This is a genomic window from Candidatus Nomurabacteria bacterium, assembly GCA_016699365.1.
GTDB lineage: Bacteria > Patescibacteriota > Minisyncoccia > Phycocordibacterales > UBA9973 > CAZLWF01.
Map to the genome: position 1 here is coordinate 57,672 of CP064973.1, position 115,343 is coordinate 173,014.

At 36.6% G+C, this 115,343-nt stretch carries 113 protein-coding genes, 1 tRNA gene, 2 rRNA genes, 2 pseudogenes and 1 other annotated feature (2 of these 119 cut by a window edge); of the genes and pseudogenes, 27 read left to right on the forward strand and 91 right to left on the reverse strand.

The features are described 5' to 3' along the window. A protein-coding gene (locus IPJ63_00335; GenBank protein QQR76707.1) for a glycosyltransferase family 2 protein crosses the window boundary here: on the reverse strand, positions 1-599 show its beginning. The gene continues 700 nt to the left of window position 1, outside the view; 599 of the gene's 1,299 nt are visible here — the first part of the coding sequence; it begins with the start codon at positions 597-599; the stop codon falls past the left edge of the window. 69 nt (positions 600-668) lie between these two features. Here IPJ63_00335 and IPJ63_00340 point away from each other — a divergent pair, with 69 nt between their 5' ends. Then, positions 669-1,397 carry a thioredoxin domain-containing protein gene (locus IPJ63_00340; protein ID QQR76708.1) on the forward strand — a complete coding sequence of 243 codons (729 nt, stop codon included), beginning with the start codon at positions 669-671 and terminating at the stop codon, positions 1,395-1,397. A 47-nt stretch (positions 1,398-1,444) separates the two neighbouring features. On the opposite strand, the gene IPJ63_00345 is transcribed toward IPJ63_00340, so the two are convergent. The 5 genes from IPJ63_00345 to trmD all read right to left on the reverse strand — a co-directional run bounded on the left by IPJ63_00345 (position 1,445) and on the right by trmD (position 12,266). After that, a complete protein-coding gene (locus IPJ63_00345; protein QQR76709.1) occupies positions 1,445-2,731 on the reverse strand; it encodes a sigma-70 family RNA polymerase sigma factor in 1,287 nt (428 codons plus the stop codon). Positions 2,732-2,746: 15 nt separating this feature from the next. After that, positions 2,747-4,477: a DNA primase gene (locus IPJ63_00350; protein QQR76710.1), complete on the reverse strand. Its 1,731-nt coding sequence runs from the start codon at positions 4,475-4,477 to the stop codon at positions 2,747-2,749. A 62-nt stretch (positions 4,478-4,539) separates the two neighbouring features. Further along, a complete protein-coding gene (rpoC, locus tag IPJ63_00355; GenBank protein ID QQR76711.1) occupies positions 4,540-8,154 on the reverse strand; it encodes a DNA-directed RNA polymerase subunit beta' in 3,615 nt (1,204 codons plus the stop codon). Between the two features lie 20 nt (positions 8,155-8,174). Next, positions 8,175-11,366, reverse strand: coding sequence for a DNA-directed RNA polymerase subunit beta (locus tag IPJ63_00360; GenBank protein ID QQR76712.1), 3,192 nt, complete (start codon positions 11,364-11,366; stop codon positions 8,175-8,177). Between the two features lie 225 nt (positions 11,367-11,591). Then, positions 11,592-12,266: a tRNA (guanosine(37)-N1)-methyltransferase TrmD gene (gene trmD / locus IPJ63_00365; protein QQR76713.1), complete on the reverse strand. Its 675-nt coding sequence runs from the start codon at positions 12,264-12,266 to the stop codon at positions 11,592-11,594. Between the two features lie 159 nt (positions 12,267-12,425). On the opposite strand from trmD, the gene IPJ63_00370 reads away from it, so the two are divergent. Continuing rightward, positions 12,426-12,713, forward strand: coding sequence for a hypothetical protein (locus IPJ63_00370; GenBank protein ID QQR76714.1), 288 nt, complete (start codon positions 12,426-12,428; stop codon positions 12,711-12,713). Between the two features lie 53 nt (positions 12,714-12,766). Here IPJ63_00370 and hppD read toward each other — a convergent pair whose 3' ends face one another. The 5 genes from hppD to IPJ63_00395 form a co-directional block, all read right to left on the reverse strand. After that, positions 12,767-13,876, reverse strand: coding sequence for a 4-hydroxyphenylpyruvate dioxygenase (hppD, locus tag IPJ63_00375; GenBank protein QQR76715.1), 1,110 nt, complete (start codon positions 13,874-13,876; stop codon positions 12,767-12,769). Between the two features lie 87 nt (positions 13,877-13,963). Next, positions 13,964-14,416 carry a hypothetical protein gene (locus IPJ63_00380; protein QQR76716.1) on the reverse strand — a complete coding sequence of 151 codons (453 nt, stop codon included), beginning with the start codon at positions 14,414-14,416 and terminating at the stop codon, positions 13,964-13,966. A gap of 113 nt (positions 14,417-14,529) precedes the next feature. Next, positions 14,530-14,844: a KH domain-containing protein gene (locus tag IPJ63_00385; GenBank protein QQR76717.1), complete on the reverse strand. Its 315-nt coding sequence runs from the start codon at positions 14,842-14,844 to the stop codon at positions 14,530-14,532. A gap of 112 nt (positions 14,845-14,956) precedes the next feature. Next, on the reverse strand, positions 14,957-15,265 hold the full coding sequence (gene rpsP, locus IPJ63_00390; protein ID QQR76718.1) for a 30S ribosomal protein S16: 309 nt from the start codon (positions 15,263-15,265) through the stop codon (positions 14,957-14,959). A 59-nt stretch (positions 15,266-15,324) separates the two neighbouring features. Further along, entirely contained in the window at positions 15,325-15,966 is a 642-nt protein-coding gene (locus IPJ63_00395) for an ATP-dependent Clp protease proteolytic subunit (protein QQR76719.1), read from the reverse strand. A gap of 106 nt (positions 15,967-16,072) precedes the next feature. Here IPJ63_00395 and IPJ63_00400 point away from each other — a divergent pair, with 106 nt between their 5' ends. Next, complete coding sequence (locus IPJ63_00400) at positions 16,073-16,219, forward strand: hypothetical protein (GenBank protein ID QQR76720.1); 147 nt, start codon at positions 16,073-16,075, stop codon at positions 16,217-16,219. Positions 16,220-16,434: 215 nt separating this feature from the next. Here the strand turns inward: IPJ63_00400 and IPJ63_00405 are convergent, their stop codons facing one another. Beyond that, complete coding sequence (locus IPJ63_00405; protein ID QQR76721.1) at positions 16,435-16,656, reverse strand: hypothetical protein; 222 nt, start codon at positions 16,654-16,656, stop codon at positions 16,435-16,437. Positions 16,657-16,884: 228 nt separating this feature from the next. On the opposite strand from IPJ63_00405, the gene rnr reads away from it, so the two are divergent. From rnr to IPJ63_00420, 3 genes are all read left to right on the forward strand, one after another. Next, positions 16,885-18,879: a ribonuclease R gene (rnr, locus tag IPJ63_00410; protein ID QQR76722.1), complete on the forward strand. Its 1,995-nt coding sequence runs from the start codon at positions 16,885-16,887 to the stop codon at positions 18,877-18,879. Between the two features lie 15 nt (positions 18,880-18,894). Next, complete coding sequence (locus IPJ63_00415; protein ID QQR76723.1) at positions 18,895-21,243, forward strand: CapA family protein; 2,349 nt, start codon at positions 18,895-18,897, stop codon at positions 21,241-21,243. Between the two features lie 65 nt (positions 21,244-21,308). Then, positions 21,309-23,516, forward strand: a complete 2,208-nt coding sequence (locus IPJ63_00420) for a hypothetical protein (protein ID QQR76724.1) — start codon at positions 21,309-21,311, stop codon at positions 23,514-23,516. Positions 23,517-23,552: 36 nt separating this feature from the next. Here IPJ63_00420 and IPJ63_00425 read toward each other — a convergent pair whose 3' ends face one another. From IPJ63_00425 to IPJ63_00455, 7 genes are all read right to left on the reverse strand, one after another. After that, on the reverse strand, positions 23,553-25,802 hold the full coding sequence (locus IPJ63_00425; GenBank protein QQR76725.1) for an AAA family ATPase: 2,250 nt from the start codon (positions 25,800-25,802) through the stop codon (positions 23,553-23,555). A gap of 27 nt (positions 25,803-25,829) precedes the next feature. Continuing rightward, entirely contained in the window at positions 25,830-26,525 is a 696-nt protein-coding gene (rnc, locus tag IPJ63_00430) for a ribonuclease III (GenBank protein ID QQR76726.1), read from the reverse strand. Between the two features lie 81 nt (positions 26,526-26,606). Next, positions 26,607-27,503, reverse strand: a complete 897-nt coding sequence (nusB, locus tag IPJ63_00435) for a transcription antitermination factor NusB (protein ID QQR76727.1) — start codon at positions 27,501-27,503, stop codon at positions 26,607-26,609. A gap of 61 nt (positions 27,504-27,564) precedes the next feature. Next, positions 27,565-27,786 carry a 50S ribosomal protein L32 gene (gene rpmF / locus IPJ63_00440; protein QQR76728.1) on the reverse strand — a complete coding sequence of 74 codons (222 nt, stop codon included), beginning with the start codon at positions 27,784-27,786 and terminating at the stop codon, positions 27,565-27,567. Between the two features lie 30 nt (positions 27,787-27,816). After that, positions 27,817-28,416: a ribonuclease HII gene (locus IPJ63_00445; GenBank protein QQR76729.1), complete on the reverse strand. Its 600-nt coding sequence runs from the start codon at positions 28,414-28,416 to the stop codon at positions 27,817-27,819. Between the two features lie 65 nt (positions 28,417-28,481). After that, a complete protein-coding gene (locus tag IPJ63_00450) occupies positions 28,482-29,150 on the reverse strand; it encodes a hypothetical protein (protein ID QQR76730.1) in 669 nt (222 codons plus the stop codon). 97 nt (positions 29,151-29,247) lie between these two features. Next, positions 29,248-29,568: a hypothetical protein gene (locus IPJ63_00455; GenBank protein ID QQR76731.1), complete on the reverse strand. Its 321-nt coding sequence runs from the start codon at positions 29,566-29,568 to the stop codon at positions 29,248-29,250. 74 nt (positions 29,569-29,642) lie between these two features. Here IPJ63_00455 and dnaE point away from each other — a divergent pair, with 74 nt between their 5' ends. The 3 genes from dnaE (at position 29,643) to IPJ63_00470 (ending at position 34,897) form a co-directional block, all read left to right on the forward strand. Continuing rightward, complete coding sequence (dnaE, locus tag IPJ63_00460) at positions 29,643-32,819, forward strand: DNA polymerase III subunit alpha (protein QQR76732.1); 3,177 nt, start codon at positions 29,643-29,645, stop codon at positions 32,817-32,819. 178 nt (positions 32,820-32,997) lie between these two features. Then, positions 32,998-34,749 (forward strand): threonine--tRNA ligase, encoded by a 1,752-nt coding sequence (locus IPJ63_00465; protein QQR76733.1) that lies wholly within the window; start codon positions 32,998-33,000, stop codon positions 34,747-34,749. Further along, entirely contained in the window at positions 34,721-34,897 is a 177-nt protein-coding gene (locus IPJ63_00470; GenBank protein ID QQR76734.1) for a hypothetical protein, read from the forward strand. The genes IPJ63_00465 and IPJ63_00470 overlap by 29 nt, the downstream gene beginning before the upstream one ends. Positions 34,898-34,940: 43 nt before the next feature. Here the strand turns inward: IPJ63_00470 and IPJ63_00475 are convergent, their stop codons facing one another. The 9 genes from IPJ63_00475 to IPJ63_00515 all read right to left on the reverse strand — a co-directional run bounded on the left by IPJ63_00475 (position 34,941) and on the right by IPJ63_00515 (position 43,519). Next, complete coding sequence (locus tag IPJ63_00475) at positions 34,941-35,294, reverse strand: sulfite exporter TauE/SafE family protein (GenBank protein ID QQR76735.1); 354 nt, start codon at positions 35,292-35,294, stop codon at positions 34,941-34,943. Between the two features lie 3 nt (positions 35,295-35,297). Next, positions 35,298-37,346, reverse strand: a complete 2,049-nt coding sequence (locus IPJ63_00480; GenBank protein ID QQR76736.1) for a type IIA DNA topoisomerase subunit B — start codon at positions 37,344-37,346, stop codon at positions 35,298-35,300. Positions 37,347-37,471: 125 nt separating this feature from the next. Then, on the reverse strand, positions 37,472-39,280 hold the full coding sequence (locus IPJ63_00485) for a phenylalanine--tRNA ligase subunit beta (GenBank protein ID QQR76737.1): 1,809 nt from the start codon (positions 39,278-39,280) through the stop codon (positions 37,472-37,474). Between the two features lie 7 nt (positions 39,281-39,287). Next, a complete protein-coding gene (locus tag IPJ63_00490) occupies positions 39,288-40,262 on the reverse strand; it encodes a hypothetical protein (protein ID QQR76738.1) in 975 nt (324 codons plus the stop codon). Between the two features lie 22 nt (positions 40,263-40,284). After that, on the reverse strand, positions 40,285-41,025 hold the full coding sequence (pheS, locus tag IPJ63_00495; GenBank protein ID QQR76739.1) for a phenylalanine--tRNA ligase subunit alpha: 741 nt from the start codon (positions 41,023-41,025) through the stop codon (positions 40,285-40,287). Beyond that, complete coding sequence (locus IPJ63_00500; protein QQR76740.1) at positions 41,012-41,431, reverse strand: hypothetical protein; 420 nt, start codon at positions 41,429-41,431, stop codon at positions 41,012-41,014. Before IPJ63_00500 ends, pheS begins: the two co-directional genes overlap by 14 nt. A gap of 3 nt (positions 41,432-41,434) precedes the next feature. Next, positions 41,435-41,665, reverse strand: coding sequence for a hypothetical protein (locus IPJ63_00505; GenBank protein ID QQR76741.1), 231 nt, complete (start codon positions 41,663-41,665; stop codon positions 41,435-41,437). A gap of 212 nt (positions 41,666-41,877) precedes the next feature. Further along, positions 41,878-43,137 carry a tail fiber domain-containing protein gene (locus tag IPJ63_00510; GenBank protein QQR76742.1) on the reverse strand — a complete coding sequence of 420 codons (1,260 nt, stop codon included), beginning with the start codon at positions 43,135-43,137 and terminating at the stop codon, positions 41,878-41,880. A 61-nt stretch (positions 43,138-43,198) separates the two neighbouring features. Beyond that, complete coding sequence (locus tag IPJ63_00515) at positions 43,199-43,519, reverse strand: MGMT family protein (protein QQR76743.1); 321 nt, start codon at positions 43,517-43,519, stop codon at positions 43,199-43,201. A 75-nt stretch (positions 43,520-43,594) separates the two neighbouring features. Between IPJ63_00515 and IPJ63_00520 the strand changes: the two genes are divergently transcribed. Continuing rightward, positions 43,595-43,819, forward strand: coding sequence for a hypothetical protein (locus IPJ63_00520; protein QQR76744.1), 225 nt, complete (start codon positions 43,595-43,597; stop codon positions 43,817-43,819). Between the two features lie 151 nt (positions 43,820-43,970). Here the strand turns inward: IPJ63_00520 and IPJ63_00525 are convergent, their stop codons facing one another. Next, positions 43,971-44,729, reverse strand: a complete 759-nt coding sequence (locus tag IPJ63_00525) for a PD-(D/E)XK nuclease family protein (protein ID QQR76745.1) — start codon at positions 44,727-44,729, stop codon at positions 43,971-43,973. Further along, the gene (locus IPJ63_00530) at positions 44,726-46,894 is read right to left on the reverse strand and encodes an ATP-dependent helicase (protein ID QQR76746.1); all 2,169 of its coding nucleotides are present in this window, start codon (positions 46,892-46,894) and stop codon (positions 44,726-44,728) included. The genes IPJ63_00525 and IPJ63_00530 overlap by 4 nt, the downstream gene beginning before the upstream one ends. 85 nt (positions 46,895-46,979) lie before the next feature. Between IPJ63_00530 and IPJ63_00535 the strand changes: the two genes are divergently transcribed. Beyond that, positions 46,980-47,360, forward strand: coding sequence for a hypothetical protein (locus tag IPJ63_00535; GenBank protein QQR76747.1), 381 nt, complete (start codon positions 46,980-46,982; stop codon positions 47,358-47,360). Positions 47,361-47,403: 43 nt separating this feature from the next. Here IPJ63_00535 and IPJ63_00540 read toward each other — a convergent pair whose 3' ends face one another. The 5 genes from IPJ63_00540 to IPJ63_00560 form a co-directional block, all read right to left on the reverse strand. Then, positions 47,404-48,204, reverse strand: coding sequence for a hypothetical protein (locus tag IPJ63_00540; protein QQR76748.1), 801 nt, complete (start codon positions 48,202-48,204; stop codon positions 47,404-47,406). A 69-nt stretch (positions 48,205-48,273) separates the two neighbouring features. Continuing rightward, positions 48,274-48,945, reverse strand: a complete 672-nt coding sequence (locus IPJ63_00545) for a hypothetical protein (protein ID QQR76749.1) — start codon at positions 48,943-48,945, stop codon at positions 48,274-48,276. A 14-nt stretch (positions 48,946-48,959) separates the two neighbouring features. After that, positions 48,960-50,138, reverse strand: coding sequence for a hypothetical protein (locus tag IPJ63_00550; GenBank protein ID QQR76750.1), 1,179 nt, complete (start codon positions 50,136-50,138; stop codon positions 48,960-48,962). Between the two features lie 76 nt (positions 50,139-50,214). After that, on the reverse strand, positions 50,215-50,784 hold the full coding sequence (locus tag IPJ63_00555) for a DNA-3-methyladenine glycosylase I (GenBank protein ID QQR76751.1): 570 nt from the start codon (positions 50,782-50,784) through the stop codon (positions 50,215-50,217). Between the two features lie 272 nt (positions 50,785-51,056). Next, complete coding sequence (locus IPJ63_00560; GenBank protein ID QQR76752.1) at positions 51,057-51,479, reverse strand: DUF1761 domain-containing protein; 423 nt, start codon at positions 51,477-51,479, stop codon at positions 51,057-51,059. Between the two features lie 101 nt (positions 51,480-51,580). On the opposite strand from IPJ63_00560, the gene IPJ63_00565 reads away from it, so the two are divergent. Then, complete coding sequence (locus tag IPJ63_00565) at positions 51,581-52,189, forward strand: hypothetical protein (GenBank protein ID QQR76753.1); 609 nt, start codon at positions 51,581-51,583, stop codon at positions 52,187-52,189. Between the two features lie 278 nt (positions 52,190-52,467). After that, entirely contained in the window at positions 52,468-52,887 is a 420-nt protein-coding gene (locus tag IPJ63_00570) for a hypothetical protein (GenBank protein QQR76754.1), read from the forward strand. Positions 52,888-52,925: 38 nt separating this feature from the next. On the opposite strand, the gene IPJ63_00575 is transcribed toward IPJ63_00570, so the two are convergent. The 3 genes from IPJ63_00575 to msrB all read right to left on the reverse strand — a co-directional run bounded on the left by IPJ63_00575 (position 52,926) and on the right by msrB (position 54,512). Next, on the reverse strand, positions 52,926-53,462 hold the full coding sequence (locus tag IPJ63_00575; GenBank protein ID QQR76755.1) for a DoxX family protein: 537 nt from the start codon (positions 53,460-53,462) through the stop codon (positions 52,926-52,928). Positions 53,463-53,521: 59 nt separating this feature from the next. Beyond that, the gene (locus tag IPJ63_00580) at positions 53,522-54,022 is read right to left on the reverse strand and encodes a hypothetical protein (GenBank protein QQR76756.1); all 501 of its coding nucleotides are present in this window, start codon (positions 54,020-54,022) and stop codon (positions 53,522-53,524) included. 100 nt (positions 54,023-54,122) lie between these two features. After that, positions 54,123-54,512 (reverse strand): peptide-methionine (R)-S-oxide reductase MsrB, encoded by a 390-nt coding sequence (msrB, locus tag IPJ63_00585; protein ID QQR76757.1) that lies wholly within the window; start codon positions 54,510-54,512, stop codon positions 54,123-54,125. Positions 54,513-54,597: 85 nt separating this feature from the next. Between msrB and IPJ63_00590 the strand changes: the two genes are divergently transcribed. Continuing rightward, positions 54,598-55,743, forward strand: coding sequence for a glutamine synthetase beta-grasp domain-containing protein (locus IPJ63_00590; GenBank protein ID QQR76758.1), 1,146 nt, complete (start codon positions 54,598-54,600; stop codon positions 55,741-55,743). Positions 55,744-55,838: 95 nt separating this feature from the next. Here the strand turns inward: IPJ63_00590 and IPJ63_00595 are convergent, their stop codons facing one another. The 7 genes from IPJ63_00595 to IPJ63_00625 form a co-directional block, all read right to left on the reverse strand. Beyond that, entirely contained in the window at positions 55,839-56,126 is a 288-nt protein-coding gene (locus IPJ63_00595; GenBank protein ID QQR76759.1) for a hypothetical protein, read from the reverse strand. Between the two features lie 428 nt (positions 56,127-56,554). Then, a tRNA-Ser gene (locus IPJ63_00600) sits at positions 56,555-56,641 on the reverse strand. Between the two features lie 151 nt (positions 56,642-56,792). Further along, a complete protein-coding gene (locus IPJ63_00605; protein ID QQR77006.1) occupies positions 56,793-57,611 on the reverse strand; it encodes a zinc metalloprotease HtpX in 819 nt (272 codons plus the stop codon). An 82-nt stretch (positions 57,612-57,693) separates the two neighbouring features. Further along, positions 57,694-58,197: a hypothetical protein gene (locus tag IPJ63_00610; protein QQR76760.1), complete on the reverse strand. Its 504-nt coding sequence runs from the start codon at positions 58,195-58,197 to the stop codon at positions 57,694-57,696. Positions 58,198-58,202: 5 nt separating this feature from the next. Continuing rightward, positions 58,203-58,388, reverse strand: coding sequence for a hypothetical protein (locus IPJ63_00615; protein ID QQR76761.1), 186 nt, complete (start codon positions 58,386-58,388; stop codon positions 58,203-58,205). 89 nt (positions 58,389-58,477) lie between these two features. After that, positions 58,478-58,645 (reverse strand): hypothetical protein, encoded by a 168-nt coding sequence (locus IPJ63_00620; protein ID QQR76762.1) that lies wholly within the window; start codon positions 58,643-58,645, stop codon positions 58,478-58,480. 63 nt (positions 58,646-58,708) lie between these two features. Beyond that, positions 58,709-59,266, reverse strand: a complete 558-nt coding sequence (locus IPJ63_00625; protein QQR76763.1) for a LemA family protein — start codon at positions 59,264-59,266, stop codon at positions 58,709-58,711. Between the two features lie 111 nt (positions 59,267-59,377). On the opposite strand from IPJ63_00625, the gene IPJ63_00630 reads away from it, so the two are divergent. Together IPJ63_00630 and IPJ63_00635 are read left to right on the forward strand one after the other, a co-directional pair. Next, positions 59,378-59,668, forward strand: coding sequence for a hypothetical protein (locus IPJ63_00630; protein ID QQR76764.1), 291 nt, complete (start codon positions 59,378-59,380; stop codon positions 59,666-59,668). A gap of 91 nt (positions 59,669-59,759) precedes the next feature. Further along, positions 59,760-60,011 carry a hypothetical protein gene (locus IPJ63_00635; GenBank protein QQR76765.1) on the forward strand — a complete coding sequence of 84 codons (252 nt, stop codon included), beginning with the start codon at positions 59,760-59,762 and terminating at the stop codon, positions 60,009-60,011. A 63-nt stretch (positions 60,012-60,074) separates the two neighbouring features. Here IPJ63_00635 and secF read toward each other — a convergent pair whose 3' ends face one another. The 19 genes and pseudogenes from secF to IPJ63_00730 form a co-directional block, all read right to left on the reverse strand. Continuing rightward, entirely contained in the window at positions 60,075-60,986 is a 912-nt protein-coding gene (gene secF / locus IPJ63_00640) for a protein translocase subunit SecF (protein ID QQR76766.1), read from the reverse strand. A 1-nt stretch (position 60,987) separates the two neighbouring features. Then, positions 60,988-62,370, reverse strand: coding sequence for a protein translocase subunit SecD (gene secD, locus IPJ63_00645; protein ID QQR76767.1), 1,383 nt, complete (start codon positions 62,368-62,370; stop codon positions 60,988-60,990). A gap of 55 nt (positions 62,371-62,425) precedes the next feature. Continuing rightward, on the reverse strand, positions 62,426-62,608 hold the full coding sequence (locus IPJ63_00650) for a phosphatase PAP2 family protein (GenBank protein ID QQR76768.1): 183 nt from the start codon (positions 62,606-62,608) through the stop codon (positions 62,426-62,428). Next, a complete protein-coding gene (locus IPJ63_00655) occupies positions 62,547-62,999 on the reverse strand; it encodes a phosphatase PAP2 family protein (GenBank protein QQR76769.1) in 453 nt (150 codons plus the stop codon). Before IPJ63_00655 ends, IPJ63_00650 begins: the two co-directional genes overlap by 62 nt. A gap of 2 nt (positions 63,000-63,001) precedes the next feature. Then, positions 63,002-63,817, reverse strand: coding sequence for a bifunctional 5,10-methylenetetrahydrofolate dehydrogenase/5,10-methenyltetrahydrofolate cyclohydrolase (locus IPJ63_00660; GenBank protein QQR76770.1), 816 nt, complete (start codon positions 63,815-63,817; stop codon positions 63,002-63,004). Positions 63,818-63,825: 8 nt separating this feature from the next. Beyond that, a pseudogene (gene rodA, locus IPJ63_00665) lies at positions 63,826-64,946 on the reverse strand (rod shape-determining protein RodA). A gap of 3 nt (positions 64,947-64,949) precedes the next feature. Further along, positions 64,950-65,729: a hypothetical protein gene (locus IPJ63_00670; protein QQR76771.1), complete on the reverse strand. Its 780-nt coding sequence runs from the start codon at positions 65,727-65,729 to the stop codon at positions 64,950-64,952. A 90-nt stretch (positions 65,730-65,819) separates the two neighbouring features. Continuing rightward, positions 65,820-65,925 (reverse strand): 5S ribosomal RNA (gene rrf / locus IPJ63_00675). Between the two features lie 150 nt (positions 65,926-66,075). Then, a 23S ribosomal RNA gene (locus tag IPJ63_00680) occupies positions 66,076-69,657 on the reverse strand. 432 nt (positions 69,658-70,089) lie between these two features. Next, complete coding sequence (locus IPJ63_00685) at positions 70,090-70,770, reverse strand: hypothetical protein (GenBank protein QQR76772.1); 681 nt, start codon at positions 70,768-70,770, stop codon at positions 70,090-70,092. A gap of 451 nt (positions 70,771-71,221) precedes the next feature. Further along, positions 71,222-71,638, reverse strand: a complete 417-nt coding sequence (locus IPJ63_00690) for a hypothetical protein (protein ID QQR76773.1) — start codon at positions 71,636-71,638, stop codon at positions 71,222-71,224. Positions 71,639-71,724: 86 nt separating this feature from the next. Further along, a complete protein-coding gene (locus tag IPJ63_00695) occupies positions 71,725-72,045 on the reverse strand; it encodes a hypothetical protein (GenBank protein ID QQR76774.1) in 321 nt (106 codons plus the stop codon). 24 nt (positions 72,046-72,069) lie between these two features. Continuing rightward, positions 72,070-72,918 carry a hypothetical protein gene (locus IPJ63_00700; GenBank protein QQR76775.1) on the reverse strand — a complete coding sequence of 283 codons (849 nt, stop codon included), beginning with the start codon at positions 72,916-72,918 and terminating at the stop codon, positions 72,070-72,072. A 171-nt stretch (positions 72,919-73,089) separates the two neighbouring features. Further along, positions 73,090-73,776, reverse strand: coding sequence for a hypothetical protein (locus IPJ63_00705; protein QQR76776.1), 687 nt, complete (start codon positions 73,774-73,776; stop codon positions 73,090-73,092). A 234-nt stretch (positions 73,777-74,010) separates the two neighbouring features. Beyond that, on the reverse strand, positions 74,011-74,637 hold the full coding sequence (locus IPJ63_00710) for a hypothetical protein (GenBank protein ID QQR76777.1): 627 nt from the start codon (positions 74,635-74,637) through the stop codon (positions 74,011-74,013). A gap of 77 nt (positions 74,638-74,714) precedes the next feature. After that, a complete protein-coding gene (locus IPJ63_00715; protein ID QQR76778.1) occupies positions 74,715-75,302 on the reverse strand; it encodes a hypothetical protein in 588 nt (195 codons plus the stop codon). Positions 75,303-75,523: 221 nt separating this feature from the next. Beyond that, positions 75,524-75,910, reverse strand: a complete 387-nt coding sequence (gene rplL / locus IPJ63_00720) for a 50S ribosomal protein L7/L12 (GenBank protein QQR76779.1) — start codon at positions 75,908-75,910, stop codon at positions 75,524-75,526. A 23-nt stretch (positions 75,911-75,933) separates the two neighbouring features. Then, on the reverse strand, positions 75,934-76,419 hold the full coding sequence (locus IPJ63_00725; protein QQR76780.1) for a 50S ribosomal protein L10: 486 nt from the start codon (positions 76,417-76,419) through the stop codon (positions 75,934-75,936). A gap of 12 nt (positions 76,420-76,431) precedes the next feature. Beyond that, positions 76,432-76,580, reverse strand: a sequence feature (ribosomal protein L10 leader region). A gap of 169 nt (positions 76,581-76,749) precedes the next feature. Further along, a complete protein-coding gene (locus tag IPJ63_00730) occupies positions 76,750-78,285 on the reverse strand; it encodes an efflux RND transporter periplasmic adaptor subunit (GenBank protein ID QQR76781.1) in 1,536 nt (511 codons plus the stop codon). Positions 78,286-78,377: 92 nt separating this feature from the next. Here IPJ63_00730 and IPJ63_00735 point away from each other — a divergent pair, with 92 nt between their 5' ends. From IPJ63_00735 to IPJ63_00745, 3 genes are all read left to right on the forward strand, one after another. Then, the gene (locus IPJ63_00735) at positions 78,378-79,652 is read left to right on the forward strand and encodes an exopolysaccharide biosynthesis polyprenyl glycosylphosphotransferase (protein ID QQR76782.1); all 1,275 of its coding nucleotides are present in this window, start codon (positions 78,378-78,380) and stop codon (positions 79,650-79,652) included. Positions 79,653-79,720: 68 nt separating this feature from the next. Beyond that, entirely contained in the window at positions 79,721-80,629 is a 909-nt protein-coding gene (locus tag IPJ63_00740) for an NAD-dependent epimerase/dehydratase family protein (protein ID QQR77007.1), read from the forward strand. Between the two features lie 76 nt (positions 80,630-80,705). Further along, a complete protein-coding gene (locus tag IPJ63_00745) occupies positions 80,706-82,010 on the forward strand; it encodes an oligosaccharide flippase family protein (protein ID QQR76783.1) in 1,305 nt (434 codons plus the stop codon). On the opposite strand, the gene IPJ63_00750 is transcribed toward IPJ63_00745, so the two are convergent. Together IPJ63_00750 and IPJ63_00755 are read right to left on the reverse strand one after the other, a co-directional pair. Further along, the gene (locus tag IPJ63_00750; protein QQR76784.1) at positions 81,962-83,635 is read right to left on the reverse strand and encodes a hypothetical protein; all 1,674 of its coding nucleotides are present in this window, start codon (positions 83,633-83,635) and stop codon (positions 81,962-81,964) included. The genes IPJ63_00745 and IPJ63_00750 overlap by 49 nt on opposite strands. Further along, positions 83,632-84,768: a glycosyltransferase family 4 protein gene (locus IPJ63_00755; GenBank protein ID QQR76785.1), complete on the reverse strand. Its 1,137-nt coding sequence runs from the start codon at positions 84,766-84,768 to the stop codon at positions 83,632-83,634. The genes IPJ63_00750 and IPJ63_00755 overlap by 4 nt, the downstream gene beginning before the upstream one ends. A gap of 42 nt (positions 84,769-84,810) precedes the next feature. Between IPJ63_00755 and IPJ63_00760 the strand changes: the two genes are divergently transcribed. Then, positions 84,811-85,521, forward strand: a complete 711-nt coding sequence (locus tag IPJ63_00760; GenBank protein QQR76786.1) for a class I SAM-dependent methyltransferase — start codon at positions 84,811-84,813, stop codon at positions 85,519-85,521. Here IPJ63_00760 and IPJ63_00765 read toward each other — a convergent pair. From IPJ63_00765 to IPJ63_00800, 8 genes are all read right to left on the reverse strand, one after another. Then, positions 85,495-86,127, reverse strand: coding sequence for a hypothetical protein (locus IPJ63_00765; GenBank protein ID QQR76787.1), 633 nt, complete (start codon positions 86,125-86,127; stop codon positions 85,495-85,497). The genes IPJ63_00760 and IPJ63_00765 overlap by 27 nt on opposite strands. 6 nt (positions 86,128-86,133) lie before the next feature. After that, a complete protein-coding gene (locus IPJ63_00770) occupies positions 86,134-86,781 on the reverse strand; it encodes a class I SAM-dependent methyltransferase (GenBank protein QQR76788.1) in 648 nt (215 codons plus the stop codon). Then, positions 86,778-87,437 carry a polysaccharide deacetylase family protein gene (locus IPJ63_00775; GenBank protein ID QQR76789.1) on the reverse strand — a complete coding sequence of 220 codons (660 nt, stop codon included), beginning with the start codon at positions 87,435-87,437 and terminating at the stop codon, positions 86,778-86,780. Before IPJ63_00775 ends, IPJ63_00770 begins: the two co-directional genes overlap by 4 nt. A gap of 80 nt (positions 87,438-87,517) precedes the next feature. Further along, positions 87,518-88,564: a glycosyltransferase gene (locus IPJ63_00780; protein ID QQR76790.1), complete on the reverse strand. Its 1,047-nt coding sequence runs from the start codon at positions 88,562-88,564 to the stop codon at positions 87,518-87,520. Between the two features lie 4 nt (positions 88,565-88,568). Then, the gene (locus tag IPJ63_00785; protein QQR76791.1) at positions 88,569-89,225 is read right to left on the reverse strand and encodes a methyltransferase domain-containing protein; all 657 of its coding nucleotides are present in this window, start codon (positions 89,223-89,225) and stop codon (positions 88,569-88,571) included. 13 nt (positions 89,226-89,238) lie between these two features. Next, positions 89,239-90,390: a glycosyltransferase gene (locus tag IPJ63_00790; protein ID QQR76792.1), complete on the reverse strand. Its 1,152-nt coding sequence runs from the start codon at positions 90,388-90,390 to the stop codon at positions 89,239-89,241. Continuing rightward, positions 90,387-91,388, reverse strand: a complete 1,002-nt coding sequence (locus tag IPJ63_00795; GenBank protein QQR76793.1) for a glycosyltransferase family 4 protein — start codon at positions 91,386-91,388, stop codon at positions 90,387-90,389. Before IPJ63_00795 ends, IPJ63_00790 begins: the two co-directional genes overlap by 4 nt. A gap of 54 nt (positions 91,389-91,442) precedes the next feature. Then, positions 91,443-92,606, reverse strand: coding sequence for a glycosyltransferase (locus IPJ63_00800; GenBank protein ID QQR76794.1), 1,164 nt, complete (start codon positions 92,604-92,606; stop codon positions 91,443-91,445). A gap of 128 nt (positions 92,607-92,734) precedes the next feature. On the opposite strand from IPJ63_00800, the gene IPJ63_00805 reads away from it, so the two are divergent. Beyond that, on the forward strand, positions 92,735-93,625 hold the full coding sequence (locus IPJ63_00805; protein ID QQR76795.1) for an alpha/beta hydrolase: 891 nt from the start codon (positions 92,735-92,737) through the stop codon (positions 93,623-93,625). Positions 93,626-93,697: 72 nt separating this feature from the next. Here the strand turns inward: IPJ63_00805 and IPJ63_00810 are convergent, their stop codons facing one another. The 4 genes from IPJ63_00810 to IPJ63_00825 form a co-directional block, all read right to left on the reverse strand. After that, the gene (locus IPJ63_00810; GenBank protein ID QQR76796.1) at positions 93,698-94,783 is read right to left on the reverse strand and encodes a glycosyltransferase family 4 protein; all 1,086 of its coding nucleotides are present in this window, start codon (positions 94,781-94,783) and stop codon (positions 93,698-93,700) included. Beyond that, positions 94,783-96,807 (reverse strand): O-antigen ligase family protein, encoded by a 2,025-nt coding sequence (locus IPJ63_00815; protein QQR76797.1) that lies wholly within the window; start codon positions 96,805-96,807, stop codon positions 94,783-94,785. The genes IPJ63_00810 and IPJ63_00815 overlap by 1 nt, the downstream gene beginning before the upstream one ends. A gap of 92 nt (positions 96,808-96,899) precedes the next feature. Next, the gene (locus IPJ63_00820) at positions 96,900-98,858 is read right to left on the reverse strand and encodes a peptidoglycan-binding protein (GenBank protein QQR76798.1); all 1,959 of its coding nucleotides are present in this window, start codon (positions 98,856-98,858) and stop codon (positions 96,900-96,902) included. Between the two features lie 603 nt (positions 98,859-99,461). After that, a complete protein-coding gene (locus tag IPJ63_00825) occupies positions 99,462-100,376 on the reverse strand; it encodes a hypothetical protein (GenBank protein ID QQR76799.1) in 915 nt (304 codons plus the stop codon). Between the two features lie 144 nt (positions 100,377-100,520). Between IPJ63_00825 and IPJ63_00830 the strand changes: the two genes are divergently transcribed. The 4 genes and pseudogenes from IPJ63_00830 to recA all read left to right on the forward strand — a co-directional run bounded on the left by IPJ63_00830 (position 100,521) and on the right by recA (position 104,137). After that, complete coding sequence (locus IPJ63_00830; GenBank protein ID QQR76800.1) at positions 100,521-102,383, forward strand: DNA translocase FtsK 4TM domain-containing protein; 1,863 nt, start codon at positions 100,521-100,523, stop codon at positions 102,381-102,383. Then, the gene (locus IPJ63_00835) at positions 102,344-102,718 is read left to right on the forward strand and encodes a hypothetical protein (GenBank protein ID QQR77008.1); all 375 of its coding nucleotides are present in this window, start codon (positions 102,344-102,346) and stop codon (positions 102,716-102,718) included. The genes IPJ63_00830 and IPJ63_00835 overlap by 40 nt, the downstream gene beginning before the upstream one ends. A gap of 3 nt (positions 102,719-102,721) precedes the next feature. Continuing rightward, the gene (locus IPJ63_00840; protein ID QQR76801.1) at positions 102,722-103,075 is read left to right on the forward strand and encodes a hypothetical protein; all 354 of its coding nucleotides are present in this window, start codon (positions 102,722-102,724) and stop codon (positions 103,073-103,075) included. A gap of 4 nt (positions 103,076-103,079) precedes the next feature. Next, positions 103,080-104,137 (forward strand): annotated as a pseudogene (gene recA, locus IPJ63_00845) (recombinase RecA). 167 nt (positions 104,138-104,304) lie between these two features. Here the strand turns inward: recA and IPJ63_00850 are convergent. Together IPJ63_00850 and IPJ63_00855 are read right to left on the reverse strand one after the other, a co-directional pair. Next, a complete protein-coding gene (locus tag IPJ63_00850; GenBank protein QQR76802.1) occupies positions 104,305-104,622 on the reverse strand; it encodes a hypothetical protein in 318 nt (105 codons plus the stop codon). A 90-nt stretch (positions 104,623-104,712) separates the two neighbouring features. Further along, on the reverse strand, positions 104,713-104,934 hold the full coding sequence (locus IPJ63_00855) for a hypothetical protein (GenBank protein QQR76803.1): 222 nt from the start codon (positions 104,932-104,934) through the stop codon (positions 104,713-104,715). 130 nt (positions 104,935-105,064) lie between these two features. Here IPJ63_00855 and IPJ63_00860 point away from each other — a divergent pair, with 130 nt between their 5' ends. Beyond that, positions 105,065-105,655 (forward strand): hypothetical protein, encoded by a 591-nt coding sequence (locus IPJ63_00860; GenBank protein ID QQR76804.1) that lies wholly within the window; start codon positions 105,065-105,067, stop codon positions 105,653-105,655. A gap of 44 nt (positions 105,656-105,699) precedes the next feature. On the opposite strand, the gene IPJ63_00865 is transcribed toward IPJ63_00860, so the two are convergent. The 11 genes from IPJ63_00865 to IPJ63_00915 form a co-directional block, all read right to left on the reverse strand. Then, complete coding sequence (locus IPJ63_00865; GenBank protein ID QQR76805.1) at positions 105,700-107,460, reverse strand: ABC transporter ATP-binding protein; 1,761 nt, start codon at positions 107,458-107,460, stop codon at positions 105,700-105,702. Between the two features lie 91 nt (positions 107,461-107,551). After that, a complete protein-coding gene (locus IPJ63_00870) occupies positions 107,552-107,689 on the reverse strand; it encodes a hypothetical protein (GenBank protein ID QQR76806.1) in 138 nt (45 codons plus the stop codon). A gap of 95 nt (positions 107,690-107,784) precedes the next feature. Further along, positions 107,785-107,985 carry a 30S ribosomal protein S18 gene (locus IPJ63_00875; protein ID QQR76807.1) on the reverse strand — a complete coding sequence of 67 codons (201 nt, stop codon included), beginning with the start codon at positions 107,983-107,985 and terminating at the stop codon, positions 107,785-107,787. Between the two features lie 18 nt (positions 107,986-108,003). Further along, positions 108,004-108,444, reverse strand: a complete 441-nt coding sequence (locus IPJ63_00880) for a single-stranded DNA-binding protein (GenBank protein QQR76808.1) — start codon at positions 108,442-108,444, stop codon at positions 108,004-108,006. 81 nt (positions 108,445-108,525) lie between these two features. Next, positions 108,526-108,993 (reverse strand): 30S ribosomal protein S6, encoded by a 468-nt coding sequence (locus IPJ63_00885; protein QQR76809.1) that lies wholly within the window; start codon positions 108,991-108,993, stop codon positions 108,526-108,528. A gap of 116 nt (positions 108,994-109,109) precedes the next feature. Further along, positions 109,110-109,883: a TatD family hydrolase gene (locus IPJ63_00890; protein QQR76810.1), complete on the reverse strand. Its 774-nt coding sequence runs from the start codon at positions 109,881-109,883 to the stop codon at positions 109,110-109,112. A gap of 66 nt (positions 109,884-109,949) precedes the next feature. Further along, the gene (locus IPJ63_00895) at positions 109,950-110,813 is read right to left on the reverse strand and encodes a hypothetical protein (protein ID QQR76811.1); all 864 of its coding nucleotides are present in this window, start codon (positions 110,811-110,813) and stop codon (positions 109,950-109,952) included. Between the two features lie 83 nt (positions 110,814-110,896). Continuing rightward, the gene (locus tag IPJ63_00900; protein ID QQR76812.1) at positions 110,897-111,385 is read right to left on the reverse strand and encodes a hypothetical protein; all 489 of its coding nucleotides are present in this window, start codon (positions 111,383-111,385) and stop codon (positions 110,897-110,899) included. Between the two features lie 48 nt (positions 111,386-111,433). Beyond that, a complete protein-coding gene (locus IPJ63_00905) occupies positions 111,434-112,873 on the reverse strand; it encodes a methionine--tRNA ligase (GenBank protein ID QQR76813.1) in 1,440 nt (479 codons plus the stop codon). A 1-nt stretch (position 112,874) separates the two neighbouring features. Continuing rightward, positions 112,875-113,939, reverse strand: a complete 1,065-nt coding sequence (locus IPJ63_00910) for an AI-2E family transporter (protein ID QQR76814.1) — start codon at positions 113,937-113,939, stop codon at positions 112,875-112,877. Positions 113,940-113,971: 32 nt separating this feature from the next. Continuing rightward, positions 113,972-115,240, reverse strand: a complete 1,269-nt coding sequence (locus IPJ63_00915) for an insulinase family protein (GenBank protein ID QQR76815.1) — start codon at positions 115,238-115,240, stop codon at positions 113,972-113,974. A gap of 93 nt (positions 115,241-115,333) precedes the next feature. On the opposite strand from IPJ63_00915, the gene IPJ63_00920 reads away from it, so the two are divergent. Further along, positions 115,334-115,343, forward strand: partial view of a hypothetical protein gene (locus IPJ63_00920; protein QQR76816.1) — the beginning only. It continues 374 nt past the right edge of the window; only the first 10 of its 384 coding nucleotides appear in the window; the start codon lies at positions 115,334-115,336; the stop codon falls past the right edge of the window.

Genomic DNA, 115,343 nt, shown 5'->3' on the forward strand with positions numbered 1-115,343 from the left:
ATTTTTTTCGTATATATTGCCATATCGTATTCTGCCTTTTGAGCTTTCTGGAGAATATTGTTTGGCTGATAGACAAGTATTGAAGGTGCAACAGCCATGGTCGCTGGATCATTAAAATACGTAACTATACGCTTCAATGCTTCTTTGTCTACAAAAGAATCTGCGTCTAAACCTCCAATCAACTCAGAGTCTGAATTTTCTATACCCCAGTTCATAGCAGTATGTTTTCCACCATTAACTTTACGGTGAATTTGTATCTGACTGTTCTTTGAAAATTTCTGCATTATAGACCAAGTACTATCTATACTTCCATCGTCCACAAGAATAATAGTTAATTTATTTTTTGGATAATCTAAAGCCAAAAGAGATCTAACTGTTTTGTATAGAGTTTTTTCTTCGTTGTAACAAGGTACAACAATACTGACCGAAGGATATCTTTTTAGGGCAATATCTTTTCTGCGAATAACAATATCCTTGCGTCTTTCTATGTATGTAACCAGAAAAAACACCTGCACGAACAAAGAGGCGAAAGAAAGGGTGTAAATTATGATAGTTTGGAGACTTGGAATTGAATCAAACATGTGGGCTAATATTAACATAAAAACACAGTTTTTTCAACATATTTTATTGGTTAGACGTTTGCATAATAATAGGCTACAATTATACCTATGACAAACGAAAATACACCACAAAATAAGAAAAATTTACTAACTTTACCTAGTGCTATAGTTTTGGCTGGCTTCCTGATAGCCATAGCTATATTTGCCTCAAATTCAAGCGGTCCAAAAACAAGTACAAACCCAGATCCAGAACAAGCATTTTTAGAAAATATTATAAATGACAAAAACACTGTGGAGGTTGCCCCCATAACTGAAAGAGACCACATAATCGGAAGCCCTGACGCAAAAATAGTTATATTTGAGTATTCAGACACAGAATGTCCGTTCTGTAAGAGATTCCACGGCACACTTCAACAGGTTGTAGAAAAATACGGAGAAGATGTAGCTTGGGTTTATAGGCATTTCCCTATCGAATCTCTTCATGCAAAAGCAGCAAAAGAAGCGGAAGCTACTGAATGCGCATGGGAGCAAGGCGGTAATGATATGTTTTGGAAATATATCGACGAAGTTTACAGAATAACACCATCAAACGACGGCTTAGAATCTAAAATGCTTTACACAATTGCAGAAGATATTGGTTTAGATAAAGCAGCATTTACAGAATGTTTAGACACTGGCAGATATGCTTCATATGTAGAAGAAAATCGTAAGGAAGGTGAAAATGCTGGAGCAAAAGGAACGCCTTACAATGTTCTTGTGGTAAAAGGTAAGACATATCCAGTCTCTGGAGCGCTACCACTTGATATGATGGAACAATTGATAGACAAGTTAATATAATTGAAAATAAAAAATATCCCGCTTGATGCGGGATATTTTTTATCTTATTAATCGAAATAGTTTTTAAGTCTAAGTATTTTATCGTTTTGACGTAACTTCTCATGAACCTTTGCTTCAATCTGACGAATACGCTCACGAGTTACCCCAAACTCTTGCCCCACCTCTTCTAAAGTGTGCTGTACCCCATCTGTAAGTCCATAACGCATCTCCAGAATCTTTTTCTCTTTCGGAGAAAGCTCATCTAGTACTTCGCGAATTTTATCTGACAATATTCTACGAGAAGACTCTTGATCTGGGCGCAATATTTTATCATCTGGAATAAATTCTCCTCTAGTAGATTTTTCATCATCGTCCCCTATTGGTTGTTCTAGAGAAATAGTTTCTTGGTTTATATTTTCAATAATATGAATCTTCTCAACATCAATACCCATTTCTGTTGCAATTTCTTCTGCAAGAGGTTCACGACCCAAGTCTTGAGACAATCTTCTTACAACTTGTTTGTATTTTGAAATTGTTTCAACCATATGCACTGGAATACGAATAGTTCGAGATTGGTCTGCAAGAGCACGAGTTATTGACTGACGAATCCACCAAGTCGCATAAGTAGAAAACTTATATCCTTTGGTCCAATCGAACTTTTCAACTGCCTTGAAAAGCCCTAGGTTACCTTCTTGGATCAAGTCTAGTAGAGTGAGGTCTGAACTACGACCAACATATTTTTTTGCAATAGAAACAACAAGACGCAGGTTTGCTCGAGCAAGTAAATTCTTAGCCTCAAGATCGCCTTGCTCAATTCTTTTAGCTAATTCTTTTTCTTCATTTGCTTGAATCAATGGATACTGACCAATTTCTTTTAGGTATATCTGAATAGAGTCATAAGAAGCATGATCCTTCCCATGCTTATATTCATTCTTATCTTTTGGACCATCTACATCAAGTAAATTTCCACCTTCTAAAATATCAATCCCCGCTACTGTGAATTTATCATACAGCTCATCTAAAAAGAGAATATTGTTCTCTATATCTGGAAAAACCTGTAATATCTCATCGTAAGTTATAAAACCTCTCTTTCTACCTTTTTCTATAAGTAAACTAGATTTTTGTTCTAGTACTAGAGCTTTCTTTTCAGCAGAATTGAGCTTCGTTCCAGCTGGACGTTCTTTTGGTTTTTTAGCCGCATTTGCTTTAGCGTAAGCAGCTTTACGAGTTGCAGGCGTAGAAACAACTGGTTCAGATTTTTTCGCAGTTTTTTTCTTCTTTGGAGCTGGTTTTTTTGCTTTTGGTTTTTTAACCGGAGCAACTTTTTTCTTCTTTTTGGCAGTTTTTTTACTCATGTTTATTTAAATTAATTATAATTGACTCTTAATCTCATCTATACGTTTTGATATCTTTTGACACTCTCCCAATGTTTCTAGCGCTAAAACTGAATCCTTGTCTATCTCACTTTTCTTTAAAACTATAAGTAATGCTTGAAATCTTTCTTCTAGTAAAACCTTTTCTAATTCCAGACAAAGGATTTTTATATCGTCTTTCAATGACTCCTTTGTTTGATAGAATATGTCCGACTCAAATAATATATCTTCTCTTTTATTTTCTGGTATTTTATCTAACTCTTCTGAAAGGGACGTGACTAGTATTCTTTGCCATTCTGTCTCCAGCTCTCCTATATCTACCCTAACATCTTTTCTGATTTTACCCATTATATATATACCCATCAATCGATCCACTATGCGGTCTTTGTTTGATTTTACCGAAATTTTCTGCACAAGGACAGTATTCGCACTAACTTTGTCCTTGTTTTTATTTTTAAGTAAAGATTCAACTTCTGATCTAATATCATCCTCTTTTGCATTCAAAGCCTGTGACATTTTTTGTATAAAATGACCACGCTCTAAATCACTTCCGATCATAACCAAATATGGAATCACTTCATTTTTTACTCTTTTCAATCTATCTCTTTCATCTTTTGTATTTTCAATTATTGACTCCAAGAAAAAATCTACCGGATGTTTAGCAGATTTTATAATCTCCTGCCAAGCATCTACGCCCTTATCTTTTATCAAACTAGCAGGATCATCTCCTTTTGGAAGTGTTAGTAATTTAACTTCTAGTCCCAATTCTATCGCAAGCTCAATCCCGCGCGCACCAGCTTTCAATCCTGCATTATCAGAATCAAATGAAAAATATATTTTATCTGTAAACCTATTTAGTAGATCCAAGTGATCCTTTGTCATAGCAGTACCACTAACAGCCACTATATTCTCTGTACCAGCCTGTACTGCAGCTAATAGGTCTACCTGACCTTCTACCACAACAACATACCCCTGACGTAAAATTGCCTGTTTTGCCTTACTATAGCCATACAATATACGAGATTTGTTGTATAAAACCGTTTCTGGTGAGTTCACGTACTTGCCCACATTTTCTGGCTCTTTAGTATTTGGTGGTACGAATATACGTCCAGTAAAAGCCACGGTGCGCCCTTGAGAATCAGTTATAGGAAACATAATTCTCCCTCTAAATCTATCAATATAACCATGCTCAGATTTTAGAACCAACCCAACCTCTTCCATTGTGTTTTCATCATATCCTTTTGATCTAAGGTACTTAACCAAAGAATCCCAATTAGGAAGAGCATATCCAACAGAAAAAAGTACTAAAGTATCTTCACTCAAACCGCGATCATACAAGTATTTATTTACATCCGCATTATTTTTACGATTTTTTTCATAAAAAAGCGCGGCCTCATTCATAACGCTATATAATTTTGAGCGTTTTGTTTTTTCGGAATCAGATTCACGAACAAGAGTAACCCCAGCTTTTTCAGCAAGATATGTTAGAGCATGAGAAAAATCAAATCCTTCTATCTCTTCGGTAAAAGTAAATATATCTCCTCCTTTTGCACATCCAAAACAATGATAAGTCCCTCTGCCGGGCGACACGAAAAACGAAGCAGTCTTTTCGTTGTGAAAAGGACATCTCGCTTTAAAGTACGTACCGGCTTTTTCTAGCTTTACATAAGAAGACACAACATCTACTATGGAAAGCCTTTCTTTTATTTGTTCAACTGGTGATATCATAGTTCACCTAAGTTCACGCTTTTTAAGTTTAAACGCACAATCAAAAACTGTTCTAAAGAATTTTATTCTAGAGCATCAATCTCTCTTTTTTGTCTCTCACGAAATCCTGTTCCTGCAGGAATAAGTCTTCCGATGATAACATTCTCTTTTAGTCCGCGTAATGTATCTACACCACCTCTTACAGCGTTATTTATAAGCACACGGTTTGTGTTTTGGAATGAAGCAGCTGACAGCCAACTCTTAGTAGTAAGTGACGTTTCTGTAATTCCAAGAATTATATTTTCAGCTTTTGCAGGTTCTCCTCCAGTACTCTCTACGCGCTCATTTTCCTCTATAAGCTCAACATTTTCTACTATTTCTCCAGGAGAAAATGTAGTATCACCTGAGTGTCTGATTTTCTTTCTTGAGAACATTTGACGAATTATTATTTCGATATGCTTACGAGAAATTGAAGCTCCTTGTAATTCATAAACTTTATTTATTTCTTGAACGATATATTCTTCAGCAAGTTCGATATTACCGTATTTGAATATTTCATTTATATCAGCAGAACCGTCAGTTAGAAGTTCACCTTTCTTTACTTTTTCTCCAACCTTAACCAATATGTTTCTACGTGGTAATACTTCGTAAACAATCTCATTTGATTTTCCGTCAACTTTTGTATCTGATAGAACTTTTATAAATCTTTCAGCGCCTTTGTCTACAACCTCAGATACCAATGCATCAGTTTCTGATACAACAGCTGGGTTCTTAGGAACACGTCTTTCAAAGATTTCTTCAATACGAGGCAAACCTTGAGTGATGTCGACACCCGCCACACCTCCGGCGTGGAATGTTCGAAGTGTTAGCTGAGTACCAGGTTCTCCAATAGCTTGTGCAGCCACAATACCTACAGCCTCTCCTATATCAACAAGCTTATTTCTTCCCAAATCAAGTCCGTAACATTTTTGACAAATACCGTGTAGAGTTTTACATGTAAGTGGTGATCGTACTGTAACTTCTGATATTCCAGCTTTCTCAATCATTTGTGATTCTTCTTTTGATATCAAATGTCCTTTTTTGAACATCACTTCTCCATTTGCATCTTTTATATCAGCAAACAATATGCGTCCACGAATATTTTTCGCAAGAGATATTTCCATACCTGCGATTGTTTCCTTTACCAATCTCTTTCCTTCTTTTGTTCCACAATCATCTTCAGAAATCATCACATCCTGAGCAACATCAACAAGACGTCTTGTTAGGTAACCAGCTTTAGCTGTGTTTAGAGCAGTGTCAGCTAGACCTTTACGTGATCCGTGAGTAGTAATGAAATATTCTAGAGGTGATAGACCTTCTATATATGAAGGCACGATTGGGAAATCAATAATTTTACCAGTAGTATTTTGAATCAAACCTTTCATACCAGCCATCTGAGTAACCTGCGCGATAGATCCTCGAGCTCCAGACATAACAAGATCATAAACAGATCCGTTTTTATCTAGAGTAGAAGGCATTATCTTTTCAAGTTCTTTTTTGATACGTTCCCAAATTTCAATTACTTTTTGGTACTTTTCTTCATGAGAAAGAAGACCGTCGTTGTACTGACCTATAATTGTTTCTTCTTCTTTTCTTCCACGTGCAATAATTTCAGGCTTCTCTACAGGCACACGTACATTGTCAATACTCCAAGTAACACCAGAGCGTGTAGCGTACTTGTATCCGAAGTCCTTTATCTTGTCTAGAATAGCTGGAGTAGCATCGATACCGTAGCGCATAATTACCTGGTCTAGAATACTAGACATTTTCTTTTGGTTTACTTCTTCATTTACGAACATGAAGTCATTTGGTAGGCAACTGTTGAACAATAGTCTTCCAACAGAAGTTTCAAAAGGTTTTCCTTGTAAGTCTTTATACTTTTCTGTATTAGTAGGAAGTACGAAAACTTTTGATCTGTATGAAATCATTCCGTAGTCATATGCTGTGATTGCTTGGTTTGGACTAGAAAAATATGTACCTTCACCAATCTCTCCATCAACTGACTTTGTCATCCAGTAACAACCAAGCACGATATCAAGAAGCTTCGCAGATACGATAGGATCTCCGTTTTGAGGTTTCAATAGATTTTTATTTGAAGCCATCAAGTCACGAGCCTCGTTTTGAGCATCATTTGAAAGAGGTAAGTAAACAGCCATCTGGTCTCCGTCGAAGTCAGCGTTGAATCCTGTACAAACAAGTGGGTGAACTTGAATAGCATTACCTTCGATTAGAACTGGATTGAAAGCTTGAATACCAAGTCTGTGAAGTGTAGGAGCGCGGTTCAACATCACATATTTACCTTGAATTGCCTCTTCTAGAATTGCCCAAACTTCTGGAACTCCTTCTTCAATCAATTTGTTTGCTCCACGTATGTTGAAAGCAAGTTCATTTTTTAGAATTTTTGAAATTATGAATGGTCTGAATAGCTCAAGTGCCATGTGCTTTGGTAGACCACACTGGTTTAGTTTAAGCTGAGGACCCACAACGATAACTGAGCGTCCTGAATAGTCTACGCGCTTACCAAGAAGGTTTTGACGAAATAGACCTTGTTTACTTTTTAGGTTATCAGAAAGAGATTTAAGTGCTCGTTTTTGAGACTGAGAAACTGCCTGAGAATCATTTTGTTTTGCAATTGAGTTATCTATAAGCGCATCTACTGCTTCTTGTAGAATACGTTTTTCGTTACGCAAGATAACATCTGGTGCTCCAATCTCTTTTAGTTTCTTTAGACGATTGTTTCGGTTTATAACGCGACGATATAGATCGTTTAGATCACTAGTTGCATGCCTACCTCCATCAAGAGCAACCATTGGTCGCAATGCTGGTGGAATAACAGGTATAACAGAGAGGAACATCCACTCTGGACGAATCTTTGAATAGATCATTGAACGAAGTAGTGACATACGGCGCTCTAGCTTTTCTTTATCGATAGTACTTGCCTTTTCAGACATCTCTTCTGTTTGCTTTTTCAATTTTTCTAAATCAAGAGATTTAAATATATTGAAAATAGCCTCAGCTCCAATAGCTGCTTCAAAACAGATACCGTACTTCAATGAGAAGTGGTGGTAAGATATTTCGTTCAATACTTTACCAGTATGAATTTCAGCAATTTCTTTCTTTGTATTTACAAGAAGATTTTTAAGTTTTTCACGAGTCTCCTCATCTTCAATACTCTTAACCTTTGCCTTGTATTCACTTTCTATATTTTTTATGATTTTAGCCTTTTCTTCTTCATGAACTTTAGTGATGATATATCCAGCAAAGTAAATTACTTTTTCTAAGTCAGAAACTGGGATATTTAGAAGTATAGACATACGAGATGGAACTCCACGCAAGAACCAAATATGAGCAACTGGACTTGCAAGCTCAATATGTCCCATACGTTCACGTCGAACTATAGACTTTGTAACTTCAACTCCACACTTTTCACATATAATATCCTTGTAACGAATACGTCTGTATTTACCACAGTAACATTCATAGTCTTTTTCTGGACCGAAAACTCGCTCATCGAAAAGACCTCCACGTTCTGAACGTCCAGTTCGGTAGTTTATAGTTTCAGGTTTTGTAACCTCTCCATAAGACCAATCGCGTATATTTTCAGGTGAAGCCAGTTTGAGTGTTATGTAGTCAAAGTCACTTGTATCAATTGTTTTCATAATTTTTATTTTTTAGATTACTAAGCGCCGTTTAATTTTTCTTTAGTTCGACCCTTCTTTTTAAGATCTACATTGAGTGACAACCCTCTCAAGTAATTTAACAATACATTGAATGATGCTGGAGCGTTCGGCGGTAGTATTTCTTCACCCTTGATAATCGAATCGAATGTTGCAGAACGTCCCATGATATCGTCAGATTTTATAGTGATCATCTCACGAAGTATGTGTGATGCTCCGTAACCTTCCAGTGCCCAGACTTCCATCTCTCCGAATCTTTGTCCTCCACCTTGAGCTTTACCTCCAAGCGGCTGTTGTGTAATAAGTGAGTATGCTCCAATAGAACGCATGTGAATCTTGTCTTCAACCATGTGGTGAAGTTTCAAAATATACATGTAACCGACAGCAATATCTTGCTCAAATTCTTCCCCAGTTCTTCCATCAAAGAGTTTCATTTTTCCACTTTCTGGCATTCCAGCTTTTACAAGTTCGCCTTTGATTTCTTGAATAGTTGCTCCACAAAACGATGGTACAACAGCTTGGTATCCAAGTGCGTTAGCGGCATAACCCAAGTGCATCTCTAGGATTTGTCCCAAGTTCATACGAGATGGAACTCCAAGTGGCGTAAGCACTATATCTATAGGAGTACCGTCAGCCATAAATGGCATTTCTTCTTCTGGTAAGATAATTGAGATAACACCTTTGTTACCGTGACGTCCTGCAAGTTTGTCTCCAACTGAGATGTTTCGGATTTGTGCAATTTCAATTACAACTTTTTTAATGATTCCACTTTCCAAGTTGTGTCCTTGATCACGAGAAAAGATTTTTACTCCTATAATACGTCCACGTTTTCCGTGTTCCATACGAAGTGAAGTGTCTTTTACATCACGAGCTTTTTCAGCAAAGATAGATCTTAGCAAGCGCTCTTCTGCAGTAAGCTCTGTCTCACCTTTTGGAGTAATTTTTCCAACAAGAATATCATTTTCACGAACTTCCGCTCCAACACGAACTATACCGTCTTCGTCTAGATCTTTTAGTTTTATTTCTCCAACGTTTGGAATATCACGAGTTGTTATTTCTGGTCCGAGTTTTGTATCACGAACTATACAAACGAACTCTTCAATATATATAGAAGTGAACTTACTTTCTTTTACAAGACGCTCAGATAGAATAATCGCATCTTCGTAGTTAGATCCGTTCCATGACATGAAAGCAATCAATGCATTTTGTCCTAAAGCAATTTGTCCATGTGCTGTTGTTGAAGTATCAGCCAAAATCATACCCTTCTTCACCTTGTCTCCTATAGAAACACTAGGGCGCTGATGGAATGAACTAAAGTTGTTTGTTCTCTGGAAAGACATAAGATTGTAGTCTTCTTTTTTACCCTTAGAATTTTCAACAGTTATTTTTTTTGCGTCAACATATGTAACTTCTCCGTCTTCTTTTGCAACTATTAGTCTTCCTGAATATCGTGAAGCGAGTTCTTCCATACCTGTAGCCACAAGTGGAGCTTCTGGGCGAACACATGCCATAGCTTGTTTCTGCATATTACTTCCCATGAGTGCACGGTTAGCGTCATCGTTTTCCAAGAAAGGAATCATAGAAGTAGCAATAGAGAAAGCTTGGTTTGTTGATACGTCTATATAATCTACTTCTGCGCGCGCGATAAGTCCTGGCTCAGTTTTTACACGAGCTTCTACCATGTCTTCTACTATCTTTCCGTCTTCTGTGTATTTAATACCAGAGTGAGCAATGTTGTATTGCTCTTCTTCTAGAGCATTTAGATAAACTATTTCTTTTGTGATTACACCATTTTTTACTTTCGCGTAAGGTGTTTCAATAATACCGAAATCATTCACTCGAGCATAAGTAGACAAGTGAAGTATGAGACCGATGTTCGGACCTTCTGGAGTGTGAATAGGACAAACACGACCGTAGTGAGATGTGTGCACGTCACGAACCTCTAGTCCTGCGCGTTCACGTGTTAGTCCTCCGGGTCCAAGTGCAGATAAAATACGCAAGTGTTCAATCTCGTTTAGTACGTTTTCTTGTGACATGAACTGAGAAAGTTGGTTCGTTGTGAAAAATTCTTTTATGCGTGCCTGAAGTGGGCGTTGGTTGATTATGTTTATCGGCAAAGCTGTAGCAACGTCGATTGTAGACATACGATCCTGAATATTTCTCTTGATCTGTGTCATACCAACACGAATTTTTTGCTGGAGCAATTCACCAACATATCTAACACGACGTTGACCCAAGTGGTCGATATCATCTGCTTTAGAGTTTGGAGTATTATTTAGAGATATTATGTGTTCAACAATTACCATCAAATCTTCTTTTGAGATTGTTCGGCGTTCTAGGTCTTTGTCTGTCATTGGCTTACCAAAACGCTTGTTGAATCTAAATCTTCCAACTGGAGATAGGTCGTAGCGTTCAGATGAAAACAGAGAATTTATGAATTCTTTTGCATTTTCTGTAGTAGCTAGGTCTCCATCTCTAAGACGCTTGTATATTTCTATAAAAGATTCATCAGATGTCTTTGCTGGATCTTTTTCTATTGAGAGTTTCAATATATGACGAACTTCGTCAGTAGCTGCAGCAGCGAGCATTGACTCATCAGTAAAACCTAAAACACGAAGAAGCGAAGTAATCGAGAACTTTCGCTTTTTATCAATACGCACATATAAAACACCATCTGAATCAGATTCAATCTCAATCCATACACCACGAGCTGGGATTATTTTTGCACCAAAAAGTTTTTTACCTTTTAGATCAAGGTCTGTGAAAAATACACCGAAACTTCTTGCAAGCTGAGAAACTATAACGCGTTCTACTCCGTTTATTATAAAAGTCCCATGATCTGTCATGAGTGGTATATCAGCAAGGAAAATTTCTTGTTCCTTTGATGATCCACCTAGAGTTTTGTTCATAAGCTTTACTCGTGCTTTTAGTTGAGCATCGTAAGTAAGCTTGTTTGCTTTTGCATAATATTCATCAAACTTTGGTTCACCAAGAGAAAATGATGTGAACTCAAGCATGAATTTTTTCTCTGAGTAATCGTTTATCGGAGAAAATTCTTTGAACACTTCTTTTAGGCCGTGTTCTATGAGCCATTTGTATGAGGCAAGTTGTGTCTCAAGTAAGTTTGGAAATTCGACCAGTGGTTTTTTGTATTTTGAAAAATACTTCTTCTCGATTTTTGTTTTTGTCGACATGTGGTGTTTTTGCTTAATGAGTAAAAAAATAAAAACTCAGGGCACTAAAAAGTACCTTTTGTGTAAGGCTAACGCTTTTTATTGGTTTGTTTCAGCAAATTTATAAATTGCTTTTGGCTAGTAAAGTAGATTGAAGCCTGTCGTAACTCAATCTTTTCAATCAAAATCAGTATACTCTAGCCGCAATACCTTGTCAAATATTACAAAATGACCCAATTTTGGGATTTATTTACCCTTTTTCCACTCTTCTATTTTCTTGTGATCCCCTGACATAAGCACCTTTGGGACCCTGTATTTTTTACCCTTGAATTCCAAGATTTCTGGTCTAGTATAGAATTCGCTCGAAGACACCCTTTCCTCCTCCAAAGAGTCATGTTTACCTAGTACTCCTGGAATCTGTCGGGAAATACAATCGACAAGTATCATTGCTGGCAACTCCCCACCAGTCAGTACATAGTCCCCAATCGAAATTTTATCTGTCTTCAGTATCTTATCCACACGAGCATCTATACCTTCATAACGTCCGCAAATCAAAATTATATCTGAATATTTTTTAACTGAATCTTTCGCATAAGCTGTAGTAAATTTTTTACCACTCGGAACAAAATTTATTATTTTTGTCTTCCCTCCCTTTTTAGTTTTTTTTAAAGCACTCTCCACTGCTTTCACAACAGGCTCTGCGCGGATTATCATACCTGGCCCACCGCCATATGGTCTATCGTCGACAACCTGTGACACATTCCCATCAGGCCAGACTTTCTTGTATTTTCCGGTTACAAACTTACGAGGATTATAGAAATTTACTTTTATCTTTTTCTCTTTTATTGCACGTCCAATAATCGATTCTTTTAAATATGAATCGAAGCTCTCAGGAAAAAGTGTAATAATATGAAATGTCATTTGCAATAACGTGCCTGCCCGCCTCTGGCGGGAAAAGTCATAAATTAGGTTATAGCTTAAAGGTTATAGGCAATAGTGAAAAAATGCAAATCTGTACATACAAAAAACTTGCAAAATATAAAATTTGTGTTATTATATTGATGAATCAAAAAAAATCAGATGAAAAATTTGCTGTTGTCCTTTGTCTTGGGAATGGGAGTATTGTTTGGTGGATGCCAGAAAGCGGAAGAGCCAAAGTTGATTGTAACGATCACAAAAATGGACTTCGGGAAAGAAGGCAAGTATGTAGGATACATAGGATACCCAGACAACAAAGTATTCTTGCGAGCCGATCCTGAGACCAGCTCAAAAATACAGGAACTCCTGGAAAAAAATATGGAGGTGAGGGTCGAAGGAGAATTCCAGGATCTTCACACGAGAGAGGTCAAAGTGTTAACTCTATTATAAAAAAGTTGATACAAATAAAAGCGGTCGAAAGACCGCTTTTTTATTATTCAATTTTACAGATTACCTCTTGTTGCCTGCTCTCTCTCGATTGCTTCAAAAAGAGCTTTGAAATTCCCTTTACCAAAAGTCTTTGCTCCACGGCGCTGGATAATTTCGAAGAAAAGCGTTGGCCTGTCTGTCACTGGCTTTGTAAAAAGCTGGAGCATATACCCTTCATCATCATGATCTACAAGGATATTGAGCTTCTTGATCATCTCGAAATCCTCCTCTATTGGGAATTTTACCCTCTCAAGGACGTCTTCATAATATGTTTCTGGTACATGTAAAAACTCAACTCCTCTTCTTCGTAATTGAGATACGGTATACAGAATGTCATCTGTTGCTAGTGCGATATGTTGCACTCCGGAACCATGATAGAAATCCAAGTATTCTTGAATTTGAGATTTATTTTTCCTGCTTTCGGCCGGCTCATTGATTGGAAATTTTATATATCCATTGCCATTTGCAACAACCTTGCTCATAAGCGCAGAATACTCAGTTGAGATGTCATTGTCGTCGTATGTAACAAGTAATTTAAAACCCATTACATCCTCGTAGAACTTAACCCACTCATTCATTTTTCCGAGCTCTACGTTCCCCACACAATGATCTACATATTGAAGACCTACTGTTGATACAACACCGTTGCGATCAATTGGTTTATACCCCGGCATAAAAATGCCCTTGTATTTACTTCGGTCAACAAATTTGTGAATTGTATCTCCATATGTTTTGATGCCAGAAACTGAAACACTTCCCTCGCTTACATCACAAAATTCTGTAGGAGACATGAACTTGATCGCACCTCGTGCAATAGTTTCTTCAAAACTTTTTACGGCATTTGGTACCTTAAGAGCAATAACCTTCACTCCATCACCATGGATCCTCACATGCTGTGAGATTTCGCTTTCAGGATCAAATGAAGTTGTAAAAACCAGGACGATTTTATTCTGCTTCAAAACATAACTTGCCTTGTCACGAACGCCGGTTTCAAGCCCAGCATATGCAACAATTTCAAATCCAAAAGCATTTTTATAGTAATATGCCGCCTGCTTAGCATTGCCAACATAAAACTCAATGTGGTCTGTGCCGAGTATCGGCAGAAAATCTTTTTGTTCTTCCATAAAAGTAACTTTTTCTTGAGTCTACTTATCTATTTATCTATTGTCAAACAAAAAAAACACCCAAGGAGTAGGTGTTCTGCGCACAATTTATTTAAAATAACTTTCGACTACAGAATTCTCAATATACCGAATAGTTGTCTTGTAAGACACTAGAGTGAATTGAAAATCTTTTGTTTCAATACCAAGAGCCTGCGCAATATCGCAGGTAAGTTTTTTTACTTCCTCGAAATTGCTCTCACCGCATATATTAATATGCCATCCTCCAAGCTTACTGTCCCATAAATTTAACTGTATCGAACATATAAGTTCTGTCCTGTATAAATATTTTTCAAGACCAAAAAATTTATTCCAATCTATACCGAAAAATTTTTCATTATTTTCTCTTGTTTTTCTCAGTATGTAGACCATTTTAGTGTCGATGGTTTTATCGCAACTCTCAAGTAATCCCAGAGAATTACCAAAGAGATAACCTTTTTGATCAAGAACATCAGCTATACTTAGTCTGATCGATTTTTTAACTTCACTAGTTACTACTTCCATTTTCAAAAGTTTAAGTTACAAAATATTTCTACCTAAAGCATACTATATAATATTAACTTTGTCAAACAAAACAAAAAACACCTTCCAGGTGTTTCTTGTTTTGAAAATTTAATTTATATTCCCTTTAGATCATCCATTGCTTGGTCTACTGAGGAAGCTTGTGGGGCTTGTCTTGGCATACCACCTTCTGGTTCATTGATTTTTAGGTTTACACGAGCCTTGTTCTTCATACCAATCACGCGTAGTAGTGTTCGGATAGCTTTTGCAGTATTACCTTGGCGGCCAATTATCTTACCCATATCTGCTTGGTTTACTGTTAGAGTAACAAGTACTCCCATTTCATCTACTCCACGATCAATCTTTACATCGTCTGGATTGTCTACTAATGCTTTTACTACGTACTCTAAGAATGCTTTATCGTCTTGCATATATAATCTATATCTATTCATAATCCGCAGTACTTCGACAAACTGACTGCTTCGATATAATTGTAACTAAAGTATAAAATACAGTCAACAAAAAATACCCACAGGGGTATTTTTATTTTGCAGCTTTTAATTCTTTGCGCTTCTTTGTTGGAGATTTCTTTGACAAAACGTTTTTCTTCTTTGTCTTTAGAGCACCTTCCTTAACAAGAAAATTGTGCACTGTGTCTGATACTTGCGCACCATTTGAAACCCAGTGAGCAATACGATCTTGCTTCAAATTTATAGTTGATTCATGCGGGTTGTAAGTACCCAAGATTTCTAAAAACTTACCACTTTTTGCACTATTTTTTGAGTCAGTCAAAACCACGCGGAAATGCGCTTCGTTTTTGCGACCTATGCGTTGTAATCTAATCATTAACATGTGTTGGCTATCTTACCAGAAAGTTCTCTGTAGGTCAAATAAAAACCCGTTCAATCTATTTATATAGATTGCCCGGGTTTATCAAAATTGAACTCTTTAATTATCTTGTCTGCTAAAGCATTTTCTAGGACACTTTTAGCAGTCAGTGCTCTTTTTGCCAAAAACAAACGCTTTACCTGCATTTGGGTCATTTTAGAACCTATGCGGGTTGCGTATTGATTGTAAATTTCCCTCTGTTCTTTACGCATCTTATCGCGTTGTTCTTTAGCCCTGTCTATTATAGCCGTAGAAACATCGGACAAATTCGTGTGAGGAGTTAATCGTATTTTAAACTCCATCTCTACCCACATTGGATGCAAGAAGACATGAGAGCTATCTACAATCCACCGCTCCGAACATACTTCAAAGATATAGCTTGCGATAGACATCACGTCGCCTGTTGCTACACCTATAATCTTACTGCGTGAACTTTCAATCGCGTCTTTAATCTTCATTCCGGCCTCAACGCTTCCACCGTCACTCTCCAGTATCAGATATATAGGCCTGCTAGACTTAGAATTAAGATACTGAATGCTCTTGATTATACGACTTGCGTATTCAAGGGTAATTTTGTTTTTTACTTTTAAATCCTCTTTATTCTCGATGTATATTATACGCCTAGTAAGGAGGATGTCTTCTGTAAGTTGTTTTTTAACTGACAATTTCAACCTCCTTTTATTTGACTTTTTAAACTTTCTAGTATATAATATAACCCATAAGATCTAACATGTCAATAGATTTTATTTTTAATAAATAAAATACAAATATATGGATAATCACGAACCAGAAATTAAAAAAGATGAGCCTACTGAAGTAGTTGAAGTTATGGTGGGAGACACTGCTATGCTTATGACAAAGGAAGAGCGCGATGCTTACCTACAAGACAAGAGAGATGGAATGATTGATGACAAATAAAGTCACAAAAAACAAAAACCGGATCTAGTCCGGTTTTTGTTTTGTTTAAAATTGAAAAATAAAAAAAACGCCCACCTTTTCAAGTGGACGCTCAATGATTTGCAGGTTTAACTTTTCTGACCTACGATCAGGACTAGTTTTTCTGCCATAAGAGACATGATTTTTTAGACTCGTTTTCTCATCTCACAGATACAAATTTAAAAATAAAAAAATAACTAAATCCCGGTAATCCCGAGACTACGCAGATTCTTTGTGATTCTAAAGCCTCTTTTAAAGGAGTTAGAGTCACGAAGGTCTTCGTCTTCGTTCAACATATTGAAGCCGCTTAAAAGCTTCATATCAACGGAGTTTTCGCCCCCACCAAAGCGGAATGCTTTGTCTTCGGCGTTATTTTTTTTGTTTGTTTCTTTGAATTGGTCGATTTTACTTTTTGCCATATATCGGATTTTAAATGAAGAAAAAGTTTTGCGTTGATTGCACTTAAAAGCAATCTATTTGTTTTCAGCGCAAGACTTTTCCCTCATTTATAAAACAATCCTTTAATATGACTATTCTGGTAGTATTATATACCATACAAACTAATTTGTCAAGTACTAAAATATGTGGTACAATCTTAAAATCAATCTAAACATAAGGGTTTCTAACCTTTTTAGTATTCAAAAATAATGAAAAATCCAAAAAATAAGCAAGTTACCCGTTTCCAAGCTAAATCGGCTTCAGATCCAAAAAAACCAATTCACACTAAAAAATCTCCAAAAACAGAGATTATAGAAGGGGTAATATCAGTATCTTCTCGAGGAGATGGGTATTTGCGTATTCGTGAACCAAAAGAAGACATAGCTATCATCCGAGGAGGACTAAACACTGCCCTACACGGAGATCTAGTGAGTGTCCGCGTATTGCCTATGCGCCAAAAAGGTTCTCGTATGGGTGAAGTCGAAAAGATTATCTCTCGCGGACGACCTGGCTTTTCTGGGGTGCTAGAAGAAAGTGAGGGCATGTTCTTCCTGGTTCCTTCTGATACAAAAATGTATACAGACATAATAATCCCGAAAGAAAAATTAAATGGAGCAAAAAATGGAGACAAGGTTTTTGGAGTTATTAGTTCATGGGAAGATCCAAAAAAATCTCCGATAGGAAAAATTGAAAAAGTCTTGGGTAGACCATATGAAAACAATGCAGAGATGCAAGGAATCGCACTTGAGCGCGGTTTTGACAGTGACTTCCCTATCGAAGTTACAAACGAAGCAAAGCACCTCTATGACAAATCTACGCATGACGAGGGAGTTCGTCGCGATATGCGAAAAGTTCCAACCTTTACTATTGATCCGTATGACGCAAAAGACTTTGACGACGCTCTTTCTTTTGTAGAACTACCTGATGGAACATACGAAATAGGAATTCATATTGCAGACGTATCACATTTTGTCCGACCAGGAACAGCTCTAGATGAAGAAGCATATAAACGCGGAACTTCTGTGTATCTAGTCGATCGCACAATCCCCATGCTTCCTGATGTTTTATCAAACGACTTATGTAGTCTTAAGCCAAATGTGGACAGACTTTCTATGAGTGCGATTTTTATAATGAACAAAAGTGGAGCTGTTCTAAATGAATGGTATGGACGCACTATTATACATTCTATTAGACGCTTCACATACGAAGAGGCTCAAGAAGTTTTAAATACAAAAAAAGGAGATTTTGCTCGTGAGCTTGAAATTATGAATAGTATTGCAAAGAAGCTACTAAAAGCTCGCTACGACAAGGGAGCGATGTCTCTTGATCAAGAAGAAGTAAAATTCAAGCTCGATGAAAAAGGTGTGCCTATATCAGTCGTACGTAAGGTTCGTACAGATTCTCACAAACTAATCGAGGAATTTATGTTGCTCGCAAACAGAAAAGTTGCTGAATTTATATCTGGAAGCGGAAAACGTAAAGACAGAGTTTTTGTGTACAGAGTTCATGATGTCCCAGATAAAATGAGAATTGCAGACCTAGCATTCTTTTTGAAATCACTTGGTTATAAACTTCCACTTCATGAAGGACTTCCAAAACCAGAAGCGTTAAACAAATTACTCGAGGAACTGGATGGTCATCCTGAAAAAAATACGATTCAAACTGCGATTATTCGATCTATGGCCAAGGCTGTTTATTCTACAAAAAATATCGGCCACTACGGTCTTGCTTTTGATTTCTATACTCACTTTACTTCACCTATCAGACGTTATCCAGATGTCATAGTTCACAGACTGCTTATGGAGTATTTGGCAAATAGAGAAATCAAAAAAGATTCTTGGCAAACTTATCAAGAGAGCGCACTCTATGCTTCCGAACGTGAAAAACATGCTACAGATGCAGAACGTTCATCTATAAAATACAAACAAGTTGAATATATGTCTTCACATGTAGGAGAAATATTTGAAGGTATAATTTCTGGAGTTACAGAATGGGGTCTATATGTAGAAGAAAAGGAAACAAAGTGCGAAGGTATGGTAAAATTGAGAGATCTTGAGGGAGATATATTTATATTCGACGAAAAACACATGGCTATAGTTGGTACTAAAACCAAGAAGCGCTACCGCATTGGGAATAGTATAAAAATCAAAGTTGTAAACGCAAACCTCGAGAAAAAAATAATTGATTACGCACTAGTTGCATAATCAAAATAAAAATAAATGCAAAAAAGAAGAATAAAACAAGTTTTTCTGGTATCCGGATTAACAATCGGGTCTGTTTTGTTTGGAATATTTGTAGCTATTTTTATATTTCAAGGATCTGTAAGGGCTTTCACATCAGCTAAGGCTTTTGGTGAACAGCTTAGTATTTTAGGAGACAGGATACGCGGTATAGACAACGATGTACTCAGTGAAAATTTTATAAATAAAGACACTCTATCTACGGAAGAACTATCGCCAGTAGAAATAACGCTTGGAAATATAAGTGATGGAATGTACACACCTCCGGAAACAGGAAAAGTAATCCGCATAAATCTTGAGAGTATGGAGCTTACTCAATATGAAGACGGAAAAATAATAAAAAATATTCCAGTTCTATCAAAAGGAAAAACAGGTTCTTATTGGGAGACACCAGGAGGAAAGTATAGTGTTTTATATAAAGAAGAAAGTCATCTTTCAAGTTTTGGTAAAGTATGGATGCCATGGAGCATGCAATTTTTTGGAAACTACTTTATCCACGGATGGCCAGTGGATAATTCAGGCAAACCTCTAGCAGACATAGGATATTCAGGTGGATGTATAAGACTAGACACATCAGATGCAAAAGCTTTGTATGAATGGGCAGACATAGGGACAACTGTTTCTATATACAGCACCACGAGCGAAGAACCAACTTCCGTAGGAGAATCATCTCCTTACTTTTTGAAAAATCCAAAACTACTACCAAAAGTCTCGGCTAGTGCATATATAGTAGGAGATGTTTCTTCGGGAGATATTATCTTGGAAAAAAATATGGATGAAGTCCACCCTATTGCATCTGTATCAAAACTCATGACTGCACTAACAGCACTAGACGTAGTTCATCAACGCGGAACATCTACTGTATCAAAAAAAGCTCTTTCTACTTATGGAGAAAATGGTGGTTTTTATATAGGAGAAAAAATAAAAAATAGCGATCTCCTGTTCCCTCTTCTTTTAGAATCTTCGAACGATTCTGCAGAAATAATTGCTGAACAAGTCGGGCGCAATTATTTTATGCGCGCAATGAACACCAAAGCTTCTTCTATTGGTCTAATACAAACAAATTTTGATGACCCAAGTGGATTGTCAGAAAACAACATATCAACAGCTAGAGATTTGTTTAAGATGGCTAGATATATACACGAGTTCAAGCACTATGTATACGACATAACCAAGTTAGAAAAATATTCCAACGGAACTCATACATGGGTAAACACAAATAGATACCTGGGAGAAGAAAATTATGCTGGAGGAAAAACTGGTTACACAAATCCTGCAAAAGAAACGATTGTTGCACTATTTGATGTACCTATATCAGAATTTGAAAATAGAACAATTGCAATAATATTATTGCAAAGTTCAGACAGATATGGAGATACAAATGAGCTAATTAGTTACTTAAGAAAAAATGTATACAGAGGAGCCAACAGACCAATTGAGATAGTTGAAAATACAGAAGAACCAAGCAGAAAAGTCAGCTTAGCTTTTGGTGGAGATGTAATGCTCGACAGAGGTGTAAGAAGTTCTGTAGATAGAAATTTTGCAGGAGATTATTCTAGATTGTTCGAAAATCTAATTCCCTTAAAAGAAGCGGATATAAGTTTCATAAATCTTGAAGGACCAGTTTCAGACACCGGCAACAATGTAGGAAGTAAATATTCTTTTCGTATGGATCCTAAAGTTTTAGATGTTATGAGGTATGCGGGCATAGATATTGTATCTTTTGCAAACAACCATGTCGGCGACTGGAATAAAAGCGCTTTCAATGACACTCTATCAAGACTAAGAGAATCTGGAATAAAATACACAGGTGCTGGAAGCAACCGATCTGTCGCAATAGAGCCAACAATAATAGAAAAAAATGGATTGAAAATCGGATTCTTGGGATTCTCTGATGTTGGCCCAGATTGGGTAAAGGCTACAGATACTTCATCTGGAATATTGATAGCAAGCGATCCAGATTTGGAAAATATAATAAGAAACGCAAATCAAAAAGTAGATATACTAGCTGTGTCTTTTCACTGGGGTACTGAATATTCAGAACATAACGCGCGACAAAAAACTCTAGCTTACAAAGCAGTAGAAAACGGTGCTGAGTTAGTTGTAGGACACCATCCTCATGTCATACAAGATACAGAGGAATACAAAGGAGCACTCATAATGTACAGTCTTGGAAACCTAATATTTGATCAATACTTCTCAGAGGAAACAATGCAAGGCTTAATAGTGGAAGTCAGCTTCTCTGGAGACAAACTAGAAAGTTACCAAAAAAAACTTGTTAAATTGAATTCTTATTTCCAACCCCAAGAAATCTTGGATTACCCATAAAGATACTTTTATCTGGTATAATTAGTCCGTCGCATTACTCGTTTAGAAACGTGTTTTAACTCTATATGAAAAATTTTTTAAAAGATCCAGAATATAACTCAATCAAAAGTATTTTTCTGGTTGTGTTTGTGATTGGAGTAGGTTATTTTATAGGTCAATTTGCAATAAACAGAAGCAATTACCTAAAAGCACTAGTAAACCCAGAAGACGTAGCCACAATAAGTATAAATTTAAATTCAATTGGAGGAGCTGATTCTGTAGAACCAGGGATATATGGTATTCATATGGCAAAGCTCTTAGATGAAGCCGGTGTTGCTGATGGATGGTTATCTACTATAGAAGACTTCACTAGTGACTTAGAGCCTCACTATGCCAGATTTTTTGCCGGAGGCGAAGTGAGTTACTATCATTTTAAGACTACATACCTAGAGACAGGCAGACTCTCTGCAGCTGAGATAGCAAGTCTTGCTCCTGGAAACGAAATCCGCGGAAATGGATTTATTATTGCGGACAGAGAGGACGAAGAAGCTAATGGGAACACTGGAGAACTAGACCAGCTTCTAGCAACAAAACCTAGATATGGAAATCTATCTTATTTAGAAGGATTCCAAAATACAAAATCTCGTAATTTTATTAGAGATTACGTTGATATATTAGATGCAGGAAATTCTAAATCTATGTTTGTTCTAAACCTAAGATATTCAACACCACAAGCAGAATTGGAGAAAATAGATTTCTTGATAGAAGAGGGTGTAGAAATAATAGGCATCGAATGCGGCAATGAAGCATACGCAAAAACTCACCCTTGGTACAACACAGGCAACCCAACGATAAATGCTCCTCTATCTGTAGAGGAATACTTAGATACTTGTGATACTTATAGAGATCTAATACTTGCTTCACACCCTGGCATACCGTTTGCAGTTTCAGCTGCTCCAAAAAAGAATTTTGAAGAAGGAGCAGAATGGGAAGCTAGTGACTTCAATACAGAATGGAATATTTCCCTGGCAACAAAAATGAACGAGCATGGGTATGACAATTACACCGTTCACTTCTACGCACCTTTCAATAGCTGTGAAGATGAAGTCGCCACAGGAGATAGAGATTCTATATTTACATGTGGACTCGAAGAAATACGCGATCTACGAAATACAGTAGAGGGACCAAATGGAACAGTAAGATTACCTGTAATATTTAGTTGGTATAAAGAAAATTTCCCAGGAAAAGATATGTGGTTTACTGAATGGAACATAAACCAAGATCCTCTAAATGGAACAGATGCAAAATACGCAAACTCAATACTTCATGCTGCTTTTGTTACGAATGTAATGAATATTATAAATATGCAAAATGCATATAATGGAAACTTTATTCCATTTGCAAACTTACATACATATGTAACCGATGGCGGAAACGCAATGATAAATCTACATGTATCAAAAGGAGTTGGTAACAGCGAACCAGAGGATACTGGTGAATTTGTAAGACGAACACCGTACTTTGCTTATATGTCTATGAAAGAAATATTTCAAGACGACTACAAACCACTTGAAACTACATTTACAATAAATACTCCGGGATTAGACCCAAATGACGTAACAATATATGGATATAAAAAAGATAATGGAGACATAGCATTGGCGTTTACAAATCTCACAAGTAAAACTTTACACATAGATGAACTCACAATCGACGGAGACGCCGTGGACTTAAATAGCTCTAGTGCAAATCTATATTCAATCGACGGAGACGCCAATTACGCAAGTAGAGGAAAGACTGAGTTCGCTGTAAATCCTGGACATGAGGTTACAATAAGAGAAAATGACTTCTATTCAAGTATCACAAATCTTTATATACCATCTTTTGGAATATCTACAGTAACTATAAACACAGATATCGTAGAAGATAATCCTGGTTGTACTATACTGGAAAATATAACTGGAAACTGTGATGAAGATATCAATGAACCAGAAAACGATACAGAAGCACCTACTATTGAATTAGCTGGACCTGCAGATAAATTCATCCTAAACGGAGCTACAACAGTAGTAGCAGCAAGCGCAGCAGACAACATCGGTATACAGAAGGTAGAGTTCTATTATGGCAGTACAGCGGATATGAAAAATCTAATTGCAACAGATGATACAGCTCCTTACAAATCTACGTGGAATACAGCCCAATTACCTGTAGGTACATATAGAGTTGGAGCAAAAGCTTACGACACTTCTGGAAATACCACTTTCAGTAATTATGTGACAGTAAAAAAACAATAAAAAAATAAAAACGGAATTTTTTAAAATTCCGTTTTTTTATTTAGCAACTTTTAACGCTTCGTCAAATTTTATAGAAAGTAATTTTGATCCTCCGTCAGACCCAATCGTAACTCCATAGAGTATATTTGCACGAGACATCGTCTCTCTGTTGTGAGTAACAACAATCAACTGAGAATACTTGGCCAAGGACTCAATCATGTCACCATATTTTCTACTATTTGCTTCATCGAGCGCTGCATCTGTTTCGTCCAGTACCAAGAATGGCGGTGGGTTAACTTGAGACATCGCAAACAAGAGCGCGATAGAAGTGAGTGATCTTTCTCCTCCTGAGAGCATATGAAGGTCTTTAACTTTTTTATGTGGCAATGCTACGTTTATCTCGATTCCCCTCTCAAACAAAAGCTCAGAGCTAGAATCTTCACCTACAACCTCTTCCTTGTATTCATCTTCAGATTCACGAACACCTTTGTGTTCGACCATTATACGCAAGAAAGCAGTTCCTCCGCCGAACATTAATGCAAAAAACTTTTGAAATTGTTCATTTATCTTCTCAATTCCGGAATTAAACTCTTCATCCAAAGTATCACGTAAATCACGTATTAGAGTCTTTAATTCTAAAATACTACTTTCTAGGTCAGCCAATTCTTTTGCTAAAAATTGATCCCTAGAAACTGTTTCTTCATATTCTTTCAAAATATCTCCACCAGCTCCACCGCCAACGTCTTCTATTTTTATCTTTAGTCTCTCTATTCTCCTTCGTACATCTTCTTGGTCTATCCTACTAACCTCTCTACCGATAGATGGATCATAAGCACTAGCTCCAAAACCAATCAAAACCTCAGCTTCTTTTAATTCATCTTGAAAAGAAACCTCCTGACTCTTTAGTGTTTCTTCTTGTACCAAAAGTATATCTCGAGCTCCTATCAATTCAGTTTCTTTTTGTTTTAATTCATAGCGTTCTTTTTCACCTTCCCTATCTTCTCTTTCTTTGTTTCTAAGTATATTACGCGCTTCTTCTAAGATAGATTCTTTTTTAGATCTCTCTTCGGATAAATTCTTCTCTAAGACAGACAGTTCATCATAAGAAATTTCCAAAATTTTTATCTCCTCAATCAAATCATTGTTTTTTGTATTTGTATTTTCACCAGAAGAAACAAAAGACTGGAGTCGATTTTTTAAAGACAGCAAAGCTTCGACAATCTCTTCTCTGGATTGTCTTTGTATAGCTTCATCAATAGAACTAGAAACCTCATCGAGCATTTTTCTAACCTCAGATTGTGATATCAACAAATCTTCTGTGTTCTCTTTTGTTTGTGATAAAGATTTCTTTGCTTCAAGTAGTCCCTCTAGTCGAGCAATCTTTCTAATTATTTCATCTCTCTCTGTATTTATATCAAGTAAAGCTTTCTGTGCTTCTCTTACAGCAATCTCATCATCGTTTGTTTTCTTACTATCTGGAGTACTAAGTAGCCCGAGAGAATGTGTAATCTTATCTAGCTCAGCAGCTATTGTAGATTTTTTTATTTGAACCCTGCTTCTTTCTCTGTCTAGGTAAAAAGCTTCATTTGCAAAATACTCTGCATATAAACCAGAAAGTTCTACGCGCATTTCTTTTGCTTTTTCAATTTTTTCAACTTGTTTCTTAAGAAAATGTAAGTGCGGACCTATCTCGCGACGCAATGTTGCTATCTCCTTCATATTAAGAGAAGTTCTTTCTAATTTTCTTTCACTTTCTCTTATGCGGTATTGATATATTTTTAAACCAAGAGCATCTTCAATCATTGCCCTTCTGTCTTTTGAAGAAGAGTTAAGTATTCGATCAGCCTCACCTTGTGAGATCATGTGGTGACCCGAGCTACCTATGTGCACACTAGAGAGCAATTCAACTATATCTTTCAGTCTTACATCTGTACCATTTATCTTGTATACATTCTGCCCATCAGAATATACTTCACGAGATATAGAGACTTCATCAAAAAGCAGCTCTGGCGCACCTTCTTTGTTTGCAAAAGAAAATATTTTTTTAGTATTATCAAAAACAATCTCTACAGAAGCACGATTTGGGGCAGAGAGACCTTTCGATCCCTTGAAAATCAAATCTGTGCCAGATTTTCCGCGCATTGATTTTATAGATTGTTCACCTAAAACGAAGCGAAGAGATTCAACTACGTTTGACTTACCTGATCCGTTTGGTCCAACTATGGCTGTAACTGGCGCCGAAAACTCAAGAACTGTTTTCTTGGCAAAAGATTTAAATCCAGTTAATTCAATACGTTTAAGATACATTTTTTAAAATCAATTTTTTAAAATATTTTAATCAAGCCAATTCTTAACTTTCAATGCTTCAGTTGCTGCTTTTTGTTCTGCTTCTTGTTTAGACTTACCTTTACCTTGGGCTATCAAATCTGCTCCAAAAAATATACCAGTAGTAAAATGCTTGTCGTGATCTGGGCCTGCTTCTGATAATACCTTATAAGAAGGCGTAACTCCTACAAATTCTTGGGCTTTTTCTTGGACAAGACTCTTAGGATCTCTCCAGGATTTATTTTTTACAATCTCATCAGTCAAAGGAAATAGTGTCTTAGAGACAAATAATTCAGATTTTTCGTATCCTTGGTCTAAGTATACCGCACCTAAAAAAGCCTCATATGTGTTTGCCAATATGTATTGTCTAGCCTTACCGATATCTTTTGCTTCACCTTTAGATAACAATAGAAATTCTCCCATACCTATCGAAGTAGCAACCTCAGCAATTGTCACAGCATTCACCAAAGCCGCCCTAAAAGCTGTTAGCTCCCCTTCGTTGTGTTGTGAAAACTTTTTATACAAATAATCTGTAATGATAAGCTCGAGTACTGCGTCGCCTAAAAACTCCAACCTTTCATTGTGAGAAAAACTTAGATTTGGATTTTCATTTAGATATGAGCGATGGACAAAAGCCTGCATTAGCAAATTTTTATCTTTGAAAGTCATTCCGACTTTCTTTTCAAAAAGAGAGAAGTCAACCATATATTTATTGAAGTATGAATTATGAATCAAGCGTTTTTGGCTTCATTCCTAATTCTTAACTCATAGTTTTTAAACTAAAATTTATTTTGTAATTTTTTCAATAGACTTAGCAAGTAGAGGCAGGATATCATCATATGTTTTGATATCTCCTATCTGACTTAAACTAAACCATTTTGCATCATCAAGTCCACCACTTGAAGTCAGCGCAAGCTCCTGATACGGTGCTTCAACCAAGAAGTAATGAACTTCTTTTCTGATCTTTCCTTTCTCAGGATGCGAAGCAATATACTCATTTTGCCCTAGCTTTTCTTTGACTACTATAGGCAATCCTACCTCGTCTTTAATTTCTCGAACAACAGCAACAGCCTCGTCTTCACCGTCCTCTACACCACCCTTAGATAGAGTCCAGTAACCAAAAACATCATGTACAAGTGCAAAATATACTGCACCTTCGTGGCGAGCATATATAACAGCACCTGCCTTTTTTTCAGTAGGTAATTTTGTTATATCAACAGGTGTGTCATCTTTTTTCTTTTTAGAAGTTTGATCCTTTCCCGGTTCTCCTATTTCTTTGTATACAGCACCTAAAACTCCGTTTACAAATTTACTAGATGTTTCACCTCCAAAAGCTTTCGCAAGTTCAATTGCTTCATTGATTGCTACTTTAGGCGGGACTTCTTCTCTGTTACCAAATAAGAGCTCAGCTAAACCAAGTCTTAGAATATTTCTATCCACAACTGATATTTTATCAATAGGCCAATCTGGAGCAGCTTTAGTAATTATTTCATCTATTATTGAACGCTTCTTTAGCACAAGTTCAGCTAGATTTTCAATAAAAGTAAAATCATCTAAGCCTGGACCAAATTCGCTTTCATTGCGCTTCAATATAGGGACGATTATGTCGTCTTGTTTACCGTTGAAATCCCACTCAAAGAGTGATTGGAGAACTATTGATCTTGAAAGGTGCCTGTTTGCCATTTTGTTGTTTACAACTTTTTTTAATTTTTATATGAACGAAAGAACACAGTAAATCAAATTACTATGCTTTCTTTGTTTTTGCCATTTTCTCGGCTTTCTTTATGGATTTTTTGTTAACCTCTAGTACCTTTCTACCTCTGTACATACCAGTTGTGGTGCATACATGGTGACGAAGGTGAGGAACTCCAGTTTCTGTATCAACAGAGAAAATGCGCGCTTTTAAAGCGTGATGTGAACGTCTGTTGGCGGTATGTGACCGCGTATGTCTCATTCGGACTACCATGTGGACGAGTATAGCATAGGGGTATATAAATTACAAGACTTTTTTCAAAAATGTCTTCCTGTGTATGTCTGTAATACCATATCTATATATAGCCTCATAGTGAGCTTTTGTCCCATACCCTTTATGCATATAAAAATTGTATTTTGGGTATATTTTTGAAACCCTATCCATATATCTATCACGTGTGACCTTGGCACATATGGAAGCTAGAGCAATTGCCGGCTCTTTTTCGTCCCCTTTTATAATTGTTTTCTGACGGGCAAACTCTTTTGGCGCCTTGAGGCCACCATCGAGTAATACTATCTTATAATCTGAAGTCTTTAGTTTATAAATAGAATTTGAAAGAGCTCTTTTGATGGCAGGAACTATACCTATAGAATCAATTTTAGCCGCAGATACGAGCGTTACCTTATAGTCACACTTCCCTTCTTTTTTCCATTTTTTAATTACTTCAAACCATTTTTCCCGTTCTGCGTGAGACAACTTTTTTGAGTCTCGTAGTTTTAAATTGGTTTTTTTAACTAAAATTTTAAAATTCTTGTTTTCAATATCAAGCCGAAATACTCCAACTGCTACTGGTCCTGCTATCGGCCCTCTCCCTACTTCATCGATGCCGAAAATAGATTGCATGTAGTTTATTATAGCAAAATAAAAAATCAGGTTTTTACCTGATTTTAAAATTATCAATTACGAATCTATTCAAAGAAAAGACTCCCTAGCTTCATAAAAATATCCCTTATGATACTTCTACCAGAATAAAAGTAAGAATCCTCAGTAATAGTAGTCCATGGCTCGATTTCCGGCTGATAGCTGTTCGAGACAACTTTCACTGATAAAACGAATGCTTGTGGCGAAGTTATATCTCCTACCACGATTTCGCATGAACCATTGTCTCTACTATAAAAACTGTATGACATGGTTATAGCTCCATCAGTTTCCTTTTCAACCGTAAGCCCCTCATGACTAAAAGTATCAACGCTTTTGAGTAACTTTTGCAGCTTTGGAAGTATTTTGGCGCATGGCATTTCAATAATTCCTCCCTTTTCCGGAAAAACATTTACTGTAATATTTGCCATATCTAACACATGAATTTCATTTTCCGCTCTTTTGCGAAAACCTTCTTTCTTGGCCAACCTTGCTTTTTCCGCTATCGAATTTTCTTCTTCCTTCTTTTTTCGATTGTTATCAGATTCAATTTTTTCTGCTTCTTTCAGCTTATCGAGATCTAACCCTAAGATAGAGATTTCTTTTTCGAAACCTTCTACTTCCTCAGGCTTTTCATTTGCCAAGGCTCGCAGCACAAGCTTTTTAAGTCGATTAATTTCCTTTCGGATATCTGAGGCTGTTTTTACTTTAGCTTCCATTTAGTATATTTATTTTTAGGTGAAATTATTTTTCGAACTATACTCTTAGATATCAATATTGTCAAATATAAATCACCCTACAGTCGCAGGGTGATTTTCACTTTATAACTCTATCGTTTCTACGTAGAGTTTTATATTTCTTTTTATGATTCAAGTAATTGTTTCTAAACTTCGTCTGCTTGCCGTAAAACCTAGGCTCGCGGTCAAAAAAACCTATCAACAGTTCAGGAACCTGAATAATTTCAATAGGAATTTTATTTCTAAATTCAAATTCCTTTTTCGACACTTCTTGAGTGTTGTCGATAACAATCATTTCTACCCCCACTTCTCTGTGCATCATTTCTATAAGAGCAGCAGTGGTGGTCCCTGTACCAATGTGGCCACATACAATAATTCCTATATCTCGTCTTTCTGACATAAATTACAATTTACTTTATTATAACAGAAATATATATTTTGTCAAAAATTAAAGACATCTGTTATAATCTACGCATGTCATTCGTCCATCTGCATACACACTCACACTATTCCCTACTCGACGGCCTAACAAAAATAGATGATCTAGTAAAAACCGCAAAAGCACATGGGATGAATGCTGTTGCACTTACTGATCACGGAAGTATGTATGGCGCAATAGAATTCTATAAAGCTTGTAAAAAGGAAGGTATCAAACCCATTATTGGAGTAGAGGCATACATCGCTGAGCGCACACGCTTCGACAAAGATCCGGGTCTTGATAGTAAGCGATATCATCTGACTCTTCTTGCTAAAAACGAAAAAGGTTATCGAAACTTGATGAAGCTTGTATCTCGCGCAAACCTGGAAGGTTTTTATTACAAGCCTCGAATGGACAAAGATCTTCTAAAAGAATTTGGAGAAGGAATAATCTGCCTATCTGGCTGCCCAGGAAGTGAATTCGTAAATTTAATAAAAAATAAACACTTAGATAGAGCTAAGGATCTTTTAAAATACTATATAGATACTTTCGGTAGAGAAAATGTTTTTGTTGAAGTGATGAAACATGATGATGTTGAATGGTACACACCACTAATAAAAGACATTGTGCAAATAGCAGAAGATATGGATTTACCAATTGTCGGTACATGGGATTCACATTATTTACACCAAGATGATGCCGAAGCCCAAGACACATTGGTAGCAATAAACACTGGAAGTGAAGTTGGAGATAGTTCCATGAGTATGAAGAACGGGGATTATTCTTTTATTTCTGATTCGAGAGCAAGAGAAATATTTCGCGATATACCAGGAGCTTATGATAATACTGCAAAAGTAGCTGACATGGTAGACATAGAAATATCTCTTGGTGAATGGGTTTTCCCAAAATATGAAATCCCAGAAGGAACAACATATGACGAAGAACTTAGAAGAGTTACATATGAAGGCTTCGCTTCACGTAACATCGAACAGACTCCAGAGATGGTAGAGCGCGTAGAGTATGAACTTGAAATAATAAAAAACAAAGGTTATTCACCATACTTTTTGGTTGTGTCTGACCTACTTCGCTATGCTCGAGAAAACAATATTATATCTACAACCAGAGGATCTGCTGCTGGATCTTTTGTGTCTTATCTAAATTTCATTACCACAGTAGATCCAATTCACTTCAAATTACCCTTTGAGAGATTTTTAAATCCCTTCCGTCCTTCCCCTCCCGATATTGATATGGATATCGCCGACAACAGACGCGATGACATGATTAGCTACGCAAAACAAAAATACGGAACTGCAAATGTTGCGCAAATTGGTACATTTGGAACCATGATGGCACGCGGATCTGTGCGCGATGTGGCACGCGCATTGGGATATTCATATTCCATCGGTGACAGACTGTCTAAAATGATCCCTATGGGCTCCCAGGGTATGCCTATGACAATAGACAAGGCTTTTGAGCTAGTACCTGAATTAAAATCTGCATATGAAAACGAAAGAGAAACAAAAGAAATAATCGACTTAGCAAAAAAAATGGAAGGCTGCGCAAGGCATATATCAGTGCATGCTGCAGGTGTGGTCGTTGCACCAACTCCAGTCGAAGATTTTTCACCAATACAATTTGATCCAAAAGGCGACAAAATTATCACACAATACGACATGTACTCTATCGAAGAAGCAGGTCTACTGAAATTGGATTTCTTGGGTATTAGAAACCTGGCAATTTTAGGAGATGCAATAGAACGTATAAAAAAAATACGTGGGATAACTATAGATCTCGAAAAAATACCTTACGACGATAAAAAAACTTTTGAAATGCTAGCCCGCGGAGAAACAGTCGGAGTTTTCCAGTTATCTGGAGATGGTATGACAGTGTATGTAAAAGATCTAAAACCAACTTGCGTAGACGATCTTAACGCAATGGTGGCCCTGTATCGACCAGGCCCGATGGAAACAATTCCAGAATACATTAAACGCAAAAATAATCCTGAGCTTATTTCATACCCTGATCCTAGAATGGAAAAATATCTAAAGGCATCTTATGGATTGATAGTTTACCAAGACGACCTTCTCTTCTCTGCGCTCGAACTTGCTGGATACAACTGGGAAGAAGCTGATAAATTCCGCAAAGCTGTGGGTAAAAAAATTCCCGCAGAGATGGCGGCCCAAAAACAAAAACTTATAAAAGGTATCGTTGCTAACGGTCAAACACAAAAATTTGCTGAAACCCTATGGAAACTTTTTGAACCATTCCAGGCGTATGGATTCAACAAAGCTCATGCTGCAAGTTATGGGAAAGTTGCATATCAAACAGCTTATATGAAAGCCAACTACCCTGCTGAATACATGTCTTCTATCCTAACCGCAGAAAGTGATGACTTAGAAAAAGTAGCGGAAGTTATCGACGAATGTAAAAGAATGGGATTCGTAGTACTCCCTCCAGATATAAATGAAAGTTTTTCTGACTTCACTGTTGTAATGGAAAACGGAAAAATAAGTAACAAAATTCGTTTTGGTCTAAATAGTATAAAAAACTTTGGAGAAGAAATAGGCAAAGCAATTATTCACGACAGAAAAGAAAAGGGACCTTTTACAAGCTTGGCCAACTTCTTGGAACGTGTTCATCATCGCAGTCTAAACAAAAAATCTCTAGAGGCCCTAATCAAATCTGGGGCTATGGATATATATGGAGACAGAGGAGAACTTCTAGGTAATATGGAAATTTTGCTTGCATACAACAAACAAACAGAAAGTAACAAAGGCCAAGAATCTCTGTTTGGCGGAATGGACTACAACAGTAGTGCAAAGTTAAATCTACACGAAGCATCTAAAATAGAAGAAGTAGACAAGCTGGCTTGGGAAAAAGAATTTTTAGGCCTATATATTTCTGGACACCCTTTGGAAAAATGTTCTCACTTAATTGAAAAGAGTGGAACAAATATAAAAGAAATTATAGAAAAAACTGCAAATGGATTCCCTGTTACTTTTGTTGGTATGCCAAGTAGTATAAAAACAATTATTACAAAGAAAAACGAGAAAATGGCATTCATGAAAATAATAGACCTGACTGGAAGTATTGAAGCTGTTGTATTTAGTCGGACTTTTGAACAATATTCTCCATTGCTTCTAGAAGATAAGTGCCTGGTCTTCAAAGGAAAAGTATCCATTAGAAACAATGAAAAAAGCATCTTGCTTGAAGCAGTGAAATTGGCAGAATAACTTGCCAAACTATTAAGCTAGGTGCATACTTAATCTATGCAAATAAACACAACGACTACAACTACCACCACCTAAGGGGGTTTGTATTCGTCATACTGCGAAACATAGCCCCCAAATAGGGGTATTTTTTATTAAAAAACGCTCGAAATTATAATTTTAAAATGATATAGTAACCCATATGAATGAAGAACAATTGCACCCAAAAAGACATACACTAGCCCACCTTTTAGGAGCGGCTGTATTAGAAATATACCCAGGATCAAAACTAACACTAGGACCTTCAATAGAAGATGGTTTCTACTATGATATAGATGTTTCAGGAAAAATAAGTGAAGGAGATCTATCAAAAATTGAAGATAAAATGCGCGAACTACTTCCTACTTGGACAAGCTTTTCACATAAAAAAAATACTCCCGAAGAAGCAAAAAATGTATTTGCAGGCAATGAATACAAATCAGAGCTAATAGACGAGATCGCAGCAAAGGGCGAAGATATAACTTTGTATACTTCAGGAACTTTTACAGACCTTTGCCGTGGTGGTCACGTAGAAAATCCTAGCGTAGATATAACAGAAGGGTCTTGGAAGCTCGACCGTGTTGCAGGCGCATACTGGCGTGGAAGCGAAAAAAATAAAATGCTTACTCGTATATACGGACTCGCATTTGAATCAAAAGAAAAAATCGATGAGTATCTAAACATGCGTGAAGAAGCGCAAAAACGTGATCACAGAAAAATTGGCCAAGAACAAAAACTTTTCTTTGTCGACGAGATGGTAGGAAAAGGTCTCATAATGTGGCAACCAAACGGTACAATCATCCGAGATGAAATCGAGAAATTTGCTCGAGCAATGGAAAGTGATGCTGGGTATGTGCGCGTTGTGACTCCCCACTTAGCCAAAGAAGAGCTATTCCTAACCTCTGGGCACCTTCCTTATTACAAAGATGATATGTACCCAGCAATGGTTATGGATGACGGAACATACTATCTAAAAGCTATGAACTGTCCGCACCACCATATAATCTTCCGCCATGAACACAGAAGCTATCGTGACCTGCCTGTACGCCTGGCCGAATACGGAACAGTATACAGAAACGAACTCTCTGGAACTCTAGCAGGACTACTACGTGTACGATGTCTTGCTATGAACGATGCACATATATACTGCCGTAAAGATCAGATACGCGATGAGTTCAAAAATGCTCTTGCACTCACAATGAAATATTTCGAAATATTCGGACTCAAAGATTATTGGTTCAGACTCTCACTTTGGGACCCAGAAAGAAAAGACAAGTATGTAGATGAACCAGAAAACTGGAATTATACAGAAGGAGTATTACGTGATGTGCTTGTAGAACTAGGAGTAAAATTCATCGAAGTAAAAGATGAAGCTGCTTTCTATGGACCAAAAGTCGATATCCAATTCAAATCTGTAATCGGACGCACTGAAAGTATGTCCACAGTCCAACTAGACTTCATCGCAAAGAAACGTTTTGAACTTTCATATGTAGATGAAACTGGAAAAGTAAATGACGAAATATTTGTAATCCATCGCGCGCCACTCTCTACACATGAACGCTTCACAGCATTCTTGATCGAACACTACGCTGGTATATGGCCAACATGGCTTGCACCAGTTCAGGTACGCATCGTTCCGGTAAGTGAAAAGTTCAACGATTTTTCTATGAGTGTATTGAGTAGCTTAAAATCAGCTGGAGTACGTGCAGACCTAGATGGTGCTAGTGACACACGCGGCAAGCGTATCAGAAATGCGAAGACTGAAAAGGTTCCTTATGTAGTTGTAATTGGTGAAAAAGAAGTTACTGCAAACTCTCTAACTATAGAGAAACGTTCTGGTGATAAAATAGAAAATATAAGTGTAGAAAATTTTGTAGAAATACTAAATGAAGAAATCAGTACAAGAAAATCTTAGAGGCACTGTATCTGTAGAACACTTGCACCATTTCCGTTGTGGAGCGTGCGACAAATGGTGGAGTGTTGGAGATCCAAAAATTGCCAAGAAAAAGATTCTAGATTGGTTCTGTCCATGGTGTGGTAAAAAACAAAAATTCAATAAATAATATAAAATCCCCTGCAGGCCGCAGGGGATTTTATATTTATAATTTATTTAAAAAATAATCGTATTGCTATGAGCACCAGCACTACTGCAAAGATTTTAGTGAGAATATCATGATCTACTATAAAGGCAAGTTTTGATCCAGATATACTCCCTACTATAAAACCCAGAGCAAGTAATAGCGCGATAGTTAGATCTACGTGTCCCGCTCGATAATAATTCATAAAAGCAAATATAGAAAGTGGCACCACAAACAATGCGAGACTTGTACCCTGGGCTGTAAGCTGAGGAATATTTGCAAGCAACATAAGTGCTGGCACCACAATAATCCCTCCACCTATACCAACAAGACCACTCAAAGTTCCAGCTACTAAGCCTATGGCAATATAGAGCGCAAACATGTTTTATATATCTAACTCTGCCATTTTGGCATGTGTTTGAATAAAGCTCTTACGAGGCGCAACATCAGACCCCATAAGCATATCAAAAACTTTATCAGCTTCTTCTGCGTCGTTTATAGTAACTTGTTTCAAGATACGACGTGTGTGATCCATAGTTGTCTCCCATAGCTCGTCTGCGTTCATTTCTCCGAGACCTTTATATCGCTGTACTGATATTTTCTGAACTCTAGCTTTTACTTCCTTTGCATCAGCAGTAATTTCAGTGTCTCCAGATTCTTCGGTTTCATCTTCCTCTGTGCTTTCATCTATATTTTCACTCGAACCCGCAAAAGCAACTTTTTCTTCTTCGGAATATGCATAGAAAACTTCTTTTCCTTTTTTGATCTTATATAGAGGCGGTTGAGCAATATAAATAAATCCTCCGTCCAAAAGCGGTTTGAAATATCTATAAAGTAGAGTGAGTATAAGTGTTCGAATGTGAGCTCCGTCAACGTCCGCATCAGTTGCGATTATAACTTTATGATAACGAAGTTTAGAAATATCAAATGTATCTCCGATTGCAGTTCCCATAGCCACTATCAAGTTACGCACTTGTTCTGACTGCATGATTTTATCTAGACGTGCACGCTCTATGTTTAGAATCTTTCCACGAAGTGGCAAGATAGCCTGAGTACGTCGGTCACGACCCATTTTCGCTGTACCTCCCGCAGAGTCTCCCTCTACTATAAATAGTTCTGATTCTTCAGCACTTTTACTTTGACAGTCAGCAAGCTTTCCAGGCAATGTCATACCTTCGAGTGCACCCTTACGGAGCACAGAGTCTTTTGCGGCTTTTGCAGCTTTACGCGCGCGCACCGCTAGAACAACCTTGCCTATAATAGCCTTTGCCTCATCTGGATTTTCTTCTAAGTATGCAGCAAATGCCTCACCGAAAACACTGGCTACTGCTCCTTGTGCCTCCATCGATCCTAATTTACTTTTTGTCTGTCCTTCAAATTGAATTTCGCGAAGTTTTACTGATATAACCGCAGTTAAACCTTCTAACACATCTTCTCCTGTAAAACCTCCATCAGATTCTTTGATGATGTTGTTCTTTTTTCCGTAAGTATTTAAAACACGAGTGAGGGCTGTTTTGAATCCAGTAACATGAGTACCTCCTTCTGGAGTATGAATATTGTTTGCAAAAGCAACGATCTTTGCGCTTATGTCATCTACGTATTGAAGCGCAATCTCAATCCCCACTCCATCAAGTTCCTTGTCTACATAAAATATTTTATCTTGAACCTCCTTTTCGTTTCGATTGTAATAAGAAACAAGTGATACAAGTCCACCTTCAAAATAAAAAGTTGTGGATGGGATTTCTAATTTTAAATCTTCAAAATAAAATATATCATCTAGGTCTGCGTTCCAGTCTGCTTCACGCGCATCAAGTATTGATATGCGTAATTTTTTTACCAAATAAGCTTGCTGGCGAAGATGGTTTACGATTGTATTCCAATCAAACTTTAAAGTTTTGAATATTTCTTCATCTGGTTCAAATGTAACTATAGTTCCTTTTTCTTTTGAAGATCCAATTTTTTTGACATTGGCTTTTTTCTTACCCTGAGAATATTCTTGCATGTGCTTACCACCCTCTCTGTGTACAATTGCCTGAGTGTAGATAGAAAGCGCATTTACAACAGAAGCACCCACACCATGCAAACCTCCGGAAACTTTATACCCTTCGCCGCCAAATTTTCCTCCAGCATGAAGTGTGGTCATAACAGTTTCTAGTGCAGAAACTTTTGTCTTTGCGTGAACATCTACAGGGATTCCACGTCCGTTGTCAGCAACGCGAATACGATTGTCTGGAAGTAGAACCACTTCTATGTGGTCACAATGTCCCGCCATGGCTTCGTCGCGAGAGTTATCGAAAATCTCCCACACCAAATGATGCAAGCCTTCTGGACCCGTTCCTCCGATATACATTCCAGGACGCTTACGTACTGGCTCTAGACCCTCCAAAACCGAGATATCACTAGCACTGTATGAACCTTCCTTTTTATCTGCCATAAATTAAAAAATACCCTTAAAATTAAGCTTTAATATGTTATTTATTACCCTAACATTATAGCAAAAAAATCCACTTTCTCCTAGTAGAAAATAGTGGATTTCTCCTTATTTTAAGGCCTAAAATACTACCGAATCTCGAAACCTTTATCTTGGAGAGATTTGGTTATAGAGTTCATGGATTCTGCGACTTCTATATCTGTAAGCGTCCTATCAAAACTCTGAAAAACCAACCTAAAAGCTAGACTTTTTTTGCCGTCTTTTTCAAATGAATCTAGTAAATCTGGACCTCTAACAACTAAATCCCCCATGTTCTCTCTAATTACTGGAGAAACATCTATAGAATCAACGTTGGATGGAACCCACATTGAAATATCACGTACAATAAATGGATATTGAGACCAGGGAGAAAAGTTTTCAGATTTTAACTCTAAACTATTAGGTAAAACAGAATCGTACGAACTTCCGATTTCTATATCCTTTGTATATTCTTCTAGGGTCATTTCTTGTACCCCTTTTTTATCCATCCAAGCAACATGTGTTTCTTCAACACCTGCAGCTGGAAAAACATTACCAACTTCAAATATTTTTATTTCAGATTCTCCAAGTAGTGGCGCGTTAAGTCTATTGAGCTCATACGCTTGCTTCAATCCATCACTTAGATTTGTCCGGAGCGCTTCCTTGCCCTTTGCTCCATAAGCAACATACACTTCGCCTTTTTTTGTAAATGCATAAGTATAGACTTCTCTAAATCTATCTTCGGTAAGTTTTTTCTTTGCTGATAAAATTCTATAAAAAATTTCATTTGTTTTCGGCTTGAAATCTATTATCGGTAATTCTGGTAAAACCCTATCGTATCCAAGCACTCTTCCAATCTCCTCTACCAAATCATGGGGACCAATAAGATCCAAGCGAAGTACAGATGGAGAGACGACAAAAGCCTCCCCTTCTCTACGAAAACTAATTCTCAAACGCATTAAAACATTCTCGATCTCTTCCTCTTTAAAATTTGATCCGAGTTTTTTGTTGATATAGTCAGTTGTAATTTCAATATCTTGTCTTGTCTCCCATTTCTGCTTGTCAGGAAACACATCAACAATATCTTCGAACTCTGCATCCGGACACATTTCAAATATAAGTGCTGACAGCTCTCGCATTGCATATTCTGCACGCACAGGAGATAGATCATTCTCAAATCTTTTTATTGCATCTGTAAAAAGTCCCATTCCACGGCCAGTCTTTCGCACAGTCACCGGGTCGAAGTTTGCTACTTCTAGTATTATATCTGCTGTATTCTCGTCTACCTCAGCTCGTGTTCCACCTTTCACTCCAGCAATCGCCAAAACATTATCTTCTCCGTCGGTAATCACCAAGTCGGTTTCTTTTAAATCTTTTTCTTCACCGCCAAGAAGGCTCACCTTTTTTTGACTGCCTGTTTCTTTTATTCGTATTGTACTTCCAACTTTTTTAGCATCAAATACATGAGTTGGGTTTCCACAATCAAACATCACAATATTTGTTGCATCTACGACATTGTTTATACTTTTCTGTCCTACTGACTCAAGATGCTTCACTACCCACTCCGGACTTGGACCAACTTTTACATTTCGAACTATTCGTCCCATATATCTGCGGCATTTATCATTTTCAATTTTCACTTCAAGACTTGTTGGTTTTGACGTAGGAATTTTGTACATATCAACTGGACTCTTGTATTCGATATCGAGAAGCGCAGAAAGTTCTTGTGCGACCCCCTGATGATTTAGTAAATCGTGGGCACGATTTGGCAAGATATTGATATCGAAAATAGTATCTCCATCTGACATTTTATCCATACTCTCTACTTCACAGAGATGAAATGTAAAAACATCCCAGAGCTTATCGGGTTCACAAATGTCAGGTATATACGATTTGAGCCAGTTGTAAGATATTTTCATAATTACTCTATTTTAATTCTCCAATCATCAATTCTGCCTTGTTGTCTATATCTGAAAGTTTTTTGTTAAAAATTTGCAAAAACTTTTCTGGTAAAAGTGCTTTAAAATTGTGGTCTCTGCTAAAATACAGCCCATTACCATCTCTTCCTTGAGAAAGAAAATATTTTAAATCAGAATATCCCGCTCCAAAATAAAACTCAATTTTATTGTCTTCAATAGTAACTGAAGATCTACCTATTATATGCCTGCCCTCTTTATACCCTTCTCCGTGTTCAATTTTATCAGTAGTATCACTATTGTTGTATTCATAGAAAGCCTCCAAAAAAGCACCGTCTATCATATCTCCCAATTTATGATAAATCTCGCGGAGCTTTGGTTCTTTTGATTCTTTTATATTTTTTTCAAAAACAGTTTCTTTGTGGTATATACCTGTTGGATACCTAACCGGCCAATTTTCTCTACCTTCTGGCGTATCCACAGACAATTCAAACAAATCTCTATCTATAGAATCCACTCTCCAATGCAAAATAGTTGAAACACCTCGCAGGTTTTGATAATCAGGGTTTTCTATATTCAAGGTTTGAATCAATTCATTTTTCATCTTCTTTAGATCTTCAATATTTTGATGAACCAATTCCTCTGACGAACTCATATCGAAAACTTCATCTGTATCAGAAAAATTCTCCTGCATTTCTGATATATTTGAGACTCCTCTTTCAGCCAGCAATTTCTTTTTTTCTTCATCTTCAAAAAGAGGTAGTAAATTTTCCAAAGCATTTTTAAATTTTACCCTGTTGCCTGCAAGCTCAGCTCTTTTGGCTTTTATATCTTCAATAAGTTGTAGGTACTGGGTCTTTTGCTCTTCCAGCTTGGACATATCTTCTCTAACTTCAGATAAAATATTTTCTTTTTTAGTTTGAATTACTTCTTCTTCTGCTGTCTTAAAGCTATTTAGTTTTCCAAAAATCGAATTTTCGTTCATAGTGTAAAAATAATTAATAAAATTAAAACTGATTTATTCTCAAATCTCCCTGATAAAGGAATCGTACATCTGGAATATTGTGTTTAATCATTAAAATACGATCAAGCCCTCCACCGAATGCGAAGCCTTGGACTTTTTCCGGATCTAGCCCTGCGTTCCGTAAAACATTTGGGTGGAGCATTCCACCTCCCATCATCTCGAGCCACTTGCCGTTAAACTTTGCATGTACTTCCACTGACGGCTCAGTAAACGGAAAGAAGCTCGGACGAAACTGTATCTCAGTCTCAGAGCCAAGCATGGTCTGGTAGAATTTAATCAAAACTGCCTTCATATTTGCGAGTGTAATATTTTCTCCAATCATAACTCCATCTATCTGATGAAATTGTGCTTCGTGAGTGATGTCTGTTGCTTCGTTACGAAAAGTTTTTCCGATTGCGATATATCCAGCTTCCTTTATTCCATCTTTTGCCATTTTTTCAATCATACGCATAGAGACACTTGTCGTGTGTGTACGCAAAACTGGACGAGAGCTTCGTTCGCCACTTTGTGCTTTTGCAATCTCCTCAGGAGTTTGCTTTATCCAAAAAGTATCTTGCATGTCGCGCGCTGGATGGTCTTTTGAAACATTTAGTGCATCGAAGTTGTACCATTCGTGTTCAAGTTCCGGCCCAACAGCCATTTCAAAACCGAGCTCTGAAAAAACCCGAATTGCATCTTCCGCAAGGAGTGTCATTGGATGAAGTTGTCCTTTAGATATCTGCATAAGCTTGTTTTAAAACTTCCGTACCTGCAATTATATCTTCATTGCTATAGTCATTTACATTATTGAACATATCTACAAGATTGTTCTGATCAGTCATAAAATCTTCGACAGTAGACATCGTATTCAATGTATCTTTATCACCGAGACCATCCTCTGACACAGATTCAAGTTTTGACACCATTCTCTCTGCTAAATCTTTTATTGTTGAATATGCTTCTGTTCCTAAATCTGTGTGTAATGTCTCTATCATACCTCTGCAGAAAATAACTAATTTTTTCAGATCTCTTATGTGTGATTCTATAGAATTCTCCATATCACTCACTCCATCATCTTCGAAAAAGTCCTCTCTGGGTTCACTGGGTTTAGTATCGAAATTATTTTCTCTAGGCTTACCAAATGGGGACATAAATTATACGCGTGAGATTAATAAATAAATATTATTACCCTTGTACATCAATGTAAACTGATGGTTTTCATTATCTTCAAACTGAGCACTCTTTTTATCATGAGCTTGAGCAAAAAATACTTTTGCCTCAAGAGGTTCAATTTTATTGTCCAAATAGTTTATACCGTCACGAATATGCCTGTCTTCGCTTTCGTATTCAACCTTTATTCCGTGAATATACTCGTATTTAACCATACTAGCGATTATAGCAAAAAATGGGCTCGAAATGCTATACTTCAAGCATATGAAAAAGCGTTATATTTTCTTGGTAATATGCATCTTAATACTATCTGCCATAGGGTTCTATTTGGGTAGATTGGACGAAGAAAGAAGAAAAATTGATGTCTTTTCCCTACCTAGTAGACTTGATCTATAAAAAAACACCCCGCAAGTATGGGGTGTTTTGTTTAATTTTCTAAAAGAATTTTTAGTTTTATAACTTCTTCTTCTGTAAGACATGTGTCACCTACACACAATAATTCTGTTTCGATTTTTGGAGTAGTGATTTTTTCGTTTTCAATTTTCTCGAATCTGGAAGCAAGATCAGTAAGACTGCCAACAATATATGGAATCAAGCCACTCATAGAAATACGTTTCTGGTTATTTTCTGTAACTACAACCTCTGGTAATATCGCCTCAACTTCCTGAGCAATAAATCCAGATGTTTTGTTTTCTTTATCGGATTCATTTTTCCAATTGTATTTGACGGGACGAAGATTTTTTATAATATCCAAAGACTCACCACTTGATATACTTTCAATATTTTTCTTCAAATTAACATCTGATGTACAAGTGATTCCACCTGCAACCGCCGGGTTTATAGAACATGTCCCGCTTGTATTTGTAAATGTTGCCACATCTAAAGTTCCAGTCTTTTCTACATCAAGAGGAGTCTCTGGAGTTGTATCTCCAATACCAACATTTCCATCCGCGTCTACCACCATTCTAGTTTGCAAGATAACAGATCCCCGTCCGGTTGTTCGAAAGAAGAGCCCTGTTCCCCATGCACTATCTGAGAAAGTTTCTGCCGCAATAACACGCATACCTGCAGTTGTAGAAGGAGCAAAAGCGGTTGTTCCGTATCCAAGTCCTGAGAATTCAGCAAGAATGTCATTGTTTTGAACAGGTAAAGGAGAAATTCTGGTTCCACGAGCAGCACGGCCACCAAAAACAGTTTTTGTGGTAAAAGTTGGAGATGTACTAAACGTGTCAGCAACTATCTCAACATTTTGTCCATCATTTGCAACTTCAAATTCATATGTTGGATTTGATAGACCAACACCTATGCGGTCATTTACACCATCAATAAACAAAAGATCATTTTCATTATCAGATTTTATTCTGATATTTTTTGCATCCCCAATGTCATTTAAAGTTAAAGTACTAGTTAGTGCATCGTATGAAAAAGGATAATTTCCACTTACTCCACCCACACCCAAAGATCCTGTAAGTGTATTTCCTACTACAGTAAGTGGTGATGACGGAGAGTTTGTACCAATACCTAGATAGTTAAGTGTGTCGTTCCAAAAAAAGTTCAAATTATCTTGGCCTGTGTTTTTACCTACTGGATTAGCAAAAACAACAGACCCTGGAGTCAGGGCGGCATTTGTATTTAAATATGGAACAAAAACTATAAAAGCAATAAATAAGTAAGCAAACTTTTTCATAATCTATATATAATAAGCCAATAATGAACACATACTGTCAGTAAATGTGATCAATGTCAACCTATTTAAACTCAAAAAATATCTCTTCAAAGTTTTTTATTTTCCCTGTTTTTGGATCTACATCTATTCCCTCTTTTTTATAAAGAGCCATTCGTTCTTTTCTGTGCTTGTCGTCTATCCATACTTTCCCACCAGCGTAGACTATCCTATGCCATGGGATATTCTTCACATCTTCATCGTATGCTTTACCGAGGATAGTAGTAATACTCTGACTTGCCATCGGCCCCGCACCACAAGCACGGGTAATAGCTCCGTATGTAGTAACTCTACCTTTTGGTATAGAGAGTGCGGCTTTCAAAACACGTTCAGAAAATGTAGACATATGTATACTCTATCACTAAAAAGAAATCTTTGACAAAAATATTTCTAGTAGTAACATGAAGAAAAATTGTAAATTATGAAAAAATTACTGCTTATTTTATTAGCGATAATAATTATAGTAGTTGGCGTAGCTGTTGGTTTAAGTTCGTTATATTTTATTGCTGCACCATTACCAAAATGGTTAACAGAGAATCCCGTTGCTTCTTTCTTTTTATTCAACCAACGCAGGTCATCTAATATATGTATTTGTTTCAATGATACTTGGATATATTATGGTGTTTTGCTCATTTTTAATTCTTGAAATAGTTGAACCGGGCACAGAAAAACCAAAGGGTCAGTCGAGTTTATACAAAATAGACAAGCTTTTATGAAAACCAAAAATCCGCATTAGCGGATTTTATTTTTTATAAATTTCTCTTGCCAACTTACATTGCTCACATTCATCTCCCCCGCTATATACTTTTTGCAAAGCATGGTCTTTCGGTCCACTCACCTGTTTTCAAAAGTCTATCGTAATCAGTTATATCTCTAATCAGTAGATCAATCTGTTCTTCTCCTACTCGTGTCGCATAAATCATATTTTTGTCACCATCTTTTGCTTCAAGGAAATAAAGTTTTGAAGATACTACTTCTTTTTTATCAGAACCTCGCACCAAGTATGAATACATCGCCAACTGTCGCATGTAAGTAGAAAGCCTATTTTCATCATCCAGTTTTTCTATAACACCAGAAGTTTTTGTAGAACCAGTTTTGAAATCTGTTACTGAAACACTCCCATCAGGGAATTTTTCTGTAAGGTCAATCTTTCCATACATGTTCAAATTTGGAAAACGTGAATCTTTAAAAGAAACGGATCTTTCGCTATCACGATTTTGGATGAGATCTTTATATGAATTTTTAATCCACTTCGCAACTATTTCTGTTGCATCTTTTGAAAGCTTACTTAAAACCCGAGAATCGCTAACACCCTCGCGTTCAAAACTACTTTTTATACACTCCACTATGTCTTTATCAGAAGGTATGCTTGGAGATTTCAAAACAAATTCTATTGCCGCATGTACCGCAGACCCTAGTGCAAGAGAATCAGATTTTATCTCAGGCAACTTCAGAAAATTTCTAAAATACCATTTCCAAGGACATTCGAAAAAGTTGTTAAGTAATGATACAGAAATATTCACACTCTCGTATTCATCTGTGACAAGAGTTTTCATCTTCTCAAAATCATCACCTTCTGGTATTGGTTCACTACGTACATATACATCCGGACCCTCTGCGAGTAGATCTTCTTCTGTTTTTGTGGCATCTTTTTAACAAAATGCATGTCTGGTAGCTCACGTATAACCTCTGCAAGCTCAAGCTCTCCACCCCTAACATCATTTTTCGCGTATGAGATAGTGCAGAATTTTTTAGCACGTGTGATTGCTACATATACTTCACGTTTTGCTACAGACTTATCCTTCTCTTCAATTTTTTCTTTTACAATCTCGGGCAAAGTAAAACCACCTCTTTTCTGAGACATTAGAGTTTCTTCGTTCATATGCGCAATCCAAACAGCTTCAAACTCTAAGCCTTTTGATTTATGCAAGGTCATAACCGAAACACCTTTGTGTGCGCCAAAAGTTGCAAGTGGTATGTGCATCTTATATGACTCTAATCTTTCTATATACTGTAAAAAATCTCCCAAGGTCACATGTGGATTTTTTTGTATTTGAATTTCTGCCAAATGAAACACTGTCCTCAAAGCTTCAGAATTCTCCAACAAATCTTCATGACTACCAGCACTCTTAATCAACAAGTCGTTCCCAATTAGACTAAGTAGAGAAAGAAGTCCGCTTTTTGTAGATTCATTTATGAATAGCTCAAGTTTTTTGCCCCATTTGTATATCTGATCTTCATTTTCAAATAAACCAAAACTATCTTTTTGGGCTATGAGATTTTCAATGCTAAAATTTTTATTTTTCTTGTCACGAAGAAACTTATGAACTTCTATTGTATCGATCGAAGATATATCATCTAGCATTGTATCAACAAGTGCGACAGTATTATTTGGATCTACTATAACTTTCAAGACCTTTCTAAAGCTCATAACCTTTCTAGAATCAAAAAAAGATGCTGAGTCCCCCATAGAAACAGGTACACCAAGATTCCGCAAACTAACAAGTGCGCTACGAACATGATAATTTTTAGGCACAAGCAAAGCGCATTCACGAGGATCTATTCCTGTAGAAATAATTTTCTTGAAATATAAACCTGCGCCAATTATCTCATCTCGTGGATACGAATATTCCGATAAATATATTTCATCAGAACCAGCACGATTACTCTTGAGTTTTTCATTTGTAAGACTACTAGATAGCAGTGTGTCAGCCAGTGACAATATTGGCGCTGTGGAACGATAATTTTCAACCAGAGTTATGAGTTCAGCCTTACCAAAAGCTGTTTTGAATTCTTCAAAATACGATAACGATGCCCCTCCAAAACCATATATAAGCTGGCGATCATCTCCCACTACAAATATATTTGGTTTCTCCACCGAACCCCACACTGCTTTCAAAAAGCTATTTTGAACACCAGAAGAATCTTGATGTTCGTCGACAAGTACATATAGCGCGCTCTCACCTACATCCGCACGCACATCTTCAGAATCTTCTACAAGTTGTACTGCGTACTCGAGCACGTCGTCATAATCCATAAGGATTCTATTTTGTTTTTCTGTCTCATAGCTTTCGTAAAATTCTACCACCTCACTTGTACGTTCAAGTGCTTCTATTTTTTTCAATACATCTTTTTTAATTTCACCTTTTGTAACACCTCTACTGGAAACACTGTCCGGATTTTTCTTGAGATCTTCTATCTCTTTCTCGATCTGCGCTTTAAAATCAATAGGTGAAATTCGTTCACGCTTCAAAAGTGAAATTAGGGACTTAAGGTCATGAAAATATGTTTCTGGCTTTACTCTAGGACGCAAATGTTTCCAATCTCTAGAATGTAAGAGTTCATCTGCTAGAAAAATTGACTCCTTTTCATCTAGCAAACTAGGGACATGACTAAGCCCTAAGCTTAGATAATTATCTTCTATAAGCCCAATAGCATAACTATGAAAAGTCGTAATACGCACATCATTTGCGCGAGTGCCTATGTACTTTTCGAGTCTCTTGCGCATTGCAGTTACACCAGAGCGTGTAAAAGTAAGACATAAAATACCCGAAGCCGGGGTATCAGTTTTAGTTAAAATATTTGCAATACGAAGCGCCAAGACCTCAGTTTTGCCGGTTCCAGGCCCTGCTATAACCATAACTGGACCTTCTATAGTATCAACAGCATCTCTCTGAGCTTCGTTTAGATTTTTATATGCATCAGCAAAGGGGGTGTTCATGAACTATATTATACGTAAAATTACTCTTTCTGATACTATTGACCAAATCGTAAAAAACTGTATACTAATAAAAATTTGTAAATTTATGCAAGGAAAAATTGAACTCGAGGACTACAAGAAATGTCAGTCCGCAAAGAACGCCGCCCTAGTGGTGGCAGTGTTGAACAAGGGCACGACAGCCCTTGCTCTCGGAATCTCAAAACCTCTTGAGAAAGAGATACGGGACCGAGCGAAGAAATATGTGAATGCAAAGAACGCCATTATGAAATGGCTCGGTGCAAAAACGCCAACAAATGCGCGACTCGCATTTGCCGAGATTAACAAATGTAAAATCAAAGATGAGAACATTGTCCGAGATTTTGCGGGGACACTAGACGGATTTGGCCTCGAAGAGATGAAGCGAATGTCACAGAAGGACATGCCTTCTCCACAGGAGGCACAAAAACAAGAAGCAGAACAACAATAATAATAAAAAAATAAAAGCCCCGAATTTTCGGGGCTTTAATTATTTATGCAAGATAAATATTGTCATCTTGCACAACAACCACTGGCTTTCCTTTGGCCAAATGATCTACAGTAACCTGTAATTGCTTTTCAGCAACCTCATTTAGACATTTTCTATAATCCTCCACATTGAGGTTAGGAAAAAGTCTTTTCATAAAACCATAGGTGTGGTCGCATACATCATCGAGGATTTTTTTATGCCAAGATCGGTGGTATCGATACACCTGCAGACCGCTTCCATCTTGAGCAGGCAATCCTGTAGTAGTATCGTCAATCACGACAACTGCAACAGCATTGTGAGATCCAGAATATAAATCCGGACTCACCCCTCTTGCGTTCAAGTTGTGGAGATAATTTTCTAGAATAAATCTAGCATCATCTTCATGAATACCGTATGTATCCAACTTGGTAAGCGCGCCTTTTGCGTGCCCACAACCAGCGCATAACATAGAATTTTCTCCATGATCTCCATCATCACTGTGATAAGTAACAGTACCAATAGCTCTCTCTAGATCTTCAATAAATTCAGAGATATCATGATCTCCACTGATTCCATGAGATTTTCTAAATAAATCTAAACTTCCGAGAGCTGTTATTACAACCCCCAAACCAGCACCTGGTAGAGCGACATCAGGCAAAAAGCCCTTTTGTCGGTGCTCTCTATCATCTATACAGCCTTTTGAAACTGCATAAACCGGTCTTTGGCCAATGTCATAGCGATTTCTTTTTATAAAATCGATTACATCTTCTGGTGAAAAAGGCATAACGCCCAATTCTACATCATGTTGTGCTTGCTGTTCATTCATATCCTATGTTTTTAAATACAATAACAAAACCAAAGATGACAATAGCACGCTTAAATACAAAAGACAATATTAGTTTTGAACTTCTAGTGGGACGGCCGGAGTTTCATTTTTTTCTTCAACTACAGGCTCGAGACGACGTAAAAGTTTATCGTACACATAAGCATAAGCTATAGCAGAAAGCGGAACTGTAACTAGTAGACCCACAACAAAACAAAGTAAGCCTAGTAGGTTAATAAGTCCTATAAGAATAGTAAACAAGAAAAGCTTCCATGTTACACCTTTTGTTATAAGCATAGACTCTCTCATGGCCTGACGGATAGTTATGTCTTTTTTGTCTATAATGAGATATTTATAGAATCCCAACCTAATCATCAAGATTACACCTGGCACAATCAGTAATACAAAACCAAGTAATACAAAAAATGCATAAACTAAACTTCCTCCAAAATATTTCCAGAATTGAGGAGCGGGCTTAACTATATCCTTAACCCCAAAAGATTCCCCTCTAACAGAAAGTAGAGTTATGTATATATAACCCATACCCAACAGAACACCAAAAACTACTTGAGCAATATTGAATATAATTATTGCTATAGAGTTGGTAGAATTTGAAGCTGCTTCACTAAAAAGCAAAGAGACACAAAAAATAGTAAAAGACAGTAAGGCAAAAAATGATAAATTTTCCTTGGCTTTCATCCAGCCAAATTTTATTGATTCTTTATTTGAAAAAAGTGTATTCATATTTATATTATGAGTTACTTACCACTATTTTCCAAGTTTTCTGATATAGATCGAACAATATTTTCAAACAAAACAGCTTGAGCTCCGTAGTCTTCTGCTATGAAGTCTCCTGAAGGAATGTCTTTCGATAGTAAGTTTTTATCTTGCAGATACTGCTCTATTTCCTCACTGTTTTTGTACATGTCACTCTTAGAGAATAGAAACGCATACCAAGGCATTCGTGTTTTTATATTTCCTAAAACATCTACTGTTACTTTTTCACGGAGAAATGTTTTTCCAAATCCTAAAAATTTAGCATCAACCGCATATACGAATGATATTTTAGAATCTCCGATTGATACTTCTTTTATACGATCATCTTTATGCATCATAGTTTTTGAAAATACTTCCAAATCAATCAGAGATGAAACACCCACACTAGATATATAAATATCCTCATCTTTCAGATCAGTCCTTTTGATGGTAAGTTTTTCGCTTTCTGTATTAGAAGTTAAACCAGCCAAATAAGGTTTGTTTGTAAACCACAAAGAAACTATTTCGGTGTGAATTCTATTTATATTTACAACCGCTTCTGTATTTACTTCATCTACAGAGCCACTAGTTTCTATACACTTAATAAGCTTTCCTTGAAAATCAAGTAAGGCTTCAACACGCTCCTGATCTGGAAGTGAATCTTTTCTGTATTCATCAACCACTTCTATAGAGACAGATCTGTAGATCGCCTTTAGTCTATTTAGTACCAAAGACGATGTCTCGTCTTGAGATGTCACTTTCTCTACCTCGTCTATCATATCTGATCTTAGACCTAGAGTTTCTTTGTATAGAGAACCCTGAATTTCACTCATGCCGTCTTGTGCATTTTCTGGCAATGTATAACTATCTTTCTGCCAAGCAAAACTCTGTTTATCTATATCTTCTTGGTTAGTAAAATAAGTATCTACTAAACTACAAAAATCTGAATCAGAAGGATTCTCGTCATTGACTGAAGTTACTAATTTGTCAGTCACAAAAGCTAAGTAGCCAAAAGTTTGTGGAAGATATGTAGTAGAAGGTGCCTGAAGAGCAACGGTATCAACTATTGTCTCAGTATCTGGTAGATAATCCTGTGAAAAAACAATACTTTTGGTGGTAGGAAATCCCACAAATATACTAAAAATACTTATAAAAATGGCTATTTTTTGGATCTTTTTCATAAAAACAGTATAACACCTAGGTAAAATATGAAAAGTATTGAAAAAATTGAGCACAAATTAACAACAAATGTCAAAATTATGATTTCTTACATCTAAAACAATCCTTCGTGTGATCATCTACCATACCAATACCCTGCATAAATGCATAACAAATAGTAGAACCGAAAAATTTAAAACCCCTCTTTTTCAAATCCTTGGATAATAGATCTGATATATTACTCTGAGACAGAACTTTAGAATAGTTTGTCGGCTTGTTTACAATACTTTTACCATCTACAAAACTCCAAAAATATTTAGAAGCTGTACTGAATTCTTTTTGTAAATCTAAAAATGCTTTAGCGTTCCCTATTGTTGCTTCTATTTTGCCTCTATGGCGAATTATTCCAGGATTTTTCATTAGTCTATCTACATCTCGCTTTGTCATTTTAGAAATTTTGCGTGGGGCAAAATTATAAAAAGCTTTAGCGAAATTATCACGTTTATGAAGTATACAGGCCCAAGATAATCCAGCCTGATTTGAATCTAAAACCAAAGCTTCAAAAATATCTATATCCTTCTTCTTTGGAACACCCCAAACATAATCATGATAATCTCGCATCAAGATATCTTCCCCATTCGCCCATCTACAACGTCTCCTTTTTTTCATGTGTTTATTATACTATTTAACTTGCTAATTTTAAAAAAATGTATTAGAATGTAGACCTTATCAATTATGCGTGGATAACTCCCACATAAATACATGTCAGACGAAATAATAAAGGATGAAGAAATGGAAGCTGTAGAAGGAGCTGAAGTAGCTGCTACAGAAGGAGAAGTAGTTGCTGATGAAGAAGTTTCTTCAGAAGAAGTAGCTGCATAGTATTCGATACTAATCGAAATAATAAAAAGCGGGCATTGCCCGCTTTTTATTATTTTACCTTATCTCCATGAACCTAATATAAAACCAAAAACCATAAACAACACCAGATTATATCCTGCGGAAATTAAGAAAACTTTCCATGCATCCTTGCGTGGACGAGAACTCCACATACATGACCCCGCAACCACTGGCATAACAAATCCAAGCCAGACCAAAAGTGCATTTGAAATCCCATTTATACTGGTCCAGTTTTTTATATATACAACCAAAACATATGCCTGTAAAAGCGCGAGGATAAACTGTGTAGCGTATAGCTGCCACATTTTTTTCTGTATTTCAGCCATTTTTTCAGGCGTCATACCTATATCCATACCAGAAGCTTTAATAAAAGCGTTCCCAAACAAAAGTTTCGAATGCCACAAAGACCCTACGATCATAGCAGCAACTCCACACACTAAAACTGCAAGTAAATTTATATCCATAAATTGTTTTTAACTCATAAAACTAGTCCAATTATACCCCAAATATGCCTTACCAAAAATATAGTCTAAACATTGACATATATAGATTTATGTGATATTCTATGAAAAAATACAATATGAAGATATTTGAAAAAGTAGTAAAAACCATAACGGTACTGTACCTAAGAAGACATCTAAAGGAGAGCTTCCGCATAGGCAGAATAAACATTTTAATGGAAAAACTGAAAAACTGCCTGGAAGAAAAGGATACGAAGAAGGCAATAATCTCGTATGTAAGAGCACTAGTGATTCTAGAAAAATGCTCGTGGGAATTCTACTCTTTATCAAGAATAAAAAGTAGAGAAAAAACAATTTTCTATCAGAAACTAGGTCAGTTACTAACTCTGCACTTAGACTTGAAGAACAATAATCGCCTTATGTTTATAGGACAACCCATTTTCTGGGGAGGACAGAACATGGAGGACGGTACTCATATATACCATATGCACGTATGGAAAAATTCATTCAACGAGACCGAAGATTATTTCAAGCTATCCAAGCTCTCTACACTGAACGAGCCCAACAAAGAAGTGGACGAATCTTGGGGGTTTATGAAAGCATCAATCCAGAGATTCTACGATAAAATGATTGAGGTAAACTCAATGTTAAATAATACAGAAGAAATAAAAATAAAAGGGATGGAGGCTTATGATCCTCTACCCTTGAGATAAAAAAAGCCGCATCAAAAATGATGCGGCTTTAATATTTAAATATTATTCTTCTGCCGGAATAAAGCTTGTTCCATATATTCGCATTTGATTAAACTTTCCCCAAAAAGCTACAAATACAATAGCTAGTACAATTACAAAAGAAACAAAAATCTGCATTTTTTTCATATAACAAATTGTAACGCTTAAATAGAAACTATCAAAATATAAATTTGACTAATATTAACAACAAGCTATAATGTGCTAAAGAAAAGATTTTCAAAAAAATAAAACTTTTTATAATGGCGAAGTTACCAGAAAACAAAAGGCTTTACCAAATAAAAGATTTGGGTATTGGAGAGACTGCATATGTTTCAGTCTATGCATTAAGAGTCGATCAAGATGAAGAGTGTTATCTACTAAAAGATTACGCTATATTCAAAAAAAAGAATGATGACAATGCCCAACTAAAAATAAAAAGGGTGAAAAATGGATTCATCGCATTTATTCTTGATATTAACTACCACTGGGGAATATCTGATGACATAGAATACACTGCGGGTGAAAAATCACAGTACTTACCAATCATAGGTTTCGGAGATGTGCTTGTATATGAGAAGCTTTCTATTAAAGAACTCAGAGATGCTCTTTTGGCAGCTGAGCAAGTTGAAGATTATGAGGAAGCAAGCAAAATTAGAAATCTATTGGCTCAGAAAAAATAAAAAAACTCCGCAGTTTGCGGAGTTTTTCTTTTGGAAATTTATTTCATTTCGTGACCTGTACAAACACCACCCTTCTTGCAATCGTCACATCCATCACATTTAGAAGCACCACATGTTCCGCATCCACAATTGCAAACATCTTCTTTTGAGCAATCACATCCGCCAGAATGACAAGATTTGCATCCGCATCCACAAACATGTCTCATAAGAGAATACTTACCAGGTCCACCAAAAGCTATAGCAAGTGATGAAACAAGAAGTATTATATCTATTTCAGCCGCATTGAATCCCATACCAGACTTTACAAGAATTATTGCAAAGATCATTACAACAGATAGGAGTATTCCTGCATATCTAGCAAAAACACCCAATAGGACAGCAATACCACCAACCAATTCAATAGAAGCAACTATGTAGGCAAATATTGAACTTAGTCCTAGTGATCCAAAAAATCCAATTGTAGCATCCATGTTTTGGAATTTAGATATACCGTGGGAAATAAAAATTGCCGCAACACCGATTCGAAGTAGTAGTAAACCGGTATCAGGACAGTGCATTTTTTTCATCATTTTCATAATTAAACTAAATAAAATAAATTTATAATGTTTGTATTATATCATACAAAATATCTTGTCTATTTTTTCTTGACTGTTGCTACTTTCTTCTTTGGAGCTTTCTCAGCTTTAACTGCTTTTTTAACAATAGGCTTTTCTGGAGCCATCTTTTCCACCTTTGGGGTATTCATTTTTTCTATAGCACCGATTAACCTATCTAGCTTCATACTTATTTCTGCTAGCTGTTTTTTTGTATCATCATTTTGAGGGGCTGGTCTAAATTCCTGTCTAGAAGCAGGTGCTCTGCTACCACCAAAATCCTTGCGTGAATTTCTGTCACCACCTTCTCTTTTGCTACCAAAACAATTTGAACAGTACACAGGCTTCTCACCTGATGGTCTAAAAGGCACTTCACAATTATTTCCACATTCACTACAAGTAGCTTTATGCATAACTACAGAATCTCTACTTCCACCCTTGTCTCCTCCCCAACTTTTTTTCTGAAAATCCGGTCGTCCACCGCTATTTCCACCTCTAAAACCTCCCCCACCCCTGTTATCTCTATCCTTAAAATTTCCCATATAGTTTATGTCTATCGCCAATAATATGACGAATATATTTATTAATTAGTAAGTCTTGCCCATAGTCTATGCTTTTAATCGACAATAATCAAATAAAATCTTATTCTTTGAAATCTATAGAACATGAATTTACACAAAAATGTTTGCCGGTTTTTGCGTGACTATCATCAAACAGGTGCCCCAAATGTGAGCCACATTTCGAACAAACCACCTCTGTACGCTTCATACCAAGTGAATCATCGTCTTTAAATTCCACAGAACCTGGAATAGCTTCATCAAAAGACGGCCAACCCTGAAGTCCAGACGGACCAGAATTTGAATCCATCTTTGTATCAGAAGAAAACAGAACTTGTCCGCACACTTTGCATGTGTAAGCGCCCTTTTCATTGTGATTCACAAATTTACCGGAAAATGGCACCTCAGTTCCCTTTTCTTGGGTAACGTGATATTCCTCGGCTGATAATTTTTGTTTTAGTTCGTCTTTATTCATACTTTCATTGTAACATTTGTGTCAAATTTGCAGGTTTGACATGGGTATCGTTTTAAAATAATATGAGGGCAAACAAAAGTTATTTATGCAAAACTTTACACATCCTGTCTGGGCCGAATATATATGGATAGACGGCCAGGAAACGGGCAAGCTCCGGTCAAAAGCTCAAAGAATTGAATACCCTGAAGGATTGATGGGTAAGCTCGCTGTATCTAAAATTCCCGAATGGGGGTTTGACGGATCAAGTACAATGCAAGCCGAAGGTCACTTCAGCGACTGCGCACTCAAACCAGTCTATGCAGTACTCGATCCGGTACGAGGAGGAAGGAATATTCTCGTATTGTGTGAGGTAATGAATCCTGATGGTTCACCTCACAAAACAAATACGAGACATCATCTCTTTCAAACTATTGCAAAATATCCGGAAGCAGAAGCATGGGCCGGTATCGAACAAGAGTACACGCTCTATGGAGCAAACGGAAGACCATTTGGTTGGCCTAAAAAAGGCAATCCTGATCCACAGGGTAAGTATTATTGTGGTGTAGGTTTTGACGAAGTGCACGGAAGACCACTTGTGGAGGCTCATATGAAAGCTTGTGTGGATGCTGGAATTTCTATCACCGGTGAAAATGGTGAGGTAATGCCAAGCCAACATGAATTCCAAATTGCAGTCAGAGATGCGCTGGAATGTGCAGATCAGCTATGGATTGCACGCTGGCTTTTGTATAGACTCGGCGAAGACTTTGGAGCATATGCCAAACTTGATCCTAAGCCTATGAGTGGCGACTGGAACGGAGCTGGAGGACATGTGAACTTCTCAACCAAATCTATGCGAGAAGAAGGTGGAATCAAGGTCATTCGTGAAGCTTGCGAAAAACTTTCCAAATCTCACTGTGAACATATGGCAGTGTACGGAGTAGACAATGACAAACGTCTGACCGGTAAGCATGAAACATGTTCATACAAACAATTTCGTTTTGGTGTAAGCAACCGCGGAGCATCAATCCGGATTCCTATGGCCACAGCAAAGAATAACAAAGGCTATCTGGAAGATCGCAGACCTGCTGCAAATCTCGATCCGTATAAAGTACTTACAGCTTTGATGGAAACAATTTGTGGAGATGGTTTCAATCCGAAAAATTTTGGATGGAAGCCTGATCTGGTTGTGACAGAATATGCTGTACTTTTTGAAAAGAATGCTGATATCCCGGTTGAGCAGCCGACAATATAACAAAACAATCCCCCGAAAATTCGGGGGATTTAATTTTTATTTTTGGAAAGATCTATCCTGGTATTGGAAAATACATCGAAATTCTAATTGTAGTTTCATCTGATCGGATTGTCATCACATATTCCATCATCGTGCCACATTATAAAGGCATTACCATGAACCATTATCAAAGACCTCCAAAAGATGAACTCATTCCATGCAGGGTATGCTACACACAAGCTTCTGCTATATCTTTTCTCAGCTTCTCTTTCACCCGAGTTAAAATTCAAAACTATTTCTAAACTGTTCAATCCCAAATTCGTTTTCTGGGTTTCCAGCACATTGGTTTCAGGTGAAAATATCTTCCCATCTTCATCTGGCTTGCATACAATTGAAAATATCACGAACCATACATTTGGCTTTCTTCATAACTTTTGTCTTCATTTAATCTTGCTCTGAGTAAAGTCGATATTCAAATTCATCGAGGATAAGCATTTTATCATTTTCACAAATACTTTTCCTCCGTTCTAACAATCACTCTTCCAATTTTGCACGCAAACACAGTGCCTTTTCAGCCACAAGAGCTGCTTTCTCCATCCATCCAACTGCATCCTCTTCTTCTTTTGGGTCTTTTTGAGGTATTTCATAAACAATGTTTGTAAATTAAAAATATTTGTGGAAAGCAAGAGATTTGAAACTTACAGTTTCAGTACACCTTTTCGATGAATTCGGAATAAATTCCTCATTCATAACGAAAAGCTCTTCAAATCTCTCACGCGAGCAAAGCAGTTTGCTCGCTCGTCTCCGCAGTTCTTCACTGCGTTCAGACCTGCGGAGACGGAGAGATTTGAACTCTCGAAGGCTTTGACACCTTGCCGCCTTTCCAAGGTAGTGCACTAGACCGCTATGCGACGTCTCCATAGCCCTCACCCGGAGGTGAGAGCAGGTTGCCGCGCCGATAGCTAACCCCTTCGGTGGAAACATTAATACGTGTCCACCTAAACTTAAAGAACTCTACGTCTATACTAACGATTAAAAGAAAACCTGCAAGTTTATTGCAGGTTTTTATCTTATTTATTCAACAAAGCTTTCACTCTATCCTCTACTGGAGGATGCGTCGCGAACAATCCTCGAACTTTACCTCCAAACGGATTTGCAATAAAAAGGTGTGCTGTAGCTTTGTGTGCTTTTTGTAGTGGTGCGCTATGTGAAGAAATCTTCTGTAGTGCGCTCGCAAGACCTTCTGGATAACGTGTAAGTAGTGCACCAGATGCATCAGCTAGAAATTCGCGTTTGCGTGATATAGAGAGCTGCACAAGCATCGCAAATATCGGCGCGAGTATCGCAAGCACTATTCCTACAATCATAAGAATACTTCCACCTTTAGAATCATTGTCACGCCCGCCAAAGATTTGTGAGCGTAAAAATATATCAGCAATAAGAGAAATAAACCCAGCCAGCACTACTGCTATTGTTGAGACTAAAATATCTCTATTCCCTATGTGAGAAAGTTCGTGCGCAGCGACGCCTTCTAGTTCAGTTCTATCTAAAATATCTAATATACCTGTTGTAAAAGCCACTGCTGCATGCTCTTTGTTGCGACCAGTTGCAAATGCGTTCGGTGCAGAGTCGTTTATGATATACACTTTCGGTTTTGGAATACCAGCTGTAATAGAAAGATTTTCGATAATATTGTGGAGTTCCCTGTATTGAACTTCGTCGGCTGGCTTTGCTCCTGACACACGGAGTGCAATCTTTGCACTATTCCAATAAGCAAAAATATTCATAAATATGGAAAAGATAAAAAATCCATAAAGAATACTCGGATTACCGTAGACTTGTGAAAACACAAATCCAATACCGACAATCAAAACCAAAAACGTAGACATGAGAAGCCATGTACGCCGAACATTTTTATCTTGTTGTGTGTAAAGTGTTGCCATAATTTATTTAAACTCTAGATCAAGCCTTTTATTTTAAATTATATTTATCAACAAAGTAGGAATTTGGATTGCCTTGTGTATAAGCTTGTCCATACACTACCTCATTACATGCCCCAACCAATGCCTCACAAATACCAGAGGGTGTATAAGTTGCGAGCTCATAAGATGTCAGACAATCACCCATTATTGCACCCTGCTCATTGTAATAAACCACATTTAGATCTGCGATTCTAGAATCTTTTTTTAACATAAACTGTGTCCCGTCTGCCCAGTGACATTCAGCTATCTCCGCATAAGGATATGTGGAAACAAGTCCTTTTAAGAAAACAATCGTTGGGTCTACAGGCTTTGATTGCGTAACTTCCGGTTCTTCTTCTTTTACAACCACGTCCTTTACCACACTTGTTTCTATATCACTTTCGATTCGCTCAGATACTTTGTCATTTACTGCGAGCATCCAAATACCGATTGCAAGCAAAATGATAACGGTAATGAGAAGTATTGTATTTAATTTTGAATTATTATTTTGCATAAAAACTATTGAATTATAATCGGAATATAGATTGCCTTGTCGTTTTCTGGTAATCCTGATGCATTGTCGTTGTGAATCTCAATAAATGCGAGTCCTGATGGAAGTCCTGTAAAATCAATTGTCCCTGTAAAAGATACTGGACCTACGGTCATCCAATCTGTGATTGCGTTACCATGGCTTACACGAAGCAAATTTTTATTCTCGTCTAAGATATTTAGTAAAACATTGCCTTCGAAAAAGTATCCACCTTTTATATTTCCACTAAATACAATTGGTTGCTTTACAACAGAATCCCCGGCATAATCGATGCAGATATAAAGTTCGCAGTATCTCCTTCTAGAGCAGGAACTGTTGTGTCTGGAACATCTATATCAACAATCGTATCTTTTGGTAAATCGTCCACTACTACGTTTCTATCTTTTACATACACCAAAAAAGCTATTACCATTACGAGGAACAGTATTAAGAATCCCGCTAGATAATCAAAAAATTTATGTAGTGTCATCGTGTTTTAGAATTTTACTTCCACTGGCTTACTCTCCACTCCATCATCTGGAATATCAAAGAATTCCATTTTTGCAAATGAAAACATTTTTACAAATATATTTCCTGGAAACATTTCAATCTTTGTATTTAAGTCACGAACGTTCGTGTTGTAAAAACGTCGCGCTGCTTGAATCTTGTTTTCAGTATCTGATAGTTCACGTTGAAGTTCCATAAAGTTCACATTTGCTTTCAAGTCGGGATATGCCTCTGCGATACCGAAAAGCCCTGTGATAGCTTGTCCGAGCATAGCCTCAGTTTTTCCATGCTCACCTGCAGTTTTTGCCCCCATAGCAGCAGCACGAGCCTGTGTGACCTTCTCGAAGGCAGTAGATTCATGAGTCGCATAACCTTTTACAGTAGAAACAAGGTTTGGGATGAGGTCATAGCGACGTTTTAGCTGGACTTCAATATCCGCCCAAGCTTCTTTTGTGCGATTTACAAGACGAACAAAGCCGTTGTACATCCCGATCGAGAACACGACCAGAACAGCTAGAATAATTAATACGATGATTAGTGGTGACATAAAATTTATTTAAAATAAAGCGATAAAGCGACTTCTTGTATTATAACAAAAAACAGAGATATATCAGTTTGACTTTTTATTAAATTTGATGTATTGTTTGCAAAAAATGAAATGTCAAAAATACTCAACCTTGACGAATTAGAATTACTACAAAGACAAGGGCTCTGCGAAGACATACGAAACAAACTTAGCGCCCCTCTCTCACTCGCAGATATAGTCTTGAACTTTTTTGATAATACAGAATTGAACGAAGAGAAAAAGAAAGAGTGTATAAGGATAGCTATAGATGCTGCGAAAATTTCAAAAGACAGTATAGAGCACATAACCGCAAGCCTCGATTACATATTATCTCTATCAAATGAGAAAATACCAGAATTGATAAGAGGAAATAGAAAAAAGTAACAAAAAACCACTAATTAGTGGTTTTTATTTTATATTACGTCTTATTTGACTTTTCACATAAAAAGTGATATAATACCATAAAACGTATATCATGAAAAAAATATTCAATACAAAAACTTCGAAAGGTTTGTTAAACCTAGCAACATTTTCTGTGTTTCTATGCATGTTGGCATTCACTGCTGCGGCATACCACAGAGCATTTATCGACGGCACCCTTACCCCTATTATTAAATGGGGATTTGCATACAATATGCTATGTTTAGCATTTGTATTTGAGGTTACGACATTTTTACTCCTTTTCTGGTTAATTATGAAGCGTCGTAAAGAAAAGGCTGTTGAATAGCAGTAAATGATTATAAATAAATAAAAATAAAAAAAACCGCCTACCTTGAGGCGGTTTAATTTTTTATTTTTTTAGCTTCCTAGCTCTTCTCTGCTCCCAAGCCACAAGTAATGGAGATGCTAAAAATATAGATGAATATGTTCCGAAAAACATTCCCGCAGTAAGCATTATTGCAAAGTACCGAGTAGATTCTGGACCAAACACTGCAAGTGCTGCTAGGGCCAATATCACAGTCAAAGATGTATTTATGGAGCGAGTAAATGTCTGGGATATACTTTTTCCTACAGTTTCTTTGAAATCTTCTTCCTTGTTTTTATCTAAATTATCCTTTAGATTTTCTCTGATTCTGTCGAACACAACAATAGTATCTGAAACTGAAAGACCCAATATAGTTAGGATTGAAACTATCAACAGCGTATCAACTTCAAGATTTTTAAAACTTGCTATAGCTGCAAATATTCCAAGAGGTATCAGAACATCGTGCAAAAGTGTACACACAGCGATAATTCCGTATTTCCAAGAAGAAACTGGTTTTGAAACTTTTCTAAATGCATATGCAATAAACAAGACTATTCCGAAACATACTAAGATGATCTGAATTATTGCCTTCCTTTTCAATTCCGTCCCAACAGAAGGGCCCACTGAGTTGAAACTTATTTCTTCTATACTCACTGTGCCTGATAAGCCAAGTGCATTGAACAAAGACTGTCTTTCTACATCAGTTAAATCACGAGTTTTTACAAGATATCCATTTTCACCAGCTGGTTGAAATATAGGACCTATATCAAGACCTGAAACTTCATTTTCTAAAATAGATACTTCTGGTCTACCAGATGGATAGTTAACTTCCATTACTGCCCCACCTTTGAAATCAATTCCTAGACTAAGTCCAAAATAAGCAATACTCGATACAGCTAAAAGGACCAAGGCAACTGACAACCAGATAAATATTTTTTTGTACTTGATGATAAACATATTATTTTGAAAATCCTGAACTAAATAAAAATCTAGTAATCTTATTGGTCTTTTTAATATTCAATGCGTACAAGAATAATCTAGTTATAGATATAGCAGAAACAAGAGATATGATAACACCAAGACCAAAAGTAAGTGCGAAACCTTGGATAACTGATGTTCCAAATATGAAAAGTATTAAAGCTGTAATAATACTTGAAGTATTAGAATCACGGATAGATAGCCATGCTCGTTCAAATCCTGTGTGAATTGCATCCGAAATACTTCTATCGTGTTTTCTAATTTCTTCTTTTATGCGTTCAAATATAAGAACATTGGCATCTACAGCAATACCTATAGATATGATAAATCCAGCAATACCGGCAGCAGTAAGCGTAATCGGAATAATCTTGAATAATGCGAGCATCATAACTATATACATAACCAAAGCTATAACAGCAATAAGTCCTGGAAGTCTGTACCAGAAAATAAGAAAAGCAGATATCAATAAAAATCCAATCAGTCCTGCAGAAACACCAGCTTCTACAGCACTAGCTCCTAGTGTTGCCCCAACTGTCTGAGTAGATATAAGTTCAATAGGTACAGGCAGTGCTCCTGAATTTAGACGGCCAACTAGCTGCTTTGCTTCTTGAGGTGTAAATAGACCTGTTATTTGAGCCTGACCACCCGATATAACAGATCTAACTACTGGAGTCGATATAGGTGAACCGTCCAAATATATAGCAACTGTTTTTCCTATGTTCTCTCGTGTGATGTCTTCAAACATCTTTGCACCTTGTTCATCAAACTGCAGGGAGACTATAGGTTCACGTGTTGAGGGATCAAATTCGAGAGTTGCTCTTTTTAGATATCTTCCTGTTAGCTCAGTGCTTATATAATTTAAATTATTTAGATTTATACTATCTAGGTTTATATTTCCATCAACTACATTACTAGCATCCAATTGAATTGGCGCGTTCGGATCTGGATTTTCTATTTTAAATTCAAGAAGTGGAGTCTGCCCTATCATCTCTACAGCCTCATCAATGTCTGTAACCCCAGGTAAATCTATAGACAATCTTTCTTCTTGATTGTTTGCAAAACTTCCCTCTTGTACCTGAACAACTGGCTCTGCAACACCAAACAAATTGACTCTGCGCTCTATAACATCACGCAGTGCATTCATAGAATCGTCCACCTCAGAAGGAGTTATGGCACTAGTATCAGCTCTGTAGACCAAATGTGTTCCACCAGAAAGATCCAAGCCTAGTTTAAATTTAAAATTCTCAAAAAAAGCAGGTGTCGAAAATATTGCTTTATCTTTGTTTTCTGAACCTACAACAAAGTAACCTACGAGGAGGCCAAATATCAAAACTATTACAGCTAAAATTCTTGTTTTAATCATATCAATATAATAGGCCTATTCTATATTTTTTAATATAAAACGCAAACTTGACCTTTTACCAATTTAGTATCCTTTTTACTTTAGGTCTAAGGGATCTGTATACAACAAAAGAAGTAACCGCCCCCAAAACAAACCCCGCTAAAATATCAAATGGAAAATGTACACCTGCAACAATCCTAGATACACCAATAATCAAAGCTCCTAGAAGATAGAAAATTCCAATTCTTTTGTGGTACATAAAAAGAGCAACTCCTAGCGCAGAAAAAAAAAGTTGCGTGCCCAGAAGGAAAAGAGTCATAACTACCATAATCAAAAAGTGGTTTTATTTCTGTGTAAGTTATAAAAGGCCTCGGACTGTCGAAAATATCCTTTAAAATAAGGACGAAAAGCCATGACAGAAATGCGGACGTGAGAATGACAGAAGCTTCCCCGATCTTTCTTTTCACCTTATCAAAAGAATACTGGGAACCTTCTTCGTCGTGATGAAATATCAGAAACAAAAATACTCCAACTGTTAGCAGTGTACCGAAAGATGTGGCCAAGAATACAACAATAGAATCAAAAAACACAGACTCCGATGTAAGGCTATTTAAGAAAATAAATATATTTTTATCTAATATTCCAATCATAATTATCTATTTAATCTAATCAAATTTCTAAATAATACTGCAATCGTAATAGGACCAATACCCCCAGGAACTGGAGTTAGTAAGCTAGCTTTACTTAAAACACCACTATCAACATCACCTAAAATCTTTACACCTACTTCACTTGTCCCGGCATCTATTAAGATAACACCATCTTTTATATTATCGTTTTTTATAAGACCAGGAGATCCTGCGCCGGAAATCACTATGTCTGCATTTAATAAAACTTCGTTGAAATCCATACTAGAACGAGTGAGTACTGTAGGCCTTATACCTAAACCCTCCAACCATATCCGCGCTGGATCACCCACGAGCCTACCCTTACCAATTATGACTATTTTTTTATCCTTTAGGTCTACGGAATACTCTTTGAAAATTTCATCAATAGCACCAATTACTGGAGGTAGTACACCCTTCTCTTTTCCTAGATTTATAAATGTATCTTCTCTCAAAAGATCGGTGTCATTATCTTGTGGAATATTAGAAATAATCTTTTCTTGATCTAAATGTTTTGGAAGTGGGAGCTGGACAATTATTCCTGTATTTTTATCTACAGAGTTTTTTATCTTCTCTATAAGTTCGTTTTCACTTATACTCTCATCTAAATTAATAATTTCTACAGCAATACCAATACTTTCACCAAATTTCTTTTTTAAATTTACAAAAACATCTATAACTGGATTATTCCCAATATAAAAAAGTACAAGCTTTGGTTTAGAATCCATATTCGAAATATCAAGAATTAAATCTTCTTTTATCTTGTCTCGTATTTTCTTTCCATCAACTATTTGTGTTTGCATTTTATATTTTACAATCCAAGAAATTCGTTACGCATATCATCTCTGTGTATTGCTCGAGCATACTTACGCATACTCATCAAAATACCAAGACCTAAAAATGAAGTGAGCAGGTGCGAACCTCCGTAACTCATAAAAGGCAATGTAATTCCCGTAACTGGCATAAGGCCGATATTCATCCCAACATTGATTATAAAGTGACTCATAAAAAGTATTGCGAGACCCATACCAAAAAGCACTTCGAAGTTTGATGAACCATGCATAGCATTTGCAAGTATCCTCCAGAAAACTATCCCGTATAAAATGAAAAGTAATAAAACTCCTATGAATCCCCATTCTTCGGTATAAGCAGAAAATATAAAGTCTGTCTCATATTCTGGTAAAAATTGTAGTCTAGACTGAGTGCCGTATCCTACCCCTTTGCCCAATATCTCCCCTGAACCAACTGCTATGGTCGACTGGTAAGCATTGTATCCAGTACCCTGTATATCAGCCAAAGGATGGATGAAGTTCATGATTCGAGCTTTTTGATAGGGCTGAAAAACAAATAACCACAGAATAGTAAATATCACAGCTCCGGCACCAACTACAAACATCAAATGTTTTTTTGACATCCCAGATACCAAGACCATCCCAAACCATGTCAAAAATATAATAATTGCACTACCAAAGTCTGGCTGTAAAAAACTAATATAAATGGAACAAAAGCATATAACCCAGAAATAACTATATGCCTCCAGTGAGCAATCTCCACATGTCTTCGAGAAAAATATTTTGCAAGCATCAAAACCACAACAAGCTTCATCATGTCTGAGGGCTGGAGAGATATTCCTCCAAAATCAAACCAACTCTGCGCCCCTTTCGATACTGTTCCAACAACAAACAAAGCTAAGAGTAAGCCACAAAAAAACAAGAAAAGATACACCAATACATCTGTGCGTTTCAATATTCTCACATCGATAGAAGAGACAACAAAGAAAACAATAAAGGATATAAGTATCCACAATAACTGCCTATCAAACAGAACTGCTTGCCCTGTAAAAGAATGCATCGTGATCAACCCTGCAAACAAAATAGGTAAAAGGGCTAAAATCAAAATCCAGTCAATTTTTCGTATATTTCTCTCTATCATAAATTAGCGAAGTGGGATTTCAAAAACACTTGTTCTAGGATATATCTTTTTATTTACTATGTTTTCCATAAAAGGCGCAGGCCAAGTGAAGAATACTTGATCTCTTGAGCCAGGCAGTATGCTTTCTACGATAGTAGAACTAGCTCCGACTACGTTCTCATTCTCATCAAAAAGTAGAGCTACAGCCGTGATGTTTGATATTTCATAAATAGAAGAATTTTCAATATCTGCGATTAGTCTAGGTCGAGTCCCTAAATTTTCTATCTGAATATCTTGTGATGACAAAAATACATCTAGTGCTCTTGGGTCTACGCGTTCAAAACGAGGGGGTCCTTTGAATTCAAAAATTGTATATTTAGGAGGACGATTGCCTACATCTACTCCTCCTTCAAAAACTACAAATGCTCCGTTTGGATTTACATAAGTAACACCCTCACGTTTTGCGATAAATATATTATCTGCATCATATATACGGAATTCATAATTTATACTACGGATTCCAGCATCGCGATTTGGGTTTTCTATATATGCGACTAAGTTATAAATACTTCCCGTAACAGGGAGAGCTCGTGACCATTGTATAGTTAGAGGCTGCACATCATTTACACAATATAATTTACATATTCCCCCACAGTCTACCCCAGACTCAGTGCCGTTTTGTCTACCATCAGAACATGTAGCGGGTTTGGTAATTTTTGGAACGATAATAAGTGCGAGGATTATAAGTCCACATGCAATCAAAATCGCAAGGATTGTAAGTTGTCGTTTGTGTGCCCAAGTCATATGAAATAAGTATATATTATTGGAGCTAAAGTATAAAGCAAAAACCACCGAGTTTTCTCGATGTTTTTATTTTTAGAAATATATACTTTGTTCTGGCGACTACCTACTTTTGCCCTAAGACTATCATCGGCACAACAGCGCTTAACTTCTTTGTTCGGAATGGAAAAAGGTGTGACCACTGCGTCAAATCACCAGAACAAAACATATATTTTTTCTATGGAACGAAATGTGTATTGAAAAACACCTCGGCAGGTACGACGGTACCGTACGGAGAAAATTTCTAGCAAGAAATTTTTGTGTGTTTTGAAATATACATGAGTGTATATTGTATGTGATTTTCAGATTTCCTAATAGGAATCGAATAATTAGTACTTCTCGGCTCAACACATTACTGTGCGTACACCTAAAGCCTATCAACGTGATCATCTCTCACGGTTCTCAAACGATTCCTTATCTTAGGGGGGGCTTCCTTCTTAGATGCTTTCAGAAGTTATCCCTTCCCGACATAGCTACCGAGCAGTCCATTTGGTAATAGAGCTCGTACACCAGAGGTCAGTCCACTCCGGTCCTCTCGTACTAGGAGCAGCGCCCTTCAAGAATCAACGAGCGCAGTAGATAGGAGACCAACCTGTCTCACGACGGTTTGAACCCAGCTCGCGTACCTTTTTAATTAGCGAACAGCTAAACCCTTGGCAGCTTCTCCACCGCCAGGATAAGGTGAGCCGACATCGCTGTCGATTTATCTCAAGAAAAATAAAAAACTTTTCAATCTTTCTTGAGAGTCTTCTGTCACCAGAAGGATCGGACTATATCTTCATCCTTTCATATAAATATGATTAGGAGATTGGCGTTTAGTCTCTGAGGATTCTTCATGTCTTTTGTAAAAAAGATTTAGAAGTCTTTCCTGCTGATTGTCTCAACATGCATAATTTTTTAAAACCACTCAGTATATTCTTTCGAATTGCTGTTTGGGTATATGCATTTAAAAGAGAGTTCCAGCATTTGGCCAATTTTTTGTATCTTTTATTTTGCTATCTACAACAAATATAAAAGACGGCTAATAATATCTCTATCATGGCACCCCGATATGTTAAGGTGCCGAACTCCGCCGTCGATATGAACTCTTAGGCGGAACTAGCCTGTTATCCCCGGAGTAGCTTCTATCCGTTAATCTTCGGCCGCATCTAATGCGTACCATCGGTTCACTAGGTTCTGCTTTCGCACCTGCTCGAGATGTCCCTCTTACAGTCAAGCCAGCTTGTGCCCTTACACTATCGGCACGATTTCCATACGCGCCTAGCTGACCTTAATAAACTCCTCCGTTACTCTTTAGGAGGATACCGCCCCAGTAAAACTACCCACCAGATACTGTCTCTCTGTGTTTTTGCCACAGGGATTAGAATATACATGTCACAAGAATGGTATTTCACTGACGAGTATTACACAGCCGAGACCGTGCACATAACCTCTCCCATCTATGCTACGCAGGTAAAACGTATATTCAATATCAAGTTGTAGTAAAGCTTCCGGGGTCTTTTCGTCTATCTGCGCTTAACCGGCATCTTCACCGGTATTGTATTTTCACCGAGCTATTCCCCGAGACAGTTCTCCAGTCATTACACCATTCGTGCGCGTCGGAACTTACCCGACAAGGTATTTCGCTCTTCTATACCTAAGAAGGACTCTATCTTCATCCTCTCTTTCGAGGTGGGATGCTTGACGCTGGTCTCTCGTTAGTCAAGTTTGGACCACATATCATTACTGACATGTAGGTAGCTTTCGAATGATTTAATAATTTTTTAATTTAATTGTTTACCTTTTTCTACAACAGTCCCAGTCCTTTCACATACAACCGAAGTCATATGCGAAACCTTAGGACCGTTATAGTTACGGCCGACATTCACCAGGGCTTATATCAGTCAGCTTCTCCCTACCCGAAGGCAGAGAGAAACCGCCGATATTTGACCTTCTCGCATTGGTCAGGTGTCACCCCCTATACATCCTCTTACGAGTTCGCAGGGAGCTGTGTTTTTGGTAAACAGTTGCCAGAGATACTTTCGCTGCGCCCCCCATAATGGTGAACTACAATATAAATACTGAAGTCACCATTATGGGGGGAAGCCTTATTCCGAAGTTACGGCTGCTTTTTTGCCGAGTTCCTTGGGGAACACTCACTCGTTCGTCTTGGTCTTCTCGACCCGATCACCTGTGTTGGTTTGCGGTACGGTTTCTGTTCTGTTATGCTTAGAAATTTTTCTTGGAAGCGTGCTTTGTAAAATTTACATGGGCGAACCCACATATTTATGCTCTACTTGGATGTCGCTTTTACGCCAGTTTCCGGATTTGCCTAGAAACCACCCTCATAGCACAAACAGAAATCCAATAATCTGCTCTACATACTACCCTCCGTCCTTCCATCGCACAGAAAAGAAGTCATGGAATATTAACCATGTGTCCATCACGTTCGGCTATCGCCATCTGCTTAGGACCGACTAACCCTTGGCTGATCAACATCGCCAAGGAAACCTTGATCTTTCGACGTGCAGGGATCTCACCTGCATTGCGGTTACTTGTGCCAACATTCTTACTTCGACACGCTCCAGCATGGGTCACCCCTTTGCCTTCAACGCAGAGTCGAATACTCTCCTACCACTCCATATTTCCTCAGAAATATGAAATCCTCAAATTCGGTACAATGCTTAGCCCCGATTATCTGCGGCGCGGAATCTCTTGATGAGTGAGCTGTTACGCTTTCTTTAAATGATGGCTGCTTCTAAGCCAACATCCTCATTGTCGAAGAAATTCCACATCCTTGGTTTGCACTTAACATTGATTTAGGGACCTTAATTAGAGATCTGGGCTGTTTCCCTTTTTACTGACGGAGCTTCGCCCCCGTAGTCTAACTGCTGCGCTTTTAACTCTTGGTATTCGGAGTTTGATAGATGTCGCGAGATTGCTCCCTGTCGAAATCTTCCAGTGCTCTACCCCCAAGAGGAACGCACAACGCTAGCCCTAAAGCTATTTCGGAGAGAACCAGCTATTACCAGGTTCGATTAGCTTTTCACTCCAACCCACAAGTCATCCGAGAGTGTTAAACGGCTCACCGGTTCGGGCCTCCAGTGTGATTTCTCACACCTTCACCCTGCTCATGGGTAGCTCACCTGGCTTCGGGTCTTATGTATACTACCAATTACGCGCTATTAACACTTGGTTTCCCTGCAGCTCCAGTCTTTTAAAACTTTAGCTAAGCAGCATACATAAACTCGTTGGCTCATTCTTCAATAGGCACGCCATGGCGGACCCGAAGGCCCGCTCTGACTCTTTGTAAACATATGGTTTCAGGTCTATTTCACTGTCCTTTCGGACTACTTTTCACCTTTCCCTCACGGTACTAGTTCACTATCGATCTCTACATGTATTTAGCCTTGCCGGTTAGTTCCGGCGGATTCCCTCAAGCTATTCGTGTCTTGAGGTACTCAAGAATGACAACAAAAGAGATATATTAATTTCGTGTACCGGGCTATCACCGTCTTTGGCGTTGCTTTCCAACAACTTCTACTATCAATACATTTTGTAACTCTTTACGTAATAAAACGTCGTTATCACCTTACAACCCCGATTAATAATATCTTGCGACATTATCATTCGGTTTGGGCTCTTTCCATTTCGCTCGCCGCTACTTCGGAAATTTTGTCCTTACGGACTTTGTTTTCTTTTCCTCCAGGTACTGAGATGTTTCACTTCCCTGGGTATACTCTTTTTGATTAATCAAAAAGTTATTGAGGTTTACTCAATAGGGTTTCCCCATTCGGAGATCTTCGGATATATCGGTTGCTAGGCACCTCCCCGAAGCTTATCGCAGCCATGCTACGTCCTTCATCGCCATGTAGAGTCAAGGCATCCACCATATGCTCTTAATTTCCTATTAGGAAATCTAAAAACCACATACTCACTAAATACTCTCTCCGGAATATTTAGTGTTTTGAATTCATACTAAAACCAAAATCCAACCGCTTGGATAATATCAATATCTAGTATGAATTCACTCTGTTTACGACACGACTTAAAAGACCCCATGTTCTAGATAACCTAGAACAAAAAGATTGTATGCCGTAACAGAATTCAGTTTTCAATGAGTAATCGTCCGGTAAATTTTTGACTAAAAAAACCGCCATTTGGCGGGCCAAGCTAAAACAAAAGAGTTTTAGAATCCCCGCTTAGACTTTGTTTTGTTAGTTATATTCATAACAGTACAAAGAGTATATAGGAACCAAAATCCAATGTCAAGCTTTTTCTTGTAATATTCTGAGAGTATTAAAATATAATAAAAGCCCTTAAAAATAAGGGCTTTTTAAATACTTTATTTATCTATATTTTCAATAAATTTACCGAGACCAGAATGCAAATTTTTAAGTCCGGTTTTCATAGTTTCCTTCAAATCTTTACTGAAGTCTTTTCCAGCATCTTTCATGCGAAGATATGTTTGCAGTGCAGAACGTCCTGTAGAAATAGCACTGAATTGAAACTGGCCTTCAACATGAAATGTATCGAGTAAATCATACTCTGATAAATAACATACGGAAAACACATTATCAAAAACCCTACCAATGAAAACCACTTCGCCGGGCATAAGCTTTTCCTTGCTGCTAAGCGGAGACAAGAGCAAATTTTTATATTCATCTCCATAAGTTTCACTGCTTAATTTTTTAAACAAAGCCTCAGCTTTATTTTCAGTGACAATGAAAAATAAAGTCGCAATCTTCGGACTTGTTGTAACTACTTCCTCAAATGACATTTGATCAATTGAGCAAATTGCCCCCTTGCCCAATTTGTAATAATCCAAAATCAACCTTTCGGTATGTTCATAAAATTCAACACCGATAGTTTTTTCTGAGTAAATAAAAACCTTCTCGGTTCCTACAGGTTCATGAGAAAAGAAGATCGATCTGTTGAGATTTTTCTCAGTTTTTTCATAAGCCTGAGCAATTACATCTTTAGATACATTACTCACATCGGGAGTAACTACGATAAATAAATCCATAAAATTTTATTTTTTGGTGAACAATATTTTTCTATACACTACAACTTAATAGTCTTTTTGTCAAAATAAACGTTTGGGTTTGTCTACCTAATTTGAGTCATCTATTTTTCGTCCAAAATAATGTTGGAACTTATCCCAACAAGTTCTTTAAATTTTCCTTTTATCTTACATATGAATGAACTTTTTGGGGTTTCCAGTTTTCAATGAACACTTCAGTGGGGGAAAGAATTATGTGGCAAATCTCCACCATCAATGATTCGTGGATAGTCTTGGCTTACTTTACTCCCTCGAGCGCTTGTTCTCAACCTCTGTAACACCTGCCAGCACTAAATTCTCTGATGCATACCCTTCTTGTAAGGGGCACGATACATAACTTTCATAGTGCTATTTTTATCCAGACTACGCCTAATCTATAGTTTTGTCAAAAATAAAAACCCGCAGGTTTGCGGGTTTAAAATAACTTCAATTGATGCTGAGGTGAAGGTACAGAATTCTTTTTTTCTAAAATATCAACAGGACTAAGACCCTTGTTTCTAGAGCGGGACTTCGCTCGTATTTTCCGAGCAGTCCTTTTAGTAGTCTCCTGTTTTGCAAATCTTTTTATATTCACAATTGGCTGAATATCCAAGATATCACTCCAAATCAAATTGGATATTTTGGACATAAAGCTTTTCAAGGTTTGGTTTGGACGGAATTGCCCACGGTACTCTTCACAAATATTTTTGAAAAACTTTATTGACTCAGCTTTTCTTTTTATTTGATCAGAGATCATGTTTAAATATTTTTTCTTGTGCATATGCCATTCTGTGCGAATAGCATTTGCTAGTTGCTCTTCTGTTGGTTTAGTTATGCTTATGTATATGTACATATTTTGTTTTTTAAAATACTACAATATTTATACAATTTAGTCAAAATAAAAACCCTCACATTCATGAGGGTTTTTATAGAAAAATATTATTCCAATCCGGCGTCCAATGAATCAAAATCAATTGAATCTAGATCTGCTTCAATACTTGATAGATCATCGTCTGTACTTGTTATTTCTTTTATATCACCTTCAGATTCTGTTCCAACTTCAACTGTTGAATTGTTCATACTTTCTTGCAAAACACCTTTACTTGATACAAAGAAGTAAGCAACCAAACCGAGCACCAAGATAACTACCAATATGATTATATTTCTTTTTGAATGACCCGGTGTTTGTGGCGCCTGATTATTCATCTGGTTTGAAGAACCCATAGGATTCATATTCATTTGATCGTTTGAATTTTCCATATTTTAAAATTTATTAATTATAAATTAACTATTTGTTGAATCATCATTTGAATCATCTTCGTCATCAGTAACTGATGGAGCGAAACTTTCCTTCATAGATTCGATAACAATCTTGATTGCATCTCGTGCAACACCTGCTGCTAATTTAACTTCTTCTGCTGCTGCCTTAACTTCTTCTTTTGTAGCAGTCTCACTTTCAATCAAAGCTTTATTCTCTGCTACTGCTGTATGCACACCCTCTACAGCATCTTTAGCTTCATCGAGTAGAGCTCTCTGATTAGCAACGTCTCTACCAGAATCTTCAATCTTTGTTAGACGTTCATCTAGGCGAATTATAAAGTTGTCCAAATTTTTTCCAGCAACTTCTAATCTACTACCAATATGCTTACGAATTTCTGAAACAGTACTTCCTAGACTACCTTTTCCACTATTTTCCTTGAACTTGTCTAAAATAGTTTCTCTCTCACCCATTTTCTTCAAGAAAGGATTTACTGCTGGTCTATCTTCTCTATCCATAAAACGATTTTCTATTTTTGGTCGTAGACCTCCTTTATCATCATTTGAATCGTCATCACCATCTACCCCTGAGTCATCTGACTCATTTGAGTCGTCGTTTGCATCGTCATTTGAATCATCATTAACGTCATCATTTGAATCATCAGATTCGTCAGAATTATCATCTGAATTTGAGTCATCACTATTGTCATCTTCAGAATCAGAACCATCATCTGATCCTGAATTATCATCTGAATCTTCTACTTCCGTAGAATCACCACTATCCCCACTTCCTGATTCAGCACGGACCTGAGAATTTACACCAAAAAGACCTAACACTAAAGCCAAAAATATAGCTAATAAATATTTCTTTTTCATAGATTTAATTATATTTAAAATTTACTGATAAATTACACAACTTACAAATAAATAGCAGTTGTGATTACAGTATCTATTATACTCCTTATCTCAACAAAATAAGCACTTAGACTGTGTAAAACAAAAAACCCTCGCAAAAGCGAAGGTTTTTTGTCGAAATGATCGAACTTTTTAGCGATGTGATGTCTCTGAACGAAGCTTCTCGATTGTACGAGATGCAGCTTCTTTTCCTCCAAGACCGAAAGCAAGTCCACCTGCGATAGCAAGCATTGCAATAAGACCAGTGAAAAGAATTTGCATGAATTGTGCTGCGATACCAAGCTCTGACAGAGCGATGATAAGAGCAAAAATCCAAATTGCGTATTTTGTAATTGTACCTAGCAAGTTTGCTGAGTGTACATTTGCTGCACGAGCTGATCCTTCTACAACTTTTCTCATTGCATCAGCAATGATTGTAGCAACAACTAGAACAAGTGAAGCTATGATAACGTTTGGAAGATAGTTCAAAACAACTTCACGTAGGAAATCATTTACTTGTGTTAGACCAATAACTTCTAGTGAAGTCATTAGGAAAACAACAATAACAAACCACTTTACCAAACCACCCAAGAAACCACCAACATTTAATTTAAATCCAGCACGTGAAAGTACTTCTTCTGCACCTGCACTTTTGAAAAGAGAATCGATTTTAAGAGCACTGATAACTTGTTCGATTGCCTTTCCTACTACTGAACCAACTACCCATCCGACTATAAAAACTATAATCGCTACTATAAGATTCGGAACGAAGTTGATGAAGCCCCACCATAGATTTTGTAGTGACGCACCAAATACTTCTCCCCATGTTTGTATAAACATACTTTATATACCGCTCATCCGCGCAATTGCGTGAGCGGAGAACGCTTTACCGCAAGCGGCAAAATGTTACTGATAAATACATACCTCATAAAATAATTATTTACAAAAATTAGTAAATAAATTTATTTTTATTTTATGAGACATACCTTTTAAGTTCGACCTTTCAAAGTATGCTTATATTATAGCCCCGCAAAAGCTTATTGGGAAGGCGTGTGTGGATAACTAAAAAGTCTCTTAAACAGAGACTTTTCCTGGGAGTGTTGGTAGTTTTACTAGTGTTTCGTGAGGATAATCCAGCACATCACAGACGAGCTTGTCGTACATATCTAGTCTGTATGTAAATTCTGGAGTTTCAAATACAGCATAAGATAGTTCTCTTCCGAGTTCTGCTTCTAGGTTTCTAATCGATGATTCTATAATATTTCTCTTCAAGTTATCTCCGACTATCATTAGATCTAGTCTACTCTCTTCATCTTTTGTAAATATCCCTGCAACAATAAAAAGTTTTATCTTACCTGCTTTTTTAAATCTTTTCATTATATCTTCGCGATTCATTGAGCAAGAATCTACCAATAAATTTTGGAGTGAAACTAGATAAGGATAGTTTTCATTTAGGAACCAACCTGTTGTTCTTTTTCTCCTTATTAATCCGTTAGAATTTTTAATTTCTTTAAAAAAATGTTTCTTTTTTATAAAACCTGCACCAGACAATAAGGATAATTCTTTGCGAGCTGCACTAGGAGTGATCTTACTTCTCTTTATGATGTCTTTATTCTCAAAACCTGAGCGACCGTTTAGCATAAAAAGACGCATGACTTTGATACGAGCCGAGCTGCCAAATAGTTTTCCGAGTGTTTCCATGGAAAGAGTATACGCCTAAAAAAAACGTGTTGCAAGCATAGAAAAACACCCAAAAAGGGTGTTTTATTTATTCAATTCTATACGGAACCAGATGCTATGGAATCTCGGTAAGCTCCTGATATGCTTACATAGTTACCAACCTCACATTCTGCTACAGCACAAAGGTATTGTTTAAAAACATTAGATTTTGGCTCACCTTTTTTAAGCCATTCTAACAATTGCCCTCGCCGACCAAATTCACATATAACTATTCGCCCGCCTTTTACTGCAGAGCGCACCATTGTCGGACCACCAATATCTGTTTTTTCGACAACATCTTTAAAAGAACCTCCCTGCCTGATAGTTTCGTATAAAGGATAAAAATCTACACACACAAGATCAATCCAAGGGAAATTATACTTTTCAAGTTCAGCTCTATGTTCCGGAGTATCTTCGGCAAGTAATCCCGCATGAATCGCCGGATGAAGTGTTACCACCCGATGACTCAAAATTGGTGGCATACCCGTGATTTCTTGTGCATCGATCACCGGCACCCCTTCTTCAAGAAGCTTCTTCGCAGTTCCCCCAGAAGATATGATATTAAAACCAAGCTCTACAAGAGCCCTGGCAAAGTCTACAATACCTTCTTTGTTGTAGACAGAAATAAGCGCATTGCGTTTTTTCATAATTTAGTACATTTGGATGTTTTATAGCATGGTAAATACAAAAAACAAAACCACCCATATGAGCGGTTTTGTTTTTTGTATTTATTGAATTTAGCTCTATCTTGCCCACACGTTCTTTGTTCGCCATCGCTCACAAAGCCGTGCAGGCCCCGCCTCGCGCCCGAATCCTGCTGGATTCGGACAAGTGCGCTCCGGCTGGAAAGTCGGTTAAAATAACGCTGTTATTTTAACTCTACTTTCCCTCCAGCCTCCTCGATCTTCTTTTTAAGATCTTCAGCTTCTGCTTTCTTCATTCCGTCTTTTAGTGTTGCTGGAGCATTGTCTACTATATCCTTAGCCTCTTTTAGACCAAGACCTAGAGCCTCTTTAACAACCTTCATAACACCGATTTTTCCTTCACCAGCACTTGCAAGTACTACTGTGAATGAATCTTTTTCTTCTGCTGCTGGTCCTGCCGCAGGTCCTGCTGCTGCTACTGCTGCAGCTGAAACTCCCCATTTTGTTTCAAGAAGTTTTACAAGCTCGTGTAGTTCGATTACAGTCATTCCTTCAACAGAAGCAACTATATCTTTGAACTTTGCTGGAACTTCTACGTTTTGTGTATCCATAATATATTTTAAATTAATATCCTCTACTTTGTCTTTGCGTACTCATTTACAAGAACCGCGAAACGCTGTAGTGGAGAATTGATAATGTTTGCGAACATACCACGCAATTGCTCCATTCCTGGAATAGTTGCAAGTACGGTCATTTCTTCTTTTGTTTTGTATTCACCTTCATATACACCTCCAACAATTTCTACGTTGTCTTTGTGTGTAGTATGGAAGTTGTACACTTCACGTGCAGGAGCTAGAGAGTCAACACCGAAAGCGATAGCCACTTCACCTGGAAGTTCTGGCATATCACCAGTGATACCCTTTTCGCCCAAAACTCTTTTCATAAGAGTTTTCTTTATAACTTTATAGCCTACGTTTTCTTTTTGAAATCCTCTTCGCATACTGTTTACATCAGAAACAGTTAGCTTGTTGAATTTTACGAAAACTAAAGATTTAGCATCTTTAATTAGGTCAGTAAAGTCTTTTGTTATTTCCTGCTTTTTTTGTTTTGTAATTGCCATATATATTTTTATTCTAAAATAAAAAAATCGACCCGTTTGGGCCATAGTATAAAATAATTACATAAAATATTATGTAATTATCCTCGGTAGGTAAAACAGGTATTCCTGTTTAGATTGAAGCTTTCGCCACCTACTTTCTACGGCTTACAAGAACACAATATCATCTAAAAAAGCTTAAGTCAAATACTACAAATCATACAAGGACGCACCTTGTGATCCAGTCTTAGATTTTTCATATTGATTTGCCAAAAATATACCTAAAAAACCCAAAAGTATCATCCCTATCAGAGCAATCAACATTCTAAAAAAATGACGAGAAAACATAAAAATTTATTTTAATTCTGGAGTAACTATATATTCACCAGCTTCTAATCCACTAACAATCTCAACTAAAGTCCCATCCAAATATTCCCCCAAAGAGACCTTTCGCTCTTCGCTCTTTTCACCTCCTGGATATTTAGAAACTTTTATAAAATTACCTTCATTGGAATTAGATATTGATCGTAGTGGTATAGCAATTATACCCACCTTGTCGGCTACAATAACTTTTATGTTTGCGGTCATACCAGGTCTTATACGATCATCTGCGTTCTCGAGCGAGATAGTAATATTGTAATTAACTACCCCAGATACAATTGTTGGCGCTATATCAATATTTATTACTGAACCAATAAATATCTCATTTGGAGATGAATCAAATGTAATCTCTACTTTTTGATCATTTTTAATATTTAAAATATTGGATTCATTTATGTTTGCCTCTATATATAGATTGTCTACGTCTTGAATAACAACAATAGGGTCAAAAGCTTCTACCCTCTCTCCTATATTTGCATCAATCTTTGTAACCTTACCCGCTGCAGGTGCGCGTATTATTGTCTCTTCTAAAAGTGCTGTTGCAGCAGCGTACACACCTTGCGCTGAAACTAGATTTGCGTAAGCAATTTTCGTGTCTCCAGTACTAACTTGTGTTTTCTTTATTTCTAGGTCTGCCTCAAGTTCACTTATGACTTTTTGTTGTGTACTCAAAGCTAGATTATAAGCATTTAAATTCGGTGCGTATTCTGAACTATTTTTGTTTGGTATATCAATAACCCAATCTATTCCAGAATAAAAACCTGTAGGAAATATAATTGTTAAACCACATTCACCTATAGGAACTGCCGCGTCAGTTTTAACACTACCCGTAAAGCCTTCCTCTAAACCATGTACTTCAAAAGAGGCTCCTGATGTAGTACCAGATGAATATAAATCTAAGGTATATGAACCTTCTTCTTCGCACAGATATGATCCTGAGATTGTTGGCGCAGAAACATCCTGATCTCCATCATCGGCAACAGCCTCTAATCCATCTGAAAGTAAATTGCGATAAGCATTTTCAACTAAAGTTTCTTGTTCTTTTATTGCGTTCTCAAGCTCTAGCTCTGCTTTAGCAATCTCTTGATTTTGAGTTACGTCTATAGCGTTATTGTATTCAGCTTGAGCTTTTAGTAGCGCTCCCCTAGCTTGCATAACTTCTGCATTTTCATTTCCAGCTTCGAGAGTTGCTAGTATTTCGCCACTAACAACCAAATCTCCAACGGCGACTTTTATTTCTTTTACTGTTCCGGATTTTTTAAATGGAAGAGTTAGGTCTATGTCGCTAGTTATTTCACCTGTAGCTTCAACTGTTTTTTTATAATCTCCAGCAGAAACTAATTGAATCTGATTTGAGCTCCCATTATTTTGAGCTATTACTAAAACCAAAATCACAGCAATAGCGACACTAGGCCAAAATATTTTTTTCTTACTATAAAAAATACTGATTTTAGATTTCAGAAAATTAAAAAATCTCGTTATTTTATTTTTAGGCTCTGGAAAAATCATGATTGAAATATTATAGCACACCATAAAACCTTTTTAAAATTATAAATTGATATATATTCACAAAATATGAAAATATTGTATAATCAAAAAACATGAACTCAACAAGAAAAATTCTCTTATTCTCAGGAGACTGCTTGGCACTAATAGTGTCTTTTTTGGTTATGCTTTTTATAGATCAAGGTGGCTTACCCTCTTCTGAAGTTTTCTATATACATGCAGGACCTTTTGCAATACTATTCCTAATCTCTATATTTATGCTATTCATACTGGACTTATATGAAATAAGCTTTTCAAAAACAAATCCTCTAACAATCGGACGAACAGGTATCGCATTTTTAATAAGTCTAGTTCTTGGTGCAATATTGTTTTATACAATTCCCTACTTTGGAATCACACCAAAATTAAACTTGTTTATATTTACTGTTATAGGTTTTGTATTGGTAGTAAACTGGCGCAGAACATTTTCTAAATTATTTGCAAATACATTTATAAGACGCATTGCAATAATAGGTAAAACTCCGGAAACAGAGTTACTTGAAAAAGAAATTTCTAAACATCCTTATATTGGGACTTGTGTAGGTTTCTTTGAAAACATAGGCAATGTTTTAGATAAAAATATAGACATGATAGTTGTTGCTGTCCCAGCCACAAATGAACTTGTGATAGGAAGTAGTGCTGCTGGTAAAGAAATAATAAGAGTAAGCGAGGCGTATGAAGAGATTTTCAGCAAAACACCATTAAATTTAATGAACAATGAAACAGCCCTAGAGATAATCGAAAAAAGTAAATCTAAAACCTCTTTTATTGTATTAAGATTTATAGAAATAGTTTTAGCTTCAATAGTTTTACTCGTAACACTTCCTTTTATGATAATTGCGATTTTAGCAATTATCATAGAAAACGGATTCCCCATTTTTTACAACCAAGAGCGCGTAGGTAAGAATGGTAAAATATTTAAAATACACAAACTTAGAACAATGAGGAAGGACGCAGAAAAAAGTGGTGCAACTTGGGCCCTTCAAAATGACCCTAGAGTCACAAAAGTTGGATACGTCTTAAGAAAACTTCACATAGATGAAATACCTCAGATGATAAATATAATTAAAGGCGATATTGCACTTGTTGGACCAAGACCAGAGCGACCAGAATTTGTCAGCGAACTCGAGAGAACTATCCCCTACTATTTCTTGAGACATATTGTAAGACCTGGATTTACAGGTTGGGCCCAGATCAAATATAGATACGCGAGAAGTGTATTGGATTCAAAAGAAAAATTTGAATACGATCTATTTTATCTAAAAAGAAAAAACTTTTTATTGGATATAGGCATTATCGTAAAAACTGTACAGATAATATTCACTCACTAAAAATCAAAAGGGGTTCTTTGTAAAAAGAGTCATTCCCTGATAATATAAGCCTATACATGGAAAATATCCTGAAAAACAAAAAAATGATAGTAACTGGAGGTGCGGGATTTATCGGATCACACTTGGCGGAAGAACTTACTAAGCAAGGATACGAAGTTATCGTTGTGGACAATCTATACCAAGGAAAGAAAGAGAGGGTCCCAGAAGGAGCAAAGCTTGTAGTTGAAGATATACGCAATTTTGACGCTCTTGTAAAAATATTTAGTGGGGCTGATACAGTATTCCACCTGGCAGCAATCCCGCGGGTGCCTTTTTCTATTAAATACCCTGCTGAAACAAATGATGTAAACATAAATGGAACTTTAAATGTCTTGCGTGCTGCAAAAGACGCTAGGGTTCGGAGAGTTGTATATTCAGCTTCAAGTTCTGCATATGGAGAACAAACAAAACTTCCACTCACAGAAGATATGACTCCTATGCCTATACATCCATACGGTGTACAGAAACATGTTGGTGAACTTTACTGCAAAACATTTAGCACTATATATGGAGTAGAAACTGTATGTCTCAGATATTTCAATGTATATGGACCACACCAAGATCCAGACGGACCATATGCAGGAGTAGTCGTAAAATTTTTGAAAGCAAAAAAAGAAGGAAAACCATTGACCATAGTTGGAGATGGATTGCAGAGTAGAGACTTTACTCATGTTTCCGACGTTGTAAATGCAAATATACTAGCAATGAAAAGCGACCAAGTCGGAGCTGGGGACGTAGTAAACATAGGTTATGGTAAAAACATAACAGTACTTGATCTCGCAAAAATAATCGGAGGCGATCTAGTGTACGAGCCAGAAAGACAAGAAGCAAAACACAGTCTCGATGATATAACTAAAACAAAAAGACTTCTAGGCTGGGAACCAAAAGTCGGAATAGAAGAAGGCCTCAAAGACCTAATAACTTTTTTTGAATTGTAAATGTAAAAAAATAATTTATATTTACATCACATATATACTAAATAAATAATGGGGTTAATTATTAATAATACTGATTATGATATTTTTCAAAAAAATATATCTCTCTGGGATTAATAAAATTGAAAATAAAATAAATCTACACCTTACAACTTTTGTAAAACAAGGTACTTGGTATTTTATATCTCATGTAGCAAATATTATATTCGCTTTTTCAACCAGCTATCTATTCGCGCATTATATTTCTAAAGAAGAATATGGTATCTACAAATATATTCTGAGTTTATCTGGTATTCTTGGAGCATTTACTTTGACCGGAATGAACATATCCATAACCCGAGCAGTGGCTAATGGTAAATTAAACTCCTATATACCCAGTATAAAATATCAACTTCGATGGAATTCATACCTTTTTATAATTTCAACCATACCTATTGTATATTGGATGATATCAGGTAATTTTAAGATCGCACTCGGTTTTGGTTTTATAAGCTTGTCTACAATTCTACTGACGACATTCAATACATACAATGCATATCTAAGTGGTAAAAAAGAATTTAAACTAATAGCAAGATATAATATTATTAGTTCTATTTTTCAGACAGTTTCTATATGTTCTGCAATATTTTTATTTAAAAATGCATTAAGTATCATAATTTTCTCTTTTAGCGCACAAACACTCTCGGCTATCTTCTTTTATGTCAAAACTAAACCGGATGTAAAAAATGTACCTAGTACCACATATTCAAAAGATGAAACAATACAATTCGGGAAAAAATTGTCCCTCAATAATATAATCAAATTAATTTCGGACCAATCGGATAAATTTATAATGTTTAATCTATTTGGTCCTTACCAACTTGCTATATATGCATTTGCTCAAGCATTACCAGACCAAATAAGAGGTTTATTTAAAATAATACCATCGGTAATACTCCCTCATTTATCAGAAAGAGCAGACCAAGATATACCAAAAACATTCTGGAAATACCTCGGGGTACTTTTTTTGCTAGTCACCTCTATGGTTATCATATATAACATATTTGCATACTTTATATTTGCTCTATTTTTCAGCACATATATAGATTCTGTATTTTACTCAAGAATATTATCAATTTCAATGATCCCAGCAACCCTTACTCTGCCATTAATAACCCTTCTAAATGCTCAAGGAAAAGCAGGAGTTAGTCGGACACTAAGTACAACATCAGCTTTTACTGAAATAATTACACTTTATGTTAGTGGTTACTTTTTTGGCTTTATAGGCATGGTAATTGGTAAAGCAATATCAGCTACAATAATATTTATTATTGCTTTATTTTTGGTAAATAAAAATTATTCTATTGACCCTTTAACTAAAATTAAATTATTGAAAAGAATGTAATCAACCGCTCCAACATCAAGCGATCGTAGAGCATCCTCTGGAGAAGATACAATGGGTTCTTCATGCATGTTGAAACTTGTGTTCATCAATAAAGGAATACCAGTCTTTTTATAAAATTCATTTATCAAATTGTAATAATTTGCATTTCTATCTTTTCGCACCAACTGCGGCCGAGCAGTGCCGTCAATGTGGACAATAGCTGGAACTTTATCTATCCACTCCGCTTTTGCGGAAAAAGTAATTGTCATAAATTCAGCAGTATGTCTTGCAGGTTCAACATTATTAAAAATATCATCCGCTTTTTCTGCAATTACACTTGGCGCGAATGGCATAAACTCGCTTCTTTTCAATCTTTTATTCAAAATATCATTCACATCTTTATTTCTAGGATCTGCTACGATTGTTCGAGCACCCAAGGCTCTCGGTCCAAATTCCATTTTCCCGTCAAAAATACCAACGATAGATCCTTCTGCTACTAAACCAGCCACCACCTCCGCTGAGTTTTCAAGGGTACTGTATTTTCTTCCTTTGTTTTCTAATATTTTTTCAATAGTCTTATTGTCTGTGTGTGTTCCAAAATAAACATGCTCTAACGGATTTTGCTCAGTTCTCGCGCTCTTTACTTCACTAGTATTATTTAGGTACCAAAGAGCAGAACCCAGCACAAGTCCTTCGTCACCCATCGCTGGTTGTATAAAGATATGTTCAATTTTGTTTTTTTCAACTAATCTTTGATTTAATTTTACATTTGCAAAAACTCCACCCGCGAGACAAAGCGATGTGTGTGGATTTTTTTCAAGCAACACCTGCACATGACTAACCATGAGTTCTTCCAATAGTGCTTGTGCAGCAGAAGAAATTTCTTCTTTTGAAAATCCTTCTATTACTAATACCTTGATTTCTTGCATCATTTTTTTATATGGTGCTCGACGAAAATGCATTCCTCCATTAGTATTCCATACCAATGTCTTTCTCATTCGATCTATTAACACGTCAGGGCTTGCATATGCAGCAAGTCCGACAATTTTTCCTTCGTGTTGATTTGGCTTAAATCCCAGCCCTTCAGTAATTGCGCCATAAAAAGTACCAAGTGATTCAGGAGAATCACCTCTTACAAGTCTTTTCCATTTTCCATACTTTACAGAATATGCAGTATGAGAAAGAGTGTCTCCAAGCGCATCACACGTTACAACAAGAGCCTCACTTTTGCCGGAAAAATAATACGCTGAAGCCGCGTGCGCCAAATGATGGTCGCAAAAAAATATTTTTGCCTGAGGACAAAATGACTTTTTGAATTTTCTTACTTTCAAATCCTTTTTGAAAGAATCAAACATGTTTAAAAAATGGCCAATAAAAGCTTTAGGTTTCCAAATTTTATATGAACTTAAGAGTGACCACTTTCGTATTGCATAATGAACAGCACTTAGATGCGAGATTGTCATAACATCTATATCTTTACCTGAAATCCCCGCCTCTTGCACTACAAAATCTATTGACTGGTACGGCCAACCCCAATAAAATTTCTTTCTATTTATGCGTTCTTCCGAAACACATGAAATAACCACACCATCTTTTAAGATAGCTGCGGAAGCATTATGCCCGTCATGGATTGAAAGTATTATCATATTGATATAAAAGACTGTATTTTAGGTGCTTGCTTAATCTTTTCGTGAACGTACATTTTGGCACGTGCCACCACGTCACCTACATTACCGTCCTTGTTCTTTATCCTCTCCACAATTTCCTTGAGTGATTGCGAGAAGTTGTGCTCATCAAAAAACCAACCACGATTTAATTGCTCTCCAATACTATCACGTAATCCCCCCACAGGAAAAGCTCCCACCAAGACTCCGCACAGCATGGCTTCAAGTAATGAAAGACCTAGTGCCTCAGAACGTGATGGTTGGATATATAAATCAGCAAAATAATAATACGACCACACAGCATCATGATTAACTGCTCCGACAAAGTGAACCCTATCATGAATATTTAGTTCTTTACACCTATCTTTTAATTCTTTCATCATGGAACCTTCACCAACAATGACCAAATGCGCACGAGTGTCTTGAGTTGAAAAAGCTTCGATGAGTAAATCAATACCTTTTTCTTTTTCCAAGCGAGATACAGTTAAGAGTGTCATTGATTCATCACTGATACCAAGTTGTCTTTTTATTTCTACTGATTTTAGCTTTGAAAATTCTGGGATATGTTCAAAGGTTTGGGGAGTAAAAGAATGAATTGATTCTTCTTTTATTTTTAAATAATTTTTTGCATATTCAAAACTATCACGACTAATTGTCATAGCATGATCAATTCTTCTTCTTACCACAAGCTCAGAAAGCACAACGTACCAGTACCTCGCCTTGCTTCCAGTTTTTTTTGCCCACACTCGATTTAGTCCGTTAATAAATATACACACCTGAAATCTTTCTTTCTTAAAAAAGTTGACCCACCACAAGAGTGCTGCATCTGCTGCAACAACAAGATCAGGAATAAATTTTCTTTTTACAATAAAAATAATCGCAACAATGCCTAGAAAAAAATCTGAGAGCGGACGAGCGTGTTGGAATGGGAATTTTATGACTTTACTTGTTACATTTTTTGAAATAACTTTATCACCTGAAACTGGACCAACTTGTAAAAAATGGATGACATTATTTTCAGGATCAAACCCATCACGGTTAAGACGCCTGAGGACTTCTTTTGAGTCATGGAGTGAGAAGCCACGCCAATCGTAAGCAAGGATTAGTATTTTCATATAATATTCTTAATAGTATCAAACTTTTCAATCTAATTATACTTGTCAAAAATATCTGCTCGTGATATAAATACAATCACAATCATGTCTTCACCTGATAAAAACATTCAAATATTTGGTATCCACAACTACGACGAATATTGGAAAAACAGAAAGAATAAAAATCGAACCTACAAGACGGATATACACCGCATTCTTGTTGAGCTTGTTGTAAAACATACACCTCAAAAATCAAAAATTTTAGATTTAGGTGTCGGACCAGGACATCTTTTCAAAGAGCTCCAAGAATTGAAATTTGATATGTATGGAGTTGAAATTTCTGAGGAAGCCTTTGGTCTGTATAATTTTCCTTCAGATCAAATAACAAAACATGATCTCCAAAAAGGCATCCCTACTATTACTGCCAAGCCATTTAAAACAATCATTGCGAGCCATATCATTCATCACATGCGTGAGCCAATCTCTTTTATTCATCAAGCACGTGAAAACTTAGACACGGGTGGTATTTTTATTGTCGCAACTCAGAATATTTCATTTATATTGTACCGATTAAAGTATTTATTTTTTGGTGAATTTCCAAAGGTAAGTTTTGGACATATAAATTTCATTAGTCCATATGAATATCGAGAAATTCTTAAAAAGTCAGGTTTTGAAATTATTGACATACGCACAACTGGTAGTCATACATTTTTAAACAAAATTTTTCCGTTCTGGTTTTCTGGTACTTTATTCTTTGTGTGCAGAAAAACCTAGTGTCTTAAGAAGTGATTCCTCTTGTAGTTTTTCGTACACCAAACGATTTGGCGTACTATGCTCTAAATAATCAATATCAACAAAAAAGAGTTTTTTTGTATCTTTATTTTTATACAGCATATTTTTTAGCTTGATATCTCCGTGGACAAAACCAGCACCATGCAACAGATTGAGCATCCTAATTGCATCTCTAGCTATAAATTCCCTATCGTCATCTTGTAGTAAGTGAATCTCTGGTGACCAAAAATCTTCTAAGTACTCCATTGCGATAAAACCCTTTATTTGTGTTACTTGTGGAAAAAAAATGCTTACCTCTTGGGGTAAATTTTCAAAAGTATGGATTTGTTCCTCTGTGGTAGGATGATTTCTTCCTGAAACAAAATTATACATTGAAGAAAAAGGATTTCTTAGTTTTAGAAAATATTTTTTATTATCCGTACGCGAAGTTGCCTTATAACAAAAATGAGAAAACGTATACCACTTCTTTACTATCGAAACATTGTGAGTTCTTATTAAATTAAAAATAACAAAAATCACTACTGGGAAATACCCCAAAACAATCGAAGTCCTGTTAAGTAACGAGAAAAAATGTTTAATAAAAATCATACATTATTATTTCTTTGCGACAATAAAGTACCCAAGTGGAAATGGTTGTTTTCTTTTCATCCCAGATGGAATTAGTGTATCAAGTAAAAGCGCGAGTGAATTAAAAATAAGTTTAACAGGCCATATTAAGAAAAATGCATTGAGCGCATATGCACACACACTAAATCTATCACCAATTTGTTCAAGTAACTCAATTTTTAAATTAGACTCTTCTAGTGCTTTTTCAAACCCTTCTTTAGTAAGTCTGCCGAAATCCCGAGGCTCGGGCATACAATTGACTCCAAATGGATTTGAAATCAGCACACAACCACCATCTTTAAGTACACGTCTACATTCTACTAAGACATGATTAGTTTTTTCTGCAATATAAAGATTATGAAATAAAAGAACAGTATCGACACTTGAATCCTCATACGGAAATCTTTCATTAAAATTAAGAACCTGCGACACTCCTTCTTTTTGAACATAGTCAGTTCTTATGTGTACAATCTCTTTTGGTAAATATTTGGCATATGTGAGATTACCGCCTGAACCAATATCAAGTACTCGCCCTTTTATATATCGAGAAGCCTTAAAAACTTCTTGTTGAAATAGTATCCTGTACAGAGTCTTTCCGGAGATTGTCTCTCTTAAATAGTCACCTATAAGCATCATCTTCGAACTTTAGCATATATTCCAAAAAATGTTGAGAGTTTAGCCTTAAATGCTAATTTGTCAGTTTTACTATCAATCGAAATTCTAGGAAGTGAAAATAGATCAGATTGTTGATCCACAAACCCATTTATTGTTGTGACCGCACTACTATATCCTGCTTTCTGTACAAAATCTATTTCTCTTTTACTAAACTTTCCACGTGGATATGCAAAAGAATTCTCACTCTTACGTGCAACTTCATTCATCAGTTCATTTACTGAAAGATTTATTAATTCTCGATGAGTCATTGCATGTGAACCAATTTCAACTAATGGATTCTTAGATAATAGCACTATTTCATCTTCTACCAGTAATTTACATATTACCCCGTCAGATGTCTTAATTTCATTTGAATCAACACGTTTTGGCCAAAATAAAGTACTACAAATATTTCTCTTTTCAAACTCTACAAGTGCCGTAGTTAAATAATCACGATGGCCATCATCACACGTTATGACAACTACTTTCCGTAATGATTCTTTATTTTTAATTTTTTGTACCATCTGGGATTGTGTCAAAAATACGTATTCATTTTTCTTTAAGTAATCCAACTGCCACTCAAAATCTTCCAAAGGAACATTAAAGAACGCGTTTGGTAATTCAAAAGAGTGGTACATTAAAATTCTTGCCTTGTTATCGGTCAAGAAATAATCAAATAATATACACACTTTATAAAATAGTATTCTCAAAATAGATTTCATATGTACATAGAAAAATTATCCATCAATAGTTTCAGACTATGCTTTTTGCCAATCTCAACCAGTGTATCTTGCTCTACATCACAAGAAACAATACACTTTTCAAACATACGTGCTACATCCTCAATTTCCAATGACTGTATTCCGATTTCTTTTCTTATGCCTTCAGGTAGTTCATCCAAAAAACTTGTATTGTATACAAGTGGAACGCATCCGCAATATGCAGACTCCCAAATTGTCTTATCAAAACTACCAGATGAAGTCAGGTTTATACAAAATCTATGTGCCGAATATATTTGAGGTAATTTTGTATGATCTACTGAATCAAGAAATGTAATCTTGCTTGTGAGATTATTTTTATTGATTGTTTCTATCAATGCATCTGTATACTTTTTATCGATATCGCCATCTATGGGTCCAACTAAATTTAGAGTAAAATCTAAAGTCGAATTCTTGCTAAAAAGCTTTGTGAATGCATTAATTATTATATCTACATTCTTAATTTCGGAAATTCGACCTACATACAAAAAAGAATGTTGCTTTCTTTCTATATTCCCTACAGGCCGAAACAGATTTTCGTCTATCCCCACAGGCATTTTGATTGAATTTTTAAATTTTGAAGTATACGATCCTGAGGAAGTGTAAAAAACTTTTTGAGCCATAAAACCCGCAACTTGTGTCTTCCACGAACCCAGTTTATGATTTCGCCACAAAAACACTTCTTTACACAAAAATCTCCAAATCACTCCTCCTAAAAGTACGTACTCTTCGTTCATATGAACAAAGACTTTCTCGTAATTTTTCCTTTCTGCGATAATGTATTTAAAGAAATTAAAAATATATTTTATTTTAGAAACACCGCTCTCTTTTCCAAGTGTCAGAACCTTAACATTTAACGGGAAATCAAACTCACCTTTTTTAAGACATATAACAGTTACAAATTCATATTTTTTTGAAAACTCTATTATCCACGAATGAAAAAAACCCAATATTGGATCATTTCTATCCACCGTCTGAGTCAGTATGAGCAGTCGATTTTTTTTCATGACGTTATTTTCTTATCGGGTTTCTGGCAACAAATAAAAACATATGAGCAAATGAATACTTAAAAAGCCACGAAAGGAGCCAAAACTTTTTTGAGACAATTGGAATAATCTCTACATCACTAAAATGTTTTTCCAAGATCGACCTAAACTCTTTATAGGTAAAATGATTTATGTGAGTTGGGTCTTGTAATGGTGTATGCTTTTTAATATTGAATATGAAGCGTATCTTTGACTGAAAACTATAAGCAAATGGAACAGAACCTACAAATAAACCGTTATCTTTCAAAACAAAGGAGGCTTTTTGGGTTATATTTTCTGGATAGTATAAATGTTCTAAAACTTCAGCTGCAACAACAACGTCAAATGTCTTTGCTTGTAAGCCCCAATCCCCATTCAGGTCAACCTGTCGCACTTTTATAGGAATAAGTGCCTGAGCACGATCTAATGCCTCTTGATCAATATCTAAGCCAAGCACGTTGTTCCCTTCAAAAAAATATTTTGTTAAAGCCCCATCACGACACCCAATGTCAAGAACATCTTTACCTTTTTCTATAACATCACGAAGAAATGGCCCTCTTTCTTGTTCCATGGTGATAAAATATTTTCCCCTACGATTAATGTTATGTTCGCTGTAAATCTTTTGAAGTGAATTAGATTCCATAATTAATTTAAAATTATTTATTATAACTTATAGCTTTCTGTATATTCATTAATAAGACCTTATTATACTCTAATCTATCCCTATACTCATATTTATGTGGATTGTTAATCAGGTATTCTTTTGCTTCCTGATATATTTCAAATTTATCTAATAAATAGTCCGTTTTTTGAAAAAAACAAAGACTGTCTTTTGGCGAACAAATCCAACCACTCCTTCCTTCAATTATAACTTCTGATGCAATTCCTACATCACTGGCCAAAACTGGAGTACCACAAATCAATGATTCAATAATTGTCAGACCATAACCCTCAAATCTTGAACTTATCCAAAATAAATCAGCTATTTTATAATATGGAGCTAAGTCATTAATCCATGGTATAAAAAGTACACTTGATTCAATCTTTAGTCTTTTAACCTTCTCTTTTAGAAAAAGACTTTGTGATCCTGAGCCAATTATAACCAATCCAATCTTTTGTGGGTATTTTAAATCTAACTTGGAAAAAACATCTAGTGCCATGGAAATATCTTTTTCTATTTCTAATCTCGAGGCCATAAGAATCAAAAATCTTTCTTGTTTAAATAAATCTTTTTTTTGAATTTTTACATTGTTTAAAATTTCATATTTTTTTACATCTATAAATACAGGGACAACGTCGATAGCGGCTGTAGTAATTTTTTTTTCTCTCAAACTATTCATTATTCGCTTTGAAACACATCTTATAGAATCTGCCTGTCTAATTACAAAATATGCAATAATAATCCTTATGTACTGTAAAAAAGTATTTTTAAAAAATGGAGAAAATAAGTCAACATGAATCTGAATATTAAGTGCACAACCTGTGATCTTTGATACAATAAACCCTACAAGGCCACACTCAAAAGGATCTTGTGTCGTAACAACGACATCTTTAAATTTATCTTTGGGTATATTTTTAATTATTTTAATACTTATAATAACCGCATCAATAATACAAAGTATTTTAAAAAAGGATTTCGTTGGGTAAAGTATAGTATTATTAATATACTGCTTGGCAAAAACATCCTTTTTTAAAGTAAATATAACAGCATGGTATTCATCAAAAGATTTTGCAATGCTTAAAACACGATCTCTGGTAGAACTCTCAGTAAATAATCTTCTTTCTGTGCCTATTGCTACAACAATCATAAAATTATTCTTTCAAAGTCAGTAATAATATCTTCCCAGGTATTAATGTATCTACAATTTAAAATATTTTCCCTTAAAGAGGAGTAAATTTTCGGGTCACATATTTTTGTTATACCATCTTTTATAGAATCTAAGTTAAAAGGTTCAATTAAAATACCCATATTCATAAACCGAATATTTAATCCTGTATGTCTAGTCAAAATGAATGGTTTACCAAAAGAAATACCCTCAAGCACTATATTGGGATTTACCTCCGAAAAAGAAGGAGCCGCAACAGCGTAAGATGTTTTAATTTGTTCTTGTATATCTTGGTGAGTAGAGATCTTATCAAAGATTTCTACTCCAACACCTTCTTTAGAAACTTCAGCCACAGCTTGTGTAAACATTGCATTATTTTTTAACTTTATTTTGCGAGAAGAAAGTATAATCTTTTTGTTTTGACTAATACCACAATCATTAACTCCACTAAAATAATTTTCAATAAGAACAATCTTAAAATCAGGAATCTTGTAATTTTTTAATAAAAAATTACCAAACCACATAGAATTAACAACTACTTTAGTTGATTTTTTTAGAGTGTATTTTGTCAAACCCTTTATAATATTTTCTTTCACAGAAAAATCATTTTTATCATAAAAAGACTCAAGGGTTATATTTTGACCTGTATGTTCAATATGATATTCCCAAAGAAAGTCACCACCTATTCTAATAAAGAATTTTTTATTAAACACAAAGCAAGCAATCGCAGTAGGGAATCCAACACTAACCGCATCTAATAAAATTACCCTATCTGCCCATAAAACTTTAGGTAAAATTTTTATAAAAAAACATATATGTCTAATTAAAGAAGGCATATTTCTTTCCCAGGTAAAACTAGAAACTTTCACACGGTGCCCTCTTGAGCGAAAACCTTCATTTAAATTAAAGGCATACTGAGCAGGCCCTCCGATTTCTGGAGGATAAATTCCTGTTGCGATAAGAATGGATTTTCTGTTCATTATGTTATGAGAATACTACAAGAAATACTTCTGCGCCAGGTATCAAAAATAGGATTATTTAAATACCTCTTTCATCTCCCCTGCTATCAGATTCCAATCATATTTCTCAATCACCATCGACTTCGCATTTTCTATAATGCGATTTTTTTGTTCAGGATTATTTTCAAATCTCATTATTGCTTCTGCAATACTTTTCGGGTTTTCTACTTCACAAAAGTATCCTGTCTCTCCATCTTTCAAAAAGTCTGGTATCCCACCGACAGATGTTGCAACTACTGGCAAACTTATTGCCATAGCTTCTAGAAACGAATTGCCCAAGCCTTCTGAAAGTGAAGGTCTCACAAATACATCTGAAATTTTCAAATACTTTGGCATTTCACTGTGTGGTACATACCCGAGAAAAATAACCCGAGCTTTTAGATGTAAACTGTCAGCTTTTAGCTTTAAATCATTCTCGAGTGGGCCGTTGCCTAGCACCAGAAAAATAAAATTCTCTGGCAAATATTTTAGTGACTCGATTATATCCCCCACTCCGTTTTTCTTTACGAGACGGGACGTTGTAATAATCACTTTTTGAGATTTATTTATACCCAATTTTTCCTCTAAAGTCGTGATCTCTCTTAGATCATAATTTCTCGTAAATAAAGATACGTCCACTGCATTTGGAATGACCACCGGAGTATCTCGAAATCCCATACTTTTACCGAAATCTGCTAGGTATGTAGATATAGCCTGTATGGTGTCAGCATGGGTAAAAATACGCTTCCAGAGTGGGTATACGAGCGCTACACGACGCTTTATGTAGGAAATGGGATCTCCTTCCTGAAGTGTCAAAATGAAGCGTATTTGAGGGTATTTTTGCTTGAAAAACAAAGCTCCGAACCCAGCATAGTTGGCCATAATCGCCCACATACTTTGGAAACATATCTGCTTCTCGAGTCTCTTTGCTTTCATGTACGACTGAAATGGAAATAGGTATTTTGAAATCTGAAAAAACACCTTTCCGACAACAGGAATACCCAGTAGATACGGCCCTACTCTGTGCACTGTAATATTGCCTATTTGTTCAACTCGCTTCCGGTCAGTGCGCATAGTTACCATGAAAAAGCTCGCTTCGTCTTTGCCGATACGATCTGTGATCTCTTTCACTGCGACCTCTGCTCCCCCGACAAAGTTTGGGTAGTATACAAGCGAGAATATTAGAATCTTTTTATTCATAAGAAAAGTATACCCTCGGGTAAGTTTTTTACAAAATAACTATTTAATATTAAATGTTTTGGTGCTAGACAAAATAAATTTTAGTGATATAATATAAAAATTATCCTACTTTTTTTAAATAAAAAATAATGAAAAAAATCACAATACTCACATTACTTTCTTTAATTACAAGCATGTTCCTATTTACAAACGCACAGGCAGCGTTTGTTCCCTACGAATTAGAGACAATCTCTGACGTATATTTTGGCACAGTCGATAGTACAGATCTCTACCTCGATGTAATCCGACCTATCGGTACCGCGTACGAAACTCCCGCTATCATATGGGTACACGGAGGAGGATGGTCTGCTGGTACACGCTACCAAGAACCAGGTAGTGAGGCTTACACACTCGCAAGTTATGGCTACGCTATCGTCCCTGTAGACTACCGACTCACACCAACAGGCACCCTACCTGAACAAATCCATGACGTTCGAGGAGCAATCCGCTTTATCCGAGCACATGCAGAAGAATACAATATCGATGCAGATCATATTGCAGTACTCGGTTCGTCTGTCGGTGGAGCTATCGCTTACATGACAACACTTACAAATGATGATCCATTTTACTTTGGAGAAGTAGGAGGAAACCTAGACGAGAGCAACGAAGTCCAAGCTGGAATAAACTTCTTCGGATCACTGTCAGTTGAAAGTATCGGAGAACTCAAACCTTCTCACAGAACAAAACTAGCAGACGCACTCGACTGTGCCGATGTACTCACACTCGACTGTGCAGAAGAACTCGAGATCATCGACGTGAACTTACTCGCAAATGCAGGAGATGCTCCACTATATACCTTCCATGGCAATGCTGACCTAAGTGTCCCCTACACACAGAGTGTCGAAATGTCAGCCGACATCACCGCACTCGGAGGAATATCTTTTCTCAAGATAATCCCAGGATACGATCATGAAATATCGATGATGAACACACAGATCCCTACCCTAAAAAGATTCTTCAAGAAATATTTGGGGGTGTAAAAATTGATTGTCATTAAAAAAATCTACTTAGAGTAGATTTTTTTAATGTTCCTAAAATATTTAAAAAGATTTTTATCTTTCATACACCTCAAAAGTTTTTTGAATCATTTGTTCTTTTGAAAAATTACTTTTTACCCTCTCGTGCCCCAGCTCGCCCATTTTTTGTAAAGCAGGTTTATCTGAGAATATTTTTTCTAGGACCTCTGCCCATATTTCAGAACTAGAATCTCTAGGAATCAACACTCCGACATCACTCGACACTGCTTCAGATATTCCTCCAACATCACTTGCAAGCACTGCGCACCCCTCGGCCATCGCTTCGAGTATTGTCATTGGGAAACCTTCCCATAGTGTAGGTAAGACAAATACAGAACTTTCTCGTAAAGTTTTTCGTACAAGACTCCCATCGCACTCGCCCATCATATGTACATGTGCGCTCAAGTCCAACTTTTTAATTAATATCTCTAAATCAGGTCTTTGTGCCCCATCGCCTATAATAGACAGTTTCGGTAATTCCACACCTTTGTTTTTTAAAATATGAAGTGCGCGAATCAAAACTTCTGGTTGTTTTGGAGGAACAAGTCTACCAACAAAAACTATTGAATTTGTTTTCTCTGTAGATATGTTGTCCACTATAGTTACGCCGTTATATACAGTAACCACTTTCTCATCTCGAAGTAACAAGAATTTTTTTATATTCTTTCTATCGTTTTCCGAAACAGCAATAATTTTTTTACAAAATCTAGATGCGATAAATTCTGCAACAATCGCAATTGGCTTTCTCCAGAGCGGAGCGCCTTTTGTAAACGCTATACCGTGAGCAGTGAAAATTGTTGGGTATTTTCTACCCAGAGCAAGTCTGCCGATAAACCCTGCAAAAGAACTATGAACTGAAATTATTTCAGGATTAAATTCTTTTGCGACCACTCTCAAGTCTAGGTATGTTTGCAAAATAGAAAAAGGATTGAATGTATTACCAAGTTTTGAAGATACATACACTTCAAAGCCGTATTTGGTAGCTTCGTCTACCAAATACCCCTCACCTCCAGTTACGAGCAAGACCTGATCTCCTTTTTCTTTATGACTCAGCAAAAGTTCGTGGAGTACACTCTGCGCTCCACCACGTTCTGCTTTTGTGATTAGATATAAAATACGCATTAAATTTTATCGAAGAAATATAAACTAACTTCAGGAAAAGATTTTATATTTTTATCTATATAAGATACAACTTGCTGACTCTTTTCTATGTTTGGATTGATCGCAAGTCCTTTTTGCGCCCACTCACGAGCAAGATTAAATTTACCTTGATACAAAGACAGGACAGATTTCATCCAATACCCTTGTGGAATCTCAGGATTCATCTCTATAGCTTTGTCTAATACCAAACTTGCTTCCTCGAGCCTATTTACCCCAAGCAGATTGCTATACATCAACACATCGGCGTAGTTAAAATGCGCGCGAATATCATTTGGATGACTGTCTAAATAATTTTTGTATTCATTTGCAAATATCTCAAGTTCTTTTTTGAAGTTTTCTTGGTTTTTTGGATTTTCGATTGACGCTGGATTTTCTGATATTCCTCTTTGGAAATCAGTCGATGTTCTCCAGAGAAAAGAAGGCAGATCCATAGGTGAACCAAAAAGTACAGGATACATCGGCAATCTCTTCTCAGCACTTCCAACTGTACGAATAGTTCCATTTGTATGTTCAGCTCGAGCTATAGGCATAGTCCCAGCGAAAAATGCCCAACCAAAATATCCAATCAAACAAACTGCACCTATATATTTTATATATACAGGAACAGCTAAAGTATGATTACTTTCTTTATTGTTTTCGATATAAGTTTTACGGTATAGATTTGAAGCTAGTGCAATCATAATCAAAACCGCAACCAGAGATATAGTGGTATCAAAAGCTGTTTGAAGTTCCGCTAAGTGTCCTAAAAAGTAAATTATCAATATTGAAGCTAAGAGTTGATCATTTTTTTCTTTTGATTTTAGTAACACATAAACTAGTGAACCCAGTACAACAAAATACACAAGCAGGTAGAAAGACAACCCAATATATCCAGTGTCTACTGCTTGATCGATAAATACATTGTGTGCTCTGTCGAACCAAGCTTCGTTACCGAAACGCTCTTCTAGAAGTCTATTGTCATAATTTTGTTCAAACCCTCGATCAAAGTTGTCAGTTCCCCATCCGAGCAATGGTCTTTCCTTTATCATATTTGCAGATAGTTCCCAGACTATAGGTCTAGCACTTGTTGCCTGACTCAAATAAACTCCTCTTAGATACCCATCTTCAGCCAAGAAAGATCTTATCAGCACAGCAGAAGAGACTAGGGTTATTACTAGAGCACCCCATATCAGCCCTCTCCTTATCTTTGCACTTGATATTTTTGAACCGAAATAAAAAACTACTAAAGCAAAAAGTGATATAGCTAAAACATACGCACCCGCACGAGCTTCTCCGACAATCCCCATAGGATTAGTAACCAAATCCACCTGCCCCTTCCAAACCTTATGACTTATGATATAAGGGTTTATAAAAAATGCGACAGGCAAAAGTCTATGCCACCACTTTTTTTCACTACTTTCTGTCGAGCGAACAAGGTATATAGAAATCAAAAATGCAGCAAACAAATACATTGCAGCGAAAGTCGAGTTACCAAAAGAAAACCCATCCCACAACCTTGTTTTAAATATAAGACCCAATCCTTCCGGACCTAGTAGAGATAGTACTGAAAAAATACCTGATGAAACTGCAAAAACCTTCAAGAAACCTCTTTGGACTTCTTCGTCTTTAAATAAATATGACAAGAAGTAGTAAATCATCACAAGATGAGAAAAGAAAAATATACCACTTACGCGTGCTGCCTTAGACCAAAAAGATATTGATGGATCTACACCGTTTAGACCAGCTAAAACCAAAACAATAAAATACATAGACAAAACTAAGGCTATAGGTGACTTGAAAAGTTTCACTTCCCTGTTTTTTTTAAATAGAGATATGGCAAATATGATAGCCAGGATCTCAATTATAATCATCAGAAAAATAGCCCGGGATGATGTTCCGTTGTACAAATAACCTTTAAATAAAATTATTGGGAAAAGTGCAATAAATCCCACCAAAACATATCTGATTAGTTCAAATATTCCACTTTTTAATTGATTTTTAGACATGCTTTTATTATACGCACCATTCATCCAAAAACAACAAAACCGCCCCGAAGGGCGGTTTTGTTTACCTGTAAAATTTACAGTATCAAGCGAGACTAGTTAAGAGTTCCGTATGAAGTCTTAAATGAGTCAAGGTTTGAAGTGTAAGAGTTACTTGGTGTTGCATCTGTTGATGTTGTTGTCCATCGGATTCCAGATAGTGCAGCGCGGTATAGACCTGCTGCTCCAGCTGTAGGAAGCTGAACTGAAACCGTAACCTCAAATGTGTTTTCTTCACCATTTGTAAGTTCAAATAGACCTGCAGCATTTACAGAAGTGTTAGTTGTGTTAGCAAGTACAGCTGAAACTCCACCTGTTGTAGCAGTTCCTGCACGGTCAACAGTTACAGATGTGTAACCATCTGTGTTTGCACCTGTTGTATCGTCAGCAAGTGAAGAAACGTAAATTGTTTCTCCAACAGCCTTCACCTTGTACTTGATAGTAAATGATCCTAGGTCATCGTTTGCTGATCCACCATCAGATATTGAACCAACTGAAGCTGATACGAAAGTAACCATGATTCCGTTTGAGCGAAGCTGTTGAGCCTCACCTGTAGCAGTACCAGTTTTCTCTGTATCATCTGTCAATTGATCACCTTCTTCGTCCTCAGCATCAATGTAGTCATTGTTTGTTGAAGTCAAAGATGCAAGCAATGTGTCTCCTTCTGCGAATACAGTTCCATCGATTTCTTTTATGTCAGCTTGAACTTCGAAGTCTACTGTATCACCAGCAGAAAGTGTGAAGTCTAGGTTATCGAATGTGATTGTACCTGTAAGAGCAGCAGTGATTGTCATTGTCTCTGTGTATTCCTCACCGTCAATTATCAACTTAACAGATGTAGCGATATCATCGATACCGTTAGCAGTTCCTGAAGAAGTTGCTGTGAAAGTGATAGGAAGTTCATCGATAATGATGTCTGAATCTCCTTCTGCTTCAAGAGTTCCCATAAGTAGAGATACGTCATCTGTTGAACCTGTATCACTTACCAATGCGATTCCAGCTTCTGGTGAATCTGAGTCTAGTGTAACTACTAGTTCAGTATCAGCAGCATCTGAGAATGAAACGAAGTCAATAGTAACATCCATTCCTGGCATATCACCTGTTGAGTCATCAGTTGTTGTAACACCTGATCCATCAACGAATCTTATGTTAAGTACATCAACATCCCATGAATCTCCAGTAAGATCTGAAGAATCGAATGTTCCTGCAGCATTAACTACGATGTAGAAGTTCTCAGTTTCGTCTGCTCTAATAACAGCACCGTCAAGTGATACTGTTCTTGTGTAGATATCAGATGATTCTGTGAATTCATCAACGTCTGCTGAGCCAACTTCTGTTGAACCCATCATGATTGAGATTGAATCAATGTAGTCATCTAGGTGTAGTGAACCAGTGTTTCCAGTTGAATCGAATTGAATCTTCATAGATGAGATTTCGATATCACCATCGTTTGTAGCTTCAACTTCGAAACCTGCAACTGTAACATCATCTTGTCCCTCACCAACCTCTTCGCCACTGTATGAACCAAGTTCTGTAACGTTAGAGATATCTCCGAAAGATCCTGCTAGAGGACCAGTTGGAGTTGTTGTTCCTGCACATGAAACTCCAGTTGTAGGAGAAAATCCTACTGTTGAAGTACATCCTGCTGGAAGAGTTGTAGCTGCAGCACATGAAGCGCCAGTTGTTACACTGTAGCCTGTGTTTGAAGTACATCCCGCTGGGTAAGAGCCAGTAGCCATACCGTTGATAGATGCTGCAGTCATAGGACCAACAACACCATCAGCTGTAAGACCGTGAGCTGATTGATAAGAAACAACAGCTGCCTTAGTCAAAGGACCAAAGTTGCCGTCTGCAGTAAGACCTCCAAGAGCTGTCTGTAGGTTTACTACTTGTGTTCCACTTGAACCTTGTGAAAGGTTTGGAGGAACTGTAACCAAAGCATATGTTGATTTTGCTAGTGCAAGAACTGCAACAAAAGCGAAAGCAACAACTGCGAATTTTGTAAATTTACTCATAATTAAAATTATCCTTGTTAATCGCCGCGTGGTATTTTTCTTTATCAAAAATACTCGCTAGCCATACACGTAATTAATAGTCTAGTTTCGACGAAACTAAATTGGTGTGTATGTTGTGCCCGATACTTATCACCGAACACTGTTCAGGCACTTAATTAAGGTGTCTGAACCTTTTGAACTCTCCGATAGGGAGAATTCATTCTGCCTTGTCGACAGGGCATATTTATCAGTATGTCGCCAAGTGAAAAACAAAAACATCGCGCCAATAAATTGGACGCGAAAAATTATTTGATTTTCAATGAGCGATCATATTGAAACGAAACACTTTGTTCTTGTCTATGTTCCTATCAACAAACAACAAGAACGTTCTGACAGTGTAGCATATTCTTTAAAAATAAGCCACAACTGTACATATTCATTATAAGACCCACAATGTTTTAAAGCATAGCGGCTTATGTGGATAACTTGTTAAATAGCAAGCTATTTTTGTTATCTATGAATATTGAAGCTTCTAGGCTCTATAGGTGTTATCACCCATAAACAGACTTTTCGGCTTCATATAACTAGACGATATATATAGTATGTTTCTTACAAATAAAAACTCTATATAAGTGAGTATTTTGACCAACGCTTCTCCCCTGTCTTTTTGAGAATATTGTCCTTTACAAGAGCGGTTAATTCACGCTGAAGTGTCTTTTCGCTACAGTTCTTAACTATAAGAGAAATGTCCTTTACGGTTACTGAGTTATTGTTCTTTAGTGCTAATAGTATTGAATTTCTTCGCTCATTTTTAATTGCTATATCAACTTTTTTAGATTGACCTGCTTGCTTGTCCTTTTTACTTTCTGTGTTTATGTCTTTTATATTTTTTGTATTAGTGTGTCCTTTATAAAAATCGTTTGTTGCAGGACCGGACTGTCCTTGACCATTAGATTTATTTAAAAATATCTTTAGTAGATTATTCTCTTCCGATATTTCAGTAGGTTCACTTTTAAATTCTTCGCTTGGTCCGAAAGTAAAATTTTTCAAAAAATCAGCTCTTTCTAGATCTAAAGATTTCAATCCTTCTATTGTAAATACAGACTTATTATTTTGAATTCTGAGCATAACTAAGTCACTTGAAAGTTTGGTAAGTTCCCGCATTAAAACACTACTGTTCATGGTACCTATAAGTCCAACTATTTGAGATATTTCTAGAAAAGAAAGTAGGCTTCTGATTATTTGCTCAGCAGATTCAATTTCAAAGTTTGTCTTTATTGCTGTTTTATTGTCCGTTAGACCAATAGTTTTTAGAAGGTCCAAAGATGATGTCCTTAATGAACTTTTCATTGGCTCTCCGTCTTCTATGCATTCTGTGACCATATATAAAGCAGTAACTATCTTCTGTGTCCTTTTAAGCAAAGAACTGGCTTTTGTATTCTGGGCTTTATTTTCAACAGAGAATACAGGAGAACCTATTTCCCCTTCATTTCTGTTTTCTATGTGACTATTAGACGAGATGTCCTTTTTAATATCCATGTCCTTTATAAATTAGATGTGTCCTTAATAAAATTCGGCTCACTAAAAATCGTGTCCATTATATATGAGACATCATGCATTTGTAAAGCAAATGGGAAAATATCTTTATAAAATAAAAGGAAAAATGCTATACTAATGTTTATCATGGCAAAAAATATAGCTAAAAATAGCAAGAAGGGTGATGTTGGTAAAAAGACCTCTTCTGATGTAAAAAAAGTGCCTGTTTCTAGATTAAAAGATGAGACAAAAAATGGAGTTTACGCGATATTGTGTCTGACTATAGCATTCTTTCTACTTCTATCTCTTTGGAACAATGCTGGCGTAGCTGGATCATTTTTCTACAATTTATTTTCAAAATTATTGGGTGTTGGATATTATCTACTTCCAATATTTTCTATCGCTCTTGGTATATCTTTTCTTAGATCCGAAAGACCTAGTTTGGCACTAACGCACTCCATAGGAACTGCACTCTTTTTTATATCTGTTTTAGGTATTATCGATATTGTAGTTTTATCAAACACCTTACCGGGTGGATACATAGGACGGATAATCGCATGGCCTTTTGTCGCACTATTTGATACATATGCAAGTATTTTATTTTTAGGAGCACTACTAATAATCTCAATATTTATATTATTTGATACTCGACCAAACATGGGCACACTTCCTGTTCGGGTTAGAAATTTCTTGTTTGGTAAAAAAGACAACGAAGAAGAAATGGAAACTGAGGCATATGTAGCCAAACCAGAAGACACCACAAATCCTGAGCCAGAAAAAATAGAAGAAATAAAAAAATCTGAACCAGAAACAAAAAAGAAAGATGGCAAAGATTCTGTGGCAGACGAAGAATTCGTTTTAGCTAAATCAAAAAATAAAGCTAGTACTTACACTCCCCCACCTCTATCACTTCTAGAACCAGACAAAGGCAAGCCAAATGTTGGAGACATAAAAGCAAACGCAAATATAATTCAGCGCACTTTAGCAAACTTTGGAATTATAGTAGAGATGGATGAGATAACTATCGGACCTACTGTTACAAGATACGCACTGAAGCCTGCCCAAGGTGTGAAGCTTTCTCGTATCGCAGCACTGCAAAATGACCTAGCTCTCGCACTTGCCGCCCATCCTATACGTATGGAGTTGCCTATTCCTGGAAAGTCACTCGTGGGAATAGAGATCCCGAACAAAACAAAATCAACTGTCGGTCTCGGTGCACTTCTTGCAGATCCGAACTTTATAAATTCTCCAAAACCTTTGATATTTGCACTTGGAAGAAATGTTGCGGGTAAGCCTACTCATATAAATATAGCCAAAGCTCCTCATGCCCTTATTGCGGGTACAACTGGATCTGGTAAATCTGTCACCATACACGCACTTATTACTTCACTTCTATATAGAAACGGACCTGAGGACCTAAAATTCATAATGGTGGATCCAAAACGCGTAGAACTAACTCTATACAACAAGATCCCCCACCTTCTTACGCCTGTTATTACTGACGCCAAGAAATGTATATTGGCGCTTAAGTGGGCAGCAAAAGAAATGGAAAGACGTTATGACATACTACAGAGTCATTCTGTTCGAGATATTGAGTCATACCATGACAATATATATGCCAAAAAACCAAAAGATAGTGAAGAGATTATGGACCGTATGCCTTATATAGTTATCATAATCGACGAGTTGGCTGATATTATGCAAGCTTATCCTCGTGAACTAGAGAGTGCTATCGTTCGCCTAGCACAAATGTCTCGCGCTGTCGGAATACATCTTATACTCTCTACTCAGAGACCTGAGGTAAACGTGATCACAGGACTTATCAAGGCAAACGTACCTACTCGTATAGCTCTACGTGTTCCTACTCAAGTAGACTCTCGAACAATTCTAGATACAAGCGGAGCTGAAAAACTTCTAGGAGCTGGAGATATGCTCTTCTCTGGAGGAGAAGGTCAACCAGAACGTCTACAATCTGCATTTATATCAGAAGACGAGGTCAAAAAGTTGTAAAATATCTATCAGAAGCATTTAGAAACGAAGTTCCAGGTGACGATATAGCTTTTTCGGGTCCCCTAACAAGCGAACCTAGTATATTTAGCGCGACTCTAGACAACGATACTAGCGAGGATGATGATTTATATGAAGAAGCTAGGCAAATAGTTATAGAAACACAGAAAGCTTCAACTTCATTCCTTCAGAGAAAACTTGGTATAGGCTACGCAAGAGCAGCTAGACTAATAGATATCCTAGAAGAAAGAGGTGTAGTCGGTCCTGGTAATGGAGCAAAACCTAGAGAGGTCCTGGAAAAAACTGCTGAAGCAGAGCAATCTGGATTTACTGGATAAAATATGACCTTCAAACAAAAAGCTGGTATGGGTGCAGGCATTGTATTCGGAATAATAGTTTTTTTATATGCAATTTTTAGACTTCATGACCTAATATTCGGAATAAATATAAAAGTTGAAGGCATAGAGAATGGTATGGTTGTCACAGATCCAAATATACAAATAGATGGTAATGCAAAAAGGGCTAGTTTTGTCACCCTAAATGGAAATGAAGTATTTATATCAAAAGAAGGAGATTTTAGTGAACCAATAGTACTTTTACCAGGAGAGAATGTGGTATCATTGTATGTGAAAGATAAATTCGGTAAAGACACAACCGAGATATATAAAGTAGTCTATTTAGTAAGTAATCAATAAATTTATGGCATTCAAAAAAACAGCCCCAAAAGAAAAGAAGCAAGTAGGAATGGAGATTGAAGATACAATTCGTTCCATTCAAACAAAATTCGGAGAAGGTGCAATTATGAAACTTGGTGACACACCAAAAGTAGACATAAATACTATTTCTACTGGATCGCTCGGGCTTGATATGGCTCTTGGAGTTGGTGGTGTCCCCCGCGGACGTATAATAGAAATATTTGGACCAGAATCATCTGGAAAAACAACTCTTGCGCTTCACATAGTTGCCGAAGCACAAAAGACTGGAGGTGTTTGTGCATACATAGACGCAGAACATGCAATGGATCCAGTTTATGCAAAAAATCTTGGTGTTAAAACAAATGAACTTCTAATTTCTCAACCAGACACAGGAGAGCAAGGTCTTGAAATATGTGAATCACTTGTACGATCTGGAAAAATCGACGTAGTAGTAATAGACTCAGTTGCAGCTCTTACTCCAAAAGATGAAATCGAAGGTGATATGGGCGCTCAGCACGTGGGCAAACAAGCTCGCCTAATGTCCCAAGCTTTGCGAAAACTTACAGCAATCGTTGCTCGATCAAAGACAACTGTTATTTTCATAAACCAAATAAGAATGCAGATTGGCGTAATGTTTGGAAATCCTGAAACTACACCAGGAGGAAAGGCGTTGAAATTCTATACATCAGTTCGACTAGATATACGTCGCATAGCTCAAATTAAAAAGGTGAAGAAGTTGTAGGAGGGCGCACACGAGTAAAAGTAGTAAAAAATAAAGTTGCCGCTCCATTTAAACAAACTGAGTTCGATATAATATACGGAGAAGGAATATCCCGCGAAGGTGAACTAATGGCTTTAGGTGAAAAACTTGGAATAATCACAAAATCTTCAGGTGGTTCATATGAGTACAAAGGCAAAGATGGCGAAGGTGCAGTGAAACTTGGACGAGGATATGACGCAACACGTACGTTTTTGAAGGAAAATTCAAAACTATCTAATGAAATTTTGAAACAAGTTAAATCTCGCTTTGGAGAAATACAAGTTTCAAGTAGTGGAGAGTAATAAAAAAAGACACTAGCAAGAATTCCCCTTCGGGGGTTTTCTTTTGCCTATAACTTTTATTTCATCAGTGGTAATTTATTGTTTAGTTCTCGGAAAATTTTAAATTACTAAGTACATGATATGGGTTACAAAAAACAAAAACCCTTACGGGTTTTTTTATATTGTTTTTATAGAAATACACTATCCAATGTATTTGGAGTAGATGTAATCATATTTTTTCTATATGAATTTAAAAAATACCTAACAACTAGCACAGACAGTAGTAGCACAATCATCAAAACGAACTGCTTGTTATCAAATGCAGAATATATAATTCGGGCGACTTTTCTTGAAGCGATCAAAAGACACAATATCCCAATTAAAGTAAAATATGGGCTCCATAGGTCTTTTGATTCTGCCAAATACTCCCCTACTAATGCATAAAACATTCCAACAATGTATACGCAAATATAAAAAAATATAATTACAAAACTATATATTTCCATAAAAATAGCTTTTCTAGATTGTACTCCTTGTATAAAATATATCAACCAAAAGATTAAACCCGCTCCGCGAATGCGGAACGGGTTTGTGAATTAGTTTTCCTCAATGCCTTTTGCAATAGCACCCAGCATCACCGCAAAAGTGATTGTAGATGGAATTGCAAATACAAAGGCTCCCGCAAATACAGTTACCTCTCCTAGAATAGATAGCGGGGTTCCGTATGCACTTTCTATGACTAAAGTCATAAGTGCCATAATGAACACGAATGCAGCAATGTAAGCCACACAAGAAAATAAGATTACCAATATTCTCATACGTTTTATTTTTTTATATTATGTCATATATAGATAGATAAGTCAATAAAATAACCGTTGCAAAATAAGGCTGTTTGGGCTAGAATCTTTGTGTTATTAGCTAGAGCCTAACGGCCTAATTTCATTCAACATGTCTATACTTTCCTACAGTGAAATAAAAGAAAAAAAGATCATTATTTGGAACGAGGAGCCTTTTGAGGTCCTTGAAAGTCACGTTGCTCGCACTCAACAACGCAAACCTCAAAACCAAGTAAAAATGCGCTCACTTATAAACGGTCGCGCAGTAAACGAAACTTTCCGCTCATCTGATACAGCGAGTGAGGCAGATTTGGAGAAACGTGAAGTAAAATTCCTATATACAAACAAGGGTGAGTTCTGGTTCGCAGACCCTAGCGACCCAAGCAATCGTTTTAAACTCGATGAAAAAATACTAGGATCAAATGTAAAATTCCTAAAACCAAATGAGAACGTAACAGCTCTCGTATGGACAGATGAGGATGATGAAGAGAAAATCATAAGCATCAATCTTCCTATTAAGATGACATATGTTGTTAAGGAAGCTCCACCCGCAATCAAAGGCGACACTCGAACTGGAGGAAACAAGGTTGTCACTCTTGAAAACGGTGCTACTATAAACGCTCCCCTGTTTATTGCCGAAGGCGATAAGATAATCGTAAATACAGAAACTGGTGAGTATGTCGAGCGAGCTTCCGATAAATAATCTTTACAAAAAAAGAAAACCCGCTGTATAGCGGGTTTTTGTATTTAATTTTGCTCTAAGTTCGCATACTGACGTTCCCAAAGTGAGCGATAAAGCCCATCAGGTAGATTCATAAGTTCATTATGAGTTCCACGTTCATATACTCGTCCTCCATCGATAACAATGATCTCATCGAGCTGAGCGACAGTAGTAAGCCTATGGGCTATAACAAGCATTGTCTTGCCTACCATCTCACGAAGCACCATTTGTACTTCATTTTCAGTTTCGGTATCAAGTGCGCTCGTCGGCTCATCAAGCATGAGTATCTCTGCATCTTTCAAAAATGCAGCAGCGATAGCAAGTCTTTGGCGTTGTCCGCCAGAGAGTTTTACTCCCCGCTCACCTACAAGTGTGTCATATCCTTTTTCCAATTTCTCGGTTATAAAGCTATGACATGATGCACGTTTTGCAGCAGCTACTATCTCTTCCATTGTTGCATCCGGTTTTCCAAACGCAATTATTTCTTTTATTTTCCTATGCGGGAAACTTGGATCTTGTGATACATAACTCAAAGTTTGCCTAAGCTCTTTTTGGGTAATATCACGTATGTCCACTTTTCCAATAGTAATCGATCCATATCCATCAGGTATATCGAATTGTCTTAGCAAGAGTCTAGTAATAGTTGTCTTACCTGCACCTGTTGTGCCCACAAATCCATATCTTTTTCCTGGCTTCAAGCAAAGATTCAAGTGATCCAATACCACCGAATCTTTATTTGGATATTTAAATGACACATCGTTGAAGCAAATCGTACGATCACCATTGAGCTTTTTAGGCTCTGGTGTGTCTTGAATCGTAGGATCTTCACTCAACACAATCGACATGTCATATGCATCTGCGAGAGATTTGCGAATATTTGTTATAGCCCTTGAAACTTGCCACATATAACTAGTAAGTGTACCGATATATGAATAGATCAATACTACTGTACCAATAGTTACCAACCCAAGGGTCGCTTGTCTGATAACTATATACATAGACACAAGCTTGAACGTAAGGACGAGCAGGGATTGTATTGCATTGAATTTATTCCCTAGAAGCCACGCCTTTGCTCTATGCTTGTATTCATCGTAAGTGGTTTTTTTAAATTCATCGTGCTCTCTGTCTTCAGCGGTATACGAATGAATCATATGAACACTTCCAATAATATCACTCATGTGTCCTGTTGTATGAGAATCTGCATCTGCAGATCTCAAGTCATATGGCGTTCTCTTTTTAGAAAAATAAAACGACAATAACAAGAACGACAAGGTCCATACAACAAATACAAACCCCAGTCCAGGCATGGTACTAAATACCACAAAGAATACTCCGCATAATATTATAAAAACACGAAGTAACGTAAAAACAAATTCATCGAATACTGTTTCTGTGGTCCCAGCAAACCTCCTACTTTTAGCGACTATAGAACCTGCAAACGTACTTAGGAAAAAATCCGTACTACGTTTAAGCAAATCCTTGATTGCATAGTCTTTAAGGTATTTTATTATCTTGGTCTCCGTATGAACGATAAACCAGTCTCCAAGTCTATTTGCCATCCAAGCAAATACACCTCCAACCGCAATAAGACTAAAAAATACAAGCGTGTCACCTTTTTTTGCGACAATAGAATCAATCAACATTTTCCAGAAAACTGGCTCAAGGACTGACTCAATAAATATCGCAATACCGTAAAATAGCATTGTTGCAAATGCAATTTTACGGAAAGCATAAAAAGCTTTTTTCCAATGCTTCCATACAGGAGCAAAAAGTTGTTTCTGTTGCATATTTCTTTATTTATTTTTTTGAATGAACAATATGGTTTAAAACATCCTATTGGTTGCCCGATAGGATGTTTTAAACATTCAAGATAGATTCTTAAATCCTTTTAACATCCGGTCCGGCCGGGATTGAGATATTTGAAACGACAGAATACGCACGTTCAAAAACGATTGGTGTAACCGCCCCGAACTTATGTGCGAGACTGATTGAAGTATTTGATTGTGTGTTTATCATATTCATAACTTTATTATCTTAGCATATTTTTAAAAAAAGTCAAACTATTGTTTGGGGAAAACAAAAACACCCCGCGCCTGCGGGGTGTTTTTGTTTTATTTTGCGATATAAGGCATCAAACCCATGAAGCGTGATTGCTTTATAGCAAGAGCAAGCTTTCTTTGGTTCTTTGCAGTCATATTTGTCTTCTTTCGAGACAAGATACGTCCGTTCGGATTCACAAATTTTCGCAAGACATCAATATCTTTGTAGTCGATATGCTTGATGTTATTTGCTGAGAAATAATCTTGTTTCATAGTTTTTATAATTAATTTTTAAAACGGTATATCTTCGGCGTTTATGTCTTCAGATGGATATTCAATTGTATCTGGCTCTCCAGAATTTTTTGAAGGACCTTCTGATTTCGACAAATCTCCACTCGCACCCCCAGAACTTTTTGGACCAAATTGGAAATTTTCGACAACTATTTCAGTGCGATATTTCTTTTGACCATCCTGCTCCCAGCTTCTAGTTTGCAGACGTCCGTCTACATATAGAGAATTCCCTTTCTTGCAATACTGAGATATAAGCTCAGCTGGCTTACCGAAAGCCACTAAGTTGTGGTATTCAGTAGAATCTTGTTTTGCACCATTTGCATCTTTCCAAGATCTATTTGTTGCTAGACTAAAACTTGCAACTTTCACACCTGACGGAAGAGATTTTAGCTCAGGGTCTCTTGTTAGATTCCCAATGAGCATAGCTTTATTGAGATACATAATTATTTTTATACTTACTTAATAATTCGACGTAAACCTAATTTTCTATATTGTATAACAATTTACAAAACTTATCGTCTTTTATTCAGCAGCAACCATCTTCTCAATTTCTGCATCTACCTCCTCTTTGTTTATAGGAAGTTTTACTTCGTCTTCAGTAGAACGAGTCTTCTTTGCAGAATCTTTACCGAAAGGCTTCTTTGATATAAGAGTATTCTCGCGAATAGTCTTTATAGCCAAGAATCTTATTATCTCTTCGTTCATAGCAAGAAGCTTAGAGATTTCTTCGATCTTACTTGGATCAAGTTCAAATTTTACCCATCCAAAATAAGCCTTCAAAAACTTCTCTTTCTTGTTTGCGATTGTACGATCCATTCTGTATGCAAGATCGATTAGACGAGGATGATCTTCAGATATGAATACTCCCCCTCTTTCAGTTATCAAATCTTTGATTGCAGTAACTTTCGCTCCCAATTGCTCCTCAGCTATATGAGGCACAAAAAGATAAGATATTTCGTATACAGTTAATTTTTTTATTTCGTTTTCCATAATAAAAGCGCCGAAAGGCGCCCGAATTTAATTTCGTAAAAATCCCGCTTCGGACCAAGGAGCCACAGAGTCAGATCTGTGACTAACGGGATGTGCCCATACTAACAGGGCATAGTCTAAAAATCAAGCTTGAAAAACCTTTTAGAGTTTTCAATCAAAACATTCCGCACCTCCTCCTCATCTAGGCCTTTTATACGAGCAATTGCTTTATAAACCTCCTCTACCATCCATGGTTCGCAAGTTTTGCCTCTATAAGGCACTGGGGCTGCGTATGGGGCGTCTGTTTCGGCCATTATAGACTCTAGTGGCAAGAATCGGATCACCTCGTCATAGTCGCCCGAGAAAGTAACCGGCCCATCAAAACTCATAGTATGTCCGCCTTCGAGCGCTCTTTTAGCTACATCTACATTGCCCACAAAAAAGTGAAAATTGGCACGTACTCCTACTCCACCAAGAATATTCAAAACTTCTTCATATGCATCCATACTCCCCTTACTTGGACGAGAATGTATCATAAGCGGCTTACCGACTTTTTCTGCAAGTTCGATATGTTTTAAGAAAATTTCTTTTTGACGAACTTTTGATTCTTCACTCTCGTTTCGGAAATAATCCAAACCTGTCTCACCTATCGCAACAACTTTAGGATTTTTAGCGAGCTCTTCTAGCTCATCACTCCAAGACTCTTCATGATTTGGATGTATCCCAACTGTCGCATATAAAAAATCATTTTGTTCAGCAAGACGAATAGCTTCACGAGTTGTCGCAAGCTCTGTTCCAACTGTTATGGTCGCAACACCTTTTTCCTTCATCCGCTCTATCACTTCACTTTGGGTTTCCAAAAGTGGCGAAAGATTTAAGTGTGAATGTATATCTATATATCGTATTTGCATCCCTCTACTATCTCATAAAATTGAGCAAAAAGAAAAAGCCTGATTAATTTATCAGACTTTAAAAAATCACTGAGTGATTAATTCTTTTTTTCCTCTATATAGAAAAGAAAGAATTAATCCAAATACTATAGCTATTAAGCTAAAAATCCAAAAATCAAACCCTGTATATATGTTGTACATAAAAATATATGTTATGCATATAATTGGATAGAAATAAAATCTAATTCGATTTTTAGTAAAATTTTCATTAAATCTTTTATTAACTGCATATATATAGAATATAGTGCAAAGAATTAACAGAATCCAAACAATCAAATTTGAAGCTCCAAACGGCATAATACTATCCGTATTCACAGCTAAAAAAATTATTGTCAGTAATCCGATTATAAAACTTATAAAAATCATTCGTAAAGAGTGAGCTCTATATCCATACTTACTAATTAATAGAAAAAACATCGCAGAAAAAAAAGTTATCCCCAACAAAAAAATAAGATTCTCGAAAGCAAATTTATTTTTTATTTCTACAACTTCTTTTCCGATTACCCTTCCTTCCTTTTTATCCAAAAGTAAATTTAACTCGGTATTTACATATTTTCCAAAAAAACCATAGTCAGAAAAAGTTCGGGTTTCTGAAATTTTTTTATATGATATATACCCGTTTGTATAAATATTCCCCATTTGAAAATTATTTAAGTTCCATTTTGAATCAGATAGGACAAATGACTCTACTGGATACTCAAACGAGCGATTAATCGTACAATTATTGATGGAGTCACACGTCTTCTGGTCGAGTTGTATGTTATGGATATACCATATCTCATCCCTAACCCTTTTTATCTCTACTCCGAGCTCTTTTTTATCGAGAACCACTTCGGACATTGCAGAAAAATAAGCCAATATTGCTACAGCAAAGAACATAATTTTTTTCATAATAATCAATTTTATTTTACAAGATATTACAATATATAAATATTTTTGTCAAAAAGAAAAACCGGAACGATCCGGTTTTATACCTATATGGAGATAAAGTCTTCAGCTTTCCCATTTTTTGTAGCTTTCAATACTTTGAAGCCAACACCTTGTCCATGGATAATATGGAAATAGTATCCATTATATTCCACCAAGGACGTTGTGAATTCGTTGGGAGTATATTTATCCAACTTTCTTCTCAAATTAACTTCCTTTCCATTATCTTGAGCAAAATAGAAAGTTCGGTAAAGATTCTTATTTGGATGAGGTTCTATACCTTTGCTCATTAGCCTCCTCTTATAAGACTCATTATGAGCTTTTCTCAGGCGGTCCATCCACTCATCAAACCTATCCTTTTTAATTACATTTTTAATAAACTCCTTTTCCCAATTATCCCAGTCAAGTCTAGCTCTGCGTTTCCTGGCTTTTTCCAGAGATAAAATTTTCCTTAATGCCTTTTGTCCTTCTGGGCTATCTAAAAAGTCCAAGGTTTTACTAGCCGCTCTGTTAGAAAATTCACTTTTTTTCCCCATTACTAAAATTTTTTATCAGAATACCCCGACATACCCCAAAAGTCAAATCTACCCTACTCTCAAAAATAGAGGTTGTTCTGGTTTTTTATTTAGTCTTAAATTTTTTTCAATTTCTTTTGCTGTTTGTGGGAGCATAGGAATTATCATTTTTTGAATTTTCCAAAGTCTTTTAACGCACTCAGTTATTAAGTCTTTTCCTTTTTGTTCATCATCTTTAATTACTTGAAAAGGTTTATTTTCTTGAATAAATTTATCTGTCTCTGATATATGATGCCAAACTATATTCATAGCAAAACTTATATCAAAATTATCCATGGAAGAATTGAAGTCAGGAGCTCTGTCTATTCCATCATCCACAATAGGATCTTCTAAATACTTTTCAGAAAGTGTTAGTATTCGTGATGTCAGGTTCCCCAATCCATTTGCAAGACCGGCGTTGTATGCGTCTTTGAATCGCTCAAGAGTAAACGGAGAATCTTCGAAACTAGAAACTTCTTTTAGTAAGAAAAATCGCAACGCATCTACGCCATACTCACGAGCAATGTCTTTCGGGTCAACAGTGTTCCCTAGACTCTTACTCATCTTTACCCCACCATCTGCTGTTATGTGCCCGTTTACTATTATCTGGTGAGAGTTTGGTAAGTCTGCAGCCATAAGCATCGCCTGCCACATACTAGCCTGGAAGCGAGTATTGTCTTTACCACAATACTGAGTCGGTGTTCCGTTTTTCCAGTATTTTTCAAAAGTTTTCATATCAGTCGGATATCCAACGTTTGCTATATAGTTCACAAGCGCATCGAACCATACGTACATCACGTGCTCAGGATTACCAGGGACTTCTATTCCCCATGGCATTTTGGATTTAAGACGTGAAATAGAAAAATCTTCAAGTCCGCGCTCGACAAAAGCCCTCACTTCATTGAAACGAAAGTCTGGTATTACGAAGTTTGGATTTTTCTCATAAAAATTTTTCAACTTTTCAGTAAAGGCAGAATACTTGAAGAAATAGTTTTCTTCGTCTATAAGCTCTAGTTCCATATTTGAATGATCGGGACACTTACCATCTACAAGTTCTGAATCTGTCTTTTCGCTTTCACAACCAACGCAATACTTTGTCTGATAGTTTTTCAGATATATGTATCCATTTTTCTCTACCGTGCTCCAGAATTCTTGTGCGGCCTTTATATGTCGCTCGTCAGATGTTCTTATAAAATGAATATCGTTCTTTACTCCAAAAAGTTTTACTGATTCATAAAATTTTTCTACGTTTTCATCTACAAAAGTTTTTACATCTTTACCTTCGCTCTCAGCCTTTTTAAATATCTTGCTACCGTGCTCATCTGTGCCAGAATTGAAAAAAACTTCCTCACCTACAAGTTCATGATATCGAGCTACGGAATCCGCGCGGATAAATTCGAGCGCGTGCCCCATATGTAGTTCCGCGTTAACATACGGCAACGTTGTTGTTATGTAAAAAGGTTTAGACATTTTATACTTCGAGTTTTTTCTTTTCTAAGTCATCAAAAAATTGCAGGAGACAAACTGCGATCGGCACAGCAAGTAATATTCCCCAGAAACCAGCAAGAGTTGCACCAATCAATAGAGACAATATAACTATTAGCGGAGAAACCCCGACAACCTTCTTAACAATCATTGGAGCAAGTATGTATCCTTCGATCTGTTGGACTATTGTATAAAAAAGTATAACTATAACCGCAAGTGAAACTCCCCCGCTCATATATCCAAAGATAATTCCCGGGATTGCAGCCAATATTATTCCAAAAGGAATAAGTTCACATATAGCCGCCGCAAGAGCTAGCAAGAAGGCATATTCAACTCCCATCAGAGAGAGACCAACATAAGTAACTACTCCAATAATTAATCCCAAAAGTAATTGACCCTGAACCCAAAGTCCGATCTTGTGCTCTGTTCTCTGCCATAGACCGATCACATAAGCCTCTTTATTTTTAGGTGTAACTATTCGCAAAAAACTTTCTATACCCTTCTCTTGCATAGAAAGGTAAAAAGAAATAACTATAAGTAAAACTAGATTGAAAATTCCACCAAATAAAACAGATGCCGCGGTAAGGAAACCTCCTGATATACCCGCCACAAAAACCTGGATCTTTGATATTAGAGAAGTAAGAGAAATGTTGTGAGATATTCCAGAAACAATAGCCTTTGCTCCATCAACAGTTGAATCATCTTGGAAATTGGAAAGGAAGCTAGACGAAGGAAGGTAGTCGGCCATAAACCTGACTAGATTTGAAACTTCATTGGTGAACACAGGTAGAAATGCATAAAATATTGCAACAAGCAGAGCCAAGCCCAAGAAATATATACCGAGCACACTAAGAGTTCTATTCATACCAACAATACGATGCATCTTTTTAACCCCAGACTCAACAAAAGAAGCCACTACAATCGAAGCCAATAGGACCAGTACGATATCTTTTATCGCAAATATAAAAAGTATAAAAAGCACAATAAGTGCCGCATTTACTAGACTGCGAAAACTTATATGTACACTAATTTCTTTATTGTGTTCGCTCATAAGAGCATAATAGCACTTAGACTATGTCTTTGCTAGAAATGTAGGCCTTTTTCCAAAAACTTACTATCTTTGAAAGGCCCTATCAATGCTAGGTTTAGATGTTTGTCGATAAATATTTTTTTAGCCATATTGCGCACATCTTCCTTGCTGACTTTTCTGATTTTACGCTCCATGCTTTCCAGTTCTTCGAGCTTCTTCCTCATCACCTCTTGTCCGCCGAAAAACATCGCATATGCATCAGTAGACTCGAGTTCAAGCTTCATGGTACCTACTATGTATTCTTTTACTTTATTCAACTCATCGTCACTGACTAGATTTTCTTTCAAGTCGATGCATTCTTTTAGGATCTCACGCACCACTTCCTCTACACGAGCATTTGTAACTCCAGCTCTGATTTCAAAATATCCATGATCCGTATACGCATCATTGTCTGACTTTACATAATACGTAACACCCATCTCTTCGCGAAGTTTTATAAATAGTCTAGATGACATACCTCCACCAAGTATAGTCGCAAGGACTGCCAATGAGGCATTGTTTTTACTATAAGCATTTTCAGTTCGAACACCCAACACAAGATGTGTCTGATCTGTAGCTTTGTATTTCAAAAGAATTTTTGGTGCAGATTGGCGCTCAATTACTTTTTTCTTTGTAGACTTTTTTGTATTTTTTAATTTTGCAAAAACTTTTTTAGCTTCACTTAGCATCTCACTCTCAGTTACGCTTCCTGCAATCACTACTGTTGTTGCAGAAGGAACATAATGCGCTTTTTTATAATTTACAAAATCTTTTCTTTTCATTGCTCGAACATTTTCGCGAGTTCCTGCAATACACCAACCTGCTGGTTGGTCACCGTATAGAAGTTCCATAAACAAATCTTGCACATGACGTTGAGGCATATCCTCATACATATTGATCTCCTCTACTATCACACCTTTTTCCTTTTCCATCTCTCCTTCTGGAAAAGTTGAATTCAGATATATGTCACTAACTACATCAAAAACTTGTTTGAAATGCTTTGAATCTGCCTTGGCGTAGTAACCGGTATATTCTTGTGAAGTAAAGGCGTTGTACTGACTACCTAGAGCATCAAGCTCGTGTGATATAGCGCGAGCTGAGGGACGTCTCTCTGTACCCTTGAAGCACATATGCTCAAGGAAGTGAGATAGGCCATTATTGGCCTTGTTTTCGTATTTTGAGCCTGTTTCTACGAGCACTAGTACTGTTACGGTCGGATTGTCTTTCATCGGGATAGTGATAACCCTGAGGCCATTGCCTAGCTTTGTGCGTTTTATTTTCATACCTAGAATAATACCAGAAAATAAGGGTTTTTGCCTATATATTTGACTTTAAAGGGTAAACATGCTATAATATTGACAAATCGATATAAAATTATGAAGTTTA

What these genes read in the sequence shown, in the direction of transcription:
- IPJ63_00400 (QQR76720.1), top strand. Translation starts at nt 16,073, where the DNA reads ATGGATAATCACGAACCAGAAATTAAAAAAGATGAGCCTACTGAAGTA.
- IPJ63_00805 (QQR76795.1), top strand. Translation starts at nt 92,735, where the DNA reads ATGAAAAAAATCACAATACTCACATTACTTTCTTTAATTACAAGCATG.
- rnc (QQR76726.1), bottom strand. Translation starts at nt 26,525, where the DNA reads ATGGTTGACTTCTCTCTTTTTGAAAAGAAAGTCGGAATGACTTTCAAA.
- IPJ63_00445 (QQR76729.1), bottom strand. Translation starts at nt 28,416, where the DNA reads ATGCAATCTATTTTCGGCATCGATGAAGTAGGGAGAGGGCCGATAGCA.
- IPJ63_00840 (QQR76801.1), top strand. Translation starts at nt 102,722, where the DNA reads ATGACCTTCAAACAAAAAGCTGGTATGGGTGCAGGCATTGTATTCGGA.
- IPJ63_00350 (QQR76710.1), bottom strand. Translation starts at nt 4,477, where the DNA reads ATGATATCACCAGTTGAACAAATAAAAGAAAGGCTTTCCATAGTAGAT.
- IPJ63_00830 (QQR76800.1), top strand. Translation starts at nt 100,521, where the DNA reads ATGGCAAAAAATATAGCTAAAAATAGCAAGAAGGGTGATGTTGGTAAA.
- IPJ63_00450 (QQR76730.1), bottom strand. Translation starts at nt 29,150, where the DNA reads ATGGAAGCTAAAGTAAAAACAGCCTCAGATATCCGAAAGGAAATTAAT.
- IPJ63_00505 (QQR76741.1), bottom strand. Translation starts at nt 41,665, where the DNA reads ATGGTTAAATACGAGTATATTCACGGAATAAAGGTTGAATACGAAAGC.
- dnaE (QQR76732.1), top strand. Translation starts at nt 29,643, where the DNA reads ATGTCATTCGTCCATCTGCATACACACTCACACTATTCCCTACTCGAC.
- IPJ63_00785 (QQR76791.1), bottom strand. Translation starts at nt 89,225, where the DNA reads ATGGAATCTAATTCACTTCAAAAGATTTACAGCGAACATAACATTAAT.
- IPJ63_00540 (QQR76748.1), bottom strand. Translation starts at nt 48,204, where the DNA reads ATGAATGAACAGCAAGCACAACATGATGTAGAATTGGGCGTTATGCCT.
- msrB (QQR76757.1), bottom strand. Translation starts at nt 54,512, where the DNA reads ATGAATAAAGACGAACTAAAACAAAAATTATCAGCCGAGGAATATCAC.
- IPJ63_00715 (QQR76778.1), bottom strand. Translation starts at nt 75,302, where the DNA reads ATGAAAAAACGCAATGCGCTTATTTCTGTCTACAACAAAGAAGGTATT.
- secD (QQR76767.1), bottom strand. Translation starts at nt 62,370, where the DNA reads ATGATTAAAACAAGAATTTTAGCTGTAATAGTTTTGATATTTGGCCTC.
- IPJ63_00550 (QQR76750.1), bottom strand. Translation starts at nt 50,138, where the DNA reads ATGAAAAAGATCCAAAAAATAGCCATTTTTATAAGTATTTTTAGTATA.
- IPJ63_00590 (QQR76758.1), top strand. Translation starts at nt 54,598, where the DNA reads ATGCAAAACTTTACACATCCTGTCTGGGCCGAATATATATGGATAGAC.
- IPJ63_00695 (QQR76774.1), bottom strand. Translation starts at nt 72,045, where the DNA reads ATGGAAAATTCAAACGATCAAATGAATATGAATCCTATGGGTTCTTCA.
- IPJ63_00860 (QQR76804.1), top strand. Translation starts at nt 105,065, where the DNA reads ATGTCTATACTTTCCTACAGTGAAATAAAAGAAAAAAAGATCATTATT.
- IPJ63_00620 (QQR76762.1), bottom strand. Translation starts at nt 58,645, where the DNA reads ATGGTAATAGCTTTTTTGGTGTATGTAAAAGATAGAAACGTAGTAGTG.
- rplL (QQR76779.1), bottom strand. Translation starts at nt 75,910, where the DNA reads ATGGATACACAAAACGTAGAAGTTCCAGCAAAGTTCAAAGATATAGTT.
- IPJ63_00535 (QQR76747.1), top strand. Translation starts at nt 46,980, where the DNA reads ATGCAAGGAAAAATTGAACTCGAGGACTACAAGAAATGTCAGTCCGCA.
- IPJ63_00895 (QQR76811.1), bottom strand. Translation starts at nt 110,813, where the DNA reads ATGAAAAAAATTATGTTCTTTGCTGTAGCAATATTGGCTTATTTTTCT.
- IPJ63_00875 (QQR76807.1), bottom strand. Translation starts at nt 107,985, where the DNA reads ATGAAACAAGATTATTTCTCAGCAAATAACATCAAGCATATCGACTAC.
- IPJ63_00420 (QQR76724.1), top strand. Translation starts at nt 21,309, where the DNA reads ATGAAAAATTTTTTAAAAGATCCAGAATATAACTCAATCAAAAGTATT.
- IPJ63_00660 (QQR76770.1), bottom strand. Translation starts at nt 63,817, where the DNA reads ATGCAAACACAAATAGTTGATGGAAAGAAAATACGAGACAAGATAAAA.
- IPJ63_00685 (QQR76772.1), bottom strand. Translation starts at nt 70,770, where the DNA reads ATGGATTTATTTATCGTAGTTACTCCCGATGTGAGTAATGTATCTAAA.
- IPJ63_00690 (QQR76773.1), bottom strand. Translation starts at nt 71,638, where the DNA reads ATGTACATATACATAAGCATAACTAAACCAACAGAAGAGCAACTAGCA.
- IPJ63_00385 (QQR76717.1), bottom strand. Translation starts at nt 14,844, where the DNA reads ATGCAAGACGATAAAGCATTCTTAGAGTACGTAGTAAAAGCATTAGTA.
- pheS (QQR76739.1), bottom strand. Translation starts at nt 41,025, where the DNA reads ATGCAGATATCTAAAGGACAACTTCATCCAATGACACTCCTTGCGGAA.
- IPJ63_00580 (QQR76756.1), bottom strand. Translation starts at nt 54,022, where the DNA reads ATGGGAAATTTTAAGGATAGAGATAACAGGGGTGGGGGAGGTTTTAGA.
- IPJ63_00655 (QQR76769.1), bottom strand. Translation starts at nt 62,999, where the DNA reads ATGATTGGAATATTAGATAAAAATATATTTATTTTCTTAAATAGCCTT.
- IPJ63_00700 (QQR76775.1), bottom strand. Translation starts at nt 72,918, where the DNA reads ATGAAAAAGAAATATTTATTAGCTATATTTTTGGCTTTAGTGTTAGGT.
- hppD (QQR76715.1), bottom strand. Translation starts at nt 13,876, where the DNA reads ATGGAAGAACAAAAAGATTTTCTGCCGATACTCGGCACAGACCACATT.
- IPJ63_00755 (QQR76785.1), bottom strand. Translation starts at nt 84,768, where the DNA reads ATGAAAATACTAATCCTTGCTTACGATTGGCGTGGCTTCTCACTCCAT.
- IPJ63_00745 (QQR76783.1), top strand. Translation starts at nt 80,706, where the DNA reads ATGATATTTTTCAAAAAAATATATCTCTCTGGGATTAATAAAATTGAA.
- IPJ63_00635 (QQR76765.1), top strand. Translation starts at nt 59,760, where the DNA reads ATGAAAAAAATATTCAATACAAAAACTTCGAAAGGTTTGTTAAACCTA.
- IPJ63_00510 (QQR76742.1), bottom strand. Translation starts at nt 43,137, where the DNA reads ATGAAAAAGTTTGCTTACTTATTTATTGCTTTTATAGTTTTTGTTCCA.
- IPJ63_00890 (QQR76810.1), bottom strand. Translation starts at nt 109,883, where the DNA reads ATGCAAATACGATATATAGATATACATTCACACTTAAATCTTTCGCCA.
- IPJ63_00670 (QQR76771.1), bottom strand. Translation starts at nt 65,729, where the DNA reads ATGACTTGGGCACACAAACGACAACTTACAATCCTTGCGATTTTGATT.
- IPJ63_00905 (QQR76813.1), bottom strand. Translation starts at nt 112,873, where the DNA reads ATGTCTAAACCTTTTTACATAACAACAACGTTGCCGTATGTTAACGCG.
- IPJ63_00565 (QQR76753.1), top strand. Translation starts at nt 51,581, where the DNA reads ATGAAAAAATACAATATGAAGATATTTGAAAAAGTAGTAAAAACCATA.
- IPJ63_00765 (QQR76787.1), bottom strand. Translation starts at nt 86,127, where the DNA reads ATGATTTTTATTAAACATTTTTTCTCGTTACTTAACAGGACTTCGATT.
- IPJ63_00865 (QQR76805.1), bottom strand. Translation starts at nt 107,460, where the DNA reads ATGCAACAGAAACAACTTTTTGCTCCTGTATGGAAGCATTGGAAAAAA.
- IPJ63_00370 (QQR76714.1), top strand. Translation starts at nt 12,426, where the DNA reads ATGAAAAATTTGCTGTTGTCCTTTGTCTTGGGAATGGGAGTATTGTTT.
- IPJ63_00915 (QQR76815.1), bottom strand. Translation starts at nt 115,240, where the DNA reads ATGAAAATAAAACGCACAAAGCTAGGCAATGGCCTCAGGGTTATCACT.
- IPJ63_00910 (QQR76814.1), bottom strand. Translation starts at nt 113,939, where the DNA reads ATGAGCGAACACAATAAAGAAATTAGTGTACATATAAGTTTTCGCAGT.
- IPJ63_00825 (QQR76799.1), bottom strand. Translation starts at nt 100,376, where the DNA reads ATGGATATTAAAAAGGACATCTCGTCTAATAGTCACATAGAAAACAGA.
- IPJ63_00545 (QQR76749.1), bottom strand. Translation starts at nt 48,945, where the DNA reads ATGAATACACTTTTTTCAAATAAAGAATCAATAAAATTTGGCTGGATG.
- IPJ63_00810 (QQR76796.1), bottom strand. Translation starts at nt 94,783, where the DNA reads ATGCGTATTTTATATCTAATCACAAAAGCAGAACGTGGTGGAGCGCAG.
- IPJ63_00625 (QQR76763.1), bottom strand. Translation starts at nt 59,266, where the DNA reads ATGTCACCACTAATCATCGTATTAATTATTCTAGCTGTTCTGGTCGTG.
- rpsP (QQR76718.1), bottom strand. Translation starts at nt 15,265, where the DNA reads ATGTTAATGATTAGATTACAACGCATAGGTCGCAAAAACGAAGCGCAT.
- IPJ63_00560 (QQR76752.1), bottom strand. Translation starts at nt 51,479, where the DNA reads ATGGATATAAATTTACTTGCAGTTTTAGTGTGTGGAGTTGCTGCTATG.
- IPJ63_00405 (QQR76721.1), bottom strand. Translation starts at nt 16,656, where the DNA reads ATGGCAAAAAGTAAAATCGACCAATTCAAAGAAACAAACAAAAAAAAT.
- IPJ63_00515 (QQR76743.1), bottom strand. Translation starts at nt 43,519, where the DNA reads ATGTCTACATTTTCTGAACGTGTTTTGAAAGCCGCACTCTCTATACCA.
- IPJ63_00415 (QQR76723.1), top strand. Translation starts at nt 18,895, where the DNA reads ATGCAAAAAAGAAGAATAAAACAAGTTTTTCTGGTATCCGGATTAACA.
- IPJ63_00490 (QQR76738.1), bottom strand. Translation starts at nt 40,262, where the DNA reads ATGAACGAAAATTCGATTTTTGGAAAACTAAATAGCTTTAAGACAGCA.
- IPJ63_00475 (QQR76735.1), bottom strand. Translation starts at nt 35,294, where the DNA reads ATGTTTGCGCTCTATATTGCCATAGGCTTAGTAGCTGGAACTTTGAGT.
- IPJ63_00750 (QQR76784.1), bottom strand. Translation starts at nt 83,635, where the DNA reads ATGATAATACTTTCAATCCATGACGGGCATAATGCTTCCGCAGCTATC.
- nusB (QQR76727.1), bottom strand. Translation starts at nt 27,503, where the DNA reads ATGGCAAACAGGCACCTTTCAAGATCAATAGTTCTCCAATCACTCTTT.
- IPJ63_00480 (QQR76736.1), bottom strand. Translation starts at nt 37,346, where the DNA reads ATGGCAGATAAAAAGGAAGGTTCATACAGTGCTAGTGATATCTCGGTT.
- rnr (QQR76722.1), top strand. Translation starts at nt 16,885, where the DNA reads ATGAAAAATCCAAAAAATAAGCAAGTTACCCGTTTCCAAGCTAAATCG.
- IPJ63_00380 (QQR76716.1), bottom strand. Translation starts at nt 14,416, where the DNA reads ATGGAAGTAGTAACTAGTGAAGTTAAAAAATCGATCAGACTAAGTATA.
- IPJ63_00470 (QQR76734.1), top strand. Translation starts at nt 34,721, where the DNA reads ATGAAGAAATCAGTACAAGAAAATCTTAGAGGCACTGTATCTGTAGAA.
- IPJ63_00465 (QQR76733.1), top strand. Translation starts at nt 32,998, where the DNA reads ATGAATGAAGAACAATTGCACCCAAAAAGACATACACTAGCCCACCTT.
- IPJ63_00345 (QQR76709.1), bottom strand. Translation starts at nt 2,731, where the DNA reads ATGAGTAAAAAAACTGCCAAAAAGAAGAAAAAAGTTGCTCCGGTTAAA.
- IPJ63_00870 (QQR76806.1), bottom strand. Translation starts at nt 107,689, where the DNA reads ATGATAAACACACAATCAAATACTTCAATCAGTCTCGCACATAAGTTC.
- IPJ63_00570 (QQR76754.1), top strand. Translation starts at nt 52,468, where the DNA reads ATGGCGAAGTTACCAGAAAACAAAAGGCTTTACCAAATAAAAGATTTG.
- IPJ63_00525 (QQR76745.1), bottom strand. Translation starts at nt 44,729, where the DNA reads ATGAAAACTCTTGTCACAGATGAATACGAGAGTGTGAATATTTCTGTA.
- IPJ63_00775 (QQR76789.1), bottom strand. Translation starts at nt 87,437, where the DNA reads ATGTACCACTCTTTTGAATTACCAAACGCGTTCTTTAATGTTCCTTTG.
- IPJ63_00900 (QQR76812.1), bottom strand. Translation starts at nt 111,385, where the DNA reads ATGGGGAAAAAAAGTGAATTTTCTAACAGAGCGGCTAGTAAAACCTTG.
- IPJ63_00850 (QQR76802.1), bottom strand. Translation starts at nt 104,622, where the DNA reads ATGGAAATATATAGTTTTGTAATTATATTTTTTTATATTTGCGTATAC.
- IPJ63_00610 (QQR76760.1), bottom strand. Translation starts at nt 58,197, where the DNA reads ATGCAAAATAATAATTCAAAATTAAATACAATACTTCTCATTACCGTT.
- IPJ63_00735 (QQR76782.1), top strand. Translation starts at nt 78,378, where the DNA reads ATGAACTCAACAAGAAAAATTCTCTTATTCTCAGGAGACTGCTTGGCA.
- IPJ63_00730 (QQR76781.1), bottom strand. Translation starts at nt 78,285, where the DNA reads ATGATTTTTCCAGAGCCTAAAAATAAAATAACGAGATTTTTTAATTTT.
- IPJ63_00855 (QQR76803.1), bottom strand. Translation starts at nt 104,934, where the DNA reads ATGAGAATATTGGTAATCTTATTTTCTTGTGTGGCTTACATTGCTGCA.
- IPJ63_00885 (QQR76809.1), bottom strand. Translation starts at nt 108,993, where the DNA reads ATGGAAAACGAAATAAAAAAATTAACTGTATACGAAATATCTTATCTT.
- rpmF (QQR76728.1), bottom strand. Translation starts at nt 27,786, where the DNA reads ATGGTAGTCCGAATGAGACATACGCGGTCACATACCGCCAACAGACGT.
- IPJ63_00800 (QQR76794.1), bottom strand. Translation starts at nt 92,606, where the DNA reads ATGAATAAAAAGATTCTAATATTCTCGCTTGTATACTACCCAAACTTT.
- trmD (QQR76713.1), bottom strand. Translation starts at nt 12,266, where the DNA reads ATGACATTTCATATTATTACACTTTTTCCTGAGAGCTTCGATTCATAT.
- IPJ63_00650 (QQR76768.1), bottom strand. Translation starts at nt 62,608, where the DNA reads ATGTACCACAAAAGAATTGGAATTTTCTATCTTCTAGGAGCTTTGATT.
- secF (QQR76766.1), bottom strand. Translation starts at nt 60,986, where the DNA reads ATGTTTATCATCAAGTACAAAAAAATATTTATCTGGTTGTCAGTTGCC.
- IPJ63_00630 (QQR76764.1), top strand. Translation starts at nt 59,378, where the DNA reads ATGTCAAAAATACTCAACCTTGACGAATTAGAATTACTACAAAGACAA.
- IPJ63_00530 (QQR76746.1), bottom strand. Translation starts at nt 46,894, where the DNA reads ATGAACACCCCCTTTGCTGATGCATATAAAAATCTAAACGAAGCTCAG.
- IPJ63_00575 (QQR76755.1), bottom strand. Translation starts at nt 53,462, where the DNA reads ATGAAAATGATGAAAAAAATGCACTGTCCTGATACCGGTTTACTACTA.
- IPJ63_00820 (QQR76798.1), bottom strand. Translation starts at nt 98,858, where the DNA reads ATGAGTAAATTTACAAAATTCGCAGTTGTTGCTTTCGCTTTTGTTGCA.
- rpoC (QQR76711.1), bottom strand. Translation starts at nt 8,154, where the DNA reads ATGAAAACAATTGATACAAGTGACTTTGACTACATAACACTCAAACTG.
- IPJ63_00780 (QQR76790.1), bottom strand. Translation starts at nt 88,564, where the DNA reads ATGAAAAAAAATCGACTGCTCATACTGACTCAGACGGTGGATAGAAAT.
- IPJ63_00710 (QQR76777.1), bottom strand. Translation starts at nt 74,637, where the DNA reads ATGGAAACACTCGGAAAACTATTTGGCAGCTCGGCTCGTATCAAAGTC.
- IPJ63_00520 (QQR76744.1), top strand. Translation starts at nt 43,595, where the DNA reads ATGAAAAAATTACTGCTTATTTTATTAGCGATAATAATTATAGTAGTT.
- IPJ63_00725 (QQR76780.1), bottom strand. Translation starts at nt 76,419, where the DNA reads ATGGCAATTACAAAACAAAAAAAGCAGGAAATAACAAAAGACTTTACT.
- IPJ63_00360 (QQR76712.1), bottom strand. Translation starts at nt 11,366, where the DNA reads ATGTCGACAAAAACAAAAATCGAGAAGAAGTATTTTTCAAAATACAAA.
- IPJ63_00790 (QQR76792.1), bottom strand. Translation starts at nt 90,390, where the DNA reads ATGATTGTTGTAGCAATAGGCACAGAAAGAAGATTATTTACTGAGAGT.
- IPJ63_00605 (QQR77006.1), bottom strand. Translation starts at nt 57,611, where the DNA reads ATGTCTACGTTTTTGGTTTTGATTGTCGGTATTGGATTTGTGTTTTCA.
- IPJ63_00425 (QQR76725.1), bottom strand. Translation starts at nt 25,802, where the DNA reads ATGTATCTTAAACGTATTGAATTAACTGGATTTAAATCTTTTGCCAAG.
- IPJ63_00770 (QQR76788.1), bottom strand. Translation starts at nt 86,781, where the DNA reads ATGATGCTTATAGGTGACTATTTAAGAGAGACAATCTCCGGAAAGACT.
- IPJ63_00500 (QQR76740.1), bottom strand. Translation starts at nt 41,431, where the DNA reads ATGTCCCCATTTGGTAAGCCTAGAGAAAATAATTTCGATACTAAACCC.
- IPJ63_00485 (QQR76737.1), bottom strand. Translation starts at nt 39,280, where the DNA reads ATGAAAATATCTTACAACTGGCTCAAATCGTATATACCTGACATTTGT.
- IPJ63_00340 (QQR76708.1), top strand. Translation starts at nt 669, where the DNA reads ATGACAAACGAAAATACACCACAAAATAAGAAAAATTTACTAACTTTA.
- IPJ63_00455 (QQR76731.1), bottom strand. Translation starts at nt 29,568, where the DNA reads ATGTCAGAAAGACGAGATATAGGAATTATTGTATGTGGCCACATTGGT.
- IPJ63_00795 (QQR76793.1), bottom strand. Translation starts at nt 91,388, where the DNA reads ATGAACAGAAAATCCATTCTTATCGCAACAGGAATTTATCCTCCAGAA.
- IPJ63_00555 (QQR76751.1), bottom strand. Translation starts at nt 50,784, where the DNA reads ATGAAAAAAAGGAGACGTTGTAGATGGGCGAATGGGGAAGATATCTTG.
- IPJ63_00815 (QQR76797.1), bottom strand. Translation starts at nt 96,807, where the DNA reads ATGTCTAAAAATCAATTAAAAAGTGGAATATTTGAACTAATCAGATAT.
- IPJ63_00880 (QQR76808.1), bottom strand. Translation starts at nt 108,444, where the DNA reads ATGTATCTCAATAAAGCTATGCTCATTGGGAATCTAACAAGAGACCCT.
- IPJ63_00705 (QQR76776.1), bottom strand. Translation starts at nt 73,776, where the DNA reads ATGTTTATACAAACATGGGGAGAAGTATTTGGTGCGTCACTACAAAAT.